Annotated in this window: 92 protein-coding genes and 1 pseudogene (2 of these 93 cut by a window edge); 43 read left to right on the top strand and 50 right to left on the bottom strand. The window is 72.5% G+C overall.

Features of this window, described 5'->3' with window-relative positions:
- From J2Z30_RS32590 to J2Z30_RS32630, 9 genes are all read right to left on the bottom strand, one after another.
- A protein-coding gene (locus tag J2Z30_RS32590; protein WP_044567532.1) for a phage late control D family protein crosses the window boundary here: on the bottom strand, positions 1 to 88 show its start. It extends 1094 nt beyond the left edge of the window; only the first 88 of its 1182 coding nucleotides appear in the window; its start codon is at positions 86 to 88; its stop codon lies off the left edge, out of view.
- Between the two features lie 10 nt (positions 89 to 98).
- Positions 99 to 770: a CIS tube protein gene (locus J2Z30_RS32595; RefSeq protein ID WP_044567533.1), complete on the bottom strand. Its 672-nt coding sequence runs from the start codon at positions 768 to 770 to the stop codon at positions 99 to 101.
- Between the two features lie 88 nt (positions 771 to 858).
- Positions 859 to 1038, bottom strand: a complete 180-nt coding sequence (locus J2Z30_RS32600; protein ID WP_245388706.1) for a putative phage tail protein — start codon at positions 1036 to 1038, stop codon at positions 859 to 861.
- Between the two features lie 14 nt (positions 1039 to 1052).
- Complete coding sequence (locus tag J2Z30_RS32605) at positions 1053 to 1571, bottom strand: phage tail protein (RefSeq protein WP_020865982.1); 519 nt, start codon at positions 1569 to 1571, stop codon at positions 1053 to 1055.
- On the bottom strand, positions 1568 to 3061 hold the full coding sequence (locus J2Z30_RS32610; protein WP_044567538.1) for a phage tail sheath family protein: 1494 nt from the start codon (positions 3059 to 3061) through the stop codon (positions 1568 to 1570). Before J2Z30_RS32610 ends, J2Z30_RS32605 begins: the two co-directional genes overlap by 4 nt.
- A gap of 1 nt (position 3062) precedes the next feature.
- Complete coding sequence (locus J2Z30_RS32615) at positions 3063 to 3518, bottom strand: phage tail protein (protein ID WP_044567540.1); 456 nt, start codon at positions 3516 to 3518, stop codon at positions 3063 to 3065.
- Between the two features lie 19 nt (positions 3519 to 3537).
- Positions 3538 to 5802 (bottom strand): phage tail sheath family protein, encoded by a 2265-nt coding sequence (locus tag J2Z30_RS32620; RefSeq protein WP_044567542.1) that lies wholly within the window; start codon positions 5800 to 5802, stop codon positions 3538 to 3540.
- A gap of 10 nt (positions 5803 to 5812) precedes the next feature.
- Positions 5813 to 6538, bottom strand: coding sequence for a carboxypeptidase-like regulatory domain-containing protein (locus J2Z30_RS32625; protein WP_044567543.1), 726 nt, complete (start codon positions 6536 to 6538; stop codon positions 5813 to 5815).
- Positions 6535 to 7113, bottom strand: coding sequence for a Pvc16 family protein (locus tag J2Z30_RS32630; protein WP_044567544.1), 579 nt, complete (start codon positions 7111 to 7113; stop codon positions 6535 to 6537). Before J2Z30_RS32630 ends, J2Z30_RS32625 begins: the two co-directional genes overlap by 4 nt.
- A gap of 180 nt (positions 7114 to 7293) precedes the next feature.
- Here J2Z30_RS32630 and J2Z30_RS32635 point away from each other — a divergent pair, with 180 nt between their 5' ends.
- Together J2Z30_RS32635 and J2Z30_RS32640 are read left to right on the top strand one after the other, a co-directional pair.
- A complete protein-coding gene (locus J2Z30_RS32635; protein WP_044567545.1) occupies positions 7294 to 7491 on the top strand; it encodes a hypothetical protein in 198 nt (65 codons plus the stop codon).
- Positions 7492 to 7666: 175 nt separating this feature from the next.
- On the top strand, positions 7667 to 8509 hold the full coding sequence (locus J2Z30_RS32640) for an AfsR/SARP family transcriptional regulator (RefSeq protein WP_044567546.1): 843 nt from the start codon (positions 7667 to 7669) through the stop codon (positions 8507 to 8509).
- A gap of 73 nt (positions 8510 to 8582) precedes the next feature.
- Here J2Z30_RS32640 and J2Z30_RS32645 read toward each other — a convergent pair whose 3' ends face one another.
- The gene (locus J2Z30_RS32645; protein WP_044567548.1) at positions 8583 to 10454 is read right to left on the bottom strand and encodes an ABC transporter ATP-binding protein; all 1872 of its coding nucleotides are present in this window, start codon (positions 10452 to 10454) and stop codon (positions 8583 to 8585) included.
- A gap of 138 nt (positions 10455 to 10592) precedes the next feature.
- Between J2Z30_RS32645 and J2Z30_RS32650 the strand changes: the two genes are divergently transcribed.
- Positions 10593 to 11033 carry a MarR family winged helix-turn-helix transcriptional regulator gene (locus J2Z30_RS32650; protein ID WP_044567550.1) on the top strand — a complete coding sequence of 147 codons (441 nt, stop codon included), beginning with the start codon at positions 10593 to 10595 and terminating at the stop codon, positions 11031 to 11033.
- Between the two features lie 39 nt (positions 11034 to 11072).
- Here J2Z30_RS32650 and J2Z30_RS32655 read toward each other — a convergent pair whose 3' ends face one another.
- The gene (locus J2Z30_RS32655; RefSeq protein WP_044567552.1) at positions 11073 to 11813 is read right to left on the bottom strand and encodes a L,D-transpeptidase family protein; all 741 of its coding nucleotides are present in this window, start codon (positions 11811 to 11813) and stop codon (positions 11073 to 11075) included.
- A gap of 157 nt (positions 11814 to 11970) precedes the next feature.
- Here J2Z30_RS32655 and J2Z30_RS32660 point away from each other — a divergent pair, with 157 nt between their 5' ends.
- Positions 11971 to 13983: an ABC transporter transmembrane domain-containing protein gene (locus J2Z30_RS32660; protein ID WP_044567555.1), complete on the top strand. Its 2013-nt coding sequence runs from the start codon at positions 11971 to 11973 to the stop codon at positions 13981 to 13983.
- Entirely contained in the window at positions 13980 to 15761 is a 1782-nt protein-coding gene (locus J2Z30_RS32665) for an ABC transporter ATP-binding protein (protein WP_044567557.1), read from the top strand. The genes J2Z30_RS32660 and J2Z30_RS32665 overlap by 4 nt, the downstream gene beginning before the upstream one ends.
- Before the next feature lie 113 nt (positions 15762 to 15874).
- On the opposite strand, the gene J2Z30_RS32670 is transcribed toward J2Z30_RS32665, so the two are convergent.
- A complete protein-coding gene (locus tag J2Z30_RS32670) occupies positions 15875 to 16666 on the bottom strand; it encodes a metal-dependent hydrolase (RefSeq protein ID WP_044567558.1) in 792 nt (263 codons plus the stop codon).
- 136 nt (positions 16667 to 16802) lie between these two features.
- Between J2Z30_RS32670 and J2Z30_RS32675 the strand changes: the two genes are divergently transcribed.
- The gene (locus tag J2Z30_RS32675) at positions 16803 to 19331 is read left to right on the top strand and encodes a DEAD/DEAH box helicase (protein WP_044567559.1); all 2529 of its coding nucleotides are present in this window, start codon (positions 16803 to 16805) and stop codon (positions 19329 to 19331) included.
- A 61-nt stretch (positions 19332 to 19392) separates the two neighbouring features.
- Positions 19393 to 20283, top strand: a complete 891-nt coding sequence (locus J2Z30_RS32680; protein WP_044567560.1) for an acyl-CoA thioesterase — start codon at positions 19393 to 19395, stop codon at positions 20281 to 20283.
- Between the two features lie 42 nt (positions 20284 to 20325).
- Here the strand turns inward: J2Z30_RS32680 and J2Z30_RS32685 are convergent, their stop codons facing one another.
- Both J2Z30_RS32685 and J2Z30_RS32690 read right to left on the bottom strand, forming a co-directional pair.
- Entirely contained in the window at positions 20326 to 21288 is a 963-nt protein-coding gene (locus J2Z30_RS32685) for a DUF6397 family protein (protein ID WP_044567561.1), read from the bottom strand.
- 99 nt (positions 21289 to 21387) lie between these two features.
- The gene (locus J2Z30_RS32690) at positions 21388 to 21792 is read right to left on the bottom strand and encodes a roadblock/LC7 domain-containing protein (RefSeq protein WP_020865999.1); all 405 of its coding nucleotides are present in this window, start codon (positions 21790 to 21792) and stop codon (positions 21388 to 21390) included.
- 119 nt (positions 21793 to 21911) lie between these two features.
- On the opposite strand from J2Z30_RS32690, the gene J2Z30_RS32695 reads away from it, so the two are divergent.
- Positions 21912 to 22340 (top strand): PPOX class F420-dependent oxidoreductase, encoded by a 429-nt coding sequence (locus J2Z30_RS32695; protein WP_044567562.1) that lies wholly within the window; start codon positions 21912 to 21914, stop codon positions 22338 to 22340.
- A 53-nt stretch (positions 22341 to 22393) separates the two neighbouring features.
- On the opposite strand, the gene J2Z30_RS32700 is transcribed toward J2Z30_RS32695, so the two are convergent.
- Both J2Z30_RS32700 and J2Z30_RS32705 read right to left on the bottom strand, forming a co-directional pair.
- Positions 22394 to 23587 (bottom strand): zinc-dependent alcohol dehydrogenase, encoded by a 1194-nt coding sequence (locus J2Z30_RS32700; RefSeq protein ID WP_044567563.1) that lies wholly within the window; start codon positions 23585 to 23587, stop codon positions 22394 to 22396.
- Entirely contained in the window at positions 23556 to 24074 is a 519-nt protein-coding gene (locus J2Z30_RS32705; RefSeq protein WP_063790846.1) for a roadblock/LC7 domain-containing protein, read from the bottom strand. Before J2Z30_RS32705 ends, J2Z30_RS32700 begins: the two co-directional genes overlap by 32 nt.
- Positions 24075 to 24315: 241 nt before the next feature.
- Here J2Z30_RS32705 and J2Z30_RS32710 point away from each other — a divergent pair, with 241 nt between their 5' ends.
- Positions 24316 to 24936, top strand: coding sequence for a class I SAM-dependent methyltransferase (locus tag J2Z30_RS32710; protein ID WP_044567564.1), 621 nt, complete (start codon positions 24316 to 24318; stop codon positions 24934 to 24936).
- An 84-nt stretch (positions 24937 to 25020) separates the two neighbouring features.
- On the opposite strand, the gene J2Z30_RS32715 is transcribed toward J2Z30_RS32710, so the two are convergent.
- Positions 25021 to 25788, bottom strand: a complete 768-nt coding sequence (locus J2Z30_RS32715; RefSeq protein WP_044567565.1) for an alpha/beta fold hydrolase — start codon at positions 25786 to 25788, stop codon at positions 25021 to 25023.
- Between the two features lie 110 nt (positions 25789 to 25898).
- Here J2Z30_RS32715 and J2Z30_RS32720 point away from each other — a divergent pair, with 110 nt between their 5' ends.
- The gene (locus J2Z30_RS32720; RefSeq protein WP_044567566.1) at positions 25899 to 26435 is read left to right on the top strand and encodes a PadR family transcriptional regulator; all 537 of its coding nucleotides are present in this window, start codon (positions 25899 to 25901) and stop codon (positions 26433 to 26435) included.
- Between the two features lie 102 nt (positions 26436 to 26537).
- Positions 26538 to 27335, top strand: a complete 798-nt coding sequence (locus J2Z30_RS32725) for a hypothetical protein (RefSeq protein ID WP_044567567.1) — start codon at positions 26538 to 26540, stop codon at positions 27333 to 27335.
- Between the two features lie 315 nt (positions 27336 to 27650).
- Here the strand turns inward: J2Z30_RS32725 and J2Z30_RS32730 are convergent, their stop codons facing one another.
- Complete coding sequence (locus tag J2Z30_RS32730; RefSeq protein WP_044567568.1) at positions 27651 to 27833, bottom strand: tail-anchor membrane protein; 183 nt, start codon at positions 27831 to 27833, stop codon at positions 27651 to 27653.
- A gap of 141 nt (positions 27834 to 27974) precedes the next feature.
- Here J2Z30_RS32730 and J2Z30_RS32735 point away from each other — a divergent pair, with 141 nt between their 5' ends.
- The 3 genes and pseudogenes from J2Z30_RS32735 to J2Z30_RS32745 form a co-directional block, all read left to right on the top strand.
- Positions 27975 to 30950 carry an SCO1167/SCO6262 family helicase gene (locus tag J2Z30_RS32735; RefSeq protein WP_044567569.1) on the top strand — a complete coding sequence of 992 codons (2976 nt, stop codon included), beginning with the start codon at positions 27975 to 27977 and terminating at the stop codon, positions 30948 to 30950.
- The gene (locus J2Z30_RS32740; protein WP_044567570.1) at positions 30947 to 32224 is read left to right on the top strand and encodes an SWF or SNF family helicase; all 1278 of its coding nucleotides are present in this window, start codon (positions 30947 to 30949) and stop codon (positions 32222 to 32224) included. Before J2Z30_RS32735 ends, J2Z30_RS32740 begins: the two co-directional genes overlap by 4 nt.
- Positions 32225 to 32616: 392 nt before the next feature.
- Positions 32617 to 33603 (top strand): annotated as a pseudogene (locus J2Z30_RS32745) (pectinesterase family protein); the annotation flags it as partial.
- Positions 33604 to 33713: 110 nt separating this feature from the next.
- On the opposite strand, the gene xylA reads toward J2Z30_RS32745, so the two are convergent.
- Positions 33714 to 34886, bottom strand: a complete 1173-nt coding sequence (gene xylA, locus J2Z30_RS32750) for a xylose isomerase (RefSeq protein WP_044567572.1) — start codon at positions 34884 to 34886, stop codon at positions 33714 to 33716.
- A gap of 118 nt (positions 34887 to 35004) precedes the next feature.
- Here xylA and xylB point away from each other — a divergent pair, with 118 nt between their 5' ends.
- Positions 35005 to 36462 (top strand): xylulokinase, encoded by a 1458-nt coding sequence (gene xylB, locus J2Z30_RS32755; RefSeq protein ID WP_044567573.1) that lies wholly within the window; start codon positions 35005 to 35007, stop codon positions 36460 to 36462.
- Positions 36463 to 36534: 72 nt separating this feature from the next.
- Positions 36535 to 37833 carry an ROK family transcriptional regulator gene (locus J2Z30_RS32760; protein WP_044580839.1) on the top strand — a complete coding sequence of 433 codons (1299 nt, stop codon included), beginning with the start codon at positions 36535 to 36537 and terminating at the stop codon, positions 37831 to 37833.
- Here the strand turns inward: J2Z30_RS32760 and J2Z30_RS32765 are convergent.
- Together J2Z30_RS32765 and J2Z30_RS32770 are read right to left on the bottom strand one after the other, a co-directional pair.
- Positions 37814 to 38302 (bottom strand): GNAT family N-acetyltransferase, encoded by a 489-nt coding sequence (locus J2Z30_RS32765; protein WP_245388707.1) that lies wholly within the window; start codon positions 38300 to 38302, stop codon positions 37814 to 37816. The genes J2Z30_RS32760 and J2Z30_RS32765 overlap by 20 nt on opposite strands.
- Before the next feature lie 70 nt (positions 38303 to 38372).
- Positions 38373 to 39290 (bottom strand): phosphatidylinositol-specific phospholipase C/glycerophosphodiester phosphodiesterase family protein, encoded by a 918-nt coding sequence (locus J2Z30_RS32770; protein ID WP_044567575.1) that lies wholly within the window; start codon positions 39288 to 39290, stop codon positions 38373 to 38375.
- A gap of 392 nt (positions 39291 to 39682) precedes the next feature.
- Here J2Z30_RS32770 and J2Z30_RS32775 point away from each other — a divergent pair, with 392 nt between their 5' ends.
- Positions 39683 to 41095 (top strand): family 2B encapsulin nanocompartment shell protein, encoded by a 1413-nt coding sequence (locus J2Z30_RS32775; protein ID WP_044567576.1) that lies wholly within the window; start codon positions 39683 to 39685, stop codon positions 41093 to 41095.
- A 91-nt stretch (positions 41096 to 41186) separates the two neighbouring features.
- A complete protein-coding gene (locus tag J2Z30_RS32780) occupies positions 41187 to 42575 on the top strand; it encodes a family 2B encapsulin nanocompartment shell protein (RefSeq protein WP_044567578.1) in 1389 nt (462 codons plus the stop codon).
- A gap of 36 nt (positions 42576 to 42611) precedes the next feature.
- Here the strand turns inward: J2Z30_RS32780 and J2Z30_RS32785 are convergent, their stop codons facing one another.
- From J2Z30_RS32785 to J2Z30_RS32805, 5 genes are all read right to left on the bottom strand, one after another.
- Positions 42612 to 42806, bottom strand: a complete 195-nt coding sequence (locus J2Z30_RS32785) for a hypothetical protein (RefSeq protein WP_020866016.1) — start codon at positions 42804 to 42806, stop codon at positions 42612 to 42614.
- A 164-nt stretch (positions 42807 to 42970) separates the two neighbouring features.
- Entirely contained in the window at positions 42971 to 44488 is a 1518-nt protein-coding gene (locus J2Z30_RS32790) for a GMC family oxidoreductase (RefSeq protein ID WP_245388708.1), read from the bottom strand.
- 100 nt (positions 44489 to 44588) lie between these two features.
- Entirely contained in the window at positions 44589 to 45740 is a 1152-nt protein-coding gene (locus tag J2Z30_RS32795; RefSeq protein ID WP_044567583.1) for an acyl-CoA dehydrogenase family protein, read from the bottom strand.
- Entirely contained in the window at positions 45737 to 46942 is a 1206-nt protein-coding gene (locus tag J2Z30_RS32800) for an acyl-CoA dehydrogenase family protein (RefSeq protein WP_044567584.1), read from the bottom strand. Before J2Z30_RS32800 ends, J2Z30_RS32795 begins: the two co-directional genes overlap by 4 nt.
- Positions 46939 to 47943: an NADPH:quinone oxidoreductase family protein gene (locus J2Z30_RS32805; protein ID WP_044567587.1), complete on the bottom strand. Its 1005-nt coding sequence runs from the start codon at positions 47941 to 47943 to the stop codon at positions 46939 to 46941. Before J2Z30_RS32805 ends, J2Z30_RS32800 begins: the two co-directional genes overlap by 4 nt.
- A 241-nt stretch (positions 47944 to 48184) precedes the next feature.
- On the opposite strand from J2Z30_RS32805, the gene egtA reads away from it, so the two are divergent.
- From egtA to J2Z30_RS32830, 5 genes are all read left to right on the top strand, one after another.
- Positions 48185 to 49450 carry an ergothioneine biosynthesis glutamate--cysteine ligase EgtA gene (gene egtA, locus J2Z30_RS32810; RefSeq protein ID WP_044567589.1) on the top strand — a complete coding sequence of 422 codons (1266 nt, stop codon included), beginning with the start codon at positions 48185 to 48187 and terminating at the stop codon, positions 49448 to 49450.
- Positions 49447 to 50772 (top strand): ergothioneine biosynthesis protein EgtB, encoded by a 1326-nt coding sequence (gene egtB, locus J2Z30_RS32815; protein ID WP_044567591.1) that lies wholly within the window; start codon positions 49447 to 49449, stop codon positions 50770 to 50772. Before egtA ends, egtB begins: the two co-directional genes overlap by 4 nt.
- Positions 50772 to 51527 carry an ergothioneine biosynthesis protein EgtC gene (gene egtC / locus J2Z30_RS32820; protein WP_044567593.1) on the top strand — a complete coding sequence of 252 codons (756 nt, stop codon included), beginning with the start codon at positions 50772 to 50774 and terminating at the stop codon, positions 51525 to 51527. The genes egtB and egtC overlap by 1 nt, the downstream gene beginning before the upstream one ends.
- A complete protein-coding gene (gene egtD, locus J2Z30_RS32825) occupies positions 51524 to 52489 on the top strand; it encodes an L-histidine N(alpha)-methyltransferase (RefSeq protein WP_044567595.1) in 966 nt (321 codons plus the stop codon). The genes egtC and egtD overlap by 4 nt, the downstream gene beginning before the upstream one ends.
- A gap of 268 nt (positions 52490 to 52757) precedes the next feature.
- Positions 52758 to 53981, top strand: a complete 1224-nt coding sequence (locus tag J2Z30_RS32830) for a transglycosylase family protein (RefSeq protein WP_044567596.1) — start codon at positions 52758 to 52760, stop codon at positions 53979 to 53981.
- Positions 53982 to 53986: 5 nt separating this feature from the next.
- On the opposite strand, the gene J2Z30_RS32835 is transcribed toward J2Z30_RS32830, so the two are convergent.
- Entirely contained in the window at positions 53987 to 55609 is a 1623-nt protein-coding gene (locus tag J2Z30_RS32835) for a phytoene desaturase family protein (RefSeq protein WP_044567598.1), read from the bottom strand.
- Positions 55610 to 56051: 442 nt separating this feature from the next.
- Between J2Z30_RS32835 and J2Z30_RS32840 the strand changes: the two genes are divergently transcribed.
- Positions 56052 to 57044 (top strand): patatin-like phospholipase family protein, encoded by a 993-nt coding sequence (locus J2Z30_RS32840; RefSeq protein WP_052701181.1) that lies wholly within the window; start codon positions 56052 to 56054, stop codon positions 57042 to 57044.
- Between the two features lie 31 nt (positions 57045 to 57075).
- On the opposite strand, the gene J2Z30_RS32845 is transcribed toward J2Z30_RS32840, so the two are convergent.
- From J2Z30_RS32845 to J2Z30_RS32855, 3 genes are all read right to left on the bottom strand, one after another.
- The gene (locus J2Z30_RS32845; protein WP_078956462.1) at positions 57076 to 58254 is read right to left on the bottom strand and encodes a serine hydrolase domain-containing protein; all 1179 of its coding nucleotides are present in this window, start codon (positions 58252 to 58254) and stop codon (positions 57076 to 57078) included.
- Positions 58255 to 58386: 132 nt separating this feature from the next.
- Complete coding sequence (locus J2Z30_RS32850) at positions 58387 to 59301, bottom strand: SDR family oxidoreductase (RefSeq protein ID WP_044567600.1); 915 nt, start codon at positions 59299 to 59301, stop codon at positions 58387 to 58389.
- A 1-nt stretch (position 59302) separates the two neighbouring features.
- On the bottom strand, positions 59303 to 60118 hold the full coding sequence (locus J2Z30_RS32855) for an SDR family oxidoreductase (RefSeq protein WP_044567601.1): 816 nt from the start codon (positions 60116 to 60118) through the stop codon (positions 59303 to 59305).
- 79 nt (positions 60119 to 60197) lie between these two features.
- On the opposite strand from J2Z30_RS32855, the gene J2Z30_RS32860 reads away from it, so the two are divergent.
- From J2Z30_RS32860 to J2Z30_RS32885, 6 genes are all read left to right on the top strand, one after another.
- On the top strand, positions 60198 to 60953 hold the full coding sequence (locus tag J2Z30_RS32860; RefSeq protein WP_044567603.1) for an enoyl-CoA hydratase family protein: 756 nt from the start codon (positions 60198 to 60200) through the stop codon (positions 60951 to 60953).
- 21 nt (positions 60954 to 60974) lie between these two features.
- On the top strand, positions 60975 to 61823 hold the full coding sequence (locus J2Z30_RS32865) for a CoA transferase subunit A (RefSeq protein WP_044580846.1): 849 nt from the start codon (positions 60975 to 60977) through the stop codon (positions 61821 to 61823).
- The gene (locus tag J2Z30_RS32870) at positions 61820 to 62560 is read left to right on the top strand and encodes a CoA-transferase subunit beta (RefSeq protein WP_044567604.1); all 741 of its coding nucleotides are present in this window, start codon (positions 61820 to 61822) and stop codon (positions 62558 to 62560) included. The genes J2Z30_RS32865 and J2Z30_RS32870 overlap by 4 nt, the downstream gene beginning before the upstream one ends.
- A complete protein-coding gene (locus tag J2Z30_RS32875) occupies positions 62560 to 63618 on the top strand; it encodes an NAD(P)H-dependent flavin oxidoreductase (protein ID WP_044567605.1) in 1059 nt (352 codons plus the stop codon). Before J2Z30_RS32870 ends, J2Z30_RS32875 begins: the two co-directional genes overlap by 1 nt.
- A gap of 38 nt (positions 63619 to 63656) precedes the next feature.
- A complete protein-coding gene (locus tag J2Z30_RS32880) occupies positions 63657 to 65159 on the top strand; it encodes a glutamate synthase subunit beta (protein WP_044567607.1) in 1503 nt (500 codons plus the stop codon).
- 112 nt (positions 65160 to 65271) lie between these two features.
- Entirely contained in the window at positions 65272 to 66270 is a 999-nt protein-coding gene (locus tag J2Z30_RS32885; protein ID WP_044567608.1) for an MBL fold metallo-hydrolase, read from the top strand.
- Positions 66271 to 66278: 8 nt separating this feature from the next.
- On the opposite strand, the gene J2Z30_RS32890 is transcribed toward J2Z30_RS32885, so the two are convergent.
- Complete coding sequence (locus J2Z30_RS32890; protein ID WP_308280174.1) at positions 66279 to 68933, bottom strand: SpoIIE family protein phosphatase; 2655 nt, start codon at positions 68931 to 68933, stop codon at positions 66279 to 66281.
- Between the two features lie 69 nt (positions 68934 to 69002).
- Positions 69003 to 70403 (bottom strand): dihydrolipoyl dehydrogenase, encoded by a 1401-nt coding sequence (lpdA, locus tag J2Z30_RS32895; RefSeq protein WP_044567612.1) that lies wholly within the window; start codon positions 70401 to 70403, stop codon positions 69003 to 69005.
- 30 nt (positions 70404 to 70433) lie between these two features.
- On the opposite strand from lpdA, the gene J2Z30_RS32900 reads away from it, so the two are divergent.
- Entirely contained in the window at positions 70434 to 70823 is a 390-nt protein-coding gene (locus tag J2Z30_RS32900) for an RNA-binding S4 domain-containing protein (RefSeq protein ID WP_044567614.1), read from the top strand.
- A 197-nt stretch (positions 70824 to 71020) separates the two neighbouring features.
- On the opposite strand, the gene J2Z30_RS32905 is transcribed toward J2Z30_RS32900, so the two are convergent.
- Genes J2Z30_RS32905 through J2Z30_RS32915 form a run of 3 tightly spaced genes read right to left on the bottom strand, consistent with a single transcriptional unit; the run spans position 71021 to position 75244 of the window.
- Entirely contained in the window at positions 71021 to 72274 is a 1254-nt protein-coding gene (locus tag J2Z30_RS32905) for an NAD(P)/FAD-dependent oxidoreductase (RefSeq protein WP_044567617.1), read from the bottom strand.
- The gene (locus tag J2Z30_RS32910) at positions 72271 to 73698 is read right to left on the bottom strand and encodes an NAD(P)/FAD-dependent oxidoreductase (RefSeq protein ID WP_044567619.1); all 1428 of its coding nucleotides are present in this window, start codon (positions 73696 to 73698) and stop codon (positions 72271 to 72273) included. The genes J2Z30_RS32905 and J2Z30_RS32910 overlap by 4 nt, the downstream gene beginning before the upstream one ends.
- A 49-nt stretch (positions 73699 to 73747) precedes the next feature.
- Positions 73748 to 75244, bottom strand: coding sequence for an FGGY family carbohydrate kinase (locus tag J2Z30_RS32915; protein WP_044567621.1), 1497 nt, complete (start codon positions 75242 to 75244; stop codon positions 73748 to 73750).
- A gap of 250 nt (positions 75245 to 75494) precedes the next feature.
- Between J2Z30_RS32915 and J2Z30_RS32920 the strand changes: the two genes are divergently transcribed.
- Together J2Z30_RS32920 and J2Z30_RS32925 are read left to right on the top strand one after the other, a co-directional pair.
- Positions 75495 to 76502 (top strand): hypothetical protein, encoded by a 1008-nt coding sequence (locus tag J2Z30_RS32920; protein ID WP_044567623.1) that lies wholly within the window; start codon positions 75495 to 75497, stop codon positions 76500 to 76502.
- Between the two features lie 58 nt (positions 76503 to 76560).
- Positions 76561 to 78081, top strand: coding sequence for an amino acid permease (locus tag J2Z30_RS32925; protein ID WP_044567626.1), 1521 nt, complete (start codon positions 76561 to 76563; stop codon positions 78079 to 78081).
- 59 nt (positions 78082 to 78140) lie between these two features.
- Here J2Z30_RS32925 and J2Z30_RS32930 read toward each other — a convergent pair whose 3' ends face one another.
- Positions 78141 to 79391 carry an FAD-dependent oxidoreductase gene (locus J2Z30_RS32930; RefSeq protein ID WP_044567628.1) on the bottom strand — a complete coding sequence of 417 codons (1251 nt, stop codon included), beginning with the start codon at positions 79389 to 79391 and terminating at the stop codon, positions 78141 to 78143.
- 182 nt (positions 79392 to 79573) lie between these two features.
- On the opposite strand from J2Z30_RS32930, the gene J2Z30_RS32935 reads away from it, so the two are divergent.
- Positions 79574 to 80308, top strand: a complete 735-nt coding sequence (locus tag J2Z30_RS32935; protein ID WP_245388709.1) for a peptidoglycan-binding domain-containing protein — start codon at positions 79574 to 79576, stop codon at positions 80306 to 80308.
- A gap of 34 nt (positions 80309 to 80342) precedes the next feature.
- Here J2Z30_RS32935 and J2Z30_RS32940 read toward each other — a convergent pair whose 3' ends face one another.
- The 3 genes from J2Z30_RS32940 to J2Z30_RS32950 form a co-directional block, all read right to left on the bottom strand.
- Entirely contained in the window at positions 80343 to 81695 is a 1353-nt protein-coding gene (locus tag J2Z30_RS32940) for a CAP domain-containing protein (RefSeq protein ID WP_044567630.1), read from the bottom strand.
- Positions 81696 to 81797: 102 nt separating this feature from the next.
- Positions 81798 to 83270 carry an NAD-dependent succinate-semialdehyde dehydrogenase gene (locus J2Z30_RS32945; protein ID WP_044567632.1) on the bottom strand — a complete coding sequence of 491 codons (1473 nt, stop codon included), beginning with the start codon at positions 83268 to 83270 and terminating at the stop codon, positions 81798 to 81800.
- Between the two features lie 88 nt (positions 83271 to 83358).
- The gene (locus J2Z30_RS32950; RefSeq protein WP_044567634.1) at positions 83359 to 84618 is read right to left on the bottom strand and encodes an aspartate aminotransferase family protein; all 1260 of its coding nucleotides are present in this window, start codon (positions 84616 to 84618) and stop codon (positions 83359 to 83361) included.
- 202 nt (positions 84619 to 84820) lie between these two features.
- Between J2Z30_RS32950 and J2Z30_RS32955 the strand changes: the two genes are divergently transcribed.
- Positions 84821 to 86506, top strand: a complete 1686-nt coding sequence (locus J2Z30_RS32955; protein ID WP_044567636.1) for a PucR family transcriptional regulator — start codon at positions 84821 to 84823, stop codon at positions 86504 to 86506.
- A 243-nt stretch (positions 86507 to 86749) separates the two neighbouring features.
- Here J2Z30_RS32955 and J2Z30_RS32960 read toward each other — a convergent pair whose 3' ends face one another.
- From J2Z30_RS32960 to J2Z30_RS49995, 6 genes are all read right to left on the bottom strand, one after another.
- Positions 86750 to 87355, bottom strand: a complete 606-nt coding sequence (locus J2Z30_RS32960; RefSeq protein WP_044567638.1) for a LuxR C-terminal-related transcriptional regulator — start codon at positions 87353 to 87355, stop codon at positions 86750 to 86752.
- A gap of 331 nt (positions 87356 to 87686) precedes the next feature.
- Positions 87687 to 90497 carry a LuxR family transcriptional regulator gene (locus tag J2Z30_RS32965; RefSeq protein ID WP_044567640.1) on the bottom strand — a complete coding sequence of 937 codons (2811 nt, stop codon included), beginning with the start codon at positions 90495 to 90497 and terminating at the stop codon, positions 87687 to 87689.
- Positions 90487 to 93243, bottom strand: coding sequence for an AAA family ATPase (locus J2Z30_RS32970; protein WP_044567644.1), 2757 nt, complete (start codon positions 93241 to 93243; stop codon positions 90487 to 90489). The genes J2Z30_RS32965 and J2Z30_RS32970 overlap by 11 nt, the downstream gene beginning before the upstream one ends.
- 58 nt (positions 93244 to 93301) lie before the next feature.
- The gene (locus tag J2Z30_RS32975; protein ID WP_044567646.1) at positions 93302 to 96202 is read right to left on the bottom strand and encodes a helix-turn-helix transcriptional regulator; all 2901 of its coding nucleotides are present in this window, start codon (positions 96200 to 96202) and stop codon (positions 93302 to 93304) included.
- A 310-nt stretch (positions 96203 to 96512) separates the two neighbouring features.
- Positions 96513 to 97016, bottom strand: a complete 504-nt coding sequence (locus J2Z30_RS32980; protein WP_044567649.1) for an ATP-binding protein — start codon at positions 97014 to 97016, stop codon at positions 96513 to 96515.
- On the bottom strand, positions 97013 to 97207 hold the full coding sequence (locus J2Z30_RS49995) for a DUF5999 family protein (protein WP_078956464.1): 195 nt from the start codon (positions 97205 to 97207) through the stop codon (positions 97013 to 97015). Before J2Z30_RS49995 ends, J2Z30_RS32980 begins: the two co-directional genes overlap by 4 nt.
- 367 nt (positions 97208 to 97574) lie before the next feature.
- Between J2Z30_RS49995 and J2Z30_RS32985 the strand changes: the two genes are divergently transcribed.
- Together J2Z30_RS32985 and J2Z30_RS32990 are read left to right on the top strand one after the other, a co-directional pair.
- Positions 97575 to 99878: an ATP-binding protein gene (locus tag J2Z30_RS32985; protein ID WP_308280176.1), complete on the top strand. Its 2304-nt coding sequence runs from the start codon at positions 97575 to 97577 to the stop codon at positions 99876 to 99878.
- A 234-nt stretch (positions 99879 to 100112) separates the two neighbouring features.
- Positions 100113 to 102140 carry a pyridoxal phosphate-dependent aminotransferase gene (locus J2Z30_RS32990; RefSeq protein WP_044567657.1) on the top strand — a complete coding sequence of 676 codons (2028 nt, stop codon included), beginning with the start codon at positions 100113 to 100115 and terminating at the stop codon, positions 102138 to 102140.
- 18 nt (positions 102141 to 102158) lie between these two features.
- On the opposite strand, the gene J2Z30_RS32995 is transcribed toward J2Z30_RS32990, so the two are convergent.
- A complete protein-coding gene (locus J2Z30_RS32995) occupies positions 102159 to 102653 on the bottom strand; it encodes a hypothetical protein (protein WP_052701183.1) in 495 nt (164 codons plus the stop codon).
- Positions 102654 to 102865: 212 nt separating this feature from the next.
- Between J2Z30_RS32995 and J2Z30_RS33000 the strand changes: the two genes are divergently transcribed.
- Both J2Z30_RS33000 and J2Z30_RS33005 read left to right on the top strand, forming a co-directional pair.
- On the top strand, positions 102866 to 103726 hold the full coding sequence (locus J2Z30_RS33000; protein WP_044567658.1) for a Sco1979 family transcriptional regulator: 861 nt from the start codon (positions 102866 to 102868) through the stop codon (positions 103724 to 103726).
- Positions 103727 to 103731: 5 nt separating this feature from the next.
- Positions 103732 to 103968 carry a DUF397 domain-containing protein gene (locus tag J2Z30_RS33005; RefSeq protein WP_044567659.1) on the top strand — a complete coding sequence of 79 codons (237 nt, stop codon included), beginning with the start codon at positions 103732 to 103734 and terminating at the stop codon, positions 103966 to 103968.
- Between the two features lie 120 nt (positions 103969 to 104088).
- Here J2Z30_RS33005 and J2Z30_RS33010 read toward each other — a convergent pair whose 3' ends face one another.
- Both J2Z30_RS33010 and J2Z30_RS33015 read right to left on the bottom strand, forming a co-directional pair.
- Positions 104089 to 105243, bottom strand: coding sequence for a M20 family metallopeptidase (locus J2Z30_RS33010; RefSeq protein ID WP_044567666.1), 1155 nt, complete (start codon positions 105241 to 105243; stop codon positions 104089 to 104091).
- Positions 105244 to 105293: 50 nt separating this feature from the next.
- Positions 105294 to 106949: an AbgT family transporter gene (locus tag J2Z30_RS33015; protein WP_209468938.1), complete on the bottom strand. Its 1656-nt coding sequence runs from the start codon at positions 106947 to 106949 to the stop codon at positions 105294 to 105296.
- A 93-nt stretch (positions 106950 to 107042) separates the two neighbouring features.
- Between J2Z30_RS33015 and J2Z30_RS33020 the strand changes: the two genes are divergently transcribed.
- Together J2Z30_RS33020 and J2Z30_RS33025 are read left to right on the top strand one after the other, a co-directional pair.
- Complete coding sequence (locus tag J2Z30_RS33020; protein ID WP_044567667.1) at positions 107043 to 108056, top strand: Lrp/AsnC family transcriptional regulator; 1014 nt, start codon at positions 107043 to 107045, stop codon at positions 108054 to 108056.
- 74 nt (positions 108057 to 108130) lie between these two features.
- Complete coding sequence (locus J2Z30_RS33025) at positions 108131 to 108541, top strand: SRPBCC family protein (protein ID WP_044567670.1); 411 nt, start codon at positions 108131 to 108133, stop codon at positions 108539 to 108541.
- Positions 108542 to 108551: 10 nt separating this feature from the next.
- On the opposite strand, the gene J2Z30_RS33030 is transcribed toward J2Z30_RS33025, so the two are convergent.
- A complete protein-coding gene (locus J2Z30_RS33030; RefSeq protein WP_044567672.1) occupies positions 108552 to 109385 on the bottom strand; it encodes an MOSC domain-containing protein in 834 nt (277 codons plus the stop codon).
- Positions 109386 to 111047: 1662 nt separating this feature from the next.
- Here J2Z30_RS33030 and J2Z30_RS33035 point away from each other — a divergent pair.
- Positions 111048 to 112205: a transglycosylase family protein gene (locus J2Z30_RS33035; protein WP_044567674.1), complete on the top strand. Its 1158-nt coding sequence runs from the start codon at positions 111048 to 111050 to the stop codon at positions 112203 to 112205.
- Between the two features lie 112 nt (positions 112206 to 112317).
- Here J2Z30_RS33035 and J2Z30_RS33040 read toward each other — a convergent pair whose 3' ends face one another.
- The gene (locus tag J2Z30_RS33040) at positions 112318 to 113052 is read right to left on the bottom strand and encodes a DUF429 domain-containing protein (protein WP_044567676.1); all 735 of its coding nucleotides are present in this window, start codon (positions 113050 to 113052) and stop codon (positions 112318 to 112320) included.
- 60 nt (positions 113053 to 113112) lie between these two features.
- Between J2Z30_RS33040 and fdh the strand changes: the two genes are divergently transcribed.
- Positions 113113 to 115085 carry the 5' portion of a formate dehydrogenase gene (fdh, locus tag J2Z30_RS33045; protein ID WP_044567678.1) on the top strand. 1291 nt of this gene lie beyond the right edge of the window, so 1973 of the gene's 3264 nt are visible here — the first part of the coding sequence; the start codon lies at positions 113113 to 113115; its stop codon lies beyond the right edge, outside the window.

Raw genomic sequence — 115085 nt, forward strand, 5'->3', positions numbered from 1 at the left:
ACGGGTCCATCTCCAGGCCCTCGATGCGCACATCGAACTCGGGCGCGTACCGGTCGGGCGAGGCGACCTCGGGAGTGGGGGTGCTCATCGCGCGCTCCTCACGCCAGCCGGGGCACGGTCAGCACCCGGCCCGGCCGCAGGTCCCGTGGGTCGCTGATGCCATTGGCTCGCGCCAGCTCCCGCCAGGCGTCGGGCCGCCGGTACAGCGCGGCGGAGATGGAGCTGAGGGTGTCGCCGCGGCGCACCACATAGCTCTTCTCCACCGTGGGCGACGAGCGGGGTGTCTCGGCGACCTGCGCGGCGGCGGTGCGGAACTCCTTGAGCGAGAGGTCCAGCATGGCCCGCAGCGGCACGCCGTCGGGCCGGAAAAGCTGGTAGTTGACGTCCAGCTTCTCCACGACGCCGGTGAAGACCTCCTCGTCCCAGACGAACCGGACGACCGGTGGCGCGTGTTCGCGGCTGTCGGGCCGCAGCAGGTTGCGCACCGCGTTGACGTAGGCCTTCCGTACGTTCTCCAGGGTGTCGGAGGTGTCCACCAGCGCCTGCACGGTGAGGGTCTCCGTGCCGCCGCGGACGTACTGCAGAGGCGGTGTCTCGAGGCCCGGGATGGTGATCTCGGCGAACGTGTTGCTCTTGCTCAGCTTGTAGTCGGTGGGGTTGAACCGCAGCGGGATCCGCCGCTGCCGCTCGTCGGCGATCACCGGCCGGACGATCTCCAGCCGGGCGCGGGCGGCACCCTGCCCGGCGAAGGACACGGGCGTCACGCTCACGCTGCCTCCTTGTTCGCTTCTCCGCCCGCGCGGCGCAGAGGCGCGGCTTTCGTCACCGTCTGCGGCCCGGCGGCCGCGCGTGCGACGCTCACGAGTAACGGCCCTCCGCGTCGCCGAAGCGCCGTTCGGCCTCGGTGTGTTTGGCGCGTGCGCACTGGTCCTCGTACAACTTCGCCCACGCCTGGATGTGCTGGTTGAACAGGCGGGTGAACACGGCGCCGTCGTCGCCGTCCACCTGGAACCGGACCTCGAGGTGGTGAATGGTCACCTTCGGCACCTCGGTCACCTCCCTTGGATCTGGCGCGGCAAGGCGCTCGCCGCGGCGTCCTGCAGAACCTTCGTCAGCCCCTCGTGCGCGATCTCCAGCGACTCGATGGCGATCGCGTTCTGCTCTCCGTGCAGGTCCGGGCCGGTCCACTTGGCGGCGAGCCCGCCATGGAAGGCCCAGGCCGCACCGGGCACCCCGTCCGGGCCGAGCACGATCACCGCGCCGTCACGGCGGGCGCCCAGCGAGTCGGCCAGCCCGGCCTGGTACCAGGACCACAGCCCCGGATCGCGCACCACGCCGCGCTTGAGCGTGATCCGGTTCCATGAGTGGCGCAGCGGCAGTTGGTGGACCGAGTCGTTGCGCCCGCCCTCCGGGTAGCTCGTCACCTCCAATTGCGCACCGAGCCCGGTGACCTCCTGGAACGCGCCGGAGGCGGCCAGCGGCAGCAGCAGTGCCTGCGCGGCGGGCAGATACGCGTCGCCGGGGTCGAGGGTGACCAGGAAGCGGTATTTGGGCAGCGGATCCAGGCTCACGCCTCGATCACCTCCAGACCTCGGTCCTGGCCGAGTACGAGACGCAGCCGGATGAACTCCATGGGGACGGCCGGGGCCACCTCGATCTCGCAGACCAGTTGCCCCGGGTCCTGCTCGGGCGGGTTGTTGGTGTCGTCGCACACCACCCGGAACGCCTGCTCGGGGCGGGCCCCGGCGAGCGCCCCGGCCCGGAAGGCCGACAGGAGCACGGAGGTCAGCGCCCGTACCAACGTCAGCCGCAGCTCTGCCGAGTTGACGTCGAACACCAGCGGGCTCGCCGCCCGCCGGATCGCGCGCACCAGCAGGTGCACCAGCCGTCGGTGGGCGATGTGGCGGGTGCCCGGGTCGGCGGACAGGGTGCGCCCGCCCCACACCATCAGCCCCCGCCCGCGGGTGCACCGGATCAGGTCGATCCCCGCGTCGAACAGCCGGACCTGCTGCGGCTCGGGGTATTCGGTGGCGAGGTCGACCGCCTCCAGGATCACCGCGTTCGCGGGCGTGTGGTGTGCCCCGCGCTCGCCGTCGAGTCGGGCGATGACGCCCAGGACGTGCCCGGACGCCGGGACGGTGCGCAGATCCTGCCCGTCGGGGGTGCGCAGCGGCGGATGGTAGACGGCGGCGCAGCCGAGCAACTGGCTGTCGCCGGTGGCCTCCAGGGAGCCCACCCAGTCCACCACCTGGTCCACGGAGGACAGCGCGGGCGGCACGTCCAGTACGGCGAGGCGGTCATGCGAAGGCTCCACGCTCCGCAGCAGTTCGAGCACCATGTCGGTGTGCGCGGCGCCGGACAGGTCCGTGCCCAGGTCCGGCAGCGCCACCAGCGCCGGTTCGGGCAGTTCGGCCTGTTCTGTCACGGCGTCCGAGTACGCCCCGCGGGTGGGCGCGGCGTCCGCGCCGCCCGCGAGCGTCAGGTCCCAGGACGTCGAGATCGGGCCGGGCCGCCCCGGTGGCGGTGGCGGCCCGTCCGGGACCAGCCGGATGTAGCGGGATCCGGTGAGCCGGTCGGCCAGGCCGGCGGGCGGCAGCCCGGGAAAGGTCTCGGGCGGCTCGCCGGGCATCATCACCCGGACGCCCACGGTGGGCGGTCCGGCGACGGTGCTGGCCTGGTGACGGATGGCGACGCGCCCGCCATTGGCCCAGGCTCCGGGGCTGGTGGCCACCACCTGGTAGCTCGTGGCGTCCCATCCGCTCAGCGACCCGACCGGCCACGCCGTCCGGGCGGTGGTGGCCGGCCCGGACACGCGGAGCACCCAGGCGGTGCGGCCGCCGTTCTCGAAGAAGCCGCGCAGTGCGTACGGGGTGGCGAAGGCGCCCTCCGGCGGCCCGAAGGTGCCCACGACGTCGTTCCAGCTCTCCACGCGCACGGGAGTGCCGACCGGGCCGCGGCGGAGCCGGCCCAGGAACGCCGCCACGTCGGTGCGCAGCGGCTCGGTGCCGGAGCCGCGTGGCGGACACGCGAGGGATACTCCGGGGAGCGCTTCGCCTGCCATATCAGGTTTCGATCTCCAGCTTCTCGACCGCCAGGACGAGCGTCTCCATGGCGATCTCGTTCTTGGTGGCGCTCAGCGTCGGGCCGGTGTACTTGGTGGGCCAGCCGCGGTCGAAGTTCCAGCGCACCACGTCGTTGCGGTTCTCGTCGCACAGCACGATCGAGCCGTGGGTGCGCTTGACCGTGCCGTTGAGCGCGTCGGCCACCCACTTCCAGAAGGCGGGGTGGCCGGTGATGCCGCGCTTGAAGGTGAGGTTGGTGAACTTCTTCAGCCCCGGGATCTTGCGGACGGTGATGTCCTCGCTCCCGTTGCGGTACTCGATCGGCGGGATCTCCAGCTCCAGCCCGCTCGCCTCGGTGAAGGACCCGCTCACCGCGAGCCCGTCGTCGCTGACGTTGAACACGAAGATCTTGAAGTTATAGGACGCGTATGGATCGTCCCTGGTCACGGGCGGCATGGTGGACTCCCTCGGGCGCTCAGGCGAGTTGGGTCTCGCGGGTCTTCTGCTGGATCCTGAAGATCACGAACTCCGCCGGGAAGACCGGCGCGACACCGATGACACAGATGAGCCGGCCATTGGCGAGGTCGTCCTCGGTCATCGTGGTGCGGTCACAGGCGACGAAGAACGCCTCGTCGGCGGTGGTCCCGGCGAGCGCGCCGGTACGCCACACCGTGGTGAGGAAGTTGGTGACCGTCTGGCGGACCAGGGACCACAGCGCCTCGTCGTTCGGCTCGAACACCACCCACTGGGTGCCCTCCTCGATCGACTCCTCCAGGTAGAGGAACAGCCGCCGGACGTTGACGTACTTCCACGAGCTGTCCGAGGAGAGCGTGCGCGCGCCCCAGACCCGGTGGCCGAGGCCGGGGAAGAACCGCAGCGCGTTGACGCCCTTGGGGTTGAGCACGTCCTGATGGCGCTTGGTGATGTCCTGGGCGATGCCGTCGGTCAGCCGGATGCCCCGGATGACCGCGTTGGCCGGTGCCTTGTGCACCCCCCGCTCCACATCCACGCGCGCGTAGATCCCGGCCATGTGGCCCGATGGCGGCACCTCGACGTCGCGGCCCGCCGACAGGTCGCGGGTGACCAGCCACGGGTGGTAGAGCGCGGCGTACTTGGTGTCGAACCGCTCGCGGAACACCTGGACGCCCTCGATGTCCAGACCGTCCTGCGGATCGAGGATCGCGAACCGGTCCCTGAGCAGCTCGCAGTGGGTGACCAGGGCCGATTCCACCGTCCCCGACCACATGCCCGGCACGGCGCATACGGCCACCTCGTCGATATCCTCCAGCGCGGCGATCCCGGTGCGCTTGCCGCTGCCGCCGTCCTCGCCGACGAAGTCGGCCACGCTCAGGGTCCCGTAGGCGTCGTCCCCGTCTGCCAGGGTCAGCCAGGATCCGACGGCGGGCAGGGGGAACTTCGTCGGGTCGGTGGACAGGGCGCCCAGCGCCGTCGCCCGCACCAGCCGGGAGCGGCCGGCCAGGGTGGTCACCAGGCTGGTCGGTGTGTCGCCGGTGAGCCGGAGGTTGCGGTGGGTCTCGGTCTCCACGGCCCCGGACGGGTCGGTGAACCGGGCGTCGACCTGCGCCTCGATCAGATGCACCCGATCGGTCTCGAACAGCGTCCCGGGCACGTTCGCGTCGAGGGTGACGACGTCCGCTGCGACCGATTCGACGGTGCGGATGGTCAGATGGGTGCCGTCGTCGAGCTGCACGACGGCGCCTTCGTAGAGCCGGCTCGCCCCGCCGACCCGCAGCGTTGTCCCCGCCGAGGTGTTGCCGCGGCGCACCCGGCGCACCAGCAGTCCACCGCGCCACACCTCATGGGCCGCGCCGGAGGGCAGGGTCAGGGTGACCTTCCCGTCCGCAGGCTGGCTCACCTGGACCTTGAAGCGGCCGGAGCCGATCTGCACCCACACGTCGGACGGCAGCTCGTCGGGGTCGAGTCCGGTCACCGCGGCGACCTCGACCGTCTCGCTGTCGGCGGCGGCGTCCGCGGCCAGCCGCGTGACGAACAGCCCGCCCTCCTGCGGATCCGGCAGCACCGGCAGCGCGGCCGAGGCCATCGGCTGGATCCGCACCTGCACCGCGTCGCCCCACGAACCGGGGCTGACGGCGGCGAACTCCAGCGTCTGCTCCGCGCTGCGCGTCCCGATCTGGACGTAGTCGCCGCGGGCCGCCCTGACCTCGGCGGGCAGCTGGGCGTCCAGCTCGATCCGGTGGCTGGTGGCGTCATAGGCGGCGACACCGGCGGTGTGGATGGACTGCTGGTCGTCGCCGCGGAAGAGCTGGATCTGCTGCCCGACGCCGGAGAACCCGATCAGATGGCCGAGTTCGAGGCGGGTGGCGCCCTTGGCGGCGTCGCCGGTGACCGGGCTCACCAGGCCGTGGCCCAGCACCCCCGAGGAGGGACCGGCCTGCTTGCTGGCGACCCGCTTGACGTACAGCCGCTGGCCGCCGTTGTCGAAGAACCCCTTGACGGCCAGCGGGAACAGCCACCAACGGCCGCCTTCCGCCGGGTCGTTCGCCCAGGTGTCCCGCATCAGCGGGTCCGGCTCGCGGAGGAATCCGCCGAAGGTGTTCTGGAACTCCAGGAAGTTGGTGACCAGTTTGGGCTTGCCGGTGTACGGACCGCGCACGGTGACCCCGGCCATTCCGGCCGTACTGGTGCTCACCCCCGCGATCGGCCGTGGGCCCGCATCGATCTCCTCGATGTAGACCCCGGGGCTCAGATACTCCGCCATGGACGGCTCCTTAACTCTCGCGGATCTCTATGACGTGCCGGCGCTCGGTGTCCTGGGGCAGCCGCACGACCAGCGATCCGGACCGGCCCGGCCGCTCGGTGGCCTGCACGCGGAACGTCTCCTCGACGGCGTGCTCATCGGCCTTCTCGCCCTCCCACCGCAGGGCCAGCCGGAAGGCGCCCGCGGCGTCGGACAGGGTGCGCTCGTGCCATGGCGTCAGATCCCGGCTGGTCTGCCCCCTGGCCTCGACCAGCGCATTGGCGATCGGCGCCCGCGTGGCCGCGTCGACCACGACGCCGTGCACCGTGCGCAGTCCCGGCGGGTAGGGGAAGGAGACGCTCGGCAGCAGCCGCACCAGCCGGGGCTCGGTCACCACCGGCGGCGGGTGGCCGTCGCCATGCGGGTGCGCCAGGAACTCGACGCCCACCAGGGCGGCCGAGAACGGCTGGCCGTCGGCCGGATACAGCGGCTGGTAGCCGGGGGCCGTGAAGCGGGCCCGGTGGCGCCGCGGCCGGGCCGCCCACGGCTCGGCGCACCGGCCGAGACCCGGATAGACGAAGGCGGCGCTGGGAGTGCGCACCGCCATGTCGTCCAGCGGCAGCCAGTCGCCGTCGTCGTAGCGGTCCAGCTGGACGGTGACCCCGGCGGCGCGCACCCGCCGGGCGTAGTCGTCGAAGGGTATGAACCAGGCGGGGCTGTAGAGCGTCGACCGCTCCAGCGGCAGGAAGCGGCTCATGGCAGCCCCGCCCCGCTGATGACCCGGCTGTGCACCGGATGGACCGGCATCTCGACGGCGGAGTCCAGGTTGACCACGCGGACCTCGTAGTTGAGCGACAGCCGGTACGGCTTCTGAATCGCGTACCAGACCCAGGACTTCTGGTCCAAGGTGAGCGGGGTCAGGCTGAGGTGGAGCGCGTCGGTGCTCGCCGCCAGGCTGCCGGACAGCTGTGCGCCGTCCAGGATCGCGTCGTCGTAGAACGTCTGGAGGGCCCGTCCGAGCATCCGGTGCTGGGTGGCCTGGTCACCGCCCCAGGGGGTGACCAGGTAGCGCAGCAGCAGGGCCATCGGCGGCTTGCGGGTGGTCGGTGGGTCGGGTGGCTGGGAGCGCACCGGCGGCCGGTTGCGCGAGGTGGGATCCTCGGCGATCTCGTAGAGGAACACCGTGAGTTTGGGCGGTGGGGTCTGGACCCTCTCGGAGAGGTCGTTGAGTTCCGCGATCGGCGGTTCCACCTGGCTGAGCCCGCGCAGGGCCTGGGTCAGGCTGTCCACGATGACCGTGGAGACGTCGGCGATGACGCCGAAGTCGCCCATGCGAATGCTCCCCCTCTCCGCGCTCGGAAGCGTGCTCCGAGAGGATGCCGGGACCGGCGTGGCAGGACCGCGATACGCACATCACACGAACGTCACCGGTTCGTTTTCGCGGCCGGCGATGACGAACCCGGACACACATCGACAACGCCGAGGTGACACGGGCGTGCATATTGTCCTTTCATGGAAATCCCCTCAGAGCGGACCGGTGTCCTGATCCTCCGGGTCTGGGTGGAAGGCGGCAGGCCGGATGGATTCCGTGCGCGCATCGTGCCGACCGGGGGCGGGCAGCAGACGGCCCCCAGCGCGGTGAGCGCGGTCGACGACGTACTCACCGCCGTGCGCGCCTGGCTCGATCAGTTACTCGAGCCGGAAGGGTGACGTCACCGCGACGTTCCGGTGATGGCCGGCCATATAGCGTCCTTTGGCGGGAAGGCCGGACACACGATCATGATCTGCTCGTAACATGGCTTTAGGGCATCCCGACGGGACGCACGGGATGGGTCACTGGAGCCAATATCGCCCCGGGGGGCCGATGAGCGCAGAAGGCCATGTCATGACGTTGAGACTGCTCAAGAGTTTCGCGTTGTCGGTCGATCAGAATCGCGTTCCCATATCCTCCAGCGCCCAGCGCCTCCTCGCGTTCCTCGCCCTGCAGAACATGCCACGCAGCCGTACCTATGTGGCCGGGATGCTGTGGCCGGATGTCACGGCCTCCCGCGCCAACGCCAATCTCCGGTCGTCGTTATGGCGCGCCACGCGCACGGGGCATCAGGTCATCGACGCCTCCACGCAGGAACTGGCGATCTGTGAACACATCGACGTGGATATCCACATGGCGGCGACGCGTGCGCACCGGCTGCTCGACATGTCGCGCCCGTGCGATGACATCCTCACCGCGCGGACGAGGGAGGATCTCTCGGCCGATCTCTTACCGGAGTGGTCGGAGAACGAGTGGGTGCTGGTCGAGCAGGAGCAATACCACGAACTCCGGCTGTATGCCCTGGAGGCGATGACCGAGCGGCTGACGGCGGCGGGCCGCCATGGCGAGGCCGTCGCCGCCGGACTCGCCGCCGTACGCGCGGAACCCCTGCGGGAGAGCGCTCATCGCGTGCTCATGAACGCGCATCTCGCCGCCGGCAACAGGGGCGCGGCGCTGCGGCAGTACGAGCAATGCCGCCGGGTGCTGCTCGAGGAGCTGGGCCTGGAGCCCTCCCAGACGCTGAGGAACCTGGTGCCGGCGCACTCCGGGGGCGGGGACGCCGGCATAGCGGCGCACTCCGGAGGCGGAAGCGCCGCTCCGGAGCTCCCGACACGTCGGATCGTCTGCCATCCGGCGAGCGAGGTCCCGGCGCAGGGCACGGACACCTCGGCCCCGGCCGGCACCGTGCCCGCGTGACCATGGGGATTGCGGTGCCGCGTCTTTCAGGCTGCCGCCGTCTAGCAGCGGGTGGTGCAGAGGGCTTCGGGCACTAGACGGCGGGGACCACCGGCGACAGATGGGCGTCGCGCCGCACCAGTGCGGCGTAGCGTCCGTCCTTGGCCAGCAGCTCCTCATGGTTCCCCCGCTCGACGGTCCGGCCGCCGTCGAGGACGACGATCTGGTCGGCGTCGCGCACCGTGGAGAGCCGGTGGGCGATGGTGATCGTGGTGCGGCCGGCCGAGAGGGCGTCGATGGCCTCCTGGACGGCCTGCTCGGTGCGGGTGTCCAGGGCGCTGGTGGCCTCGTCGAGGATGAGGACGGGCGGGTCGCGCAGAATCGTGCGGGCTATGGCCAGACGCTGCTTCTCCCCACCGGAGAAGCGGTAGCCACGCTCTCCCACGAGGGTGTCATAGCCGTCCGGGAGGGAGGCGATGTGGTCGTGGATCTGGGCGGCCTCGGCCGCGGCCACGATCTCCTCATCGGTCGCGTCGGGCTTGGCGAAGCGCAGATTCTCGGCGACGGAGGCGTGGAAGAGGTAGGTCTCCTGGGAGACGACACCGACGGTCCGGGCGAGGGAGTCGAAGTCGAGCTCGCGCACGTCCACACCGTCGATCAGCACTCGGCCGCCGGTCACGTCGTAGAGCCGGGGCACCAGATAGCTGAGGGTCGTCTTGCCGGAGCCGGTCGGTCCGACCACCGCCAGGCTGCCGCCCGCGGGGACGGTCAGATCGATGCCACGCAGGGTGCCCTTCGAGGGGGTCTTCGAGGGGCCCTTCGAGGGGGTCTTGGAGGGGGTCTTCGAGGGGTCGGGCGGCGCGCTGTCGTAGTCGAAGTCGACGCCGTCGAAGCGGACTTCGCCGCGGACCTTCTCCAGGCGCACCGGGTCGGCGGGCTCGGTGATGTCGATCGGCAGATCGAGGTATTCGAAGATGCGGGCGAAGAGGGCGAGGGAGGTCTGCACCTGCACACCGGTGGACAGCAGGCTCACCGTGGGCCGGAGCAGCCCCTGCTGGAGCGAGACGAAGGCGACGAGCGTGCCGATGGAGACGGCGGGGCCACCGGCCTGGAGGGCGATGCCCGCGGCCCAGTAGATCAGCGCGGGCATGGCGGCCATGACGATGCCGATGGTGGACATCCGCCAGCGGCCGGCCATGTTGGAGCGGACTTCCAGGCCCACGAGGCGCTCGGACTCCTGGGCGAACTGCTGGGTGAGCGACTCGGACCGGCCCATGCTGCGGCCGAGCAGGATGCCGCTCACCGACAGGGACTCGGTGACCATCGCGGACATGGCCGCCATCTGCTTCTGGCGCTGCGAGGTGATCTTCTTGCGCTCGGCGCCGACGCGACGGCTGATCCAGACGAAGACCGGCAGCAGAAGCAGGGAGACGACGGTCAGCCGCCAGTCGAGCGCGAGCATCGCGACGACGGAGGCGACGACGCTGGTGAGGTTGGAGACCAGGGAGGTCGCGGTCGAGGTGACGGTGGCCTGCATACCGCCGATGTCATTGGCGATACGGGACTGCACCTCGCCGGTGCGGGTGCGGGTGAAGAAGGCGAGCGGCATGCGCTGCAGCCGGTCGTAGACCGCGGTACGCAGATCGTGCATGACGCGCTGGCCGACGGTGGTGGAGATCAGGGTCTGCAGAACGCCGAAGACGCTGTTGACGACGGCCGTGGCGATCATGCCGAGGGCGAGCAGGGTGAGCAGTCCGGTGCGGCGGTCGGGGATGGCGGTGTCGAGGATCTCGCGGAGGAGAAACGGCGAGGCGACCGAGACCAGCGCGGAGGCGGCGACCAGCAGGCCGACTACGGCGAGGCGGCCCCGGTAGGGATGGAAGAGCCGGAGGATGCGGCGCACCTGGGCGGGCTGCTCGGGCTCCTGGGCGGACGGTGTCCATGACGGAGGTGTGTCGGGACGCATGGGCTCCTTCTGGAGTCAGGGAAGCCGACACGGATGATGACGGCATGGTCGAGCCGTGGCCGCGTCGGCGCGGATTTTGAGAGCATAGCTCATTGTTACCTATACTCACAATGAACTCGGTCCTGATAAACTGCGATCATGCCCACGCCCGAGACATCCGGCCTCCTCGCGGAGCAGCTGCTGCGCCTGACCCGCAGACTGCACCGCGCCCAGAAGCGCTATATGGAGCCACTGGGCATCACCCCCGCCCAGTCCCGCCTGCTGCGCACCGTCGCCCATGACGACCAGCCGCCACGGATGGCGGACCTGGCCCGGCGCCTGGAAGTGGTCCCGCGCGCCGTGACGACGCTGGTGGACGCCCTGGAGGCGCATGGTTCGGTGCGCCGCGTACCGGATCCGACCAACCGCCGGGTGGTGCGCGTCGAGCTCACCGACACCGGGCGCTCGACGCTGCGCGCGCTGCGCGAGGCGCGCCGGGCCGCCGCGGAGGACATCCTGGCGCCGCTCGGCGATCAGCAGCGCGAGACGCTGGGCGAGCTGCTGAACACCCTGTCCGGCACCCCGGACCACCGCTGCTGAGATCCGGGCGACGGCGCCGCCGACGTCCTGGTGCCGCGCTCAGGCGGCCAGATGCGCCTTGTCGCCCATGACCACCACCGGGCGCAGCTTGGGGTCGAGGTTCTTCAGCAGATACTCCATACCGGACTTGGGGAGGCTGACACAGGCCGAGGTGCCGCTGCCATGGTCCATGTGCAGCCAGATGCTGCCGCCCTCGCTCTGCCCTTCGGGGCGGGTCTGGTCCAGCGGCGAGGTGCCCTTGACGCGGTTGTAGTCAATGGCGATGACGTAGTTGAAGTCCGTCCAGTGGGACTTGGGCCAGTAGTGGGGCGCCGCGAAGGAGCCGGACGACGTGTACGGCAGCCGGGCGCCGGGGTCGGGCAGCACACCGCCCGCGTCGCTGAGCGTGTAGACCCCGACCGGGCTGCGCTTGTCGCCCTCGTGATGGCTCGTCGTCCAGCCGCGCTTGCCATTGTGCGCGGTCCAACTGCGGGTCCGCTCCCATGCCTTGCCCTGCTTGGTGTAGAGGACCACGGTCGCGTCTCCGGAGTTCACCCCTTTGCCGTAGACCGCCACGACCTGACGGGACTGGTCCGGGATCCGGGACTGGAGCTTGTCCCCCACATCCGGGATACGCGTGGGATCCGGCGTGGGCGCCCCGCTGCGCAGCGCTTGTTTGCCCTGGTCCGCGCCCTTGTCACCGCCGCCGTCACCGCCGCCGTGGCCGCAGGCCGTGAGGAGGACGAGGGCCGCGGCGGCCGAGGCCGCCGCACGGATGGACATCATGCCGGAAATTCGCATGTCCCCATGGTCCCACCCCCATAGGACAGTGCGGCATGCGGGATTGGCGTGTTCCGGCCGGTCCCGGGAAAACCAGTTGAATTCCGCACCGTCAGAGCGTCAGCCTTGCACGTCTCCTGCCCTCCCCCCTCCGCCGCCCGCCCGACCCTGGGACGTCATGCACATTCGCGATCTTCCGTACCCCGATCCCGGCCGACCCGACGTGCGGTCAGGACCGAGGTTCCTGTACTGGCTGGGCAGGAATCAGCTGGGCGGGCAGGTCAAGGCGGCCCTCTGGGGTCTGGTGCACATGGCCGCGCTGGTGTCCTTCCCGCTCGCCATCGGCTTTGGTGTGCAGGCGGTGGTGGACCGCTCGGGCTCCCGGCTGGCGATGGCCGGGGCGCTGATGGTGGGGCTCACCGTGCTCACCGCGCTGGGGGACGCCATGCTGCACCGCGCGGCGGTCACCAACTGGATCACTGCGGCGGCACGGGTGCAGCAGCTGCTGTCCCGCAAGGCGGTGGAGCTGGGGTCCACGCTCACCCGGAAGGTGGCGGCCGGTGAGGTCATCGCCGTCTCCACGGGCGACGTCGAGAAGATCGGCTGGTTTGTGGAGGCCCTGTCCCGCTTCACCGCGGCCGCGATCACCACCGTCGCGCTCTGCGTGGCGCTGGTGCTCTACCAGCCGGCGCTGGGAGTGGTGGTGGCGGTCGGTGTGCCCGCGCTGGCGCTGACCGTGCTGCCGCTGCTGCCGCGCGCGGCGCGCCGGGCCGACGACCAGCGGGAGAAGGCGGGCCGGGCCACCGAGCTGGCCTCGGACACCGTGGCCGGGCTGCGGGTGCTGCGCGGCATCGGCGGCGAGGAGCTGTTCCTGGGCCGCTATCGGAACGCCTCGCAGGAAGTGCGGGTCGCGGCGGTGCGCAGCGCGCGGATGTGGGCGCTGATCGCGGCCGTGCAGGTGGCGCTGCCGGGGCTGCTGCTGATCGGTGTGGTCTGGTACGGGGCGTCGCTGGCCCGTGAGGGGCGGATCGAGGTGGGCGAGCTGGTCACCGTCTACAGCGCGGTCACCTTTCTGCTCTTCCCGCTGCGGCACTTCGAGGAGATCGCCATGGCGTACTCCTTCTCCCGGCCCTCCGCGCGGCGCGCGGCCCGGGTGCTGGCGCTGCGGCGCTCCTCCGCGGATGGCGAGGGCGCGGCCACCGCAGCTGCCGCGGACACCGCGGACGCCGCAGACACCGCAGACACCGCAGACACCGCAGCATCCGTGGACGGGGGCGAGCGCGCGGAAGCGCGGGAGGCCACCGGACCGCTCGGCGGGGATCTGTACGACCCGGTGAGCGGGATGCTGGCGCCGAGCGGGGTGCTGACCGCGGTGGTGTGCGGCGACCCGGACGCGGCCGGGCGGCTGGCGGACCGGCTCGGCGGACATCCCGCACACGGCGCCCCGGGCGACGGGGACCGTGGCGGGGCGCCGTCGGCACTGCTGGGCGGAGTCGCCCTGGACGAGGTGGCGCTGGCCTCGGCGCGCACGGCGGTGCTGGTGCAGGACAAGGACCCGGTGCTGCTGTCGGGGACGCTCGCCGAGCTGCTGGACGTGCCGAGGTCCGGGGAGGTCTCGGCGGAGAAGGCGCTCGAGGCGGCCCAGTGCGGCGATGTGCTGGAGGCGCTGGCGCAGGCGTCGGCGGCCGACAAGGGTGACGCCGACCCCATGCGCACCCGGATCACCGAGCGCGGTCGCTCGCTGTCGGGTGGCCAGCGGCAGCGGCTGGCCCTGGCCCGCTCGCTGGTGACCGATCCGGAGGTGCTGGTGCTGGACGAGCCGACCTCCGCGGTGGACTCGCACACCGAGGCGCGGATCGCCGACGGGGTGCGGCGGCTGCGGACGGGCCGGACCACCATCGTGTTCACCTCCAGCCCGCTGGTGCTGGACCGGGCCGACCGGGTGGTGTTCGTGGCCGACGGCGAGGCGGCGGGAGTGGGCACCCACCGCGAGCTGCTGGGCACCGACTCCGGGTATCGCGCGGTCGTGACCCGCGAGACGGACGGCGAGGCCGCCGCGCGGGGGGCCGGGCGGTCCACCGGGCCGGCCGGCCACGGTCTGGAGGACATCGCGCGGAAGGACATCGCGCGAGAGGGCGTCGCGCGGGAAGACATCGGGCGGATCGAGGAACAGATCGAGGAGTCGGCATGATCGGCGTGGCACCCCCCGCCTATGACCCGGCCGCACCGGAGTCGGCGACGACGCTGCCGGTCGGCACGCCCACCACCGTACGGGCCTATGTGCGTGAGCTGCTGCGGCGGCACCGGGCCGCCTTCACCGTGCTGATGGCCGTGAACGCGACCGCGGTGCTCGCGTCCATGGTCGGCCCGCAGCTGCTGGGTGGCGTGGTCGAGGACCTCTCCCAGGGCGAGAAGGACCTTCACATCGGGCGCACCGTGGCGCTGTTCGCGGTGGCGCTGGTGGTGCAGACCGTGTTCGTCCGGCTGGTGCGGCTGCGCGGGGCGGTGCTGGGCGAGCAGATGCTGGCGGATCTGCGGGAGGACTTTCTCGTACGGTCGGTGGGTCTGCCCCCGGGGGTGCTGGAGCGGGCCGGGACCGGGGATCTGCTGTCCCGGATCACCACCGATATCGACCGGCTGGCGAACGCGATGCGCGAGGCCGTGCCCCAGCTCGCCATCGGTGTGCTGTGGACCGGACTGCTGCTCGGCGCGCTGACCCTGACCGCTCCCCCACTGGGTCTCGCGGTGTTGGTGGCGCTCCCGGTGCTGGTGATCGGCTGTCGGTGGTACTTCCGCCGCGCGCCGAGGGCCTACCGCTCGGAGGCGGCGGGATACGCGGCGGTGTCCGCGTCCCTCACCGAGAGCGTGGACGCCGGGCGGACCATCGAGGCCCACCGGCTGGGCGACCGGCGGATCGCCCAGTCCGAGCTGCGCATCCGGCAGTGGACGGCGTGGGAGCGCTATACGCTCTGGCTGCGCTCGGTGCTCTTTCCGGTGATCAATGTGAGCTACACGCTGATCACCGGTTCGGTGCTGATGATCGGTGGTCTGTGTGTGATGCGGGGCTGGATGTCGATCGGCGAGCTGACCACCGGGGCGCTGCTGTCGCAGATGCTGGTCGAGCCGATCGGGCTGATCCTGCGCTGGTACGACGAGCTGCAGGTCGCGCAGGTGTCGCTGGCCCGGCTGGTGGGGGTTCGGGAGATCGAGGAGGGCCCCGCCGACGAGGGCGTGGTCCCAGGCGGCCGGGAGGTGCGGGCGGACGAGGTGCGGTTCGGCTACCACGAGGGCAGCGATGTGCTGCACGAGGTGTCCATGAAGGTGGCCCCGGGGACGCGGCTGGCGCTGGTGGGCCCGTCCGGGGCGGGAAAGTCCACCCTGGGGCGGCTGCTGGCCGGGATCTACTCCCCCCGCACCGGCCGGGTGACCCTGGGTGGGGCGGAGCTGTCGCGGATGCCGGCCGAGCGGGTCCGGGAGCATGTGGCCCTGGTCAACCAGGAGCACCATGTCTTCGTGGGCTCGCTGCGGGACAATCTGCTGCTGGCCCGCGCCTTCGCCGAGGACGCCGAGCTGTGGGCGGCGCTGGGCGCCGTCGACGCCGATGGCTGGGCCCGCGCGCTGGACGAGGGTCTGGACACCGAGGTCGGCTCGGGCGGTCTCGCGCTCACCCCCGCACAGGCGCAGCAGATCGCGCTGGCCCGGCTGGTGCTGGCCGATCCGCATACGCTGGTGCTGGACGAGGCCACCTCGCTGCTGGACCCACGGGCGGCGCGCCATCTGGAGCGGTCGCTGGGCCGGGTGCTGGAGGGCAGGACCGTGGTCGCGATCGCCCACCGGCTGCACACGGCGCATGACGCGGATGTGATCGCCGTGGTGGAGAGCGGCCGGATCACCGAACTGGGCAGCCATGACGAACTCGTCGCGGCGGACGGGGCGTACGCCGCGCTGTGGCGCTCCTGGCACCAGTAGCAGGAGGGGTGGCCGCGCCCCGGTGTGGCCACCCCGCTGCCCTCCGGGACCGCCCTGGTCCGGTCCGGGGTGGTCCCGGCCCCGTCCGGGGTGGCCCCGGCCCCGTCCGGGGTTCAGATCACGCCGAGGGCGGCCAGTCCGCCCATGCCGCCGAGCAGCATGAAGACCGGCATCAGCACCTTCAGCTCGACCCAGCTGCCGGCCCGGAACCGCATCCCCTTCGGCGGGCCGATCGGGTACCAGCGCCTGCGGCCGATCGGGATGGGCCACAGGATCGGGCAGCCGGAGACGGTGAGCGCGTCCCCGATGTCGTGGACCAGGGCGCCGAGCACGATCGGCAGGCCGAGCCAGAGGTACTCCTGGCCCGGTGCGCTGAACAGCCAGTCCGAGCCATTGCCGGGCTTGTGCAGCACATCGGCGAGGATCCAGGCACTGGCCGCACCGAGCAGCCACACCAGGACATCGCTGGAGACCCGCGCCGCCCGCCACAGCAGGCCCTCGACGGCCAGCACCATATGCACGAAGAGGATGCCCAGCACCGCCCAGCGCCCGCCGATCATCGCGAGCGCCGAGGCTCCGGCGCCGATCAGCACCGCCCATACCCAGGTATGGGTCAGGGTGCGGTGGCCGCCGGAGCGGCGCGGGTCGCCCGCCTTCCTGGTCGACTTGTAGACGGAGTACGAGATCTTGTCGATCACCTCGCACAGTGCCCGTGATACGGGCCCGAACGCGCGCGATATGGTCGCCGCCTTGTGGTCGAGGTCGGGGGCGAGCGCCGCTCCCGCGCAGATCAGCGCGCCGGCGACCAGCACCGGCCAGGGCATCGCATGGCCGGCCGCCGCGGCCGCCGCCCCCACCCCCAGCCAGGCCGCCGCCCCGGACAGCGAATGCGCCGGTCCCATCATGGTCGTACCCCGCCCCTGTTCTTTCCCGCTTCCGAGCGGGAGTTGACTGCTTCGGCCCGGCACAGCCTAGCGGCGGACGATCTTCGCTGGTACAGCCGGTTCCCGTCCCGGCGGGGAAACCAGGCAGTATAGGTGCGTGACTCTTATCGATCAGCTGCCGAGCGACGCCGACCCCGACGCACTTTTCGAGGCGTTCTCCACCTGGGTCGAGCAGCGGGGCATCTCGCTGTACCCCGCCCAGGAGGAAGCGCTGATCGAGGTGGTGTCCGGGGCGAATGTGATCCTCTCGACCCCCACCGGCTCGGGCAAGAGCCTGGTGGCGGCGGGCGCCCACTTCGCCGCGCTCGCCCGGGACGAGGTCACCTTCTACACCGCGCCGATCAAGGCCCTGGTCTCGGAGAAGTTCTTCGAGCTGTGCAAGCTCTTCGGCACCGAGAACGTCGGGATGCTCACCGGCGACGCGTCGGTCAACGCGGACGCGCCGGTCATCTGCTGTACGGCCGAGGTGCTGGCGTCCATCGCCCTGCGGGACGGCAAGGACGCCGATATCGGCCAGGTGGTGATGGACGAGTTCCACTTCTACGCGGAGCCGGACCGGGGCTGGGCATGGCAGATCCCGCTGCTGGAGCTGCCGAGGGCGCAGTTCATCCTGATGTCGGCGACGCTCGGTGATGTGAACCGGTTCGAGGAGGATCTGACCCGGCGCACCGGGCGGCCCACCGCGGTCGTGCGGTCCGCGACCCGGCCGGTGCCGCTGAGCTACGAATACCGGACGACGCCGCTGACCGAGACGCTGACCGAGCTGCTGGAGACCCAGCAGGCGCCCGTCTACATCGTGCACTTCACCCAGGCAGCGGCGGTCGAGCGGGCCCAGGCGCTGATGAGCATCAATATGTGCTCGCGCGCCGAGAAGGACGAGATCGCCTCGCTGATCGGCAATTTCCGGTTCACCACCAAGTTCGGCCGCAACCTGTCCCGTTACGTCCGGCACGGGATCGGCGTGCACCATGCCGGCATGCTGCCCAAGTACCGGCGGCTGGTGGAGAAGCTGGCGCAGGCCGGGCTGCTCAAGGTCATCTGCGGTACGGACACCCTGGGCGTGGGCGTCAATGTGCCCATCCGCACCGTCCTGTTCACCGCGCTGACCAAGTACGACGGCCAGCGGGTGCGAACGCTGCGGGCTCGGGAGTTCCACCAGATCGCGGGCCGGGCCGGACGGGCCGGCTTCGACACCGCGGGCTTTGTGGTGGCCCAGGCGCCCGAGCACGTCGTCGAGAACGAGAAGGCGCTCGCGAAGGCCGGGGACGATCCGAAGAAGCGCCGCAAGGTGGTCCGCAAGAAGGCGCCCGAGGGCTTCGTCAACTGGGGCCAGAACACCTTCGAGAAGCTCATCGCCTCCGAACCCGAGCCGCTCACCTCCCGGTTCCGGGTGACCCACGCGATGCTGCTGTCGGTGATCGCCCGTCCCGGGAACGCCTTCGAGGGGATGCGCCACTTGCTGGAGGACAACCACGAGCCGCGCAAGAACCAGCTGCGGCACATCCGCCGGGCGATCGCGATCTACCGCTCGCTGCTGGACGGTGGGGTGGTCGAGCAGGTGAAGCCCAGGGACGCCGACGGCGAGGGCGGGGGCGCCCCGATCGTCCGGCTGACGGTGGATCTGCAGCAGGACTTCGCGCTCAACCAGCCGCTGTCCACCTTCGCGCTGGCCGCCTTCGAGCTGCTGGACCCCGAATCGCCCTCCTACGCCCTGGACATGGTCTCGGTCGTGGAGTCGACGCTGGACGACCCCCGGCAGATCCTGGCGGCGCAGCAGAACAAGGCGCGCGGTGAGGCGGTGGCCGCGATGAAGGCGGACGGCGTCGAGTACGAGGAGCGCATGGAGCGGCTCCAGGACATCTCCTACCCCAAGCCGCTGGAGGAACTGCTCTTCCACGCGTACGGGCTCTACCGCAAGAGCCATCCATGGGTCGGCGACCATCCGCTCTCGCCCAAGTCGGTGATCCGCGACATGTACGAGCGGGCGATGACCTTCACCGAGTTCACCTCGTTCTACGACCTGGCGCGGACCGAGGGCATCGTGCTGCGCTACCTGGCCAGCGCCTTCAAGGCCCTGGACCACACCGTGCCGGACGATCTGAAGTCCGATGACTTCCAGGACCTCATCGCCTGGCTCAGCGAGATGGTGCGGCAGGTCGACTCCAGCCTCCTCGACGAGTGGGAGCAGCTGGCCAACCCGGAGGAGGAGTCGGCGGAGGAGGCGCAGGAGCGCGCCGACCAGGTCAGGCCGGTCACCGCCAATGCCCGCGCCTTCCGCGTGCTGGTGCGCAACGCCATGTTCCGCCGGGTGGAGCTGGCCGCGCTGGACAAGGTCGCCGAGCTCGGGGAGATGGACGCCGACTCCGGCTGGGACGAGGACTCCTGGGCTGACGCGCTGGACGGGTACTGGGAGGAGTACGAGGAGCTCGGCACCGGAGCGCAGGCCCGCGGGCCGAAGCTGCTGCGGATCGAGGAGGACCCCGAGCACGGTCTGTGGCGGGTGCGGCAGACCTTCGACGACCCGAACGGCGACCACGACTGGGGCATCTCGGCGGAGGTCGATCTCGCCGCCTCCGACGAGGAGGGCCGGGCGGTGGTCCGGGTCACCGACGTGGGCCAACTGTAGCCTCCTGGACGCGGTCCGCACCGGGGACCGGACCGGCCCCCTCAGTGAAGGAGCACCACCGATGACCAACCCCGCCGAGCGCCTGGTCGATCTGCTCGACCTGGAACGGATCGAGCTGGACATCTTCCGCGGCCGCAGCCCCGATGAGTCGCTGCAGCGGGTGTTCGGCGGGCAGGTGGCGGGCCAGGCGCTGGTGGCCGCCGGGCGGACCACCGATGGGCAGCGTCCGGTGCACTCGCTGCACGCGTACTTCCTGCGGCCGGGTCGGCCGGGCGTGCCCATCGTGTACCAGGTGGAGCGGATCCGGGACGGGCGCTCCTTCACCACCCGCCGGGTCGTCGCCATCCAGCAGGGTCGCACGATCTTCAATCTGACGGCCTCCTTTCATTCTCCTGAGTCGGGTATCGAGCAGCAGCTGCCGATGCCGGATGTACCTGGGCCGGAGGGTCTGCCGACCCTCGCCGACGAGGTCCGCGCCCATCTGGGCACGCTCCCCGAGGCGTTCGCCCGGATGGAGCGCCGACAGCCCTTCGACATCCGCTATGTGGAGCGGCTGCGCTGGACGGACGGGGAGCTCAAAGGCGCGGAACCGCGCAGCGCCGTATGGATGCGCGCGGTGGGGCCGCTCGGGGACGACCCGCTGGTGCACACCTGTGCGCTCACCTATGCGAGCGACATGATGCTGCTGGACGCGGTGCGGGTGCCGGTCGAACCGCTGTGGGGCCCACGGGGCTTCGACATGGCCTCGCTGGATCACGCCATGTGGTTCCACCGGCCGTTCCGCACCGATGAGTGGTTTCTCTACGAGCAGGAGTCGCCCGTGGCCACGGGCGGCCGGGGACTGGCGCGCGGCCGGATCTACGACCGTACGGGGCGGCTCCTTGTATCCGTGGTGCAAGAGGGGTTGTTCCGCCCACTACCGCCCGCCGGAGGTGCCGCGGACGGCGGCTGAGCCCTGCCGTGGTGTGCCCACTGGGACGTGCCGCGCCGTGACTCATCGCCTGCCGATCAGCTTCTGCCACAGGCTCCGCGGGCGGCCCGGAACCGGGGTGCGGTCATCGGGCCCCGACGCCGGGCGGGCTTCCGGGCGCGGCGCGGACCGGACCCGGCGGGCGTCGTCCAACGACGAGGCGAGGGCGGCCCGATAGCGCCGGATCTCCCGTGGGTCGTCCGCCGTGACCACCGTGTCGATGACATCCCGGATCGCGCCCGCCTCGGGACGCGTCCTGACGAGCGCGGGGCGCAGCTCCCGCAGATGGGCCCGCTCATAAGGATCGGCCACGGCCGAGGCCAGCTCGACGGAGCCCAGCACCGAGGCCGGCACCGCGGCCCGCTCCCAGGGGTCCTCGGTCTGGGCGAGCAGCTGGCCGATCCTCCGGCTGCGCCATTTGGCGGCCCGCCAGTCCTCCCCGGCGGCCAATGCGGCGCTCAGTCCCGGCGGGGTGCGGCCGCTCAGCAACTCCGGCTGCCTGACGGCGAACTCGGTCAGCTCCGAGGCCAGATAGAGCCATACGACGGCCCGATAGCGATTGACATAGAACCGGACGGGGGCGAAGAAGCCCCCGCGCGCGAGGCGGGTCAGCCGCCCCTGGGTGATGCCGAGCAGCTCCGCGCTCTCTGCCGTGCCGACCACGCGGAGACGGGCGATGAACGCCTCCGGGAAGCCCTCGGCGGCGGTCACCCGCCTCAACTCCTCGCACGCCACCCGCCGGCCCAGACCGGTGGTGACGGTGCGCACTTCCCCCAACTGAACGGCCAGCTCGAACTCCCGCGTGTTGAGCCCCAGCGACCGGGCCGCCGCGCCGAACGCGACGCTTCCGCCCGATCCGCCCGGCCCCGCCGGCCCGCCAGGGTCTCCCGGCCCGCTCGCCCGTCCCGGTACGCTCGGCTCGCCGAGCCACTCCGGGCTCCGCGGCCCCTGGCTCTCCCGCAGCTCCTGATCCATCCGCACTGCCATGGCGACGTCCTCCCCCGCACTGCCTCAATCACTGACAGTGACGACGATAGCCGCGAAGCAAGATGCTCGGTCAGGCCTGTGGATAACTTCCGCGCGGCATCAGCTGGGTGCGCCGCTCTCCTGCCTGGCCTCGACTCCCAGGTGCTCCCCCACCCGGTTGACCAGCAGCGCCATCTCGTAGGCGACCTGCCCCACATCCGCGTCCGGCCCGGTGAGCACGCACAGACAGCTGCCGTCCCCCGCCGCCGTGACGAAGAGGACGCCCTCGTCGAATTCGACCATCGTCTGCCGCACCCGGCCCGTGCGGAAGTGGTGCCCGGAGCCCTTGGCGAGGCTGTGCAGCCCGGACGCCACCGCGGCCAGGTGCTCGGCGTCCTGGCGCACCAGCGTGGAACTCGCCCCCGTCACCAGCCCGTCGTTGGACAGCACCAGCGCGTGCCGTATCTCCGCGATCCGCTCGGTCAGGTCGTCCAGTAACCAGTCGAGCCCCTTGTTCACTGCCATATCCGGTTCCTCCCCGATTACCCTTCAGCTGCGTGCCAGCCTTTCTCACTGCCGCCGTCTGGGCAACCCGCCCCGCCCGGCACCCCACGCTTGTGCGCTGATTGACGCAGGATGGGGACATGGCACAGAACATGACCAAGGATCAGTGGCAGAAGTTCGTCACGGAGGGCACCCGCACCGCGAAGCTGGCGACCGTGCGGGCCGACGGAAGTCCGCACCTCGCCCCCGTGTGGTTCCTGCTCGACGGGGACGACCTCGTCTTCAACACAGGTCAGGAGACGGTCAAGGGACGCAACTTGGCCCGGGACGGCCGGCTCACCATCTGTGTGGACGACGACAGGCCGCCGTTCGCCTTCGTCACCCTGCGGGGGCGCGCCGAGCTGATCGACGATCTGGGGCAGGTCCGCGACTGGGCCGCCCGGATCGCCGCCCGTTACATGGGCGAGGACCGGGCCGAGGAGTACGGCGACCGCAACGGCGTGCCGGGCGAGCTGCTGGTCAGGGTGCGCATCGACAAGGTGCTCGCGCTCTCCGGGGTCGCCGAGTAGCGAGATTCGACCGAAACCCATCCCTTCATGACGCACCCGCGCCCATCCGACGTTTACGGGCGCATGAGGATCTTTATCGCACCGTCCTCCTTGTGCTGGAACATCTCATAGGCGCGGGGGGCCTCCTCCAGCGGGACGCGATGGGTGGCGAACCCGTCGACGCCCAGCGGGTCGTCGTCCGTCAGCAGCGGGAAGATGTCGTCGGCCCAGCGCCGCACGTTCGCCTGGCCCATCCGCAGCTGGATCTGCTTGTCGAACATGGTCATCAGCGGCAGCGGATCGGCCATCCCGCCGTAGATCCCGCTGAGGGAGATCGTTCCGCCGCGCCGCACCAGCGCGATGGCCAGCCGCAGCGCCGCCAGCCGGTCGACCCCGGCCTTCTCCGTGAGCTTGGCGGCCCATTCCCGCGGCAGGAGACCCGTGGCCCGCTGGGCGGTCCGGCCCAGCGGGCTGCCGTGGGCCTCCGTGCCCACCGCGTCGATGACCGCGTCCGGTCCGCGGCCGCCGGTGGTCGAGAGGATGGCCTCGACCAGGTCCTCCTGACGGGAGAAGTCATTGAGGTCATGGACCTCGACGCCGTCGGCGCGCGCCCGGCGCAGCCGCTCGGGGACGAGGTCCACGCCGATGACCCGGTCGGCCAGGCCCTGGACCTTGGCCACCCGGCAGGCCATGTTCCCGATGGGACCCAGCCCCAGGACCGCGAACGTGCCGCCGCGCGGCATCTCCGCGTACTCGACCGCCTGCCACGCTGTGGGCAGTACGTCGGACAGATAGACGTAGCGGTCGTCGTGGACTCCTTCGGGCACCTTGATCGGGCCGTACTGGGCCTGCGGCACCCTCAGGTATTCCGCCTGGCCGCCGGCCACCGCGCCGTAGAGCTTGGTGTAGCCGAAGAGCTCCGCCCCCATGCCGTGCTCGGTGACCTGGGTGGTCTCGCACTGCGTCGGCAGACCGGAGCGGCACATCCAGCAGTGTCCGCAGGCGATCTGGAACGGGACCACCACCCGGTCGCCGGGCTTGATGTGCGTCACCTCCGGACCGGTCTCCTCCACGATGCCCATCGGTTCGTGGCCGAGGATGTCGCCGGGGGTCATGAAGGGCGTGAGCACCTCGTACAGGTGCAGATCGGACCCGCACAGCCCCGTGGTGGTGATCCGGACGATCGCGTCCGTCGGCTCCTTGATGATGGGGTCGGGCACCGTCTCGACCCGCACATCATGTCGGCCCTGCCAGGTCACCGCTCGCATCACCGCACCCCTTCGCCGTAGTCGTCGGAATGACCTTCCGAGGGCCATTTCGGGTACCCCGGCGCATCCGGCCGAACCGTCGGCGGGACCATGAGCCGCGCCCCCGGTCCACCAGGTTCACGAGCCGGGCCGTCTCCTCGGCGATCACGGCCGGCTCGGCGCCCGCGGTGCCCAGCACGGCCAGGCACGCGCCGTCGGCCAACGCCGCGACGAAGAGGGTGCCCGCCGCCATCTCGATCATCGTCCGCCGGGACGGGCCGCCACGCCCCCGGCGCCCGGCGCTCACGGCGATGCCATGGAATCCGGAGGCGACGGCGGCCAGGTGCTCTGCCTCATGGCGGGAGAGCCCACCGGACGCGCTGACGGTGACCCCGTCCCGGGAGAGCACCACGGCATGGCGTACGCCCGTGGCCCCGGCCACCAGATCGCCAAGGATCCGGTCGAGATCGGCCATGGAGCGTGCGGCGGTGCTGCGCGGCTTGGTCATGGGCGGTCTCCCTCGGTCGGGATGCGCCGCGCCGGGCGGCGCTCCAGGTGTTCCCCTGGGCCAGGGACGCTAGCCCCGGCGGGGACGCACATTGAGGGCGCATTACGGAACCTGTTGAAAATTGACAGAGTCAGATGCCAGAGCGATCGATGAGCGTCCAAATCTGCCCTCAAAGCGGGCGTAGGCTGCTTGCTCAGCGCAGCGCTTCACCGTCGTATCCAAGGTGTCCCGAGGAGTTTCCGTGCCACATGAGCCCTCCCGTGGAAACAGTGCGGCCGACGTACGGGACTTCTTCACCCCCAGGGCGGCCGAGTGGGATCGCCGCTTCCCGGACGACGGCCCCGCCTACGCCGCCGCCGTCGCCGACCTCGGGCTCCGCCCAGGGGACGCGGTGCTCGACGCGGGGTGTGGAACGGGGCGTGCGCTGCCCGCACTGCGCGCCGCGGTCGGCCCCGAGGGGACGGTCCTCGGAGTGGACCTCACCCCGGCCATGCTGGACGCCGCCCTGCGCGAGGGCCGGGACGGCTTCGCGGGCCTCGCCCTCGCCGATGTGGCGCGGCTGCCGCTGCGCGACGGCTGCCTCGACGCGGTGTTCGCCGCCGGGCTGATCTCCCATCTCTCCGACCCCCGCGAGAACCTGTGCGAACTGGCCCGGGTGGTGCGCCCCGGCGGACGGCTCGCGCTGTTCCATCCGGTGGGGCGGGCCGCTTTCGCCGCCCGCCACGGCCGTACCCTCACCCCCGACGACCTGCGGGCGGAGGCCCAGCTGCGGCCGTTGCTGGCGGGCGCCGGCTGGCGGCTGGAGTCGTACACCGACGAGGACACACGCTTTCTGGCGCTCTCCGTCCGCGAAGTCGGCTGAGGATCAGAAGTCCGCTGAGGATCAGGAGTCCGCTGAGGATCGGAAGGGCCGACCGGACCGGAACGGCCGGCCCGAGCAGACCGCTCAGGGCTGACCCGCGACCGCCGCCGCGAAGCCTGGGGCGTTGTCGAACATCACGTTGTGCCCCGCTCCGGGCACGGTGCGGACCGTCACCCCCGCCGCCGTCAGTTCCTCGCGCCCGCTGAGCTCCTCGCCGTGCCCGCCGGCGAGAAAGGTGCGGGGAATCCCCAGGCCGAGGAGCATCTCCCGCATGGTCGGCCGGGTGCCGCGGACCAGTGCGCACGCGCTGCGGTGCAGGGCGGTCGGGTCGGCGAGCCGCATCGTCGCCCGCCACACCGGCCCGATCCGCTCCAGGGTCTCCTCGAATCCGCCGCCGCGCACGAACGTGTCCTCCGTGTACGCCGCGATCCGGCTACTGCCCGCCGACAGCGGCGGATCGGGATCCAGGTTGGCCTCGGTCAGCACCAGACGGGACACCAGTTCCGGGCGGCGCACCGCCAGCACGATGGCGACCGATCCGCCCATGCTGTGCCCGATGAGCTCGGCGCCACTCGCCCCGGCCGCGTCGAGGGCCGAGGCCAGCGCGTCGGCGTGGTCCTCCAGCGTGTAGCCGAAGTCGGCGGGGCGGTCGCTGATCCCGTGGCCGGGCAGGTCCACGAAGAGCGACCGGCGGCCCGCGAGGGCCGGGACGGCGGCGATATGGGCGTGATAGACGGCCGATGTCGCGCCGAGCCCATGGACATACACCCGCGGCGGGCCGCCGTCCCCGCCCGCGGCCGTGCCGGTCCATCTGATGTGGGCCCCCTCCGGGCCGAATGAGGCGTGCTCCATGGCCTTCCTCCCGCCGTTCCCGCCTTAAGGATCGCGTCGGGCACCGACAATACATCGTTGTCGATGTATTGCGTCCACGAGGTACAGCGGTCTTGCGGCACAATGCGGTCATGCTCGAACTCGCCATCCTGGGCTTCCTCCATGACGCCCCACTGCACGGCTACGAGTTGCGCAAGCGCATCGCCGCGCTGACCGGACATGTGAAACCCGTGGCCGAGTCCACCCTCTACCCGGCGATCAAGCGGCTGGAGAAGGCCGGTCTGCTGGCCCGCCGAACCCAGCCGGGGGCGGGGGCCGCGCCCCGGCACGTGCTCACGCTGACCCCCGAGGGGCAGGCGGAGCTGCGCCGCCGTCTCGCGCATCCGGCGGACGTCGACATCACCGACGAGAACCGCTGGTTCACCGTGCTGGCGTTCCTGCGCCACCTCGACGACCCACCGGCACAGGCGGAGGTCCTGGAGCGCCGGATGGCCTTTCTGCGGCAGCCGTCGAGCTTCTTCTACGAGGGCGACCGCCCGTTGCGGGCCGAAGAGGTCGAGGATCCGTTCCGGCGCGGCATCCTCACCATCGCCCGTGCCACCGGCCAGGCCGAACTGTCCTGGCTGCGGCGCACGCTGGACACACTCCGGGCGGCGACCGACGACTGAGGGCCGACCGCCTCCCGATGTCTCGACTCCATGGCTACTGGGTGGTTAAGGTGCGCGACGACGGATCGCTCATCGGATCCGCATGCGCAAGAGGAGGCTGTCGTGCCCGCCACGGAGGAGTCACGCGACGAGGCACTGTATGTGCTGACCGCAGTGCTGCTGACACCCGCTCAATTCCCGAGCGTGCTCGGCGACGACTATCCCGAGGCATGTACCGCGCTCGGGCTGGAGCCGTACGACACCGGCTACGGACTGGTGCTGGGACAGGACGGCGGCGGCGCCCGCTGGACGGTGGTCACCGACGATGTGTCGCTCGTGGCCATCGCCATCGCGACCTGGGACTGCGGCATGGAGTACGCCCTGGGCATCGAAGACCGTACGGTGGTCGCCTCGCTTCCCGGCTGGCCGCTCGCCGTGGCCGTGGAGGCCCCGGGCGTACCGGCTCCCCATGATCCCGCGCCCGACCCCGAGCTGGGGGAAGACGCATCCCGGGCGCCGCTGTCGCCGCCGGACTCCGAGCGGTGGGGCCCGGCCCAGCGGCGGCTCGGCGCCGATGAGATCGCGCTCCAGTGGGCGATCTGGCGTGAGCAGGTCGACAGCGATGTGACGTTCGTTTCCCCGGGCGAGAAGCCGCACGGGGGCGTCCGGCGGGTGCTCGAAGAGGCGCGCGGCTATCTGGACTCACCCCCGCCGCTGGGGCGGATCCGCTCGGCGTTCGCCTCCGGTGACGCGCGGACGCTCCGGGCCGACGGGCCGGGCTGGAGCATGGTGGCCCGGACCGACGACATCGCGTTCGTGCTGCTGGACGACGCACCGGGCGAGGTGCTGCCGGTCGGCCGCGGCCCCGAGCTGCCGGGGCTGCTGACGGCTCTGGACAAGCTGGCCGTACGGCCCCACTGAGACCCGACGTCCCGCCCTGTCCCGTACGGGGTCGGTCAAGGACGCCGTACGGGCTGGTCACGACGCCGACCAGCCGTCCCACACGCCGACGCGCGTGACCAGCCGCCCGTACGGTCGCCCGCAGCCCTCTCCGTCCGGCCCCAGACGCCACCCCGGCCCTCGGCGGAGCATGACCGCTCCCCACCCGGCCGGGCCCGGAACGGGGTCGCGGGCGGTCCGCGGTCGGTACTGCACGGTCACTCCCGGGTGCGCTCCGCCCGTGGCCCCTGGCCCAGCCGGCCGCCTTGCGCGGCCGCGCTCGGCGGGCCGGCCGCTTCAGCGTCCCAGCTGCTTACGGGTGACCCTGCTCAGCCTGCGGCGCTGGGAGGGATCCAGCAGCAGATAGGCCGCCGCCGGCACTCCCACGATCACCAGCAGCGCAGCCCAGAAGGGCAGCACCCAGAGCAGGATCACACCTGCCACCACACCACCGGTGGCGACCTTCGCGCGTGTGGACATCTCGCCCGCCTCCTTCACGGCCCATAGCCGCACTCACTCCACACAACGGACACCGACGGCGCCCGGTTCCTCCCCGCGCCGTGATCCTGTACCCTCGGGCGGCCGGGCTCGACTAGTCAAATTTGAGGAACGCTCAGCGCTGTGACACCACCCTCCGCGGCAACACCCTCCGACATCGCAGAACTCTCCCGCTGCACCGCGGTCTTCCTTCCCGGTGACCCGGCACGCACCGGCCGGGTCGCCTTCTGGCGGCCGGACGGCGCGACTCCTTCCGGCCCCGCCACCGGCTCCACCGAGGAGCTGACGGTCGCCGTCCCGGCGGACGGCACCGATGACGGTCCCCATGACGGCCTCACCGGCCCCGGCCCCACCAGCCCCGGCCCCACCGGCCCCGGTGTCGAGACGCACACCGTAAGGGCGCTCGTGCTGCCCCTGGGCGAGGCGCTGCCGGTGCTCACCCGGGCACGGGCGCGGGCCGCACAGTCCGGTCCGGGGCAGTGCGACCCCGCCACGGCCTTCTGGGGCGCCGCCGCGGTACTCGCCCTCCAACTCGCGGCCCGCGGAAGGCTGCTGCCCGGACTCAGCGCCACCGACCACGACGCCTGGCGCGTCGGTCCGCTCACCCCCGACGATCTGACGCGGGTGCGCGAGCTGGCCGCCGCCATGCCGCCCACGGCGCACGCCACGCCGCTGCCCGTCTCCGGCCCGGTGCTGCTGCCCGAGCCCGAGCGGCATCTGCGGGCGTTCCTGGACGCGGTGGCGGACGGGCTGCCGCGCTCGCCCGCGGCGGCGCTGGCCTCGGGCGGCCCCGCCTTCGCCGCCCCGGCGCCACGGCGGCTGCCCGAACAGCGCGCCTGGGCCGCCGACGTGGCCGCCGGGCACGACGCGGGGGTGCGGCTCTCGATCCGTATCGAGCTGCTGCACGGCGTCGGTGGGAACGGTAAGGCGGACGGGCCGCGCTTCCGTGCCGTCCTCCAGCTGCACAGCCTCAGCGATCCGGCGCTGGTCGCGGACGCCGCCGATGTCTGGGCGGGCACCTCGCCCATCACCCCGGCCCTCGGTCCGCGCGCCCGTATGGATGCCCTGCTGACCCTGCGGCGCGCGGCCCGCGCCTGGGCGCCGCTCACCCCGCTGCTGTCGGCGGCGGTGCCCGACGCCCTCGACCTCGCCGACGAGGAGGTCACCGAGCTGCTCGGTTCGGCGGCCGGGGCGCTGGACGCCGCCGGGGTCCAGGTGCACTGGCCCAGGGAGCTGGCCCGCGGGCTCACCGCCCGCGCCGTCATCGGTCCGGACGGCGAGGACGAGACTGACGAGACTCAGGACGACGCCGGGCCCCGGTTCCCCGCCTTCCTCTCCGCCGACGCGCTGCTGCGGTTCAGCTGGCGGTTCGCCGTGGGCGACCAGGAGCTCACCCGTGCCGAGCTCGACGGGCTCGCCGAGGCCAGCCGGCCGGTGGTGCGGCTGCGCGACCAATGGGTCCTCCTCGACCCCGAGGCGGCGCGCCGCGTCCGGGACCGGCAGGACCGCAAGCTCACCCCCGCCGACGCTCTCGGTGCCGTCCTTACCGGTCGCACGGAGGCCGACGGCACCGATGTGGAGGTGCGGGCCACCGGCTGGCTCGAGGCCCTGCGGGACCACCTCGCCGACCCCGAGGGGACCGCCGGCGCCCAGCGGGCGCCCGTGCCCCAGCCCTCCGCCCTGGCCGCCACACTGCGCGACTATCAGCTGCGCGGCCTGGACTGGCTGGTCCGGATGACCTCGATCGGCCTCGGCGGCTGTCTCGCCGACGACATGGGACTCGGCAAGACCATCACGTTGATCGCCCTCCATCTCCACCGTATGGGCATCCCCGAAGCCTCCGGGCCCACTCTGGTGGTCTGCCCGACCTCGCTGATGGGCAACTGGCGGCGGGAGATCGAGCGGTTCGCGCCGGGCACCCCGGTGCGCCGCTACCACGGCTCCGCGCGCAGCCTGGACAACCTTGACGACGGCGAGTTCGTCCTCACCACCTACGGCACGATGCGGCTCGACGCACAGCGGCTGGCCGAGGCCGGGCCGTGGGGCATGGTGGTCGCGGACGAGGCGCAGCATGTGAAGAACCCGTTCTCGGCGACCGCGAGGCAGCTGCGCACCATCGGCGCGAAGGCCCGCGTGGCGCTCTCCGGAACCCCCATCGAGAACAACCTCTCCGAGCTGTGGGCGATTCTCGACTGGACCACGCCGGGAGTGCTGGGCACCCATGGCGCGTTCCGCAGGCGCTACGCCCAGGCCGTGGAGAGCGGAAGCGACCCCGAGGCCGCCGTGCGGCTGGCGAAACTGGTCCGCCCCTTCCTGCTCCGGCGCCGCAAGTCCGACCCCGGTATCGCCCCCGAGCTGCCGCCCAAGACGGAGACGGACCGGGCCGTCGCGCTCACCAAGGAGCAGGCCGGGCTCTACGAGGCGGTGGTGCGCGAGATCCTCGCCGAGATCTCCGGCACCGGCGGCCTCGTCCGGCGCGGACTCATCGTCAAGCTCCTCACCGGTCTGAAGCAGATCTGCAATCACCCGGCGCAGTATCTGAAGGAGGACCGGCCGGTGGTCCCCGGGCGCTCCGGCAAGCTGGAGCTGCTCGACGAACTGCTGGACACCATCCTGGCCGAGGGCGCGAGCGTCCTGGTCTTCACCCAGTACGTCCAGATGGCGCGCATCCTCGAGGGCCACCTGGCCGCGCGCGGGGTGCCGGCCCAGCTGCTGCACGGCGGTACGCCGGTGGCGCGGCGCGAGGAGATGGTGCGGCGCTTCCAGGACGGCGAGGTCCCGGTGTTCCTGCTGTCGCTGAAGGCGGCGGGCACCGGGCTCAACCTCACCCGGGCCGGGCATGTCGTGCACTACGACCGCTGGTGGAACCCGGCCGTCGAGGCGCAGGCCACCGACCGCGCGTACCGCATCGGCCAGACCCAGCCGGTGCAGGTCCACCGCATCATCGCGGAGGGGACCGTGGAGGACCGCATCGCCGCGATGCTGACGCGCAAGCGGGAGCTGGCGGACGCCGTGCTCGGCTCCGGCGAGGGCGCGCTGACCGAACTGACCGACTCCGAGCTGGCGGAGCTCGTGGAGCTGAGGGGGACCGAACGATGAGCCGTACCGAGTCCGAGCGCACCTTCGCCGCACTGCCGCCCGCCCCTGGCCGCGGCTTCGCCCGCACCTGGTGGGGCCAGGCGTGGCTGAAGGCACTGGAGGACACGGCGCTGGACGGCGAGCAGCTGAGGCGCGGCCGCAAGCAGGCGCGCGAGGGAGCGGTGGGCGCGGTGTGCGTACGCCCCGGCCGGGTCACCGCCGTGGTGCGGGACCGCGACCGCACGCCTTACCGGTCCGATGTACTGCTGCGGGAGTTCACGGGCGCGGAATGGGACCGGCTGCTGGAGGTGGTCGTGGACCGCTCCGGCCATATCGCCGCCCTGCTGGACCGCGACATGCCCCCGCAGCTGGCCGAGGACGCGGCGGTCGTGGGCGTCGAACTGCTGCCCGGGATAGGCGATCTGGAGCCGGAGTGCGGCTGCGAGGCGTGGGACCACTGCCCGCACACCGCCGCGCTGTGCTACCAGCTCGCCCGGCTGCTGGACGAGGATCCGTATGTGCTGCTCCTGATGCGCGGACGCGGGGAGCGGGAGTTGCTGGACGAGCTCCAGGTGCGCAGTGCGGCACGGGCCGCCCGAAACCTTCCGCGGGCGGCGGACGACGCCGCTCCGCCGGCTCCGGAGGGGGTACCGGCCCGGGAGGCGTTCGCCGCGCCCGGTCCGCCGCCGCTGCCCGCGCCCCCGCCCGCCGTCGCCGCGCCCGGCCGTCCTCCGGCGCTGGCGGGCGGCACGGACCCGGCCGAGGGGCTGGACGTGGCCGCGCTGGAGTTCCTGGCGGCGGACGCCGCCGTTCGCGCCCAGCGGCTGCTGGCCGAGGCGCTCGCCCCCGGCCACGCCACCGCCCCGGTCCCGGCCGCGCTGACGGTGTGGCAGGACGCTGTGCGGCTGACCGCCGCCGGTCCCCCGGCCCCGATCGCCGCCCGGCTCGCGACGGGCTGCGGGCGCGACCGCAACGATCTGGCGAGGGCCGTCCGCGCCTGGGAGCACGGCGGGGCCGCCGCGCTCACCGTGCTGGAGGAGGAGTGGACACCGGACGCGGAGGCCCTCGCGCGGGCCCGCGCCCAGCTCGCGGCCGCCTGGGAGGGGGACGAGCGGGCGCCCCGGCTGCGCGCCACGGCGAACCGCTGGACGGTGGTCGGCGCCGATCTCCAGGTGCGCTACGGCCACGACGGCCGCTGGTGGCCGTACCGCAGGGAGCGCGGCCGCTGGTGGCCCGCGGGCCCGGCCGGACACGACCCGGCGGCGGCGCTGGCGATGCCCGGCTGCGACGGCTGACGCGGCGACATGGCCGGTGGCGGCATCCCCCGCCATCGGTCTCGGGCCAGGGCCAGGGCCAGCGAGGTCGCCCCACGCCGTCGGCGCCGCGGTGCCCGCAGACGGGACGGGCGGAAGGTCCAGGCGGCCCGAAGATCCATGCGAGTGGAAGGTCCAGGCGGCCCGAAGACCCATGCGGGCCGAAGAACCAGCCACGCCGAAGGCAGCGGGGCGGCAACCTTTGAACGGGCCGTGGAGACCGTAAGGCGTCAACCCCCTCGGCACGCCTCCACGGGACGGAGTCACCGACCATGACCCTCAGTCCACGGCGCCCCCGGCGCCGCCGCCCCGCTCCGCTGATCGGCTCCCTGGCCCTGGCCACCGGCGTCGGGCTCGCCGTCGCCCCGGCCCACGCCGCCACGCCCACAGCCGACACGCCCACGGCCGCGACGGCCACCATCGTGGTGGCCAAGGACGGCAGCGGCACCTACACCACCGTGCAGGCGGCCGTCGACGCGGTGCCGGCGAACAACCCCTCCGCCGTCACCATCTCCATCAAGCCCGGTACGTACCGCGAGACGGTCAAGGTCCCCGCCAACAAGCCGCACATCCGGCTGGTGGGGACCACGAGCAGCAAGAACGATGTGACGATCGTCTACGACAACGCCTCCGGCACCCCGAAGCCCGGCGGAGGCACCTACGGCACCAGCGGCAGCGCGACCGTGGCCGTCGAGGCCGATGACTTCCAGGCCCGCAATCTGCAGTTCGTGAACGACTTCAACGAGGGCAACACCAGCATCACCGACAAACAGGCGGTCGCGCTGCGCACCGCGGGCGACCGGATCGTCCTGGACAACATCGGCGCGGTCGGGGACCAGGACACCCTGCTGCTGGACTCCGCGAGCAAGGACAAGGTCGGCCGGGTGTACGTCAACAACGCCTGGATCCAGGGAAATGTCGACTTCATCTTCGGCCGGGCCTCCGCCGTGATCAACAAGTCGGCGATCCGGCTCGTCAAGCGCTACGACGGCAGCTCCGGCGGCTATGTCGCGGCGCCCTCGACGGCGGCCGGGAAGAAGGGTTTCCTGTTCATCAACAGCAACATCACCGGGGATGTCGGCTCCCGGTCGTTCTATCTCGGCCGTCCCTGGCACGCGGGCGGCGACGCCAGTCTTGATCCGCAGGCGATCGTTCGCAATACGGATCTGTCAGCGGCGATCAAGACCACTCCGTGGACGGACATGAGCGGCTTCTCCTGGAAGGACGACCGCTTCGCGGAGTACAAGAACACCGGCGCCGGTTCCGGTGCGGCGAGCACGGACCGTCCGCAGCTGACCGACGCCCAGGCCACGGACTACGAGATCGCCGACTGGCTCGGCGGCTGGCAGCCGTCGTCCTGAGCGGTCGGCAGCCGGAGTCCTGAGCCGGTGAGAGCCCCGGCCGCCGGTCCCGTCGGGGGGCGGGACCGGCGGCCGGACACGGTCAGCCGCGCGCGGTCAGCCGGACGCGGTCAGCCGCGCGCGGCCAGCAGATGGTCCATGGCCAGCTGGTCGAGGCGCTCGAAGGCCATACCGCGCTCGGCGGCCGCCTCGACGTCGAAGTCCTCGAAGGCGGTGCGGTCCGCGAGCAGCGCCGCCGGGGTCTCGCCCTCGTCGAGGGTCGGCAGGCCCAGCTGGTCCAGGCGCGAGGCGCGCAGCGCCTCCTGGACCTCGGGGTCGGCGCGGAAGGCGGCCGCGCGCTCCTTGAGGATGAGGTAGTTGCGCATGCACCCCGCCGCCGAGGCCCAGACGCCCGAGATGTCCTCGGTGCGCGGGGGCTTGAAGTCGAAGTGGCGCGGGCCCTCGTAGCCACCGGTCTCCAGCAGGTCGACCAGCCAGAAGGCGGCCCGCAGATCGCCCGCGCCGAACCGCAGGTCCTGGTCGTACTTGATGCCGTTCTGGCCGTTGAGGTCGATGTGGAAGAGCTTGCCCGCCCACAGCGCCTGTGCGATGCCGTGCGGGAAGTTCAGCCCGGCCATCTGCTCATGGCCGACCTCCGGGTTGACCCCGTACAGCTCGGGCCGCTCCAGCCGCTCGATGAAGGCCAGGGCGTGGCCGACGGTGGGCAGCAGGATGTCGCCGCGCGGCTCGTTGGGCTTGGGCTCGATGGCGAAGCGCAGATCGTAGCCCTGCTCGGTGACATACGCGCCGAACAGGTCGAACGCCTCCTTCATCCGGTCGAGCGCGGCGCGCACGTCCTTGGCGCCGCCGGACTCGGCGCCCTCGCGGCCGCCCCAGGCCACATAGGTCTTCGCGCCCAGCTCGACGGCGAGGTCGATGTTGCGCATGGTCTTGCGCAGCGCGTAGCGGCGCACATCGCGGTCGTTGGCGGTGAAGGCACCATCCTTGAAGACCGGATGGGTGAAGAGGTTGGTGGTGGCCATGGGCACGGTCATCCCGGTGGCGTCCAGGGCCTGCCGGAAGCGCTTGACGTGCGATTCGCGCTCGGTCTCCGAGGCCCCGAACGGAATGAGGTCGTCGTCGTGGAAGGTGACGCCGTACGCGCCGAGTTCGGCGAGCCGGGTCACGGATTCCACCGGGTCGAGTGCCGGGCGGGTGGCGTCCCCGAACGGGTCCCGGCCCTGCCAGCCGACCGTCCACAGTCCGAAGGTGAACCTGTCCTCGGGGGTGGGGTTGTAGCTCATCGCGGCTCCCTCGCCTATTTCGTCATGGCGCTTTACAAATTAGTATGCGCGAGCATTCCGGGGAAGCCCCGTACAGTCCGCACACCGCACGACCCATGAACGCAAGGGAGAGCGCGAGATGGCAGCAGCAGCCGTGCCCGTGCCGCAAGGACCGCTCGTCGTCGGCGTGGACAGCTCCACGCAGTCGACCAAGGCGCTCGTCGTCGACTCCGCGACCGGTACGGTCGTCGCCCGGGGACAGGCCCCGCACACCGTCGGCGGCGGCAGCGACGGCACCGGTAAGGAGTCCGTCCCCGAGCAGTGGTGGGAGGCGCTCACCGAGGCGCTGCGCCAGTGCGGGACCCCGGCCCGGGAGGCGGCCGCGGTCTCCGTGGGCGGCCAGCAGCACGGCCTGGTCACGCTGGACGCCTCGGGCCGCTCGGTGCGGCCCGCCCTGCTGTGGAACGATGTGCGCTCCGCACCGCAGCGCGACCGGCTCATCGAGGAGCTGGGCGGCCCCAAGGCGTGGGCGGAGCGGGTGGGCAGCGCGCCCGCGCCCGCCTTCACGGTCACCAAGTGGGCCTGGCTCGTGGAGAACGAACCGGAGGCGGCCCGCGCCACCGCGGCCGTCCGGCTCCCCCACGACTACCTCACCGAGCGGCTCACCGGCTACGGCACCACCGACCGCGGGGACGTCTCGGGCACCGGCTGGTGGGCCTCGGGCACCGAGTCCTACGACGAGGAGATCCTGAGCCTGGTCGGGCTCACCCCCGAGCTGCTGCCGCGCGTGCTGCGCCACGGCGAGGCCGCCGGGACCGTACGGGAGCTGCCCGATCTGCCGCTCCCCACCGGCGCCCTGGTGGCCACCGGCACGGGCGACAACATGGCGGCCGCCCTGGGGCTCGGTCTGCGCCCGGGGCAGCCGGTGCTGAGCCTGGGCACCTCCGGCACCGTCTACGCGGTCTCGGCCCGCCGGCCCACCGACCCCACCGGGGTGGTCGCGGGCTTCGCCGACACGCGTGACGCCTGGCTCCCGCTGGCGTGCACGCTCAACTGCACGCTCGCGGTCGACCGGATCGCGGCACTGCTGGGCCGCGACCGGGAGGCGGTGGAGCCGGGCGGCTCGGCCGTGCTGCTGCCGTTCCTCGACGGCGAGCGCACCCCCAATCTGCCGCACGCCTCGGGGCTGCTGCACGGACTGCGCCACGACACCACACCCGGGCAGGTGCTCCAGGCCGCCTACGACGGCGCCGTCTTCGCCCTGCTCACCGCGCTGGACCAGGTGCTGGACGCGGACGCGGCGCCCGACGCCCCGCTGCTGCTCATCGGCGGCGGCGCCAAGGGCACCGCGTGGCGGGAGACGGTCCGGCGGCTGAGCGGACGCCCGGTCCAGGTGCCCCGGGCCGAGGAACTGGTCGCCCTCGGGGCCGCCGCGCAGGCCGCGGGGCTGGTGCTGGGCGAGGACCCGGCGGCGGTGGCGCGGCGCTGGTCGACCGCCGAGGGGCCGTCCTACGGTCCGGTGCCCCGCGACGAGGCGGCGCTGGAGCGGCTCTCCCGGGTGCTGGCGGACGCGGACGGCCTGCTGCGCCAGGCGTGAGCGCGCCGCGCCACGCAGGAACGCCGTACGGCGGCGGCCGGGCGGCCCCGGTTGTCGTACCGGCCCGGCACAATGAGCGGATCGGCCGAGAGGAGACGGATTCAGGTGGCAGCGCCACTGCCCAACACCCAGCAGGCGATGCGCCGGCGCAATCTCTCCCTCGTGCTGCACGCCGTGGCCGCCCACGGCCCGCTGTCCCGTGCCGCGGTGGCGGCGCGGGTGGGGCTCACCCGGGCCGCCGTCTCCACGCTCGTCGACGAGCTGATCCGGGACGGGCTGCTGGTCGAGCTGGGCCCCTCCCGGCCCGGCACGGTCGGCCGCCCCGGCAGCGCCCTGCAGCTCAATGAGTGCGGTCCGGCCGGGCTGGGCGCGGAGATCGGGGTGGACCATCTCGCGGTGTGTGCGATGGACCTCGCAGGGCGGATACGGGCCCGTACGGAGCTCGTGTCGGCGAACCGCGACCGCTCACCGGCCCCGGTGCTCACCCAGCTCGCCGGTCTGGTCCGGCAGGTCGCGGCGGAGGCGGAGCTGGGCGGGCTGCGGCCGGTGGGGCTCGCGGTGGCGGTGCCCGGTCTGGTGGCGCGGGACTCGTCGCTGGTCGTCCGCGCCCCCAACCTGGGCTGGGAGGGGGTGGACATCGGCCCCGAGCTGCGCGCGGCGCTGCCCGGTCTGCCGGTGACGGTGGACAACGAGGCGAATCTGGGCGCGCTCGCCGAGCTGTGGCGGGGCGGCCACGACCCGGCGCCCCGGGACTTCGTCCATGTCTCGGCCGAGATCGGCATCGGCGCCGCGGTCGTGCTCGACGGGCAACTGCTGCGCGGCACCCACGGTTTCGCGGGCGAGCTGGGCCATGTGCCGGTGCGTCCCGAAGGGCCCGAGTGCGCCTGCGGCGGGCGCGGCTGTCTGGAGCAGTACGCGGGCGAGGAGGCGGTGCTGCGGGCGAGCGGCCTGTCCCCCGAGGAGGCCGCGGCCCGGCATCCGGGCCCCGGCGGCCGTATCGCCGTGCTGGCCGTGCGGGCGGCCGGCGGCGACCAGTTGGCGCGGCGGGCGCTGCGCGGCGCGGGCTCGGCGCTCGGGATCGCCCTAGCGGGCGCGGTGAACCTCCTGGACCCGGAGAAGGTGGTGCTCGGCGGCGCGCTGACACCGCTGGCGCCCTGGCTGCTGCCCGCCCTGGAGCGGGAGTTGGGCCGGCGGCTCACCGACCCGGCCCGTCCGGGCAGCGGGGTGGTGACCGTCTCCCGGCTCGGCCCGGACGGTCCGCTGCTGGGCGCGGCCAGCTCGGTGGTGCAGGCGGTCCTCGACGATCCGGCGGGGTTCAGGCACCCCGCCGGGGCCGGTGAGCCGGCCGGGATCAGAGGAAGCGATGCATGATGTGCAGCCCCACATAGCCGTTCGTGGGGTGGGCGAACGCCTTGGGGACGGTGCCGATGACCTCGAAGCCGAGTGAGCGCCACAGCGCCACCGCCCGGGTGTTGCTCTCCACCACGGCGTTGAACTGCATCGCCTTGTAACCCTCGGCGCGCGCCCAGTCCAGGACATGCTCGCCCAGGGCGCGGCCCACACCGCGCCCGCCGTGCTCGGGGGCCACCATGAAACTGGCCCCCGCGATATGCGCGCCGGGCCCCATGTGGTTGGGGTTCGTCTTGGCCGAGCCGAGGACCGTGCCGTCGGGGTCGGTGGCGACGACGGTACGGCTCGGGGGCTTCAGCATCCAGATCTCGCGGGCCCGGTCCTCGTCCAGGTCGCGGGGGTAGGTGTAGGTCTCCCCCGCGGCGACGATGCGGCGCAGGAAGGCCCAGATGGCGGGCCAGTCCTCGGCGGTGGCGGTCCTGATGAGCATGGGGGCCAGCATGGCCGTGCGGGCGGCGGCACGCGAGTGATTTTCTCCCCGGCCACCGCCCCACGAGGCGTCAGCGGGCCGCGCGCAGGAACGCCTCCAGGCCCGCCAGGTCGTCGGTGTTGAGGTAGTCCACGTCGGCGGCCAGGAGCTCACGCCACAGGGCGTCGCGCTCCGGACCTGCCAGATCCGGGGTGGCCCAGAAGCGCACGGTCTGCCGGGCGTCGTGCGCGGAGGCGACGAGGCGGCGCAGCGTCTCGCGCTCCGCCGCCGGTATCGGACCGGCTCCCGTCCAGGTGAAGGTCTTGGTCCAGTCGGCGCTGATCAGCGGGATGAAGGAGGCGGGCACGCCCGAGCCGAGGTCCTCCAGCCGTCCGTCGTAGAACGCGTGGCGCACCTTCTCGGCCTCCATGGGGCCCCGGGCGCCGCGGTCGCCGGAGATGACGGCCGTCACCGCGCCGCGGCGCACCCGGCCGCCGACCCCGCCATACGCGGCGCTGAACAGGTGGCCGTAGCGGCGCAGCCGCTTGGCCAGCTCCAGGTAGGTGGGCTCCCCGGCGGTCTTGAGGTCGATCAGCAGTTGCAGCGACAGGTCGTAACCGCGGTAGACCCAGCCGCCGTTGGCCTTCACCCGCCGGGCCAGCGGGTCGAGGTAGAGCGACTCCAGGGTGCGGGTGGGGTCGAGGTCCGTGGCGTCGTGCGCGACCAGCAGTTGGCCGTCGACCAGCCAGATGTCGGCCTCGACGCTGCCGAAGCCGTGCGAGAGGGCGTCGAGGAGCGGACGCGGGTGCTCGTAGTCGTTGTGGGCGTGGGCTCTGGCCAGCGGCCGCTCGCCCTTGGCACGGTCCTTCGAGTTGTCCTTCGAGTTGTCCTTCGCGACGGCGGTGTCGCCGAGCGAGGCGGACGTGCCCGCGAACGCGGGCGCGGCAGCGCCGCCCGCCAGAGCGGCTCCGAGGGTGACGACAAAGGCACGGCGTGTACGGCGGTCCATGGGGCCTCCCGGCTCTCGTCCCGGCGCGGTGCCGGATACGCAGGCTCGACGCCAGTGAGTATCGGGCGGCCGTACGCCCAAAGGGCAGTAGTGAGCGAAGAGTTCCACGGGCGGTCCCCGGCCATTTCCTCGCCGTTCCCGAGGTGCCGGGGCGGTTGCGGCGGTGCCCGTGGGGGCGCGGGGCGGATGCGCGCGCCGGGTGAACGGGCGGGGGCGCGGCGGCCGCCGGCCCACGACGCATTCGGAATGTTTACCCGTCGGCGACCGCCGCCATAACCCGCGTCCGGGCACTCTTTTGAGTGAATGCAAAAGCCCAAAGTCCGCTGATAGCTTGGCAGTTGCTCGAGCGGAATTTCTCTTCAAGTCCGTACAGGGATGGGTGAGCATTCACGATGACGACGTCCGTTGAACCGGGTTCCGGTACCGACATTTCGCAGCCGCAGTTGAGCCTCGGCACGGCGGCCGCGCGGAATCTGGCGACGACGACCAAATCCGTTCCGCAAATGCAGGGTCTCACCTCGCGGTGGCTGCTGCGCATGCTGCCGTGGGTGCAGGTTCCGGGTGGTTCCTACCGGGTGAACCGCCGGGCGTCCCATACGCTCGGGGACGGCCGGGTGGAGTTCACCACCACCGGATCACAGGTGCGGGTCATCCCGGTCGAGCTGCGCGAGCTGCCGCTGCTGCGCCGGTTCGAGGACGCCGCGGTGCTCGGTGCCCTGGCGGACCGCTTCACCCAGCGGGAGTTCGCGCCCGGCGATGTGCTGGTGGAGGCCGGGCGCCCGGCCGATGAGCTCCTCCTCATCGCCCACGGCAAGGTCGACAAATTGACCGAGGGCGCGTTCGACGAGCCCTCGGTCGTCGGCTCGGCCGCCGGTGGCGACCACATCGGGGAGCCGGAGCTGACCGCCGCCGAGGCGGGCACCTGGGGCATCACCGTGAAGGCGGTGACGTCCTGCACGGTGCTGGCCCTGCCCCGGCAGGAGTTCGAGGAACAGCTGGACCGCTCACCAGAGCTGCGCGCGCATGTGGAGGCGGTGCGCTCGGCGCCGGAGACCGAGCGGAACGAGCACGGGGAAGCGGCCATCGCGCTGGCCTCAGGCCACTCCGGCGAGCCGGTCCTGCCGGGCACCTTCGCGGAGTACGAGCTGGCGCCGCGCGAGTACGAGCTGAGCGTGGCCCAGACCGTGCTGCGCGTTCACACCCGCGTCGCCGACCTCTACAACGAGCCCATGAACCAGGTCGAGCAGCAGCTCCGCCTCACCATCGAGGCTCTGCGCGAACGCCAGGAGCACGAGCTCATCAACAACCCCGAGATCGGCCTGCTGCACAACGCCGACCTCTCCCAGCGCATCCACACCCGCAGCGGACCGCCCACCCCCGACGACCTCGACGCGCTGCTGGCCACCGTCTGGAAGGACCCGGGGCTGATCCTGGCGCATCCGCGCGCCATCGCGGCGATCGGCCGGCAGTTCAACAGCCATGGCATCTCCCCGCAGCCCACGGAGGTGAACGGGCACGCGCTGCCGGCCTGGCGGGGCGTGCCCATCCTCCCGTGCAACAAGATTCCGGTCTCCGGGAGCGGAGTGAGCTCCATTCTCGTTCTGCGCACCGGGGAGGAGAACCAGGGGGTCATCGGACTGCACCGCACCGGAATTCCCGACGAATACCAGCCAAGCCTCTCGGTGCGGTTCATGGGAATCAGCGAGCAGGCCATCATCTCGTATCTCGTCAGCGCCTACTATTCCGCGGCCGTGCTCGTCCCGGACGCGCTCGGAATTCTGGAGAACGTGGAAGTCGGGCTCTGAATCCGCCCGACGGACCCTGACGTCCACCCGACCGGGCCTGTGGCCTTCGCATACCTTCCCGAAGATCTACCGAAATGGGTGATGAGCACTTATGACCACCTCCGTGGAGTCCGGTGAGCAGCCGCTGAGTCTGGGCACGGCCGCCGCACGGAATCTGGCGACCACCACCAAGTCCGTTCCGCAGATGCAGGCCATCTCCTCCCGGTGGCTGCTGCGCGTCCTCCCCTGGGTCCAGGTGTCTGCCGGTACGTACCGGGTGAACCGCCGGCTGACCTACACGGTCGGGGACGGGCGGGTGGAGTTCATCACCACCGGATCACAGGTGCGGGTCATCCCGCCGGAGCTGGGCGAGCTGCCGACGCTGCGCGGCTTCGGGGTCACCTCCGTGCTGGAGTCGCTGGCCGACGGCTGTGTCCAGCGCGAGTACGCGCCGGGGGATGTGCTGGTGGAGGCGGGCCGCCCGGCCGACCAGGTGTTCCTGATCGCCCATGGCAAGGTCCGCCAGATCGCCCCCGGCGCGTATGACGACGGCAGCACGCTGGCGGTGCTGGCCGACGGGGAGTACTTCGGCGACGCGGTCCTGACCGGTCCGGAGCACACCTGGGAGTTCACCGTCCGCGCCGTCACCCGGACCACGGTGCTCACCCTCCCCCGCCGCGTCGTCCAGGAGGCCGCCGACCGCTCCGCGTCGCTGCGCGACCATCTCCAGGGGCTCGCCGAGCGGACCTCGCCCGCTCAGAACCGGCGCGGTGAGGCCGATATCGCCATCGCGTCCGGCCACTCGGGCGAGCCGGCTCTGCCGGGCACCTTCGTGGACTACGAACTGGAGCCCCGGGAGTACGAGCTGAGCGTGGCCCAGACCGTGCTGCGCGTCCACACCCGCGTCGCCGACCTCTACAACGAGCCCATGAACCAGGTCGAGCAGCAGCTCCGCCTCACCATCGAGGCCCTGCGCGAACGCCAGGAGCACGAGCTCGTCAACAACCGGGAATTCGGCCTGCTGCACAACGCCGACCTGTCCCAGCGCCTTCACACCCGCAGCGGTCCGCCCACCCCCGACGACCTCGACGAGCTGCTGGCCCGGCGCCGCAAGACCCAGTATCTGCTGGCGCATCCGCGCACCATCGCCGCCTTCGGGCGGGAGTGCAGCAACCGTGGTCTGTATCCGCAGGGCATCGAGGTGGCCGGGATCGCGGTGCGGGCGTGGCGCGGGGTTCCGCTGCTGCCCTGCAACAAGATCCCGATCAGCGAGTCCGGCACCAGCTCGATCCTGGCGATGCGCACCGGGGAGGAGAGCCAGGGGGTCATCGGACTGCATCAGACCGGTATCCCGGATGAGTACGAGCCCAGTCTGAACGTCCGGTTCATGGGCATCAGCGAGCAGGCCGTGACGTCCTATCTGGTCTCCGCCTACTACTCGGCGGCGATTCTGGTGCCCGATGCGGTCGGTGTGCTGGAGGACGTCGAGATCGGCCGCTGAGCCCGGCCGTAAGAGACCGGCCGCCGCGGGCGTGGATCAGGGACGGACGCTGCTGACCACGTCCGCGGTGGCTGCCAGCCCCTCGGAGATGGTGGGCGCCACGCTGCTGCTCGCCAGGTAGAAGCCCAGCGTCACACAGACCAGGGCATGCGAGATGCGCAGTCCGCCGCTGCGGAGAAACACCACTGTGAGGATCAGAAGCAGCAGGACCACGGAGATGGAAATGGCCATGGGGAGCCTCCTCGGCCACTACGGAGCATCGGAATCCGGCCGTCAGTGTGGCCCAGAATCGTCCCTGGACCGCCGTCACCTGGTGCTCCATACGGGTGCCGATCTGCTGTTCGGTTACTCCCCGGCGGTCACCCCCGCGCAGTGAGCGCGCGCACCGAGCCCCTTCAGGCGTCGGCGCGGATCAGTTCGGCGGCCATCTCGCCGATCATGACGCAGGCCGCGTTGGTGTTGGCCGAGACGATCGACGGCATGATCGATCCATCGGCGATCCGCAGCCCCTCGACGCCCCGGACGCACAGCCGGGGGTCCACCACCGATTGCTCGTCCCCGCCCATCCGGCAGGTGCCGACGTGGTGGAAGTAGGTGCCGGTGTTCTCGCGGACGAAGTCGGCCAGGCCGTCCCGGTCGCTCACCCCGGGGCCGGGCAGCAGTTCACGCGGCTGCCACGCCTCGAACGCGTCGGTGGCGGCCAGCGACCGGGCCAGTTCGACTCCCTGGACCAGGGTGGCGAGGTCCCTTCCATCGCTGAGATAGCCGGGGTCGATCAGCGGTCGGTCCTCGGGGTCCGCGCCGGAGAGCCGGACCGTGCCCCGGCTGTGGGGCCGCATCGCGGCGGCCGTCAGGGTGAAGCTGTTCGGCGGGAACGGCAGCAGCCTCGGGTGGAACGGGATGTGAAAGAGGAACACCTCCAGGTCGGGGTGGGACAGCCCGGGGTCGGTCCGGGTGAACAGGGCCGCCTCGGCGGTGGTCGGCGGGGGCGGCGGCAGCGGGACGCCCGCCTCGTGGACCAGCCCGACCAGGGGGTGGTCCTGCAGATTGGCGCCCACCTCGGAGGCGTCCACCAGCACCGGGACGCCCACTTCGCGCAGATGGTCGGCCGGGCCGATTCCGGAGAGCATCAGCAGCTTGGGCGAGTCCACCGAACCCGCGCACACGATGACCTCCCGCACCGCGCGCACCCGACGTGCCACACCGCCGGAGCCCGCGTATTCGACGCCGACGCAGCGGTTGCCCTCGAAGAGCAGCCGCTGTGCGCGGGCCTCGGTGCGCACGGTGAGGTTGGGCCGGTCCATCGCCGGATCGAGATAGGCGACCGCCGTGCTCTGGCGGCGCCCCTCGTGGATGGTCCACTCATGGCGCCCGGCGCCGTCGCTCTCCGCTCCGTTGAAGTCGTCGTTGTAGGGATGGCCGAGTTCCTTGGCAGCGTCGAGGAAGGCGGTGCTCAGCGGGTTGGGCGTCTCGGCCCGGCTGAGCCGCAGCGGCCCGCCGGTGCCCCGGAAGCGCGGGTCACGGCCCTCGGCGTGCTCGATGGCGCGGAAGGTCTCCAGCACCGCGGCGGCGTCCCAGCCGGTGCAGCCGTCGGCGGCCCAGGCGTCGAAGGTGCCGAGGTGGCCGCGGACATAGGTCATCACATTGATGCTGCTGGAGCCGCCGAGCACCTTGCCGCGCGCGGCGGACTGAGGGTGCCCGGCCAGGCCCGGCTGCGGGACGGTGGTGTAGCCCCAGTCGTGCTCACCGCCGATGAGGGTGAACCACGCGGTGGGGTCGTGGATCTGCGCGGCCGCGTCGTCCTTCCCGGCCTCCAGCAGCAGCACCCGTACGTCCGGGGCTTCCGTCAGCCGGGCCGCCACCACGGCGCCCGCCGAGCCCGCCCCCACCACGATGTAGTCGTAGTCGCTCATCATGTGCCCCCGTTCCGGACCCACCCGATGTGCCGCACAGCTGTTCGGCACTCTAGTGGCGTGATCGCGGAGCGGGGGCGGGTTCGCCGGATCCGGCCGGTCAGCCGGTGGGGGCCGGCAGGTCCACCAGCCCGGCGAGTGCCTGCCGGTGGCGGCCGGGGGTGCCCAGCGCGATCTCGTCGCTCTTGGCCCGCTTGAGATACAGATGTGCCGGGTGCTCCCAGGTCATGCCGATGCCGCCGTGCAGCTGGACGCACTCCTCGGCCGCGTGCACCGCCACCTCGGCGCAGTGTGCCTGGGCCACGGCCACCGCGACCGGTGTGTCCGGGCTGTCCGTGGCCAGTGCGTCGGCGGCGTACCGGGCGGTGGCGCGCGCCGAGACCAGCTCCAGCCACAGCGCGGCCATCCGGTGCTTGAGCGCCTGGAACGAGCCGATGGGGCGCCCGAACTGATGGCGCTCCTTGGTGTGGCGGACGGTCTCGGTCAGACACCACTCGGCCAGGCCCAGCTGCTCGGAGGCGAGCAGCCCGGCCCCGGTCAGCAGCGCCCGTCCGATGGCCGCCTCGGCCCGGCCGGGCCCGGCCAGCCGGCGGGCCGGGGCGCCGGTGAGGGTCACCGCGGCGAGCGGGCGGGCGAGGTCGAGCGAGGTGAGGGGTTCGACGGTGACGCTGGTCTCGGCGGTCTCCACGGCGTACAGCCCGTAGCCGTCCGCGCCGGTGGCGGGGACCAGCAGCACATCGGCGCCCGCCGCGCCCGCGACACCGGAGACCTGGCCGCTGAGCGTGGAGTCGCCGTCGGCCCGTACGGTCGCGGCGGGCGCGCCGGATCCGCCGCCGGGCGCCACGGCCGCGGTGGACAGCGGCACCGCGAGGGCGCCGACCGTACGGCCCTCGGCGAGCCCGCCGAGCAGCCGGGCCACGGCCTCCTGGTCGGTGTCGCAGCCGAGCAGGGCGGCGGCGGCGAGGACGGCGCTGGTGAGGTAGGGCACGGGGGCGACGGTGCGGCCGAGCTCCTCCATCACCACCGCCGCCTCCCGCGCGGTGGCGCCCTGGCCGCCGAGCTTGTCCGGCACCAGCAGCCCCGCGGTGCCCATCTCGGCGCCCAGCGCGCGCCACAGCGCCACGTCGTACGCCCGGCCGCTCTCGGCCTCGGACAGCACCGTGGCGGGCGGGCAGCGGTCGGTGAGCAGCGACCGTACGGCCGCGCGCAGATCGTCCTCCGCCTCGGAGTAGAGCAGGTCGGCGGCGCTCATCGGGGCAGGTCCTTCCACGGGACGTCCTTGTCGGTCCGCGGCTCGGGCGGCAGGCCCAGGACGCGTTCGGCGATGATGTTGAGCAGCACCTCCGAGGTGCCGCCCTCGATGGAGTTGCCCTTGGCGCGCAGATAGCGGTAGCCGGCCTCGCGCCCGGTGAAGTCCACGAGTTCGGGGCGGCGCAGCGTCCAGTCGTCGTAGAGCAGCCCCTCCTCCCCCAGCAGCTCGACCTCCAGCGCGCTGATCTGCTGGTTGAGGCGGGCGAAGGCGAGCTTCATGGCCGAGCCCTCGGGGCCGGGCTGGCCGACCGCGAGCTGCTGGCGCAGCCGTTCGCCCGCGAGCCGGGCCGCCTCGGACTCCGTCCACAGCCGCAGCAGCCGCTGGTGGAGGTCGTGGGTGCGCAGTTCGGGCCGCTCCCGCCAGGTGCCGGCGAGCAGGCCGATCATGCCGCCCTCGCGGGGGACGCGGCCGCCGCCGATGGCCACCCGCTCGTTCATCAGGGTGGTCTGGGCGACCCGCCAGCCCTCGCCGATCTCGCCGAGCCGCCGGCTGTCGGGGATCCGCACCCCGGTGAGGAAGACCTCGTTGAACTCCGCCTCGCCGGTGATCTGGCGCAGTGGCCGGACCTCGACGCCGGGGTCGGTCATATCGCAGATGAAGTAGCTGATGCCGCGGTGTTTGGGCTGGTCGGGGTCGGTGCGGGCGATGAGGATGGCCCAGCGGGCGAGATGGGCGCTGGACGTCCAGACCTTCTGTCCGTCGACCACCCAGTCGTCGCCGTCGCGCACCGCCCGGGTGGCGAGCGCCGCGAGGTCGGATCCGGCGCCGGGCTCGCTGAACAGCTGGCACCACACCTCCTCACCGGTCCACAGCGGGCGCAGCAGCCGCTCCCGCTGCTCGTCGGTGCCGAAGCCGAGGATGGTGGGGGCGGCCATGCCGAGGCCGATGCCGATGCGGCGGGGGTCGTTGCCGGGCGCCTCCGCGGCCTCCAGCTCGGCGTCGACGACGGCCTGCAGGGAGCGCGGGGCGTCCAGGCCGCCGAGTCCGGCCGGGTAGTGCACCCAGGCGAGCCCGGCGTCGAAGCGGGCGCGCAGGAAGTCCACGCGGTCGGTGGTGGCGGGCGGATGGGCGTCCAGGAGTTCGCGGACGCGGCGGCGCAGCTCGTCGGCGTCCACGGCGGGGCGGTGCCGGGTGGTGCTCATCGGTCCCCTCCGGCGGCCTGCCCGGGGACGACGACCACGCGGCCGGTGGTCACGCCGTCGGCGACGCGCTGGACGGCGTCGGCCGCGTCCTTGAGCGGTACGCGCTCGCTGACCAGCGGTTTGACGGTGCCCTGTGCGGCGAGCTTGGTCAGCTCCTCGTGGCAGGCGCGGATCGCGGCCGGGTCATGGGTGTTGTACAGGCCCCAGTGGAGGCCGAGGATGGCGTAGTTCTTGACCAGGGCGTGGTTGAGGGCGGCCTGGGGGACGACGCCGCTGGCGAAGCCGACGACCACGATGCGGCCCTCGAAGGCGACGCATTTGACGGACTTGACGAAGGCGTCGCCGCCGACCGGGTCGTAGACGACGTCCGCGCCGCGTCCGCCGGTGGCCTCCTTGACGGCCGCCACGATGTCGTCGGCGCGCCGGTCGAGGACGAGGTCGCAGCCGAGCTCGCGGGCGACCCGCGCCTTGTCCTGGCCGCCGACGACGCCGATCACGGTGGCCCCGGCCGCCTTGCCGAGCTGGACGGCGGCGCTGCCGACCCCGCCGGCGGCGGCGTGCACCAGGAGCGTCTCGCCGGACTGGATGCGCGCCCTGCGGTGCAGGCCGAACCAGCCGGTCTGGTAGCCGATGTGCAGCGCCGCGGCCTCGGCGTCGTCCAGGGCGTCGGGCGCGGGCAGCGCGGCCGCCGCCTCCACGGGCACCAGCTCGGCGAAGCCGCCCGCGGGGAGCGTGGGCGTGGCCAGGACGCGGGAGCCCACCTCGCCCTCGGCGCCCTCGCCGACGGCGACGACCTCGCCGCACACCTCGACGCCGGGGGTGAACGGCAGGGGCGGCCGCACCTGGTACTGGCCGCGGCACAGCAGGGCGTCGGGGAAGTTGACGTTGACGGCCCGGACCCGCAGCAGCAGCTGTCCCGGGCCCGCCTGGGGGTCCGGTACCTCGTCGAGGCGCATGACCTCACCGGGCTCGCCATTGTCGTGCACTCGCCATGCCTGCATCCGGTGGCCTCCACAAACGGATCGTCGGAACGCGGTACCGCGCCGGGTCGAACATACTAACCAGTCGGTACGAGGAGCGGAACCGCCACCACCGTCAACCATCCTGACCTGCCCGCCCGGCGGCGGATGAACTCTTGTGCAACTCTGGAGGCACTCTTGAGCCCGGCGCGTCGGCAGGTAAAGGTGGACGGCGACATTTCGGTTCGTTTCCCAGCGAGCCGTTGCCGGAACGGGACGGGAGATGACGACTGTGCCCGACGACAAGGCGATCAGCGAGGCCGAGATGGAGGCCAGGCTGCACGGCATCTGTTTCAAGACCGGGCCGCCGCGCCGCATCGGAGTCGAACTCGAATGGCTCATGTACGACCCGGACGACCCCGCACGACCCATCGAGGCGGCCCGGCTCGAAGCCGCGGTCACCGCCCTGCGCGGACTGCCGCTGCGGTCCGCCATCACCTTCGAACCCGGTGGTCAGGTGGAGCTCAGCTCCCTCCCTGCCGACTCCCTCACCGCGTGTGTGGAGTCCGCGACCGCCGATCTGGTCCTCGTACGTTCCGTACTCACCGGCCTCGGCCTCGGGCTCGCCGGCCACGGACATGACCCCTGGCGCCCACCGAGACGCTTCCTCACCACGCCCCGGTACGACTGCATGGAGACCTACTTCGACCGCCGGGGTCCGGCCGGGCGCTCCATGATGTGCAACACCGCCTCCGTGCAGGTCTGTGTGGACGCCGGGCACGAGGAGCCCGGACCGCTCGGCATGGCACGGCGCTGGCGGCTCGCCCATCTGCTGGGCGCGGTGCTCACCGCCGCGTTCGCCAACTCGCCGCTGCGCCAGGGCCGCCCCACGGGATACCGCTCCACCCGGCAGGCGCTGTGGACGGCGATGGAACCCGGACGCACCCACGCCCCGGCCGACGGCCGGGATCCCCGCACGGCCTGGACCCACTACGTGCTGGACGCGCCCGTGATGGCCATCCGGGACGAGCAGGCGCCCTGGACGGTGCCGTCCGGGATGACCTTCCGCCGGTGGGCCCGGACGGGGCTGCCCCGGCCGCCCACCCTCGACGACCTCGACTTCCACATCTCCACGCTCTTTCCCCCCGTCCGCCCGCGCGGCCATCTGGAACTGCGCATGATCGACGCGCAGAGCGGTGCGGACGGATGGATCGTCCCCCTTGCCGTCACGGCCGCGCTCTTCGACGATCCCGAGGCTGCTGAAACGGTTTACCGGGTGGTGAAGCCGCTCGCCGAGACGGCGGGGGCGCGGCCCGCACCGGGCAATCCGCTGTGGCGGGCCGCGGCCCGCCACGGTCTGGCCGACCCCGAACTACGCACCGCCGCCGTCAGCTGCTTCACCACGGCGCTGGACGCGCTGCCGCGTATCGGCGCCTCCCCCGCCATCACCGCCGCCGTCGCCGCCTTCACCGACCGCTATGTGGTCCGCGGCCGATGTCCCGCCGACGATCTGCTCGCTCCCCTCACCGGTAAGGAGGGACGGTCATGACCGCCCCCGATTCCGATCTCACCATCGATCCCGAGGCGCTGCGCCGGCGCGCCGAGACGGCCCTGCGCACCGCGCGCGACCGCACCCACACCCTGACCACCTGCGTGGATGAGCCCGACCTCACCGCCCAGCACTCCCCTTTGATGTCCCCGCTGGTGTGGGATCTGGCGCACATCGGCAACCAGGAGGAGCAGTGGCTGCTGCGCGCGGTCGGCGGACGTGACGCCCTGCGCCCCGAGATCGACTCGATATACGACGCCTTCGAGCATCCGCGCGCCGAGCGGCCCGCCCTGCCGCTGCTGGCACCCGCCGAGGCCCGCGGCTATGTCCACGAGGTGCGCGGCCGGGTGCTGGACATCCTGGAGCGGATCGAGCTGCGCGGTGCCCCGCTGGTCGACGCGGGCTTCGCCTTCGGCATGATCGCGCAACATGAGCAGCAGCACGACGAGACGATGCTCATCACCCACCAGCTGCGCCGCGGACCCGCCGCGCTCACCGCCCCGCCGCCGCCCGCGGCGGACGGCGCGGCCCTGTCCGAGGAGGTGCTGATCCCGGGCGGCCCGTTCACCATGGGCACCTCGGCCGAGCCCTGGGCCCTGGACAACGAGCGGCCCGCGCACCGCCGGCTGGTCCCGGCCTTCCACCTCGACACCACTCCGGTGACCAACGGCGCGTACGAGCGGTTCATCGCGGACGGCGGCTACACCGAGCGGCGCTGGTGGACGGCCGACGGCTGGGCGTACATCCAGGAGCACGGCCTCACCGCCCCGCTGTTCTGGCGCCGCGAGGGCGGGCAGTGGCTGCGCCGGCGGTTCGGGGTGACGGAGCCGGTGCCGCCGGAGGAGCCGGTGGTGCATGTGAGCTGGTACGAGGCGGACGCCTACGCCCGCTGGGCGGGGCGGCGGCTGCCGACCGAGGAGGAGTGGGAGAAGGCTGCCCGCCACGACCCGGAGAGCGGCCGGTCCCGGCGCTATCCGTGGGGCGACGAGGATCCCACGCCCGCCCACGCCAACCTGGGCCAGCGCCATCTGCGGCCCGCGGCGGCCGGCAGCTATCCGCGGGGCGCCTCCCCGCTGGGGGTGCGCCAGCTGATCGGCGATGTGTGGGAGTGGACCTCGAGCGACTTCCTGCCCTACCCGGGGTTCCGCGCCTTCCCCTACCGCGAGTACTCGGAAGTCTTCTTCGGCCCGTCGCACAAGGTGCTGCGCGGCGGCTCCTTCGCGGTGGACGAGGTCGCCTGCCGGGGCACGTTCCGCAACTGGGACCTGCCGGTCCGCCGCCAGATCTTCTCCGGCTTCCGCACCGCGCGGGACGCGTCCTGATGTGCCGGCATCTGGCCTACCTCGGGCCGCGGACCTCCATCGGCGAGGTGGTCGTGGCGCCCGCGAGCAGCCTGTTCCGGCAGTCGTGGGCGCCGCGGCGGCAGGCGCACGGCACGGTCAACGCCGACGGGTTCGGCGTCGGCTGGTACGCGTCGGGCGACCCGGTACCCGCGCGCTACCGCCGCGCCGGGCCCATCTGGGGCGATCTGTCGTTCGCCGACCTGGCCCGCGTGGTGCGCACGGAGGCGCTGATGGCCGCCGTAAGGGACGCCACCGAAGCGAGCGCGGACGGCGAGGCGGGCGCCTCGCCGTTCGCCTCCGGCACCTGGCTGTTCAGCCACAACGGGGCGCTCCGCGACTGGCCGCACGCGGTCGCGGACCTCGCCGCCGCACTGCCACCGGCGGATCTGCTCGGCCTGGAGGCGCGGTGCGACTCGGCGTTCGTCTGGGCGCTGGTGCTGCACCGGCTTCGGCTGGGCCACGCGCCGCCGGAGGCGCTGGCCGAGACCGTCGAGCAGCTCGCCGGCGCCTCCCCCGGCTCACGGCTCAATCTGCTGCTCATGGACGGCGAGACCATCGCCGCCACCGCCTGGGGCGACACCCTGTGGTACCTGGCCGATCCGGACCGGGGCGTGGTGGTGGCCTCCGAGCCGTACGACCAGGACCCCGGCTGGACCGAGGTCCCCGACCGCACCCTGCTCACCGCCACCCGCACCGATGTCATGCTCACCGCACTCAAGGAGGCTTCCCGTTGAGCCCCTTCACCGTCACCCGCACCCTGCCCGCCGATGCCACCACGGCCGCGCTGCGCGCCGATGTGGCCGACGGGCTGGCCAGCACCCCCAAACAGCTTCCGCCCAAGTGGTTCTACGACGCCCGGGGAAGCGCGCTCTTCGAAGAGATCACCCGGCTGCCCGAGTACTACCCGACCCGCGCCGAGCGGGAGATTCTCGTCGCCCGCGCGGCGGAGATCGCCGACGCCACCGGGGCCCGCACCCTCGTCGAACTGGGCTCCGGCTCCTCCGAGAAGACCCACCACCTGATCCGGGCACTGCCGGATCTGCGCGTCTACGTCCCCGTCGACGTGAGCGAGAGCGCGCTGGAGCTGGCCGGGGAGGCCCTGCTGGCCGAGCATCCACGGCTGATGGTGCACGCGCTGGTGGCCGACTTCATGAACGGGCTCGCGCTGCCCGACGACACCCCGGGGCCGAGGCTGCTGGCCTTCCTCGGGGGCACCATCGGCAATCTGCTGCCGGCGGAGCGGGCGGCCTTCTTCGCCTCGGTGAGCGAGCTGCTCGCGCCCGGCGACGCGCTGCTGCTCGGCACCGACCTGGTCAAGGACGAGGCGACGCTCGTCTCCGCCTACGACGACGCCCAAGGGGTCACCGCGGCGTTCAACAAGAACGTGCTGACGGTGCTCGACCGCGAGCTGGGCGCCGACTTCGACCCCTCCGACTTCGACCACGTGGCGGCGTGGAACGCCGAGGAGGAGTGGATCGAGATGCGGCTGAGGGCCCGTAAGGAGCTCACCGCGAAGATCCCCGCCATGGATCTCGCGGTCCACTTCACGGCCGGGGAGGAGGTCCGCACCGAGGTGTCCGCCAAGTTCCGGGAGGAGAAGGTGCGGGCCGAACTGGCGGCCGCGGGGATGGACTCGCGGCGCTGGTGGACCGACGCGGAGGGCCGCTTCGCGGTGTCGCTCGCCGTGCGCAGGTAACTCCCCGGCAGAGCACGCCACGCCGCCGCCCGGGACCATCGGTCGCGGGCGGCGGCTCGCTTTGCGGCCCGGCCGGTCACCCTGTGTCCCGCCCGGGACACCGAACGAATTGATGTGATGCACATCACATAACCGAAGGAGGATCGCAGCACAGCGCGCTGTGGCCCTCTTTCCAGGTGAACTCCCTCTTGTTGTGCCCAAATCGGTCCCCTTATCTTTGGCCCGCCCGGCAGCGCGCCGCACCCGGCAGCACGAGAAGGAGCCGTCCATGCCCTTACGGGGACGCCACCGCCGCTACAAGCCCAACCGCATCTCCCGTGCCTCACTGAGCGTCACGGCGGGCGGCGCCGGAATCGCCCTTCCACTCGTCGGCGCCGCGGGCGCGTCCGCGGCCTCGGGCGAAACCTGGGACAAGGTGGCCCAGTGCGAGTCCACCGACAACTGGGACATCAACACCGGCAACGGCTTCTACGGCGGGTTGCAGTTCACGCAGAGCACATGGGCGGCGTACGGCGGCACGGCGTACGCGGCACGGGCCGATCTGGCCACCAAGGACCAGCAGATCGCGATCGCGGAGAAGGTGCTCGACGGCCAGGGCCCCGGCGCGTGGCCGGTGTGTTCGGGCAAGGCCGGTCTGACGCGGGACGACGCGGCGCCGCAGCAGAGCGCCCAGAAGGTCGTCAGGACGGCCGCCGCCCCCGTCAAGCAGACCCATCGGCCGGAGAAGGCCCAGCCGGCGGCGAGCAAGCCCACGCCCACCAGCCTCCCGGGGCACGCCTCCACGAAGTCCGGCCGCTATGTGGTCGTCAGCGGCGACTCGCTGTCCGGTATCGCCGACACCCACGACGTCAACGGCGGCTGGGAGGCGCTCTACAAGACCAATCGCGAGACGATCGGCGGCGATCCCGATCTGATCTACCCCGGTCAGAAGCTCTCCCTCAAGGGCGGTAAGGCCACCGCCAAGCCCAAGGCGGAACCCGAACCCCACCACAAGGCCAAGGCGAAGCCGAAGCCGAAGCCCGCGCCGCACCCGAAGACCGAGAAGCACACCAGCCGGGAGCGGGCCACCAAGCCCGTGGTCTCCTCGGGCTTCACCGCCCCCGTCAGCGGCGTCAACCCGAGCACCGCCTACCGGGCGTCCGGCTCCAGCTGGTCGAGCGGCTACCACACGGGGGTGGACTTCCCCGTGGGCATCGGCACCTCGGTGAAGGCCGTGGGCTCGGGCCATGTGGTCTCGGCGGGCTGGGGCGACGCGTACGGCTATCAGGTGGTCATCCGGCATCCGGACGGCAAGTACAGCCAGTACGCCCATCTCTCGCAGCTGTCGGTGCGGGCCGGGCAGAACGTCAACGGCGGCCAGCAGATCGGCCGTTCCGGCTCGACGGGCAATGCCACCGGACCGCATCTCCACTTCGAGATCCGCACCGGCCCCGGCTACGGCTCGGACATCAATCCGCTCGCCTATCTGCGGTCACACGGCGTCAGCCTCTGATGGCGTCAGCCTCTCACCCGTCGCCCCGGTGTGAGCCGGGGCAGACGGGCGAATCGCGGCCCCCTGGTGAGCGTGGTGGCGACCATGTGCCCGGAGACACCGCCCAGCCCGGCCCCCGGGTGAGTGGACGCGCCGATGTGCCAGAGCCCGTCAATATCGGTCGCGTGCCGTCCGGAGGCGGGCAGGGGGCGCCAGAGAAAGCTCTGGTCGAGTTCGAGGGAGCCGCCGTACGGGTCGCCATCGACCGCGTTGGGGTTCCGGCGGGCGAGGTCCGGGGGCGCGATGACATCGACGGCGAGCACCTTACCGGGCAGATCGGGCGCGTGCCGGGCGATCCGGTTCAGCACCCGGTCGGCGTAGCCCCGGACCAGCTCCGGGGTCCAGCCCTGAGCGGTGTCCAGTTCACCGGCCGCGTCGCCGCGCGGGGTGGACGGCATCTCCTGCAACTGCAGCCACAGCGCGGCGGCCCCGGGCGGCACCCGGCCGGGGTCCAGGACGTACTGCTGCCCGACGACCACCGTGGGCCGCCGGGGCAGCAGGCCCGCCTCGGCCTCGGCGCAGGCGATACCGGTGCTGCCCGAACCGTCGGTCAGGTGCACCAGCGGGATCGTGCTCAGCCGAGTGTCGCGCCAGCCGAGCGGCTCGGACAGCGCGACATGGATCTGCATCGCGGCGCGGCCGTAGCGGAATCGCCGCGCCTCGTCGCGTAGTTCACGGCGCACCGAGCCCTCCGGCAGAAGGGTGCCGTAGAGGGCGGTGGGGGTCACCGAGGCGAGGACCGCGCGGCGCGCGCGGAAGACCCGGCCGCCCGCCGCCACTCCCACGGCGCGGCCCCGCTCGACGAGGATGCGGTCGACCCGGGTGCCGGTCTCCACCCGTACGCCCGTCGTCGTCAGCAGCGACCTGAAGGCGTCGAGGAACCGGCCCGCGCCCCCGGCCACCACCGGCACCCCGGCGCCATGCAGAGTGGCGGCGAACAGCGTCACCAGGAATCCGCCCGACGCGTGGTCCGGCGACAGCCCCGCGTGCAGCAGCCACGGGGCGAAGAGATGGTCCACCTCGTCCCCGCGGAACTCCGCGCGCAGGTATCCACGGCCGCTGGTGGCCACCGAGCGGAGCCACCGCTCCGCCCCCCGCCGCCCGCCGCCGCGCAGCAGGGCGACCGCGTGGCGGAGGACGGCCGGTGAGCGGAGTTCGCCGCCCATCAGGCCGCCGATCGCCGCCATGTCGGCGCCCAGCCGACCGAGCGCGGACAGATACGCGGCCCTGTCCGCCTCGTGCGCGAAACCCTCGGCGGTGCGCTCCGGATCGCGGTGCGCAAGCGCGATCCTGCCGTCGTCGGCCACGCTGGCGATGACCCACTCATCGGTGTTGCGGTACTCCAGCCCATGCCGCCGCAAGGGCTCCCCCAGACGCGCGAACGCCGGGCCGGAGACGAACAGCGGATGCCAGGAGGAGTAGGTGTCGTGGAGATAGCCCGGCAGGGTGCGCTCCTCGGTGGCGATGAACCCGCCGATGTCCGGTTCGCGCTCCACCAGGATGACGGACCATCCGGCCAGGGCCAGCTCCGCGGCGGCCACCAGGCCGTTGACACCGGACCCGACGACGACGGCGTCTGCCTCGGCCATCCAGTATTCCTCCTGCCATCACGCGATGCGGTGCTTTTATCTGATTTAAGCATGCTATGCGAAGAATGCGGGGAGGATGCCGAACGACGGGCTGTCCCCCGTACTCGCACGACGGGGGACAGCCCCTTTCACCGGCGCGTTGAGCGTGGTGCCGCGTTCCGCCTCGATGTGGTGTGCGACGGGCGACGGGCGGGCACCGTGGAGCTGGAAACCCACGACGGGGACTCCAGTTGTCTGGGGCCCATGACGGCGCGGCTGATGCTGGAGGCCGAGGGCTCGGACCGGCTGCATCCCGCGGCCGACGGCCATCCGGTCCTCGCCTCGCGCTTCAGCGCCCTTCTGCGGCTGGCCGGATGTGTGCCCATACTGACGGCCGCGGCAGAGTGTAGCGGCCACGAACACCGGCCCCTTCAGCCCGTATCGCCCCTCAAGGAGAAGAGAAGTGACGGAGCAGTTCCAGCGCGGCCTCGACCGCCACCGGCTGATGAAGGTCCTCGCCGACCGGGCGGAGGCGGGCAGCCGCCCCGGGTCGCGTGCGGACGGATACCGGGTGGCGCTGGCGATCGAGGGCGGCGGGATGCGGGGCACGATCTCGGCCGGTATGGCGCTGGCCGTGCACGAGTTGGGGCTGCTGACCGCGTTCGACGCGGTGTACGGGGCCTCGGCGGGGGCCATCTCGGCGGCCTGGCTGGTCAGTTCGCGGCCGGAGGGCCTGCGCGGCTGGGCCGACCCCCGTTTCGCCAGTGCTCTCATCCGGAAGCGCAATCTGCTGCGCGGGCGCCCCATAGTGGACATCGAGACCCTGATCGAAGAGGTCTACATCCGTCAATTCCCGCTGGACTACACCTCGGTGCTGGCCGCGCCGCTCGCCTTGCACCCACTGGCGACGGATCTCGAAACCGGCCAACCGGTCGACTTGCACGATGAGTTGACGGACGAGGTCGCCCTCCGTCTGGCGCTGCGGGCGAGCGCCGCGCTGCCGATGCTGGCGGGCGGCCCCGTCACCATCGGCGGGCGCCGCTTCTACGACGCGGGCCTGGCCGAGTCGATCCCGTTCCGTCAGGCGCTGCGGGACGGCGCGACCCACGTCCTCGTCCTGCGCAGCAGGCCGCCGGTCCAGGCCGCGGCGCTCCGGGCCACCCCGTCGGTGGGCTCCCGGCTGGTCGCCGCGGTCGCCTTCCGCCAGTACACCCCCCAGTTCCGCGCCGCCTTCCTGAACCGGCCCGCCCGGCTCGCCGACGACGACCGGCTGCTGGCGGTCTACGACACCGACACCGCGGAATCGCCCACGGACCCCGCGGTGCTGTCGGTCCGGCCCGATGCCGCGGCGCCGTCCATCAGCCGTCTGGAAACGGACAGCGCTCTGCTCGAGGAGGCTCTCGAGGCGGGGCGCCGTGCCATCGTGGCCCAGCTCGCCCCGGCGGCCCGTTCCTGAGAAGGGCGACCGGGGCCACGGGGGAAGGAATTCAGTCGCAAAGAGCCGCCGTCCGCGCCTTCGGCAGGCCCTTGCTCCGCGGTACGGGCGCTTCGCCCTCGAGCTCCGCGGCGAGGTCGTAGACGGTGGCGGCCAGGACCAGTTGGCGCTCCCCGTCGGCGGTGGTGAGGGAGACGCTGGTGTAGCCGGGTCCCGCGCCGTCGGTCTCCCAGGCGGTGAGCGGATCGGCCTTCTTCCCCTCGCCGGTGGCGCACGGCACCTCCATGCGCTGCACCCCGAGTCCGTACGCGGGCGCGTCGGGGAACTCCACCGGGGTCTTGAGCTCGCGCCGCTGGTCGGGGCGGAGCAGCTTGCCGCCGAAGAGCGCCCGCTCGAACCGGGCCAGATCGTCCACGGTCGAGATCATGGCTCCGGCGGTCCAGTCGTAGGAGGGGCTGAACCGCGTCATATCGCGGCCCTTGAGGTCGTAGCCGTGCAGATGGGAGCCGTGCACCTCGGGGTCGGTCACCGGGAAGGAGGTGTCCTTCAGCCCCAGCGGGGCGAGGATCCTGCGGTCGATCTCGGCGGGCGCGGAGCGGTGGGTCACCGCCTCGATCACCAGCCCGGCGAGCAGATAGTTGGTGTTGGAGTACGACCAGCCCTTCCCCGGCCCGAACTCCGGCTCGTGCCGGACCGAGCGGGCGATCACCGCGCGCGGGGTGATGACGTGGTCCCGGTCGCCGCCCTCCAGATAGGGGGCGAAGAACGAGGCGTCGGTGGTGGGGTCGTAGATCCCCGAGGTGTGGTTGAGCAGCTGACGGATGGTGACGGCCTTACCGTCGTTGCCGTTCCCCTGGACCACGCCGGGCAGCCACTTCTCCACGCTGTCGTCGAGTGAGAGCCGCCCTTCGCCCTCCAGTTGCAGCAGGACCGTGGAGACGAACGCCTTGGTGTTACTGGCGATCCGGAACCGCTGTTCCGGCCGGGCCATTTCGCCGGTGGCCTTGTCCGCGACCCCGGCCGCCGTCCGCCACTCATCGTCGCCACGCCGTGCGTATGCCACCGCGCCCGGGAATCCGTCCTTCACCGTCTGGCCGACGGCCTCCTCGAAGCCGGACGGCGCCGGCGGCCCGGCCGACTCCCCCTGGGCCGTGGCGATGGTGACGGTCGCCGTCACCGCCAGCGCGCCGATCCCCGCCCACAGCGCCACGCCCCTCGCCCGAACTCCCACGAACCCGCTCCTTGCCTTGTTCCGGTGTGCCGTTCGCGGATCATCGTGCCGTCGCGGCGCACCGGGCTCCCATCCCGCTGCCGCCCTTCCCGTACGGGGGGTTTCCCCACCCCATAGGGGCCGAACGGCCCATCAGGGTGCCCCGTACACCGGTTGGGGCGGTTCGGCCCCGGCGAGGAGTTTCCGCGCGGTCTCGCCCGCCTCCGCCGGTGTCCAGCGGGCGCCCTTGTCGGCGGCGGGACCCGGCCGCCAGCCCTCCATGACGGTGATCCGCCCGGCCTCGGCCTCGAAGACCCGGCCCGTGACCCCGGCGCAGGCGGCCGAGCCGAGCCAGACGACGAGCGGTGAGACATTGGCGGGGGCCATCGCGTCGAAGGCGGCGGGGTCGTCCGGCGCGGCCATGTCACCGGCGAACGTCGCCTCCGTCATCCGGGTACGGGCCGCCGGGGCGATGGCGTTGACCTGGACGCCGTAGCGGCCGAGCTCGGCGGCGGCCACCGAGGTCAGGCCGAGGATTCCGGCCTTGGCCGCGGAGTAGTTGCCCTGTCCGACGCTGCCCAGCAGCCCGGCCCCGGAGCTGGTGTTGACCACCCGCGCGACCGGGGTGCGGCCCGCCTTCGCCTCGGCGCGCCAGTGGGCGGCGGCGTGCCGCAGCGGCAGGAAGTGGCCTTTGAGGTGGACGCGGATCACCGCGTCCCACTCGTCCTCACCGAGGTTGACGAGCATGCGGTCGCGCAGGAATCCGGCGTTGTTGACGAGGGTGTCGAGCCGGCCGTAGGTGTCGAGGGCGGTGGCCACGAGGGAGGCGGCGCCGTCGGTCGTGGCGATGTCGCCGCCGTGTGCCACCGCCTCCCCGCCCGCGGCCCGGATCTCCTCGACGACCTGCTGGGCCGGGCCCGCCGACGCCCCGGCGCCGTCCGGGGCCACGCCGAGGTCGTTGACGACGACCTTCGCGCCCTCGGCGGCGAAGGCGAGCGCGTGCGCCCGCCCGAGTCCGCGGCCCGCTCCGGTGACGACGGTGACGCGTCCGTCGCACAGTCCGCTCATCTCAGTCCTCCCGTGGTTCTGCCCGGCCGGTGCCGGGGGACGGCTGGTTGACGTTGGCGGCGTCGAGGAACGCGGGGCGCTCCCCGCCTCCGTGGATGGCGATACTGGCGCCGCTGATGTACCCGGCCGGCCCGGAGGCGAGGAACACACAGGCGTCCCCGGCCTCGACGGGCTCGGCCATCCGCCCGAGCGGCACGGTCCGGCCGACGGCGGCGATGCCCTCCTCGTCCCCGTAGTGCAGATGCGACAGTTCGGTGCGGACCATGCCGAGCAAGAGGGTGTTGACCCGGATCGCGGGGGCCCACTCCACGGCCAGGGTGCGGGCGAGGTTCTCCAGCCCCGCCTTGGCTGCTCCGTAGGGTCCGGTGCCGGGGGACGGCCGGGTGCCGCTGACGCTGCCGATCATCACGATCGAGCCCCCGCCCTCCTGCTGGCGCATCAGCTCATAGGCGCTCAGGGAGACGGTCATGGGAGCGATCAGATTGAGTTCCACGATACGGGCGGCGCGGCGCTGCCCGGCCTCGGCGATCAGCCCGTAGGGGCTTCCTCCGGCGTTGTTGACCAGCAGGTCCAGCCGCCCGTGGGAGCGGTGCAGCCGGGCGAAGAACGCCTCGACCGCCTCCGGGTCCCGGATGTCGAGCGATTCGAAGTGCGCCGTGCGCCCGTCCATCTCGATGGGTTTGTCGGGCGGGCGGCGCGCGCAGACCACCACCTCGGCTCCGGCGGTGAGCAGGGCCCGAGTGATCCCCGCTCCTACGCCGCGCGTGCCGCCGGTGACGACGGCGACGCGCCCGGCGAGATCGATGGTGACGGCCACAAGACACCTCCCGCTGCGCGATGAGCGCTGCTACCTTCTCACCTAACAAATGTTTGGTGGAAAGGTATCGGATCTGCTCATGGGTGTCTCCACCTCCGACCCCGCGGCCGGCGTCCGCCTGGTCGCCATGGACTTCCCACCCGTCAACGCCCTTCCCGTGCGGGGCTGGTACGAGCTGGCCGACGCACTGCGCACCGCGGGCGCCGACCCGTCGGTGCGCTGTGTCGTGCTGGCCGCCGAGGGCCGGGGCTTCAACGCGGGCGTGGACATCAAGGAGATCCAGGCGGCCGGGGACCATACAGCGCTCATCGGCGCCAACCACGGATGCGCCGAGGCGTTCGCCGCCGTCTACGACTGCCCGGTCCCGGTCGTCGCCGCCGTCCACGGCTTCTGCCTGGGCGGCGGCATCGGGCTGGTGGGGAACGCCGACGCGATCGTGGCCAGCGAGGACGCCACGTTCGGCCTGCCCGAGCTGGACCGGGGCGCGCTGGGCGCGGCCACCCATCTGGCGCGGCTGGTCCCGCGGCATCTGATGCGCGCGCTGTACTACACCGCGCGCACCGCGACCGCCGAGGAGCTGCACCGCCATGGCTCGGTGTGGCGGGTCGTGCCGCGCGCCGGGCTGCGGGAGGCGGCGCTGGAGCTGGCGGGCGAGATCGCCGCCAAGGACGGTGCGCTGCTGCGGCTCGCGAAGGCGGCCATCAACGGCATCGATCCGGTCGATGTGCGCCGGAGCTACCGCTTCGAGCAGGGCTTCACCTTCGAGGCCAATCTGGCGGGCCTGTCCGACGGGCACCGCGACGCGTTCGTCGCCAGGAGCACCGGGAAGGGGTGAGCGGCGTTGGCCGACAAGACGATGACGGCCGAGGAGGCCGTCGGCCGGATCCACAGCGGTATGACGGTCGGCATCGGCGGCTGGGGGTCACGGCGCAAGCCCATGGCGCTGGTCCGCGCCCTGCTGCGGTCGGAGGTCACCGATCTGACCGTGGTCTCCTTCGGCGGCCCCGACGTCGGGCTGCTGGCCGCCGCCGGGAAGATCCGCAAGCTGGTGACGGCGTTCGCGACGCTCGACTCGATCCCCCTGGAGCCGCACTTCCGGGCGGCGCGCGAGCGGGGGGACATCGAACTGGCCGAACTGGACGAGTCGATGATGATGTGGGGGCTGACCGCCGCCGTGCACCGGCTGCCGTTCCTGCCCGTCCGCGCGGGCCTCGGCTCGGACGTCATGGCGGTCAACCCCGGGCTGCGGACGGTGACATCGCCGTACGAGGACGGTGAGGAGCTGGTGGCGGTGCCCGCGCTGCGGCTGGACGTGGCGCTGGTGCACCTCAACCGGGCGGACGCGCGGGGCAATGGGCAGTACCTCGGGCCGGATCCGTACTTCGACGACCTGTTCTGCGAGGCGGCCGCCGAGGCCTATCTCTCCTGTGAACGCGTCGTCGCCACCGCCGAGTTCGCGGACGCGGGCGGTCCGCAGACGCTGTTGGTCAAGCGGCACGCGGTGACCGGGGTGGTCGAGACCCCGGGAGGCGCACACTTCACCTCCTGCGTCCCCGCCTACGGACGGGACGAGGCGTTCCAGAGCGCGTACGCCAAGGCCGCCGCCGACCCGGAGGCGTGGCGGGAGTTCACGAAGCGGTTTCTGTCCGGGGACGAGGAGCGGTACCGGGCCGCGGTGGCGGCGTTCGGGAGGGAGGGCACATGACCGGTGGGGTGACCCGGGCCGAGTACTGCGTGGTGGCCTGTGCCGAGGCATGGCGGGGCGACGGGGAGATCCTGGCCGCCCCGATGGGCGCGGTGCCCAGGGTCGGCGCCCGGCTGGCCAGGCTCACCTTCGCGCCCGAGCTGCTGCTGACGGACGGCGAGGCGATGATCGTGGGCGGCGATCCGGAGGTGGTGGAGGGGTGGCTGCCGTACCGGGCGCATCTGGCGCTGGTCACCGGCGGCCGGCGCCATGTGATGATGGGCGCGAGCCAGATCGACCGCTACGGCAACCAGAACATCAGCTGTATAGGCGACTGGAAGCGGCCCAGGCGGCAGCTGCTGGGGGTGCGGGGAGCGCCGGTCAACACCCTGAACAACCCCACGAGTTACTGGGTGCCCCGGCACTCGCGGCGGGTCTTCGTCGAACGTGTCGACATGGTGTGCGGGGTGGGTTACGACCGGGTGGCAGCCGCGGGGCCGGCCGGGGCCCGCTTCCATGACCTCCGGTGTGTGGTGACCGATCTGGCGGTCCTCGACTTCGCCACGCCCGACCGCACCCTGCGGGTGCGCTCCCTGCATCCGGGGGTGACCGCCGAGGCGGTGCGGGAGGCCACCGGCTTCCCTCTCGACATCGCCGACGACGTCCCGTGCACCCGGGAGCCGACCCCCGCCGAGCTGCGGCTGATCCGGGAGGTCATCGACCCAAAGGGGGCCCGCGAGCGGGAGGTGCCGTCCTGATGGAGACCCCGCTGACCCGGCTCGTCGGGGTGCGCCATCCGGTCGTCCAGACGGGCATGGGGTGGGTGGCCGGGCCCCGGCTGGTGTCCGCCGTGGCGAACGCCGGGGCGCTGGGCATCCTGGCCTCCGCGACCATGTCGCCCGAGCGGCTGCGCTCGGCCGTGCGCGAGGTCGCCGCCCGCACCGACGCGCCCTTCGGCGTCAATCTGCGCGCCGACGCCGGGGACGCCGGGGAGCGGGTGCGGATCATCGTCGAGGAGGGGGTGCGGGTCGCCTCGTTCGCGCTGGCTCCCAGGCGTGAACTGATCGACCGGCTGAAGGACGCGGGCGTGGTGGTCATCCCGTCCGTGGGCGCCCGGCGCCACGCGGAGAAGGTGGCGGACTGGGGCGCGGACGCGGTGGTGGTGCAGGGCGCCGAGGGCGGTGGCCACACCGGGCAGGTGGCCACCACCGTGCTGCTCCCCCAGGTCGTGGACGCGGTGGACATCCCGGTCGTGGCCGCGGGCGGCTTCCATGACGGACGGGGGCTGGCGGCCGCGCTCGCCTACGGGGCGGCGGGGATCGCCATGGGCACCCGCTTCCTGCTCACCTCCGACAGCACGGTCCCGGACGCGGTGAAGGCGCGCTATCTGGCGGCGGCGGTCGCCGATGTCACCGTCACCACGGCGGTCGACGGACTCCCCCACCGGATGCTCCGCAGCGAGCTGGTCGACTCCCTCGAGCGCTCCGGCCGCGCCGCCACGCTTCTGCGCGCCGTGCGCCACGCGGCCGCGTTCCGGCGGCTGGCCGGGCTGAGCTGGCCGCGGATGGTGCGCGACGGGCTGGCGATGCGGCACGGCAAGGACCTCACCTGGAGCCAGGTGCTGCTGGCCGCCACCACCCCGATGCTGCTGAAGGCGTCGATGGTGGACGGCCGCACCGACACGGGGGTGATGGCCTCAGGACAGGTGGCCGGGGTGATCGAGGATCTGCCCTCCTGCGCGGAGCTGGTGGACCGGATCATGGCCGAGGCCGCGACGACCCTGGACCGGCTGACCGGCGGTCGTACAGTGGGGTGAAAGCGGCCAGACCATGACACGGGTAATGGGAGGTCGTCATGGCCGACCCCAAGGGTTTCCTCACCACACCCCGTCGTCTTCCGCCCCGGCGTCCGGTGGACGAGCGGGTGCGGGACTGGGACGAGGTTTCCGCGCCCGGCGGACTGCTGCCGATCATCGGCGCCCAGGCGGACCGTTGCATGGACTGCGGTATCCCGTTCTGCCATGAGGGCTGCCCGCTGGGGAACCTCATCCCGGAGTGGAACGACCTGGTCTCCCGGGACGACTGGCTGCGCGCGAGCGAGCGGCTGCACGCCACCAACAACTTCCCCGAGTTCACCGGCCGGCTGTGCCCGGCCCCCTGCGAGAGCGCGTGTGTGCTGGCCATCAACCAGCCGGCGGTCACCATCAAGAACGTCGAGGTGGCCATCGCCGACCGGGCCTGGGAGGGCGGCCATGTGACCCCCAAGCCACCGGACCGGCTGAGCGGCCGCACGGTCGCCGTCATCGGCTCGGGGCCCGCGGGCCTGGCCGCGGCCCAGCAGCTCACCCGCGCGGGGCACACCGTGGCGGTGTACGAGCGCGACGACCGGGCGGGCGGGCTGCTCCGCTACGGCATCCCCGAGTTCAAGATGGAAAAGCGCCACCTGGACCGGCGGCTGGAGCAGATGCGCGCGGAGGGCACCAAGTTCCGTACCGGCGTGGATGTCGGCACCGATATGGACGCCGCCGAGCTCCGGACGCGCTACGACGCGGTCGTGATAGCGGTGGGCGCCCGAGCCTGGCGCGAACTCCCCGTCCCGGGAAGGGAACTGGCCGGGATCCATCAGGCGATGGAGTATCTGCCGATGGCCAACCGGGTGCTGGAGGGCGACTACGCCCGGCCGCCGATCACGGCCGAGGGCAAACACGTGGTCATCGTCGGCGGCGGGGACACCGGCGCGGACTGTCTGGGCACGGTACTGCGGCAGGGCGCCGCCTCCGTGACCCAGCTGGACATCCACCCCCGGCCCGGCGACGAGCGGACCGAGGGCGAGCCCTGGCCCACCTACCCCAAGATCTACCGGATGTCCGCCGCCCATGAGGAGGCGCGGGAGCTGGCGGCCTCTCCGGAAGCGGACGTGGACGCGCGGGTCTTCTCGGCGGCCACGGTCCGCTTCGAGGGGACCGCACCGGACGCGGAGCGGCCGCACGGTGGCGTCCGGGCGCTGCGTCTGATCGGGGCCCGTGCCGATGGAGAGTCCGGGCCGGGCACGGAGCGGGTGCTGCGGGCGGATCTGGTGCTGCTGGCCCTCGGCTTCCGCGGCCCGGAGCGGAACGGCGGGCTGCTGGACCAGCTCGGTCTCGAACTCGACGAGCGCGGCACGCTCGCCCGTGACGCGTCGTTCGCCACCGGCGCGGACGGGGTGTTCGTGGCGGGCGACGCGGGCCGCGGCCAGTCGCTGATCGTCTGGGCGATCGCCGAGGGCCGCTCGGCCGCGGCAGCCGTGGACCGCTATCTCGCGGGCTCCACGACGCTCCCGGCGCCGGTCGGGCCGACCGACCTGCCGATGACGGCCTGACGACCGACCTGCCGGTGGCGGCCTGACGCGGCGGTGGCCGGGTGGCCGGAAGGCCGCGCGGACGGGGCGGGCCACCTGCCGCGGGTGGGCGGTGCGGGCATAGTGTGCGTCCATGATCTCGCAACCCCCCCTCCTCACCGTGGCCGACGGCGTGCACATCTGGTCCCCGACCCCGAGCGCCGGCTGGGGTCTGGCCAACTGCGGTCTGATCGTCTCGCCCGACGGCCACGCCGCCTGGATCGACAGCCCCTACGACCGCCGGATGGCCGGTGAGTTCCTCGAACACAGCCGTGCCCTGCTGCCCGACGGGGGCCGGATCGAGCGGGTGATCGTCACCCATGCCAACGGCGACCACCTGTGGGGCGCGGAGGTCGTACCGGACGCGGAGATCGTGGCCACCCGTGAGGCGCTCGGCCACATCGAGTACGAGCCCTCGCCGCAGCAGCTGCACGGCCTGGTGCACGGCAGCGATCCGGCGACTCCGCTCGGCTGGTACCTCCAGCGGCACTTCGGGCGGTTCGACTGGTCCGCCACCGAGGTGGTCGAGCCGACGCTCACCTTCGTGGGCGAACTCGACCTGCGCGTGGGACAGGTGCCGGTACGGCTGTTCAGCCTGGAGTCCGCGCACACCGAGGGCGATCTGGTGGCGTATCTGCCGCGGCAGAAGGTGGCGTTCACCGGCGATGTCATCTTCGCCTCCGGTCCGCAGGACCCCGGCGACCACGCGGTGCACTGGGCGGGCCCGCTGGACAATGTGATCGCCGCGTGCGAACGGGTGCTCGGGACCGGGGCCGAGGTGATCGTCCCCGGCCATGGGCCGGTCCTCGACCGGGAGGGGGTCCGCGGCCACATCGGCTATCTGGAACATCTGCGGGACCGCACCCGGCAGCTGCACACGGCCGGGGTACCGGCCCTGGAGGCCGCCCGCGCCCTGATCGCCGAGAACACCTATCCGTCGCTTGGCCTGCCCGAGCGGCTGGTGATCACGGTGGGCTCGGAGTACCGGCATCTGAACGGTGCCGAGGAGGCGGCGGACCTCGTGGCCGCCATGGCCGACCTGGCCCAGGTGGCATGGGAGCGGCGCGAGGGCGCGCAGGCGCCCTCGGCCTGACCACCTGGTCACCGCAGGGCGCGCGCCGCGGCCGGGAGGTCCTGCTCGGTCCAGATGATCTTGCCCTGGCTGGTGTAGCGGGTGCCCCAGCGCTGGACCATCTGGGCGACGAGGAACAGTCCGCGTCCACCCTCGTCGGTGATGGCCGCCCGGCGCAGATGGGGCGCGGTGGTGCTGCCGTCGGCCACCTCGCAGATCAGCGCCCGGTTGCGCAGCAGCCGCAGCCGTACGGGGCCCACGGCGTGCCGGATGGCGTTGCCGAGCAGCTCGCTGACCACCAGCTCGGTGGTGAAGGCGGCCTCCTCCAGATTCCACTCGGCCAGGGTGCGGGCGACGGCCGCCCGCATCCGGGCCACCACCTCGGGGTCGGCCGGGAGGTCCCACGAGGCCACCCGGCGCGCGTCCAGCGCGGTGGTACGGGCAATGAGCAGACAGACGTCGTCGGTGCGGCGCGGCGAGAGCAGGGCGGCCATCACGGTGTCGCAGGCCCGCTCCGGGTCGGGGTCGGCATCGGTGAGGGCGTCCCGCAGCTGGTCGAGGCCGGTCTCGATGTCCCGCTCGCGGTCCTGGACCAGCCCGTCGGTGTAGAGGACGAGGCGGCTTCCCTCGGGCAGCTCCGTCTCGGCCGCCTCGTAGAGCCGTCCGCCGAGCCCCAGCGGCGGTCCCGCGGGCAGGTCGAGGAAGGTCACCGAGCCGTCGGGACGGACCAGGGCCGGGGGCGGATGACCGGCCCGCGCCAGGGTGCAGTGCCGGGAGACCGGGTCGTAGACGGCGTACAGACAGGTGGCCCCGGCGGCCCCGGCGCCGGGGCCCGTGGCGGTCTCCTCCCGGTCGAGCTGGTCGACCACGTCGTCGAGCCGGGCGAGCAGCTCATCGGGGGGAAGGTCCACGACGGAGAAGTTGCGCACGGCGGTGCGCAGCCGGCCCATGGTCGCGGCGGCGTGCAGTCCGTGGCCGACGACATCGCCGACCACGAGGGCGACCCGGGCCCCGGACAGCGGGATGACGTCGAACCAGTCGCCCCGCACCCCGCCGGGGGCGGGCAGATAGCGCTGGGCGGCCACGACGGCCTGCTGCTCGGGGCGGCCGCGCGGCAGCAGGCTCTCCTGGAGGGCCAGGGTGGTGGCGTGCTCGCGCGCGTAGCGGCGGGCGTTGTCGATGGCGACGGCCGCCTGACCGGCCAGCTCCTCGGCGAAGGTCCGGTCCTCCTCGTCGAACGGCGGGGTGTCCCCCGAGCGCCAGAACGCGACCTGGCCCAGCCGGACGCCGCGCGCGCTGAGCGGCACGGCCAGCAGCGAATGGATGCCGTACTCCACCGCCCACCCCAACCGCTCCGCCTGGGGCTTCCAGTCGGGCGAGGACACCAGCTCGTCCACGGGGAACAATCGCGCCTTGCCGGTGCCCCCGGCCCGCTGGGTGACGGGGAAGGACGAGACGCGCTCACCGACCCGGCGCAGCGGGGGATCCTGCCGGATGCCTCTGAAGGCCGCCCGGCGCAGCGGCGACTCCCGGTCGCCCGGCTCCTCGCCGCGCAGGACGGCCTCGTGCAGATCGACGGTGGCGTAGTCGGCGAAGCGCGGCACGGCGACCCGGGTCAGTTCCTGGGCGGTGCCTTCCATGTCGAGGCTGCTGCCCACGCGGACCCCGGCCTCGTACAGCAGCTGGAGGCGTGCGTAGGCCCGGTCGGCCTTGTCCGTCAGGGCGCGCAGCTCGGTGCTGTCCCGCAGGGTGGCGACGCTCCCCCAGGGCTGTCCGCCCCGTTCCGCCGGGCGCTGGTTGACCGCCAGCAGCCGGTTCCCGACCTCGTACACCTCGTCGGTGGCCTCGCGGCCGGAGGCGAGCAGCCCGGCGAACTCCGGGGGCAGGCCGACGTCGGTGATCTGCCGTCCGTGCGCGCCGGGTGCGAGACCCAGCAGGAGCAGCGCCTCGTCGTTGGCGAGCAGCAGCCGTCCCTCGTCGTCGAGGATCAGCACCCCCTCCCGGACCGAGCGCAGCACGGCGTCGTGGTGTTCGTACATCCTGGTGATCTCGGCGGGGCCGAGCCGGTGGGTCTGCCGCCGCAGCCGCCGGGCCACGAGCGCCGCGCCGCCCCCGCCCAGCAGGAGGGCGAGGGCCGTGGAGCCGTAGATCACCGGCAGTTGGCGGCTGACCGTGCGGGCCACGGAGGGGATGGAGACCCCGGCGTTGACGACGCCGATCACCCGGCCCCGGGCGTTGGTGACCGGCACGGCGGCCCGGATCGAGGCGGCCGGGCGGGTGACGCCCGGGGTCTTGTCGGTGAAGGCCCGGCCCACCGTGGCCGGGTAGAGGCCGCGGTCGACGCGCTTGCCGATCAGCTTGGGGTTCGGATGGCTGCAGCGGATGCCCCGGGGGGTGGTCACCACGATGTAGTCGACACCGGTCCGCCGACGGACCTTCTCGGCGTAGGGCTGGAGGGTCCTGGAGGGGTCGCGGGACTCCAGCGCCTGCTGGACGCCGGGGGCGAGGGCGACGGTCAGTGCGACGGCCAGCGCACGGCCCCGGGCCTGGCTGTCCCGGCTGCCGTGCGCCTCGAGGGACAGCGTGGCCCCCGCGGCGAGCACCAGGAGCGTCACGATGATCAGCATCAGGGCGAACACCTGCCCGCCGACACTGCGCGAGCCCAGCGCCGAGCGCACTTTCACATGCTCTGTCTAACGCACATCCGCGGGTCGCACACCTGGTGTCGGCGGCCGGGGTGGGAGCATCCGCGGTCAGAAATTGATCATGTGCCCGGCGAGCCCGTGGACGGCCTCCTTCACCGCCTCGCTGAGGGTCGGATGGGCGTGGACATTGCGGGCCACCTCGTGCACGGTGAGATCCCACTGCTGGGCGAGGGTGAGCTCGGGCAGCAGCTCGGTGACCTCGGGGCCGATGAGATGGCCGCCCAGCAGCTCGCCGTGGCGGCCGTCGCCGATGAGCTTCACGAAGCCGACGGGGTCGCCGAGCCCCTGGGCCTTCCCGTTGGCGGTGAACGGGAACTTCGCCACCCGGACGTCGAAGCCGCGCTCGCGCGCCTGGGCCTCGGTCCAGCCGAAGCTGGCGATCTGCGGCTGGCAGAAGGTGGCGCGCGGGATCATCACATAGTCCAGCTCCATGCTCTCCGCCCCGGCGATGGTCTCCGCCGCGACGATGCCCATGGCCTCGGCGGCGTGCGCCAGCATCAGCTTGGCGGTGACGTCGCCGATGGCGAAGATGTGCGGCACATTGGTGCGGCACCGGCCGTCGATGCCGATGGCACCCCGCTCGGTCAGCCGGACGCCGGTGTGCTCCAGCCCGTATCCGTCCACCCGCGGCCGGAACCCGATGGCCTGCAGCACCCGGGCGGCCTGGAGGGTCTGCCGCTGGCCGCCCGTGGTCACCATGACCTTGACCGCGGAGCCCGCGTCGTTGATCGCCTCCACCCGGGTGGAGGTCAGGATGTTCATGCCGAGCCTGCGGAAGCGCCGGGTGAGCTCGGCGGAGACCTCCTCGTCCTCCAGGGGCACGATCCGGTCCATGAACTCCACCAGCGTCACCTGCACCCCGTAGCTGTGCATGATGTATGCGAACTCCACGCCGATGGCTCCCGCGCCCGCGATCAGGACGCTGCCGGGCAGGGTGGGCGAGAGGATCTGCTCCTCGTAGGTCACCACCCGCTCGCTGAGGGAGGTGCCGGGAAGCAGATTGGTGATCGAGCCCGCGGCGATGACGCAGTGGCCGAAGGTGAGCGTCTCCGTGCCGCCGCCGGAGCGGGTGACCAGCATGTCGTGGGGTCCGGTGAAGCTGCCCCGGCCCTCGAACTGGGTGATCTTGTTCTTCTTCATCAGATAGTGGACGCCCTTGACCCGTCCGTCGGCCACCTTGCGGCTGCGCTCGAACGCGTCGCGGTAGTCCACGGTGACATCGCCGTTCACCCGGATGCCGAAGTCCTTGGCCTCGTGGATGAACAGATGGGCCAGCTCGGCGTTGCGCAGCAGGGCCTTGGACGGGATGCAGCCCACGTTCAGGCAGACGCCGCCCCAGTAGCGTTCCTCGACCACGGCCGTGGTCAGCCCCAGCTGAGCGGCGCGGATCGCGGCGACATAGCCACCCGGTCCGGCTCCCAGGACCACCACGTCGAAATGTGCGCTCATGCGTCGCACCTTAGACATTAGAGTCGGGGTATGGCTTCAGACGAGGGGTCCGTACGGGTGGACAGCTGGATCTGGTCCGTGCGGCTGACGAAGACGCGCTCCATGGCGTCCTCGGCCTGCCGCGCGGGGCACGTCCGGGTCAACGGCGAGCGCGTCAAGCCCGCACACACGGTGCGGTCCGGAGACGAGGTGCGGCTGCGCCATGCGGGGCGCGACCGGATCGTGGTCGTCTCGCGCATCGTGCGCAAGCGGGTCGGGGCACCGGTGGCGGTGGAGTGCTACGTCGACAACAGCCCGCCGCCGCCTCCGCGCGAGCACACCGTGCCGATCGGGCTGCGCGACCGCGGGACGGGCCGCCCCACCAAGCGCGACCGGCGCGAGATGGAGCGGCTGCGCGGTACGCCCGGGGGCCTCGGCTAGGGGGCTTCTGATGGATCTTCGTGGGGGAAGGAGCGGCGTCAGGGGGCACCTCCCAGCGGTAGCTGGGGGAGCGTGCTCTCGGCGTGCCGGCCGGAAGCCCTCGTACTGGGTGTACTTGGGCTTTCGGCCGGTGCGGCGAGAGGGGGTGCCGGGCGTCGCGACGCCGCGGAGATCCATCAGAAGCCCCCTAAGGCCCGTCAGTCCGCGGTGATACGCACGGGGCCGCCGTGTGCGTCGGCCCCGGCGATCCAGTCGGCCGACAGGTGGAACGGCCGGTTGGGCACCGCCGTGTGAGGAAGGCGCCCGCGGTGCAGCGTCCGGCCGTCCTGGCTGACGGTGAGCACCGGCCGGGTCAGGAACCGCGTGGTGCGCAGGGTGAACCGGCCGCGCGGCGGACGGGGGCCGTCCGGGGTGAGCCGGTTGGGTGAGATCCACAGCAGCGGCGCCTCGACCCGCACCGGCAGCGGTCCCGGGGTCCATGGCACGCCCGCGAGATGGCGCAGCACGGGCGCGGCGGCGAACCGGCCGTCGAGGGCGGCGATATCGGCGGTCTCGACCGGGTGCAGCAGATTGCCCACGGCGAAGACCCCGGGCTCGCCGGTGCGGAACTCGGCGTCGGTGGCCGGGCCCCGGGTGCCGGGGTCGAGGGCGATCCCGGCGCTTCTGGCCAGTTCGTGGTCGGGGATCCAGTCGCCGGTGAACACCACGGTGTCGCAGCCGATGGCCGCGGTCCTGCCGTCCCGGTGCCGCAGCCGTACGCCCTCCAGCCGCACCCGGCCGGTCAGTTCGGCCACGGTGGCGTCGGTGACCAGCGGAACGCCATGGCGCAGCCGGGTGCTGAGGTGGCGCGCCGGGTGGGTCTGGTGGCGGGGCTGGTCGGTGACCATGGCGGCGACCTCGGCCCCGGCCCGGTGCAGGGTGGCCACCGCGGAGTAGCTGACCCGTTCCGCGCCGACGACGACGGCGCGGCGGCCGACGCTCTGGTGGTGCACATGGACGGCCTGCTGCAACTGCCCGGTGGTGAAGACGCCGGCCGGCCGGGTGCCCGGCACCAGCCGGGCGCTGCGCGGGCGTTCCCGGGCGCCGGTGGCCAGGACGACGGCCGTGGCGGCGATCCGCTCCAGGCCGGTCGGTCCTGTGATGTCCACGGTCCGCGGCGCCGCCCAGCCGGTGGCCGTGACACCCGTGCGCAGCATGGCCCCGGCGCGGATGGCGGCGGCGATGTGGTGGCGGGCGTAGTCCGGTCCGGCCATCACCCGGCGCAGATCGCGCAGCCCGAATCCGGTGTGGTCGCAGTGGCGGGGGATGCCGCCCGCGCGCTGCTCGCGGTCGAGTACCTCGACCCGGTCCACCCCGGCGGCGGCCAGCCGAGCGGCCACCGCGAGTCCGGCCGGTCCGGCCCCGATGACCAGGACGTCGACGGTGCGGTGGGTACGGTCGGTGGGGGTCATCGCCGGGCCTCCGTCCGGTCCTGGGCCGCGGCGGCCGCCTCGAACTGGGCGCGCACCGTGGCGCCGCAGAAGAATCCCTGGCAGCGCCCGGCCAGGGCCCGGGTGCGGCGCCGGAGTCCGTCCAGCGAGGCCGGCGGCACGATGGCGGTCAGCGCGTCGCGGATCTCGCCCCGGGTGACGCGTTCGCAGTGGCAGACCACGGTGCCGTACGCGGGGTCGGCGGCGATGAGGTCGGCGCGCTGGTAGGGGCGTGGAAACGCCTCGCCGATGGTGGGCATCCGCACGGGCTCGATCTCCCGCTCCGGCCCGGGGTCAAGACCGCAGTCGATGAGCAGCTCCGCCACCTGCGCGGCGATCGCCATGGAGGCGGTGAGCCCGGTGGAGCGGATGCCGCCCACCGCGACATACCGCCGCCCGGGATCGGCGCGGATCTGGTAGTCGTCGTGCTCGGTGGCGGCGCGCAGCCCGGCGTAGACGGCGGTGACCTCCTCCTCCAGCAGCTCCGGCAGGATCCGCGCGCCCTGCTCGCGGAGCGAGGCCAGTCCGCCGGCCGACGATCCGGTGGCGGTCTTGTCGTCGAGGTCCTCGGCGGTGGGGCCGAGCAGCACATTGCCGTACACGGTCGGCGCCACCAGTACGCCCTTGCCGAGCGCGGTGGGCACCGGCAGCAGGATGTGGTCGACCAGGCCGCGGGCGAACTTGTCGAAGACGATGAGCTGGCCGCGGCGCGGGGTCACGGTGAACTCCTCGTGGCCGAGCCGCCGGTCGATCTCGTCCGAGTACAGCCCCGCGGCGTTCACCAGGTGACGGGTGCGCAGCACCCCGCGCGGGGTGGCGATCTCGTGGTGGTCCGCCCCGGTGGTGATGGCCCCGGCCGGGCAGTTCAGATGCAGCGCGACGCCCGCGCGGACCGCCTGGGTGGCGTAGGCGAGCGTCGTCGTCCAGGGGCAGATGACGCTCTCGCCGGGGACCTCGAGCGCGCCGAGGGCGCCGGGCCCCAGATGGGGTTCGCGGGCGTAGACCGCCTCGGTGTCGAGGATGGCCGTCTCGTCGTAGCCGTTGCGGACGGCCTTCTCGGCGAGTGACGGCAGCGCGGCGAGCTGCTCCCGGTCCCAGGCGACGAGCAGCGCGCCGAGCGGTTCGAGCGGGATGCCGGTCTCGGCGGCGTAGGCGGTCAGCCGCTGGTAGCCCTCGCGCACCAGTCGGGCCTCCAGGGTGCCCGGGGTGGCGTCGAAGCCGGTGTGCAGGATCGCGGTGTTGGCCTTGGACGTGCCGTTGCCGACGTCGTTCGACGCCTCGACCAGGGCGATCCGCAAGCGGTACCGGGCCAGTTCGCGGGCGATGGCGGCGCCGACCACCCCGGCGCCGATGATGGCCACGTCGTAGACCTCGTCGGGGAGGTCACCCGTGGTCGTAACGGTCATGCTGGTCCCTTGCTCGGTGGTGGACACGGCTCCTGGTGCGCCGGGGTCCTCAGTCGTGGGCGGCGGCCGTCGGCGCGTGGTCCAGCAGCACGGCCACGGCCGAGCGGAAGGCGGCCAGCCGCTCGGCGGCCCGCTCCGCGCCGATCCGCGGTTCGTAGACGGCGGCGGGCTCCCATGCGGGGACCGCCTCCTCGATCGTCAGGCCCGGGTCCAGCCCCATCCGCGCGGCGGCGCCCACACCCAGCGCCGTGACATCCGGCAGCGCCGACACCTCCACCGGCCGCTGCAGCAGATCGGCCTGGGTCTGCATCAGCAGCGCCGAGCGGGTCAGTCCTCCGTCGACCCGCAGGACGGTCAGCGGCGCGCCGAGGTCGGAGGCGGCCGCCTCGGCGATCTCCACGACCTGGGCGGCGATGCCCTCGCACAGGGCGCGCACCAGATGTCCGGCGGTGGTGTCGAGGCCGAGCCCGGTCAGCGAGCCCTTGAGGTCGCCGCGCCACCACGGCGCGGCGAGTCCGGCGAGCGCCGGTACGAAGGTGACTCCCCCGGTGTCGGGCACGGTTCCCCCGACCGGGTCGAGGTCCTGGGGTCCTTGGATCACCCCCAGGTCGCCGAGCCAGCGCACCGCGGAGGCGGCGGTGTACACCTGCCCGTCCAGGCAGTAGCTGGTGCGCCCGCCGAACCGCCAGGCCACACAGGAGACCAGGCCATGGGGGCCGCGTCGGGGCCGGTCGCCGGTCTGGGCGAGGAGGAAGGCGCCGGTGCCGTAGGTGCACTTGGCGGTGCCCGCCTCGGTCACCCGCTGCGCCAGCAGGGCGGCCTGCTGGTCGACGAGGAGTCCGGTGAGCGGGACCTCGCCGCCGAAGGCCGTGGTGGTGCCGACCGGCCCCGCGGCGTCGACGACGCGCGGCAGCCGTTCGGCGGCCAGCCCGTAGAGGTCCAGCGCCTTCGGGGACCAGGCGACGCGGTCGAGGTCGAGCAGTCCGGTGCGCCCGGCGGTGGCGGCGTCGGTGACGAACGCGCCGGTGAGCCGGTGGACCAGCCAGACATCGCTGGTGGTGACCACGCCCTCGCCGGTCAGATGGCGCCGGATCCACGCCATCTTGGGCGCCGCGAAGTACGGATCGAGGGGCAGGCCGGTGAGTTCGCGCAGCGTCCCGGCGTGCGGCGCGAGCTGCTCGCACACCGTGTGGGCCCGTCGGTCCTGCCAGACCAGGGCGTCCGTCAGCGGCTCTCCCGTGCCGGGGTCCCAGGCCAGCACGGTCTCGCCCTGGTTGGCCAGCCCGACCGCCACGACCGGTTCCCCCGCGGCCGCGAGAGCCTGGCGCCCGGCCTCGAGGACCGAGGTGAGCAGCGCGGCCGGATCGACCTCGACCAGTCCGCCGGGCAGATAACGGGGCCGTACGGACACCTCGGCGGAGCCGATCACCCCGCGCTCCGGGCAGAGCACCAGCGCCTTGGTGCCCGAGGTGCCTTGGTCGATGGCGAGGACCGGGCCGGTCGCGGGGTCGGCCGGGGTGCGGTGGCGACGCTCTGCAGGCAGCATGTCCGGTTCTTCGCTCGGGACGGGCGGATCGCTTCGGGCTCGGGGGACGTCGCGCTCGCGGGACGGGGCGCAGATCTTGCCGGAAAGCCTGGTGCAGGCGCGGGGCGGGCGTCAAGACGGCCCGTTCGGGCACGGACCGGAGTCCCCCGTTCCCGAATCGTTGCGCCGGGACTATAAGATCCCTGCAACCATCCCCCAGGCTCGTCGTTTTCCCGCGTCCGGTACGTCAGCTCCGTACGAAAGTCATCCGATGCCCGAGGAAGAGTTCCGCCCCGTGTACCACCCCGCGGGCTACGACGGCGGGCTGCGCGTGGCGCTGCAGGACCTGCGCACCGGGCGCTGGATATCGATGCGCAATCTGCTCGCGGAGACCCCCACCTGGTCGCTGTGGACCCAGCGCACCCAGGTGCTGGCCACGGCCGCGGCCGGCTCCAATGTGGTGGACGCGTGGCGGACCGAGGAGCCGCAGAGCGTGGCGGCGCTGGTGATGCACACCCGGGTCGGAGTGGAGCGCGCGGTGCGCGCACACCGTGAGGGACACCCCCGCACCCGGGAGCTGTGGCGGGAGGCGTGGCAGTCCTGCCAGCTGGCTGCGCACCACTCCCCGGCGGATCCGGTGCCCTGGGTGTGTCTGCTGGCCCTGGCCCAGCTGGACAAGGAGCAGCGGCAGGAGGAACACCGGGTGGCCCCGCCGGGTCCGCTGCTGTTCCCCGGCCCCTGGGGGCTGCTGGCGGAGGCCGACCGGCGCGATCCGTACAACCGCGAGGCGTACCACCGGATGCTGCAGTTCGTGTACGCCCGGCGGGCCGGGGGTTCGCTGGCCGAGGCGGTCAACTTCGTGCAGTGGGTGGTCTCGGGCGCGCCCGAGGGGTCCGCGCTGCAGGTGCTGCCGCTGTACGTCCATGTCGAGCGGTACCGCGAGGAGCGGGGCTACGAGAAGGCGCTCGACCTTCACTGGGCCACCGAGGACGCCACCCGGGACGCGAGGAAGGCGCTGCTCGGCTGGTTCGACCACGCGGATGTCACGACGAGTTCCCTGCTCGATCTCAACCATCTGGCGCACGCCCTGTGGGGCGCGCTGCTGTTCTCCGACGCGGCCCGCGTCTTCGAGACGCTGGGGTCGTACTTCACCCCGCTCCCCTGGGCCTACCGCACCCGCGACGCCGCCGACCGCGCCCTGGCTGAAGAAATGTTTCTTCGCGCCCGGGTCCGCTCGCTGGCCGGCGCCCGTGGGCCAAGACCCGGGGCCGGCGGCTGAGCCGATCTCCCCCCACCTGTACCACCCCTCGCCCGCCCCAGCATTCGGAGGTACATTCATGTCCACGGCATGGTCGAGTTCGAGTCCCGCCCCCCACCGGGACGATGAACAGCGGCTGCGTGAGCTCGGCTATCAACCCGTCCTGGCCCGCCGCATGGGCGGCTTCGGCAATTTCGCCATCAGTTTCTCGGTCATCTCCATTCTCTCCGGATGCATGACGCTGTACGGCTTCGGGCTGGACACCGGAGGCCCCGCGGTGATGATGTGGGGCTGGGCCGGAGTGGGGCTCTTCGTGCTGTGCGTCGGGCTCGCCCTGGCCGAGGTGACCAGCGCCTACCCCACCTCGGGAGCGCTGTACTACATGGCCGACCGGCTGGGCGGACGGACCTGGGGCTGGTACACCGGCTGGCTCAATCTGCTGGGGCTGCTCGGAGCCATCGCCGGAATCGACTACGGCGCCGCCCTGTTCACCGGCGCGCTCTTCAACCTCCAGTGGGGATTCGATCCCACACCGGAATCGACCATGCTCATCTTCGTCTGCATTCTGCTGCTGCACGCGGCGCTGAATCTGTTCGGAGTGCGGCTGGTCAGCGTGCTCAACTCGGTCAGTGTGTGGTGGCATCTGGCGGGCGTCGCCATCATCGTCGGCGCGCTGGCGATCGTGCCCTCCCACCACCAGTCCCCCGAATTCGTCTTCACCGAATTCGTCAATGACACCGGCTGGTCGAATCCGCTGTATGTGACCGCGATCGGACTGCTGCTCGCCCAGTACACCTTCTCCGGCTACGACGCCTCCGCGCATCTGTCCGAGGAGACCTCCAACGCCTCCGTCTACGCCGCCCGGGGGATCGTCCGCGCCATCTGGGTGTCCTGGGTGGCCGGGTTCGTACTGCTGGCCGGGCTCACCTTCGCCATCCAGGACTACACCGGCACCCAGGGAAGCGCCACCGGGGTGCCGCCGGCGCAGATCCTGATCGACGCCCTGGGCACGGGCGGTGCCACCGCGATGCTGCTCATCGTCATCGTGGCCCAGCTGTTCTGTGGGAACGCCGAGGTGGCGGCGGCCAGCCGGATGGTGTTCGCCTTCAGCCGGGACGGCGCGCTGCCGGGCTCACGGCTGTGGCAGCGGGTCAGCTCCCGTACCCAGACGCCGGTGCACGCGGTCTGGCTGTCGGTGGCGGTGGCGTGTGTGCTGGCCCTGCCGTCCCTGTACTCCGAGACGGCCTACGGCGCGGTGACCGCCATCAACGTCATCGGGATCACCCCCGCCTACGCCATCCCCGTCTTCCTGCGGCTGCGCGCCGGGGACCGCTTCCAGCCGGGTCCGTGGAACCTGGGCCGCTGGAGCAAGCCGGTGGGCTGGATCGCGGTGGTGTGGGTGGCGGTCGTGACGGTGCTGTTCTGTCTGCCGCAGTCCAGTCCGGTGACGGTGGACTCGATGAACTACGCCTCGATCGCGCTGGCCGTGGTGCTGCTGCTGGCCACGATCTGGTGGTTCGTGGCCCGCCGCTCGTACAACACGCCGTCCGCGTACGGCTCGGCGCGCGAGCAGGCGGAGATCGCCGAAGGCATCGTCTGAAGGTCCTTCGTATGCGTGAAGCCGGGTGCGGAGGGTTTTCCGCACCCGGCTTCAACGGCTCATCCGGAACTGCGCAGCGACTCGGCCGGCGGCCGCTCCCGGCCCGCGCCGTAGGCGAGGAAGTACGCGGGTGCCCGCTTCAGCCAGGGCGCCTTGGTGAGCACCTGGGCCAGCCGCAGCGGTTCCCCTCCGGCGACCGGTGAACGTCCCTGCAGCAGTGGGCCGATGACCCGGGCGTGGGCGATCCGCTGCAACCCCTGCGTCGCGACGGTGGTCGGCCACCGGCGGCGCTGGACGGCGCGTACGTCGGCGAGGCCCACGGTGCCCTCGCGCAGCGGCCCGGCCAGATAGCGGGCGGCGGCGACCGCGTCCTCGACGGCGAGGTTGATGCCGATGCCGAACACGGGCGACATCGCGTGGGCCGCGTCCCCGATGCACAGCAGTCCGGGGCGGTGCCAGCGACGGAGCCGGTCCATCCGTACGTTCAGCAGCTTCACCTCGTCCCAGGACCGCGGGCCCGGTTCACGGTCCGGCCCCCGCCGTATCCACGGGGTGGCCTCCGTGAACGCGGCGAGGAACCGGTCGAGGCCTTCGGCGCGGCATGTGGCGTCGGCCCCCTTGGGGATCAGGGCGGCGCACTGCCAGTAGTCACCACGGTCGATCATCGCGGTGAGGAAGCGTTCACCGACATTGCCCACCAGCCCCTGTGGGTCGCCCTCCGCGCGCGGCAGCCGGAACCACCAGACGTCCATCGGGCAGGCGAACTCCTGGAGTCCCAGCTCCGGCAGGTCGCGGGCGAGCGATCCCCGGCCGTCACAGGCCACGGTGAGGGTGGCGCGCAGCTCGCCGGTGGAGCCGCTCGTACGGTCGCGGTAGCGCACCCCGGTGACCCGTCCGCGCTCCATGAGGAAGGAGGTCACCTCGGTGTTCGTCCGCAGTTGGAAGGTGGGTTCCCGGTTGGCCTCGTCCGCCAGCAGATCGAGCAGATCCCACTGCGGCACCATCGCCACGTAGTTGTACTTCCCCGGCAGTGAGCCGATCTCGCCGACCGTGAACAGTTCGCCGCCCCGCCCTATGGGCAGCTGGATGGAGTGCACATGCCGCTGCGGCAGGGCCGCGAACCGGTCCGCGAGGCCCAGGTCGTCCAGGAGCCTCAGCGTACTGGGGTGCACCGTGTCGCCGCGGAAGTCGCGCAAGAAGTCCCCGTGCTTCTCCAGGACGGTGACCTCCACCCCGGTCCGGGCCAGCAGCAGGCCGAGGACCATCCCGGCGGGCCCGCCACCCACCACACAGCATGTGGTCCGCTCCATCTCATGGCTCCCTTCGACGTCCCCGAGGCCATGGGCACCCTCTCAGGACGGATTACCCGGCGGCGCCACGCCACACCGGCGCTGCGGGGGCTCCGGGGCCTCCGGTTCACGATCGGCTTGAATCTTCCCGCGCCCGCGTCCGTATCCCCGCGTAATGGTGTGGGGCGTACAAGGAGGTCTGTATGGCAGCCGAACCCGATCCGGACCGACCAGCCGGGCGTCAGGTGATCGAGCCGACCGCCATCTTCCCCGCGACGCCGGAGTACGACGATGCCTCGGATGGGCCGGTCGAGGGGTGGATGGAGGAGCTCGACCTCTTCCGGCCGCCGGGCACCGAGCTGCCGCCCGAGGCGCCGCCCATGGCGGATGACGACACCCAGGAGATGACGGGCGGCCCGTCCGCCGCCGACGCCTGGCCCCCGCAGGAGGCACCGGCCGCGCCTCGGCAACCGCCCGTACCGCCCGCCCCCGCCGGACGGCGCCACCCCAGCGCCGCCCTGCTGGTGCTGGCCGGGCTCGGCGTGGGGGTCGTCCTCTCGCTCGTGGTGATGGTGGACCGGGATTCGGCGTCCGGCGCGGCCGAGGGCGGCGCGTCGGCCACACCGACCGCGCCCGCGACCTCCGGTGCGCCGCAGCCGCCGAGCGCCCCCGCCTCGCAGGCCCCGGACGACCAATTGCCGCCGCCGGGCGACCCGGGCGACGTACTGACCCTCGGGAGCACCGGCCCGGAGGTCACCGAGCTCCAGAAGCGGCTGCTGCGAATCCCGAACGTGTATCAGGACGGGCAGGTCGACGGAGAGTACGACCAGACGCTGGCCCAGGCCGTCTCCCGGTTCCAGGTGTGGTACGGGATCCGGGGCGACGCGAACGGGGTGTACGGGAGCGCCACACGGCGCATTCTGGAGTCGCGGACCTGACGCCACGGCCGGAGGCGGACAGGGCGGGACGCCATCAGACGGCGCCGAAGACCTGGGTCCAGTACGTGCCCGCGCGGCTGCCGGTGGCATGGCCGACGCCGATATGGGTGAAGTCGGGCTTCAGGATGTTGGCCCGGTGACCCGGGCTGTTCATCCAGCCGCGCACCACCTCCTCCGGGGAGCGCTGGCCGCACGCGATGTTCTCGCCGATGCCGCGGTGGGTGGCCCCGGCGGCCCGCGCCCGGTCCCAGGGCTGATGCCCCTCGGGGCCGGTGTGGGAGTAGAAGTCGCGGGCCACCATGTCATCGCTGTGTGCCTGCGAGGCCGCCGTCAGCCGCGGGTCCGGGGCGAGGGGCGCGAGCCGCGCGGCGGCGCGCTCCGCGTTGGTGAGGGCGATCACCTCGGAGGCCAGGCGGAGCAGCCCGTCCGGGGTGAACGGCCGGGCCCATACCGCCGTCCAGTAGACGTCCCCGGTGGTGGGCCCGTCGGCCCGGCCGATGCCCAGGTGGACGAGGGCCGGGTCGTGGAACGGGCCCCGGCGCTCGGCGCCTTCGAGGCAGTAGTCCACGAACTCCCGTGGGGTGCGCGGCCCGGAGACGATGTGCTCGGCGATGGTCAGCGGGCGGTATCCGTGCGCGGCGATCCGGTGGAACAGCGAGGTGCCGTCCGGGCTCTCCAGCGCCAGCGCGCCGTGGGCGGCCATTTCCCGGGCGTGCGCCTCGGCCGCCGCGGTCAGCCGTCCGTCGAGGGCCACGGGCGCGGCCCCGGCCCGTGCCCGCGCCGCGTTCACCGCGTCGAGGGCCTGCCGTGAGGCCCCGTCGACGGGCGCCGGGGCGGCGGGCGGCGGGGCGGGAGGCGCGAGAGGCATGGGGGGCACTGATGCGGGGGACGCGGGCGCGGCGGCTCCGTCGTCGGCCACGTCGACGCCGAAGTCCCGGGCCACACCGGCCAGTCCGTCGGCGTACCCCTGGCCGATCGCCCGCACCTTCCAGCCGCCGCCACGGCGGTAGACCTCGGCGAGCAGCAGCACCGTCTCCCGCGCGGGGCGCGGCGGGGCGAACCGGGCCAGCGGCGACCCCCGCTCGTCCAGGACGCTCAGCACGGGTGCCGGGAGCCGCCCCAGCGGGGTGCCCGGGTCGGCGGGGCTGACGACGAGGGTGACCCGGGCGGCACCGGGCCGCAGCGCCCCCGGCCGCAGGGTGACGGTGTCGCCGTCCAGCCGGGCGCCGGGCGCGGTGGGCTGGTTGAAGAAGACGAAGTCGCCGTCGCCCGCGACCTTTCCGTCCTCGCCGGTGATCAGCGCGGACAGGTCGAACGGGCCCGGCACCCGGATGGTCAGCGCGCCGTCGGGCAGCGCCTGGTTCCCGCCGGGCACCAACTCTCCCATGTCCGCTCCTCACCGCCGCGTATCTGGAGGCAACGCGTCAATGAGGGCAACGCCCGGACGCCCCCGGCGGTTCCGGCGGGCGCCCCGGCGGTGTGGCAGCGGTCAGACCGGCACCGCGACGTACTTGTACTCCAGGAACTCGTCGATGCCGACACGCCCGCCCTCGCGTCCGAGCCCGGACTGTTTGACGCCGCCGAAGGGGGCCGCGGGGTTGGAGACCAGTCCGGTGTTGAGGCCGACCATGCCGACCTCGAGCCGCTCGCTCACCCGCAGCGAGCGGTTGAGATCCTGGGTGAACACATAGCCCACCAGGCCCCATCCGGTGTCGTTGGCGGTGGCGAGAACCTCGTCCTCGTCGTCGAAGGTGAGCACGGCCGCGACCGGTCCGAAGATCTCGGTCTCCATCAGCCGGCTGGCCGGGGAGACGCCGGTGAGCACCGTGGGCGGGTAGAAGCAGCCGGGGCCCTCGGGGGTGCTGCCGCCGACCAGGATCTCGGCGCCGCGTGCCACGGCGTCCGCGACCAGCTCCTCGACCTTGGTACGGCCCGCCCGGTCGATGAGCGGCCCGACCTGGACACCGGCGCGGCTGCCGGGGCCGACCTCCAGCGCTCCCATGCGGCGGGCCAGCCGGTCGGCGAACTCGGCCGCCACGGAGGAGTGGACGAAGAAGCGGTTGGCCGCCGTGCACGCCTCGCCCATGTTGCGCATCTTGGCGGTCATGGCACCCTCGACCGCGACCTCGAGGTCGGCGTCCTCGAAGACGATGAAGGGGGCGTTGCCGCCGAGTTCCATGGAGGTGCGGACCACCGCGGGCGCGCTCTGGGCGAGCAGGGTGCGGCCGACCTGGGTGGATCCGGTGAAGGAGAGCTTGCGGATGTGCCCGCCGGTCAGCAGCGGCTCCACGACCTCTCCGGCACGGGAGGTGGTGACCACGTTGAGCACCCCGGCCGGAAGCCCCGCCTCCGCCAGGATCCCGGCGAGTGCCAGGCTGGACAGCGGGGTCTGCGGGGCGGGCTTGAGCACCATGGTGCAGCCCGCGGCGATCGCCGGGCCGATCTTGCGGGTGCCCATGGCCAGCGGGAAGTTCCACGGCGTGATGAGCAGACAGGGGCCGACCGGGCGGCGCATCAGCAGCATGCGGTTCTTGCCGTCCGGCAGTGTGGAGAACCCGCCCTCGACGCGCACGGCCTCCTCGGAGAACCAGCGGAAGAACTCCGCGGCGTAGGCCGCCTCTCCGCGCGCCTCGGCCAGCGGCTTGCCCATCTCGGCCGTCATCAGCGCGGCGAGCGCGTCGGCCCGCTCCACGATCAGCTCATAGGCTCGGCGCAGGATCTCGCTGCGCGCGCGGGGCGCGGTGGCCGCCCACTTCTCCTGGGCCTCCTCGGCCGCGGCCAGGGCGCGCTGCCCGTCGGCGGGGGCGGCGTCGGCGACGTCACACAGCACCTCACCGGTGGCCGGGTCGTCGACCGGCATGGTCTGGCCGCCCGCCGCGTCGGACCACGACCCGGCGATGTAGAGCTGCTTGGGCACCGCGGCGAGGACCTCGGCGGCCGAGGGGTACGAGGGGGTGGACATAGGGGCAATCTCCTATCGGACCGCCGCCGGTCCGAGGGGTTCGGACCGGCGGGCGGATCGGGCTCCCGTGAGTGATGTGCGGTGCGCGTCAGGAGTCCGCTGTTCCGGCTTGGACGGCGGCGGACCAGGCGCGCAGACCCTCGTCGATCGCCGCTTCGCCGACGACGAGGGCGGGGATCATCCGGACCACATGGTTCCAGGCGCCGCACAGGAGCAGCAACAGCCCTTCGTCCACGGCGGCGCGCTGCACCCGGGCCGCGGTCGCCGGGTCCGGCTCGCCGTCAGCCGTGACGAACTCGCTGGCCAGCATGAGGCCGAGGCCACGCACATCGCCGATGGCGGGGGTCTTGGCGGCCACGTCCTCCAGACCGCTGCGCAGCCGCGCCCCCATGGCCTCGGCGTTGGCCACGAGGTTCTCCTCGCGGACCACGTCGAGGGTGGCGGCGGCCGCCGCGCAGGCCACCGCGTTGGCGCCGTAGGTGCCGCCCTGGGAGCCGGGCCATGCCTTGCTCATCAGCTCCTCGGAGGCGGCGATGCCGGACAGCGGGAAGCCGCTGGCCAGCCCCTTGGCGGTGACCAGGATGTCGGGGCGGATACCGAAGTGGTCATGGCCCCAGAACCGTCCGGTGCGGCCCACCCCGGTCTGCACCTCGTCCAGGATCAGCAGGAAGCCATGGCGGTCGGCCCGCTCCCGCAGGCCCCGCAGGAAGCCCTCGGTGGCGGGCACATAGCCGCCCTCGCCGAGCACCGGTTCGACGATGATCGCCGCGGTGTCGTCGGGCGGGGAGATGGTCTGCAGGACGTAGTCCAGCTCCCGCAGGGCGAACCGGGTCGCGGTCTCCTCGTCCCAGCCGTACCGGTAGGCCGTGGGGAACGGGGTCACCACGACACCGCTCATCAGGGGCGAGAAACCGGACCGGAAGCGGGTTCCGGAGGTGGTCATGGAGGCGGCGGCCACGGTGCGGCCGTGGAATCCGCCGTGGCAGACCAGGACGTTGGGCCGGCCGGTGGCCTGGCGGGCCAGGCGCAGGGCCGACTCGACGGCCTCGCTGCCCGAGTTGCTGAAGAACAGACTGTCGAGGCCCGTGGGGAGCACCTCGCCCAGCTTCTCGACCAGCCGCCGCAGCGGCGGGTGCATCACGGTCGTGTACTGGCCGTGGATGAGGGTGCCCACCTGCTCCTGGGCGGCGGCGACGACCCGCGGATGGCAGTGCCCGGTGCTGGTGACGCCGATGCCCGCGGTGAAGTCGAGGTATCGCCGCCCGTCCTCGCCGTCGACGTAGGCGCCCTCTCCGCGGACGGCGACCACCGGAGTGGCTTGACGGAGCTGCGGCGACAGATTGGTCATGTTCTCTCCCACACCCACGGGTCGACGATGCGCTCGGACACTTCGAGGGTGAGGGGGCGGACCCGGTCAGGACAATGATCACTGTGTCGCGGGGTGGTGATCGCTATGGACGATCTGTCAACGACCCCGGGGACGGACCCTGTCAAGAGGCCGGCCGGGATCGTGGTTGCGCTCGGCGTGCGGGCTTGCCAGAGTGAGCGGCATGAACGGCTCCGGCGGCACCGCGTACGACGCTGCCGGACGGCCGCTGACCCGCCCCTCTGAGCCCCCGCGGATCCCGGGGCGTCCGCCGCTCAGCCTCGCCGAGGTGCTGCGACTTCCGGTGCTGGCCGCCGGGGCGCCGGAGGTGGTCTCCGGCCATGGGCAGCTGGCCAGGCCGGTCCGCTGGGTCCACATCACCGAGCTGCTGGACCCCGCGTCCTTCCTCAAGGGCGGGGAGCTGGTGCTGACCACCGGGATGCCGCTGCCCGAGGACCCGGCGCTGGTCCGCCGGTATGTCGACGAGCTCGCGGACGTCGGCGCCGCCGGGCTGGTCATCGAGCTGGTGCGGCGCTACCACCGGCCGCCCTCGGAGCTGGTACGGACCTGTCTGGCGCGGGACTTCCCGCTCGTCCTGCTCTCGCGGACGGTGAACTTCGTGGAGGTCACCCAGGTGCTCCACTCCCTGATCGTCGGCAGTCAGGTGGAGAGCCTGCGCCGGGCCCAGGACGTCCATGACACCTTCACCGCGCTGACCCTGCGGGGCGCCGGGCCCGAGGAGGTGGTGGACATGGCGGCCGAGATGAGCGGGCACCCCGTGGTGCTGGAGAACCTGGTGCACCAGGCCGTCATCTGCGGTTCGCCGGGGCGCGGGGTGGAGGGGGCGCTGACCGGCTGGGAGCGGCGCTCGCGCGCCACGCCCTCGCCCGACCGGACCGGGCTGAGCGGCCCGGAGGACTGGCTGGTGACCGCGGTGGAGTACCGGGGCGAGCGGTGGGGGCGGCTGCTGATGCTCCCGGACGGGGCCCGGGACCCGGCAGTCGGCCCCGAGGACGCGATGGTCCTGGAGCGCACCGCCACGGCCCTGACCATCGCCCGGCTCACCCATCACACGCGCTGGGAGCGGCGGGCCCAGCGCACACTGCTGCTGGACCTGGTGGAGCAGCGCTGCCGGTCCAGGGGCGAGGCGCGGGCCAGGGCCGAGGCGCTGGGCGTGCCGGTCGCGGGCCGCCGGCTGATGGTGGTGCTGGTCAGCCCCGGGCCCGGGGCCGGGGAGACGACCGAGCTGGAGGACCGGCTGACGGACGAGCTGGGGGCGGCCGGGGCCGCCGTACTGGTCGGCGCGGTACCCGGTGACCACATAGGGGTGCTGCTGGCCCTGCCCGCCGCCGCGCCGTGGCGGCCGCTGGTGGAGCGGCTGAGCAGCTCGGTGCGGCAGTCCCGGCCGGACGCCGTGATCAGCGTCGGCTCGGAGGTGTCGGACCTGTCGCAGACCGCCCGGTCGTTCCAGCAGGCGGCGCGGGTCGCGGACGCCGCCGTTCCGGGGACACCGGACAAGGCGTTCCACGAGCTGTCCGACATCGGGCTGCGGCAGTTGCTGTACGCGCTGCGCGGCGATGTGCGGCTCCAGGAGTTCGTGGAGCGGCAGTTGGGACGGCTGGTGGACTACGACGAGCGGCACGGCACCGATCTGCTGCCGGTGCTGCACACCTTCCTGGACGCGGCGGGCAACAAGACGGTGGCCGCCAAGCGCGCGAATCTGTCCCGGCAGGCGTTCTACCAGCGGCTGCACTCGGTGGAGCGGGTACTGGGCTGCGATCTGGAGTCGGGTGAGCAGCGCACCCAGCTCCATGTGGCGCTCACCGCCTTCCGTCTGCTGCGGCTGTCCCGGGGCCCGGCCCCGTCCTGAGAGCCTGTGTCATATCCCCGGCCGGGCGTGCGACGCCTGGCACGCACGCTCGCGGCGTTGCCGAAACGCCCACGTGGCTCCGCCACGAGGACGCTCCGGCGCCTTGCGATCGCACGCACCAGACGCCGCACGCTGATCCGACCGGGGATATGACACAGGCTCTGAGACGGCGACGCGCCACGGCCGGCCCGGATCGAATCCGGGCCGGCCGTGGCGCGTCCGTGGACCTCCGCGACGCGGAGGTCATTTGACGAAGTCGTCGACGACCTTTGGCGGCCAGCAGCCGACGTTGAGTACGCCGATGGAGTAGGCGCGGGAGACGAGGGCCGCGCGGTTGGGCACCCGCAGCTTCCGCAGCAGCCGAGTCACGTGGTACTCGACACCCTGCCGGCTGAGGTAGAGCCGGGAGGCCAGGGGGATGGTGGAGAGCCCGGCGGCGATGCCCTCCAGGATGCGCGCCTCGGTCTCGGTGAGGAGCTTCTTACGGTTGGTGACCATGTCCACCTCCTCGCCACCCGCCGTGGGACGCATCACCACGAGGATCGAGGCCACATGGGCGGCGCCCTCGCGCACCGCCACGGCGGTGAGCCCGCTGGTGAAGGCGGCCCCCTCGGCCCCGATGGCCACCACATGAGTGGTGAACCGGTGGCGGGAGCCGTCGAGGAGCCGGGTGAACTGCCGCTTCAGCGCCTGTCGGACGCTGGGGTGTACAAGGTCACAGAAGTCGCGGCCGCACACGTCCGAGGAGGCGTCGTCGAACTGCCGGAAGAATTCCCGGTTCGCCTGCTGGACGATGAGCGACGGGTCGAGACAGACGACACACACCCCTGGCTGATCGAACTGGCGCAATAGATCCGTGTACTCGGTCTGCTCGTGTCCAAGCTCGTGGGGGGTTGGCCGAGCCGAATCCGCTAGTAAAGGCAATGCCAAGGGACTGCCATCCCTTCCTAATTCTCAGTATTCGGAATTGAATATCGATATTCAATTCCGAATGTTCATTTCAGAATTGAGACTAGGGATCTACGGGCACGGAAGTCAACGTCAACAGGGGTGTCACCACCCAATCCCGTGGTGGGGTGCCCCGAAGGTTCGGTCCGCACCCCACCCCTTCGGTGGGCCGGTACGGTCGGTTCACGAATCCTCGTCAAACAGCGTCCAATTATCGCCGTTAACGTTCCGTTCACGAATGCATGCGAGGCAGCAGCTCGATGAGCTCGCGCCGCCCGGAGACGCCCAGCTTGCGATAGGAACTCGTCAGATGCTTCTCGATGGCGCGGGAGCTCACCCCCAGCTCGGCGGCGACCTCCTGGTTGGTCAGGCCGCGCCCGACGAGGGAGGTCACGGTGCGTTCGGTACGGGTGAGGGTTGCCTCCGGCGGGGCGGCCGCCGCACCGCTGCCGTCCGCCGCGCGGATCCGCTCCACCAGCCGTGGCATTCCGCACGCCGAGGCCAGGGCCGCGGCCTCCCGGAGTACCGCCGCCGCCTCGCCGCCTCCCGGCCTCAGCCGCTTGCCCAGCAGCAGGAGCGTGCGGGCCAGTTCCAGCTCATTGGCCGAGGCGCGCAGCACATCGACCGATTCGTGCAGCAGCCGCAGCCCCTGGTCGCCGTCGCTCAGCCGGGCCTTCACCCGCAGCGCGCGGCCGAGCGCCACGGGGGCGCCCCATTCCGTCGCCCGCAGCAGCTCCTCCTCGGCCAGCGCCCCGGCCGCGTGGGGGTCGCCGACCCGCCGGTGAAGGTCGGCCGCCCAGGGCCGCCAGGAGAAGAGCACGGGATTGCGCCAGCCCGACGCCTCCAGCTGCCGGCCGCAGGCCAGGAGGGTTTCCAGGGCGCTGGTCCAGCGGCCCTGCTCGGCGTCCTGCGCCGCCTTGACGAACTGCAGCGCCGCGGTCAGGGCCAGGCTCGAGGAGCGGCGCCGGCCGGGGCCGTCCAGAATCCGCTCGATCAACGCGGAGTCCTGGAGGTCCAGGGCGACGCGGGTGAGGGCGAGGGTGGAGACGATCCCGGCCTCCTGCCAGTGCACCTCGGCCAGCCGCACGGCGCGCTCGGCGTACTCACGTGCCTGGGCGACACGGCCGCGGGCGCTGAGCACCATGGCCTGCTGGACGTTGACGAGCGCGTCCACGACCGTGCCGCCCTGCCGCCGCGTCTGCTGCTCCATCGCCAGCCAGGAGCTGATCCCCCGTACCGAATCGGCGGCCACCAGCCCGATCACCACCAGCGGCAGCGGGGTGTGGACCTGGTCGGAGGTGGCCGGTTCGCGCTCCAGGATGCGGTTGGCCAGCCGGGAGACCTCGGCCGCGGGCCATCGGGCGGTCAGCACCGCCGCGTTGAGCAGCACCACCGTCAGCTCGCGCTCGGCGGAGGTGATCAGTGGCGGTTCCTCCCGCAGCGCGGACAGCCGCTCGACCGCCGCGGCCAGCTCCGCCGGGTCCTCGTGTCCGGCGTGCCGCAGCCGCGCCTCGAGCCGCAGCGCCACATCGCGCGCCGTGCCCTCCAGCGAGGCGGCGGGCCCCAGGTCCTCGGCGACCTGGTGCAGCAGATCGACGACCGACGGGGGCCCCAGTCCAACGATGGTGGGCGAGATCCGCAGGGCCGCGGCGGCCCGGAGCCTGGCCGTGGTCAGCAGGGGGATCGCCTGGGAGATGTGGCGTTCACAGGCGGCCGGGTCGAAGCCGCGCTCCGCGGTGGCCAGATCGATCAGCAGCCGGGCCCGGCCCTCCCCGGTCAGCGAACCGTCCAGGAGGGCGCGGCGCAGATAGCGGGCGGCGGTGCGGGGCGCGCCGCGGCGCAGCGCGGTGTCCGCCGCGGCGCGCAGCACCTCCACCGCCCAGGGGTGGTCGGAGCTGGTGACGGCCAGGAGCTGGGCGGCGACGAGTTCGGCGGGGCGTCCGTTGTGGTACATCAGGGCCGCCGCGGCGTCGTGCAGCCGCTCCCGTTCGGCCACGGTCATCGAGGACTCCACGGCGTCCCGCACCACCCGGTGGAGGAAGCGCGGCTCCTGCTCGGCGACGAGCAGCCCCAGCTGGTGGAGGTCGCGCAGCGCGGCCAGGAAGCCGATCGGGTCCAGCCCGGCCAGCCGGCCCAGGAGGTCCGGTTCGGCCTGGTCGCCGAGGACCGCGATGGCGGCGGCCAGGTCGCGCGGGGGCCGGGGCTGGGCGCGCAGGGAGCCGGCCAGCCGCTCGCGCAGCTGGGCGGGGCGCAGGGAGCGGGCCAATTCGGCATGCTCGGCGGTGGGCCGGTGGCCGCGCATGGCCAGGTCCGCCAGCACCGACTTCAGGAACAGCGGGTTCCCCGCGGAGCTCTCGTGACAGGCGCGGGCGAACTCCTCGTCCCCCGGCACGCCGAACTGCTCGAGGATCACTTCCTTGGTGGCGCCCAGCGACAGCGGCGCGGGGCGCAGCACCCGCCGCGCCGCCTCGACGATCTCCCGCAGCAGTGGGTCCCCGGGGCGCCGGTAGCCGTCCCGCAGCGCGCAGACGACCACGGCGCGCAGCCCGTGCAGCCGCTTGACGAGGAAGGCGAGCCAGCGCAGCGAGGGGGTGTCGACCCACTGCAGATCGTCCACGAGGACGAGCAGCGGGCGCTCGGCGCCGGCGGTGGCCAGCACCGAACGCAGGCCGTACAGCGCCTCCTCGGGGATGGTGACGGCCCCGTTCTCGTCGAGCGGCGGGGCGTCGTCGGAGAAGACCGTCCGGCAGAGGTCGGCCTCTGCCTCGATGCGCTGCCCGCGGAGCTCTTCCGGGGCGCCGGTGAGCAGGCTGTCGAAGAGCTGGCGGACCACGCCGAGGTCGAAGTCCTGCTCCATCGGCGCGGCGTTGGCGCGCAGGACCCTGATCTTCTCGCCCTCGGCGAGCGTCGGCAGCTGGTGCAGCAGCGCGGTCCGGCCGGCGCCCAGGGGGCCGGTGAGCAACAGCAGTGACGAGTCCCCCGCCGCCGCGGCCCGCAGCGCCTCCGCGACCTGCGCCAGCTCGGCCTCCCGTTCAAGCAACATCGATTCCGCCTCCCTGCGCCGCCCGCAGCAACGCGATCAGCTCCGCGCGACCGCCGATCCCCAGCTTCCGGTACGCACCGCTGAGCCTCAGCTCCACGGTGCGTCTGCTGACGGAGAGGGTCTCGGCTATCTCCCGGTTGCCGTGGCCGAGTCCGACGAGGGAGGCGGTGCGCCGCTCAGGCTCGGTCAGCGTCGCCCACGCCGGATGCGGGACGCGTCCGCGGACGGCGGAGGACCCCGTCCGCTCGGACAGCTCGCGTACCTTCGCGACCAGCTTGCTGGCGGGCCGGTGGGCGATGACGAAGGTGAACAGCTCGGCCACCAGGGGGGCCGCGGCGCGCGGGTTCCCGGTGTCGAGTTCGGCCGTGGCCAGCTCCATCAGGGCCCCCGCGTAGGCGAGCCGGGCCGGGGTGCCGCGCAGCGTGGCCACCGCATCGCGGAGCCGCTCGACCCGCTCCTCGCGGGCCACCCGTCCGGCGCCAAGCTGGGCCCAGCCGAGCGTGTTGGGGGCGCCCCACAGCCGGGCCAGCGCGAGCTCCTCGTCGGCGAGCCGCCGTGCCTCCTCCTGGTCGCCGAGGGCGTCGTGGACCCGGGCGGCCATCGAACGCCAGGGCATCAGGGCGGGGTTGATCCGCCCACGGCCCAACTGCCATCTGCCGGTGGCCTGGAACAGCTCCACCGCCTCGGGCAGCCGGTCGTCCTTGACCGCCACCAGCGCGCGGGCGAAGAGCAGATAGCCCCAGGAGGCGCCCTCGCGCGACTCGGCGGGGGCGGAGGCGGCCGCGAGACCACCGGCCTGGCCGAGGTCGCCGTTCTCCAGGGCGATGAGGATCCGGACGGCCAGCAGATACGGGACGGTGTAGCGGTGCCAGAGGGAGCGGGGCAGCGATCGCTCGGCGGCGGCCACGTCCCGTTCGGCCATGTCGAGCCGGCCGCGCCGCAGGTTCAGCTCACCGCGGACGGCCAGGGCCTGGGCGGCGGCCGCGCGGGCGTGCCGCCGGCGCAGGTCGGTGTGGAGGATGTCCAGCCGGACCTCGGCCTCGTCCAGGTCGTCGGTCAGCAGCAGGGTCCGGGCGGCGGTGAGCCGGGGCAGGATCAGGGCGCCCGCGCCGCCGTCCAGGGTGAAGACCCGATGGGCCAGCGTCCGGGCGGTGGGCAGGTCCGCCCCGCGCAGGGCCAGCCGCCAGGCGCGCGCCGCGGCCTGCACCGGGCAGATGGGGTCGTCGGGCAGCGGCGGGATCCCGTCCGGGACCAGATCGGTGTCGTCCTGCCCGTCGGACTCGGTGAGCCAGAACAGCCCCGCGAGCGCCCCCCGTTCCTCGCCGTCGGTCGAGGGCAGCACGTCGACGATCGCGCGGCGCAGCGCCTTGTCGTCGCCGCGGGAGAGCCCGAGGTCGGCGGCGCGCACCCGGATCCGGCCAGGCCCGCCGTCCCCGGTGCGGATGATCTCCGCCAGCCGGCGGACCGCGGCCTCGGGGGCGGCGAGCACTTCGATGGCGGCGAGTTCCAGGCCCAGCCGCGCGCGTGGCGCCGGGTCCAGCGGCTCCTCCAGCGCCCGGGACAGACAGGCGATCGCCTGGGCGGTCCGGCCCGCGCGCAGTGCGGCGGCGCAGGTGCGGCGCAGCACGGGGATCACCCAGGGCTCGTCGACCGGGCGGGCGGCGAGCAGCAGCCGGGCGATGTCCTCGTCGGCCACGGCCGCCCGGTAGGCCAACTCGGCCGCGCGGGCGTGGAGTTCGGCCCGCTCGTCACCGGGCATCTCGGCGAGGATCCAGCTGCGCGCCTCGGGCCGGCTCAGCCGGAGCCCGGTCCCGGAGGCGATGGCGAGCCCGCTCTCCTGGAGCACTTCGGGCAGTCCGGGCTCGCTCGCGGCGCGGGGGCCGGCGAGCGCGTACAGCAGGGACAGATCCAGCAGATCGCCGCAGACGGCGAGCGCGCGGACGAGCGCGACGGCGGTGTCGGACAGCTCTCCGAGCACACGGACGGTGTGTTCACCGCCCACGGCCTCGCTGATGGTGGACAGTTCCGGCACTCGCCCGGCGACCGGCGCGTAGCCGTGTTTGGTGAAGCGGCGCAGTGCCTCGGACAGCACCTCGGGATTTCCCGCGCTCGCCTCCAGGGCCGCGGAGATGAAGGCGTTGTCACCGGGGTGGCCGCAGATCAGCGCGACGGTGGCGGCCACGTCGCGCGGGGCGAGCGGGGCCAGTTCGCATTCGAGGGTGATCACCTGCTGTGGCGCGCTGGACAGCGGGCACGCACCGGGGCGGAGCCGGCCGGTGCCGCTCACCAGGAGGACGATGAGTGCGTCGGGCAGCCGCCGTATGAGCGCTCCGAACCAGCGCAGCGAAACCGGGTCCAGCCATTCCACATCATCGACGACCAGTAGTGTGGGCCGCTCCCGGGCGGTCCGCAGCAACTCGGTCAGGCCCGGTAAGCGGCTCTCGGGCCCCTGTCCGGTGAGGGCCTTCATCGAGCCTTCGGTGAGTCCGTCCATCGGGGCGAGCAGCTGTCCCACCACGCCGTAGCGCACATCGCGCTCGCCGGGGGTCGCCTTGGCGCGCAGCACCCGGAAGCCCTGGTCCTCGGCCAGTCGGGCGGCGAGGTTCAACAGGCGGCTCTGTCCGTAACCGGGCCTGCCGATCAGTGTCACCACCGAGGAGCGGCCCCGGCCGAGATCGGCGACGGTCTGGGCAAGCATGGCCTGCTCTCGTTCACGGCCGGGGAACGGGAGCCCGTTGAGCTGCATGGTGTGACTATATGCCTGGGATGGGTCGTGAACCTGTCAGCGAACCGCACTGCGCGCCTCAGCGTCGGCCGCGTGAGGCGAAGACCCACGCGGGGGCCTGTGGATCGGGCAGGCTCGGGGTGTTCAGCACCGCGGCCAGCTCCCCGCGCTGACCGACACTCAGCTTCCGGTAGACGCTCGTGAGATGGGTCTCAACGGTCCGTACGGTGACGAACAGCGACTCGGCGATCTCGCGGTTGCCCGCCCCGTGCGAGGCCATCTGGGCCACCTTGCGCTCGGTGCCGGTGAGCAGGTCCACCGGTGAGGCGGTGATCTCGCGCATCCGGCCGCCCGCGGCGACCAGCCGGTTGCGGGCGTCCCTGGCGAGCGCGAGCGCGCCGCAGCCCTGGGCGAGGTCGACGGCCGAGCGCAGCCGCTCCCGGGCCTCGCGCGGCCGCCCCGCGTCCAGCAGCGCCCCGCCGAGCAGGAACTCGGCCCGAGCGTGCTCGGAGCGGGCGGGCGACCCGGAGAAGTGCTCGACCGCCTCGGTGAGCTGGGCGATGCCCTCCTCGCCGGGGGTGGTCACCCCGCGGGCGAGGGCGGCGAGCCCGAAGGCGCGCGGGGTGCTCCAGCGACGGGCCAGCTCGGCGCCGTGCTCGACCAGGTCCCGCGCCTCGTCCGCCCGCTTCTCCGCCGCGAGCAGACAGGCCGCCTCGGTCCACCAGGGCAGGAACACCGGGTTGGCGAAGCCGGACTCCTCCAGGGAGGCCCCGCAGTCGAGCAGCAGCCGCAGCGCGGTGGCGCTGTCGCCGAGCGCCCAGCGGGCTCGGGCGCGGGCCATGAGATACGAGTGGTACTCCATGACGAACCCGTCCAGGTTCGGCCGGGTGACCGCGGCCAGCAGCTCCTCGGCCCGCTCCGGTTCGCCCCGGTCGATCAGGATCGTCGCGAGCGCGGTCTGCGGCATGGTCACGTTGGCGCTCCAGCGCTCCTCACCGATGATCTCCACGGCGGTCTGGGCGTCGGCGAGGGCGTCGGGGATGGCGCCGGCGCCGTGCAGCAGCAGGGCGCGGTAGGACAGGGTGATCACATACGACCAGACCGCGGCGTTGTCCTGGCCGTGGCGCAGCGCGTGCTCCAGGGTCTCCACCGCCTCCTCGATCTCGTCGGCCAGGCCGAGGGTGAACGCGGAGAACAGCAGCGACCAGTTGTCGAGCCGGTCCGTGGAGCTCAGCGCGCGGCGGGCCTGCCCCACCGCCCGCTGTACCGAGCGGCCCTCCATGGCGGAGAGGACCGTCATCATGGCGAGCATCTGGCGCTGGGCGGGGGTGTCCCCGGCGGGTTCGGGGATGCGTGTGAAGCGCTCCCGGACCGTGTGGATCGTGGCCTTCTCGTCGGATCCGCTGATCAGCAGCGTCGATTGGACGAGGGTGCGCAGCTCGCGGTCGCGCGGATCGGGGTCGGGCCCCAGCTCGGCCTCGAGCTCGTCGAGCACCTCGCTGAGCACCCGCACGGCGGCCGGTGACTGCTGGACGGTGAGGCAGGTGAGGCCGAACTGCACGGCGATGGGCGCCTTGGTGCGGATGTCCGTGACCAGCGTGAGCGCCCGCTTGAGCAGGCGGATGGCCTCGGCGGGATTGATCTCCGCGAGCGCCTTGGCGAGCGGCACATGCGCCGACAGGCTGTCCGGCTCCGCCTCCAGGACCCGGTAGAGATAGCGGGCCGCGGCCTCCGGGGCGCCGCGGTGTTCGGCCTGGGTGGCGGCCTCCCGGAGCACCCAGCCCATCCACGGCTGGGGGGTGCCGGGCACCAGCAGCACCTGGTTGGCGACCTCCTCGGCGGGCCGTCCGGCGTCGCTCAGCAGCAGGGCCGCCCTGGCGCGCAGCTCGGCCAGCCGCTCCTCCCCGGCGGCCTCCAGCACCGCCGAGCGCACCACGTCATGGGCCAGGTCCGCCCGGTCCGGCGCCATCACATCGGCCTCGCGCAGCTGCTCCACGGCCTCCGGGACGCGGGCGGCGGGCACTCCGGCCAGCGCCCCGATGTGCTCCGCCTCCTCCTCGCCGAGCACCGCGATAGCGGTGGCCACGTCCCGGACCCAGTCGGGCCGGGCATCGAAGAGCGCGCGCACGGACAGGGCGACCACGTAGCTCCCGACCTCGGCGATCTCGCGGATGCCGGTCTCGTCGGGCGCCACGCCCTTGGCCCGCAGCTCGCGCAGCAGCCGGGTGACGGTCAGCGGGTTGCCGCCGCAGACGGCGGCGGCGCGCTCGGCGAAGGAGGGCGCGACGGGGGCGGCGAAGACCTGGAGGGCCATTTCGGCCACTTCGGCGTCGGTCAGCGGGTCGAGGCGGATCACCGCGGAGCGCGGCTGGGCGAGGATGTCCGCCAGGGCCGCGGGGGCGACCGGTTCCTCCTCGCTGCGCTGGGCGAGTACCACCAGCAGTGGCAGCTGGTCGGCCCGGCGCAGCAGGAAGTCGATCCAGCGCAGGGAGCGCTCGTCGCACCAGTGCACATCGTCCAGGACGAGCACGAGGGGGGCCTGGGTCATCAGGTTGGCGGCGAGCCAGTACAGGCCGTGCAGCACCGGGTAGACGCTGGCGGCCGTGGGCGGCCCCTCCTCGCCGGGGCGGGGGCTGAGCGCGGGGAGGGCGCGGCGGGCGCTGCCGCGCAGCAGCGGGGAGTCCTGGGCGTCCTCGGCCGAGAGCCCGAGGCTTCCGAAGAGGGCGCGTACGCCGCCGTATCCGGCGCCGGCCACCACTTCACCGCAGGCGCCGTGGAGCACGGTCATCTTCCGGCAGGCGTCGCCGTCGAGGAAGGCGCGCAGCAGGCTGGTCTTGCCGATTCCGGCCGGACCGGACAGGACCACCAGACCGGAGCGGGCGCTGTGGGCGGCCTCCGCGTGGGCGGTCAGCGCGGCGAGTTCGGCGGCGCGCCCGACCAGCGCGCCGGGTAAACCGGAATCCGTTTTCCGGTCCACCACGCAGCCTCCCAAGCCACAAAATGCGAAGAATTTCGGAAAAGTGTGCTGCCGCCGCGATCAGCAGGCTACACGAGCGTAATGACGACGATCAATCTCGATCAGTCGTCAGACAATCCCGATCGGTCATCACGTCGGAGTCCGATCGGTGAAGTCCGGACCCCGATCCGTCGGGCCCGGAAAGCGATCAGCGAGGCCCGGAGGCGGAAGGCGTGGTGAGGGCGTTCACCATTCCGTCTCCGGGCCGTTCGGTATCACTGTGTGGGTACGAGGCGTGAAGTCGTCTATGGCATCTCCCTTCGTCGGCAAACGATCACGGGGTCGTTCGGGCCTCTTCCAGGGCGGCCTCCAGGGCGATGGCAGGCGGGTGGAGCTCGAACCAGACGACCTTGCCCGCCGCCGTGCAGGTGGATCCCCAGCAGCGGGAGAGCAGATCCAGCAGGTGGAGTCCGCGCCCGCCCTCGTCATCCCCGCACGCCCGGCGCACCTGGGGCTGCCCGGGGTCCTCGTCCGCCACCTCGCAGCGGAAGGCGCGGTCGACGGAGCACAGGGAGAGCGTCAGGCGGATCGGTCCGCCCGCGTGCCGCAAAGCATTGGTGACCAGCTCGCTGACGAGCAGCTCCGCGTCATCGGCGAAGTCCTGCAGCGTCCACGCCGACAGCTGGGCGAGCGCCAGCCGCCGGGCCGTCGGCACCGAGGACGGCTCGGAGGGGAGCAGCCAGGACGTCCCGCCGCTGGTGGCGGGAGGCGCCGTGTCGGGGCGGCGCTCGGTGCTCATCGGGGAGCCGTTCGTGAAGGTGAGGGTGGCGGCGTTCATGCTGAGGGGTCGGGGCTGGTCCGGGGGGCGGGGATGGCGCGCCCGTCGGGAAGGATTTCACCCGTGTCCGCGAAGATCACCACTCCGTTGCAGAGCAGGCTCCATCCCTGCTCCGGGTGGGAGGCCACCGGCCGCGCCGAATCGTGATCCGGTGCGTCGGCGGGAGGACATTGGGGTTGATGGAGGCACATGGTCCGAACCTTCGATCTTCCGCCATAGGAGGCGGCGGAACTCACCGAGGCCACCATCCTGGTCGGGCGCGGCCAGACGCGGCGAGGGGAGATATCCCCGCATCGGTACCTGTCCCGCTCCCTCCCCGCCGGGGTGGTCACGGACGGGCGGCCACCATTCACCCTCGGTGCACTCCCGCCCTGCGCCCGCCCGGGGTGTGTGCGGCCGCCCCCGCCCCGGGCATAGCCTGGAAACAGGGCTTCGGGCCCGTGCGGGCACAGGGTCCCGCCCGCCCGAGGCCGGTGCGAGGCATCGATGGGTGCGGTGGCGACAGGCACCCCGACCGGGCGGCAGACAGTCAGGCTGCCGGCCGAGGTGACAAGTTTCGTGGGACGTCGGCATGAGGCGGCCGAGGTCAAGCGGATGCTGTCCGCGTCCCGCCTGGTCACCCTGACCGGGGTCGGCGGGGTCGGGAAGACCCGGCTGGCGCTGCGGGTCGCGGACGAGGCGCGCCGGGCCTTCCCCGACGGGGTCTGGCTGGCAGAGCTCGCCGACCTGGACAACCCCACGTTGCTCGCCCAGGGCGTCACCGAGGCGCTGGAGATACGCGACCACTCCTCCCGCCCGGCGATGGACATCCTCGTCGACCATCTGCGGGACCGGCAGGCCCTGATCGTCCTCGACAACTGCGAACACCTGCTGGAGGAGTGCGCCCGGCTCGCCGACCGGCTGCTGCGCGCGGCCCCCCGGCTGCGGCTCTTGACCACCAGCCGGCAGGCGCTGGGCACCGCCGGTGAGCAGAGCCTGGCCGTCCCCACCCTGGGGCTGCCGGACCCCGAGGGGCCACGGCCCTCCCTCGCGACGCTCGCACGGTGCGACGCGATACGGCTGTTCGTCGAGCGGGCCGCGGCCATCGTGCCCGGATTCCAGCTCGACGAGGACAACCGGGACGCGGTCGAGCTGATCTGCCGCCGGCTGGACGGCATCCCGCTGGGCATCGAGCTCGCGGTCGTACGGCTGCGCGCCCTGTCCGTGCAGCAGCTGCTGGACCGGCTGGACGACCGGTTCCGGCTGCTCACCACCGGCTCCCGGACGGTCCTTCCCCGCCATCAGACGCTGCGGGCCCTGATCGACTGGAGCTATGAGCTGTGCACCGAGCGGGAGCGGCTGCTGTGGGCCCGGACCTCGGTGTTCGCCGGAAGCCTGGACCTGGAGGCGGCCGAGGCGGTCTGCTCGGGCGAGGGCATCGGCCGCGAGGAGACCCTGGACCTGGTGGCCGAGCTGGTGGACAAGTCGGTGCTGCTCAGGGAGGAGCACCGGACGTCGGTGCGCTACCGGATGCTGGACACGCTGCGCGAGTACGGCCATGAGCGGCTGGCCGCCTCCGGGGAGGAGGCCGTACGGCTGCGGCGCCACCGCGACTACTACCGCGGCCTCGCCGCGGACGCGCGGGCGGCGCTCTTCGGACCCGCCCAGGTGCAGTGGTTCACCCGGCTCCACCTGGAGCACGCCAATCTGCGCACCGCCCTGGAGAGCTGCCTGGCCGAGCCCGAACAGACCGTATGCGGACTCGACATGGCCGCCGACCTGCTCTACCACTGGATCACCAGCTACTACCTCGGCGAAGGCCGCCGCTGGCTGGACCAGGCGCTGGTGCTGTGCACCGAACCCGACGGGTCGCGGGCGCGGGCCCTGTGGACCAACAGCTGGCTGGCCGTCATCCAGTCCGACACCGACGCCGCCGCGGCCATGCTCGAGGAGAGCCGGTCCATCGGCACCCGGCTGGGCCTGGAGCCGGTGCTCGCCTACGCCGCGCTCTACTCCGGCATGGTCGCCATGTACCGGGGCGAGACCCGGTCCGCGATCGCGCTCTACGAGGAGGCCGTGGCCCGCCATCGCGCGACCGGCGATCCGGTGGGGCTGGCCCTGGCGCTCATCCGGCTCTCGCTCGCCCACTCCTTCATCGGCGACTCGCCGCGCGCGATCGCCCTGGGCGAGGAGTCGTTGGAGGTGTGCGACGCGTACGGGGAGGGCTGGCACCGGGCCTACACGATGATGGCGCTCGGCGTGGATGTCTGGCGCCAGGGCGACACCGCGAGAGCCGCCGCTCTGGAGAGGGAGAGCCTCACGTTCAACCGCTCGCTGGACGATCCGCTGGGCGTCGGGGTCAACCTCGAGGTGCTGGCCTGGATCGCGGCCACCGAACAGGACCACTCGCGGGCGGCCAGGCTGCTCGGCGCCCTGGGGACCCTCTGGCACGCCATCGGCGCCCCGCTGTCCGGCTACGGGCACCTGGTCCACTACCACGAGGAGTGCGAGGCCGCGGTGCGGCGGGCCCTGGGCAAACCGGCCTTCAACACGGCGTGCAAACAGGGCGCCCGGCTCTCCTACACCGAGGCGCTGGGGTACGCGCTGGAGGACGAACTGCCCAGCGGGGAGACGTCGGCGGGCGGGCGGCCGTCGCCGCTGACACCCCGGGAGTCCGAAATCGCGCGGCTGGTCGCGCAGGGGCTCAGCAACAAGGAGATCGCCTCGTCCCTGGTCATCGCCCAGCGCACGGCCGAGGGCCATATTGAGCACATTTTGAGCAAGCTGGGTTTCACCTCGCGTGCGCAGGTGGCGGTCTGGGTAGCGGAACAGCACCGCACCACCGAGGCCGATGGCGAACGCCCGCCGGAGGATACGGTCTGAAGGCCGCGCCGACATTCTCAAGGGGCAAGGGGCGGAATTCTATTCGAGACCGGAGCAGATGTCCCGGAGGTTTTCACAACCCCCACGAAAATCCTCGCCCGCCCCGGCTTCGAGAGATCATGCGTCAGGCTCGAGGGACGAGCCGCAACGGCCGTGTCAGTGCGTCGACGCGGCTCATGCGACCGAGGAGGTCCCGCCGTGACTGTTGCCGCAGTCGGCAATACCGGTGATGCCATGGAGCTTTTCCGTGGCACCGCCCACAGCCCGTCGTTCTTCGCGCTCAACCGCGCCGGGGTCACGGGTGGCGGACAGGAGCTCGTGGACTTCTGCATCCCCTGCAATCCGTACTTCCCCACCCCCGCGATGTTCGCCGTGATGGCGGTCAGGCTGCGGGACATCCTCACCTACTACCCGAGCTCCGCGGAGACCATCACCGCCGAACTGGCCGATGTGCTCGGGCTGCAGCCGCAGACCATGGCGATGGGCAACGGCTCGACCGAGCTCATCACCTGGATCGACCATCTGCTGGTGAAGGAAAGCCTGGCGGTGCCGATTCCCACCTTCGGCCGCTGGACCGACCAGCCGATGGAGACCGGCAAACGGGTCGATATGTTCCAGCTCCCGGAAATGAGCGGATTCGCACTCGACCCCAACGCCTTCGTCAACTTCGTACGCTCCCGGGGCTCCCGGGTCGCCGTGATCTGCAATCCCAACAACCCCGACGGCGGGCTGGTGTCCCGCCAGGCCCTCATCGGCATCATGGACGCCCTGGCCGACCTCGACCTGATCGTGATCGACGAGTCCTTCCTGGAGTTCGCGGACGCCGAGGCGTATCCGAGCGTCGTGGACGAGGCCATCCTGCGCCCGAATGTGATCGTGCTGCGCAGCCTCGGCAAGAACTTCGGGCTGCACGGGGTGCGCTTCGGTTATCTGGTGGCCAATCCGTCGCTCGCCGTACAGATCCGCTCCCGGCTGCCGAAGTGGAACCTCAACTCCTTCGCCGAGGTCATCGTCTTCATGCTGAAGCGGTACCGGCAGGAGTACGTGGACAGCCTGCGCATGCTCAGCCACGACCGGCAGCAGATGACCACCCAGCTGGCCGGGCTGCCCGGGATGACGGTCTACCCCTCCCAGGGCAACTTCGTCTTCGTCAAGCTCCCGGCGGGGACGGACGGCGGCTGGGTCCGCGACCAACTGCTGTCCCAGCACGGTGTGCTGGTGCGCGAATGCGGCAACAAGCTGGGCAGCAGCAGCCAGTTCATGCGGTTGGTGGTGCGCTCCCAGCCGGATGTGCAGCGGCTGCTGACCGGGCTGAGCACGGTGCTGTACGGGACGTCCTTCTACGCCCCGCAGGTCGGCTGGGACCAGCAGCCGTCGCTGCCCTCGGGATACGCCGGGTCCTCGGGGTACGCCGGATCCTCGGGGTACGCCGGATCGTCGGGGTCCATGGGGGCCCTGGGAGCCACCCCCTGGCAGGCGCAGTCCCTGGACTACTCCTACCAGCAGCCGCCCCAGCTGCCCGCGGCGCCGATGGCGCAGGAGCCCCAGCCGATGTACTCCGCGGCCGCCCTTCCGGCCCCGCAGGGCGTCGCCGGCGACCTGTACGGACAGGCGTCCTTCGCGGGCGCGGGCGCGGGTACGGGCGCCTCGCCGGGGTACGTCCAGCAGCAGCCGCTCCCGGAGCTGTCGCCCGCCTATGTCGCCACTCCCCCGGCCCAGCCGCCCCTGTACCAGGCCCCGGCCGCGCTGCCGCAGCCCCAGATGGTCCAGGCCCCGCAGCCGCAGATTCCGCAGCAGATGCCCGCGCAGCAGTTCCAGGCCCCGCAGTTGCAGCCGGCCCAGAGCCAGGCGCCGCAGGGCCAGGCGCCGTTGATGCAGATGGCGCCCCAGCCGCAGAGCGCGCCGTACCAGGGTGCCCAGGCGCAGACCTCCCAGATGTCGATGGCCCAGATCCAGGCCCAGATCCAGGCCCAGGGTGCCCAGGGGCAGGGGACGGCGGCGTACGTCCAGACCCGGCCCGAGGAGACGACGATCGACCAGATCCCGGTCTACGGGCAGCAGGACACGGGAATACCCGAGCCGTCGCCGATGGAGCGGACGCAGGCCATGACCTACGACCCCGCCGAGCTGAAGGCCGCGGCGGCGGCAGCGCCCCCGGTCGTCCCCCTCAGCGAGCAGGACGACGACCCGACCGGCCAGACCCCGGCGCTGCAGCGCTATCCGCGCCCCGCGGCGTACCTCCAGGACGGCTCGATGGCATGACCGGGCCCGGCGCCGAGGTCATGACCGACGCAGCCGGTCGTCGCACGGCCAGACCGGGGAGACCCCGGCCGCCGCGCAGATCGCGATGTGCAGCAGCAGGGGATGGGTGTACGGCTCCCCGTCGCCCGGCCAGTGCACCACACCGGGCTCCTCACTCCCCGTGGGGCCACCCGCGGGGCCGCCCGTGGCGCCGGTCCGCCGCCCGGACGGGCCGGTCACCATGGCACCGGCCGCGTAGACGGCCGGCGCGGGCCAGTCGACCCCGACGTCCGAATGGGGCGGCACGATCCACCACCAGCACCCGGCACCGGTGAGCACGCATCCCGCCCGGGGCAGCAGGGCCATCACCCCGGGTCCGTGCCGCTCGGCGATCCCCACCGCGTCGTAGGCCCGGTCCGTCCGCAGCGCCGCGGGCAGTTGAAGGCGGTGGCGGCCGGACACCGCGCGGAATCCGCGCCGGCCGAACCGGCCGCGGACGAGGCCGGTCAGCGCACCGGCGAAGGCGTACGTCATCTAGGGGCACTTCACAGAGGTCGGGCCGATGGTGCCTGCGGTCGCCGCGGCGGAGCGCGGTAACGGGATCATGCCGCAACTATGCGCATCGCCGGGGACACTTGGCAAGGCTCACTCTGAATTGTGCAGAGTCGTCAGTGCAATGTGTCCGTTCCGCACTGGCCATGGCACACTGCGAACATCAGTGTTGGGGAGGTCAGGGAGGGATTCAGGTGAGCGAACCGCGGTCGGCGCCGACCGTGGGTCAGGTCGTCCTCGGCAAGAGGCTGCAGGATCTGCGGGAGAAGGCGGGGTTCAAGCGGGACGAGGCGGCCAAAGTGCTGCGGGTGGCGCACGCCACCATCCGCCGCATGGAGACCGCCGAGGTCGCGCTGAAGGTCCCGTATGTACAGATGCTGCTGGACGCCTACGGGATCACCGGTGACGAGCTCGACTCGTTCATCACCCTGACCGAGGAGGCCAACAAGCCCGGTTGGTGGCAGCGGTTCCACGACATCCTGCCGGACTGGTTCAGCGTCCACGTCAGCCTGGAGGGCGCGGCCGAGATGATCCGGGCGTACGAGCCGCACTTCGTGCCCGGCCTGCTCCAGACCGAGGACTACGCCCGCGCGGTCATGCAGACCGGCGCCGTCGGCCAGGCCGGCTCCCGGCAGGCGGAGCGCCATGTGGCGCTGCGCATGGAGCGGCAGGCCCTGCTCACCCGGCGGGATCCGCCCCGGCTGTGGGTGGTGATGGACGAGACGGTGCTGCGCCGGCAGGTGGGTTCGGCGGCGGTGATGCGCCACCAGGTCGACCGGCTACTGGAGGCCGTGGAGATGCCGCACATCACGCTGCAGATCTCCGAGTTCTCCTCCGGGCACCATCCGGGCACCTATGGGCCCTTCGTCCTCTTCCGCTTCGCTGTACCCGAACTGCCGGACATGGTCTACGTCGAGTACCTGACCGGCGCCGTCTACCTGGATGAACGCATCGAGGTGGCCTCCCATCTGGAGGCCATGGACCGCATGGCGGCCCAGGCGGCAACCGCACGACGCACAAAGGAAATCCTCCGGGATTTCCGCAAGGAGCTCTGATCGGAATGGATCGCATTCACAACGGCATGCGCGCGAGCGACCTCGGCAGTGAGGGCTGGCACAAGCCGTGGAGCGGTGGCAATGGCGGCAACTGCGTCGAAGCCATGAAGCTGGACGACGGCCGGGTCGCGATCCGTCAGTCGACCGATCCGGACGGTCCGGCGCTGATCTACACCCACAGCGAGATCATCGCGTTCATCCAGGGCGCCAAGGCGGGCGAGGCGGACTTCCTCGTCTGCTGACGCGGCCGCCGTGCGCACCGGCGCCGACGGCCGGTGGACCGTCGGCGCCGGCGCGGCGTCGGTGTGCCGTCACGTGCGGTGTGCCGTCACGTGCGGTGTGCCGTTACGTGCGGTGTGCCGTTACGTGGCGTCCGCCGCCAGTGCCCGCAGCAGACCGATGGTCAGCGCGGTACGGGCCGGGATCGGGGCGAGCACGGTGTGTTCATGGCGGGCGTGGGCGCCGGAGCCGAGGGCACCGAGCCCGTCGAGGACCGGACGGCCGAGCGCGGAGACGAAGTTGCCGTCGCTCGCACCGCCGACCGCGGTCTCCTCCAGCTCCCAGCCGTGTTCCGCGGCGATCGCGTGGGCCTGTTCGAACAGCCGGCGGGACGGGCCGCCCGGGACCATCGGCGGACGGTTCCACTCACCGGTGACCGTCAGCCGCACCCGCTGGTCGGAGGGGGCGAGGGCGTGCAGCGCGGCGTCGATCCGCTTCGTCTCCTCCGGTTCGGCGATCCGGATGTCGATGCCGCAACTCGCCTGTGCGGCGATCACATTGCGCCCCGTGCCGCCGCTGATCAGCCCCACGTTCACCGTGGTCCCCCGTTCCGGGGCGCTGAGCGCGGCGATCCGCGGGACCACCTCGGCCAGCGCGTGGATGGCGCTCGCGCCCGCGAACGGATCGAGACCCGCATGCGATTCGATGCCGTGGGCCGTCACATCGAACAGCCCGACGCCCTTGCGGGAGGTCTTGAGCGCCCCGTCCAGCGACGCCTCGAAGACCAGCGTGGCCAGGACGTCCTCGCTCAGCCGCTCGATATGGCGGCGGGAGGCGGGGCTGCCGATCTCCTCGTCGCCATTGAGCAGCAGCCGCACCGAGGGGTGCGGGAGCTCCAGCTCGCGCAGCAGCCGCAGCGTCCACACGGCCTGCACCAGGCCCGTCTTCATGTCGAAGACACCGGGGCCGCTCGCCCGGCCGTCCACGACCTCGAAGGGCCATTCGGCGAGCGTTCCGGCCGGCCACACCGTGTCGTAGTGGCACAGCATCAGCACGGTGCCGGGTGCCGTGCCGCGATAGGTCAGGGCGAGCACATCGCCGTGCGGTCCGCAGTCGTGGCGCTCGGTTCCGTCCGGCTCGCCGAGCCGGTCGACGACCCAGCCGCTGATCGCGGCGAGTCCGGCGTCCAGCAGCCGCTTGTCGTTGCTCGGCGTCTCCAGTTCCACCAGCGTCCGTAGGTCTTCGATCATCTCGGGCAGCGCCTGGGCGGTGGCGGCGGCGAGGTCGGAGGGGGTCATGCGATGAGGATCCTTCCCGGGGGTGGCGGGGGTGAGGGAGCGGCTGGGGATCAGCGGACGGGCGCGCCGGGGCCGAGCGGAATGCCCAGCGCCCACCAGACGTAGAAGAGCAGGGTCCAGGCCACCAGCATGGCCACGGACAGCGGCAGGGTCAGCGAGGCGAGGGTGCCGATTCCGGCGGAGCGCCGGTAGCGCTGGAGGAAGCCGAGCGCCATGACGAAGTAGGCGCTCATCGGGGTGATGGCGTTGGTGCAGGAGTCGGCGATGCGGTAGACGGCCTGGGTGGCCTCCGGGGGGATGTGCAGCAGCATCAGCATCGGCACGAAGACCGGGGCCACCAGCGCCCACATGGCCGAACCGCTGGTCATCGCCAGATTGATCACCGTGCACACCACCACGATGCCGAGGAAGGCGACCGGGCCGGTGACCCCGAGGTCCTTCAGCAGATCGGCGCCGCGGATGGCGAGCACCTGGCCGACGCCGGTCCACTTGAAGTAGGCGAGGAACTGGGAGATGGCGAAGAACAGCACCAGGATGGGGGCCATCTCCCGCATGCCCTGCGCCATGAAGTCCGGGATGTCACGGCCGCCGCGGACGGTACCGGCCGCACGCCCGTAAACCGCGCCGAGGAGGGCGAAGAGCAGGCCGAGCACCACGGCGATACCGGAGAGCACGGGCGATTCGACGATGCTGCCGCCCTCGCCGCGCAGCGGTGACCCGGTGGGGATCATCGCCACCACGATCACCGCGAGGTAGCCGACGAGGACGACGGTGGCGCGGCGCAGCCCGCGGCGCTCCTCGGGTGCGAGGGCGAGCTCGACATCCCCGGTGGCCTTCCCGGTGGCTTCGCCCTCCGCCTCCTCGGGCTCGGGCGGAAGCGCCGCCACCCGCTTCACCAGCACCTTCTCGGTGACGAAGGTGATCACGGCGGCCAGCACCACCGAGGAGGCGAGGGAGAAGAAGTAGTTGGACAGCGGGGTGACGACATAGCCGGGGTCCACGGTGTGCGCGGCGGCCGTGGTCAGCCCGGACAGCACCGCGTCCATCGGGGTGATCAGCGGGCTGGCGTCATAGCCCGCCGATACGCCGACGAACGCCACGACGATCCCCAGCAGCGGACTGCGCCCGACGGCCCGGAAGGCCAGCCCGCCCAGGGGGACCAGCGCCACATAGGCGGCGTCGGACGCGATGTGGGCGACCATCGCGGTGAAGGCCAGGGCGAAGGTCATCCAGCGTGCCGGGACCTTGGCGACGCCGGCCCGCAGCATCGCCGCGAGCAGCCCCGACCGGTCGGCGACGGCGACACCGAGCATGACGACCAGGATGGTGCCGAGCGGTGGGAAGGTGGCGTAGTTGGTGATCGCGTCGTTGATCATCGACCGCACCCCGTCGACCGAGATCAGGCTGCGCACCGCCACGGTCTTGTCCCCCGCCGGGTCGACCGCGGAGACGTCGGCGGTGGCGAGCCCCCAGCTGATCAGCGCGAGGAAGGCGCTGAGGATCGCGAACAGCCAGAAGGGGTGGGGAAGCTTGTTGCCCGCGCGCTCGACGGCGCCGAGCACCCTGAGCAGTGCGGACAGCGCCGCCGAGGAGTCCCCGGGCTCGTCGGGAGGCGGTTTGCCGGGGGTGTTGTCGGGTGTGGTCGTGGTGTCGTTGGAACTCACCGTCCGCACTCCTTCGTCGACGACGCAGTAGTGGTCGTCCATTAGAGAAGGCATGACGGAATGAGGCAAGTAAAAGACTCGTAACGCAAGAATGATTCACGCATGGAGCACCAATCGCACGATAGATTCTTATCCATGACAGCCGTTCCCTCCACCCCACCGGTGCTCGACGACGCCGACCTCGATCTGGTGGCCGCCCTGCAGGTGGCGCCGAGGGCGCCGCTGAGCGCGCTGGCCGAGGTGCTCGGCAGCTCCGCCAGCACCGTCGGCCGCCGGCTGGCCCGGCTCGCGGAGGAGCGGCTGCTGCGGGTGATCGGGCAGGTGGAATGGCCGATGCTGGCCGAGGGCAACCCCCTGCACATCTGGGTGGCCACGGCCCCGGGGCAGGCGTGGGAGGTGGCCCGGCAGCTGTCCGCGCTGCCCGAGATCCCGTTCGTCGCCACGACCACGGGCCGCACCGATGTCTACTGCTCCCTGCACGCCACCCGGCGCGACCGGGCGCGTGAGCTGCTGATGACCCGGATCCCGTCCGTCCCCGGTGTGCGGTCGGCCCATACCGAGCTGGTGCTGCGGGCGACGGCGAAGTCCGACTCCTGGCGGCTGCGGCGGCTGGACGACGCGCAGGTGCGGGCGTTGCGGGAGGTCGCCGATCCGGTGGAGGAGCCCGCGTCCGTCACCGGGTTCGGCGACGACGAGCTGCGGGCCATGGAACTGCTGCGTCAGGACGGCCGGGCGAGCGCCGCCGATGTGGCACGCGGGCTCGGCATCAGCCGGTCCACCGCCTACCGGCTGACCCAGTCACTCCTCCAGCGCGGGCTGGTGCGGCCCCGCGTGGAGATCGAACCGGCGCTGCTCGGCCATCCGCTGGAGGTCGTGATCGAGCTGCATGCCGCGCCCGGGGCCATCCAGGAAGTGGCCGACGCGCTGGCCCGGCATCCCTCGGCGCGCTATGTCTCGATCGTGGCGGGCACCTCCTCGGTGATCCACCACGGGGTGTTCCGGGACGAGGACGGCCTGGCCGAGCTGCTCACCCGCGATCTGGCGACGCTTCCCGGCATCACCGCCTGCGAGGTGTCGGTGGTCCTCGATGTGCTGCGCCGGTACTGGATCGGCCGCGAGGACGGAAGACTGGTGGGCCAGGACCGATGAGTTCCGCGCGGCGCGCCGGTCTGAGGTGACACAGGGGGCGGCACCTTCCCGCCCCCGCTCACCGAGGAGACACCATGAGCAGCGACGAGATCACCATCGGCCGGGACCTGGACGCGCCGCGCGAGACGGTGTGGCGGGTGTGGACCGAGCCGCAGTACTTCGCCCGCTGGTTCGGCGCCGCGCCCGAGTCCGTCGACCTCGACGTCCGGCCGGGTGGCGCCTGGAGGGCGACCGTCGCCACTCCCGCGGGCGAGATGCCGATGCGCGGTGTCTACCGCGAAGTGGTCGGCCGGGAGCGGCTGGTGTGGACGCTGGACCTGCCGCAGGGTGCGATGGAGATGACCGCCACCTTCGCCGATCTGGACGGCGGCCGGACCCGGGTGGTGCTCCGGCAGCCCGCTCCGCCGGAGGAGCAGTGCGCCCAGGCCGAGGAGGGCGCGGCCCAGCTGCTGGACGCCTTCGCCAAGGTGCTCGCGTCGGTCTGAGCGCTCCCGGTCACTCCCGCGGCGGCGGCCCGTCCCACTCGATGACGTCCACCTCGTCGCCCACGGCCAGTTTTCCGGCGCGGGTCACGGAGAACTGGCAGCCGAACAGGGGGGCGCCGCCGGGGCCGCGCCGGTAGCCGGCCATGGTGCGCAGCGGCTCGGGGCCCGCCTTGACGCCCTCGCTCTGATCGACCGTCGTCACGACGCACCGGGCGGTGTGCTTGGCGAAGCCCAGCTCGGCACCGCCGACGGCGATCCTGCGGACCCGGTCCTCCCGATGGGGTTCGTCCCATCCGCCGATCACGATGCCGGGGCGGAAGCGGTTCATCGGCAGTGCAGCGCCGCCCGCCTCGGCGATCCGCTCGTTCAGCCCGTCCAGGCTGGCCCGGGAGACGATGTGCACCGCGGCGCTGTCGGCGTAGCCACAGGTGCCGGGGATCCATCCGCCGGTCACCCGGTCGTGCTCCGGGGGCACCCGCACCAGCCTGCTCGGCGCGCTCAGAAACCGGGAAAGCCACATGGCGGCGTCCTCGCCCTGGTCGATGCCGAGATAGGGGGTGTCGAACACGGTGACCTCGCGCCGCGCGGAGGTGGTGTCGATGTCGATGGCCACCTCGTCCCCGCCGGGGGCGGACAGGGTGAGCCGGGTGCCGTGCCGGTCGATGGCGGGGCGGATGACGGCGAGCCGGGGATCCCGCCGCTGAGTGCGGCACTCCCCGTCCTCACCGATGACCATGAAGCTGCGGTCGTGTTCCAGACCCGCCTCCGTCAGCAGCGCCTCGGACAGCGGAACGCCCGCGCAGCCCTTGATGGGATAGCAGGTCAGCTCGACAACGGTGGCCACGCGGGCACCTTACCCCAGGGATGGCGGCGGCTCCGAGCGGCCGGTCGGGGCGCTCATTCCCCCTCGCCCGGTGCCCGACCGGCGTTTCATGGCACGGCCGGGTTCCGCCATGCGCCCCCGACCCGGCGTCCAGCGGCAAGGCGTAGCACCGAGTACGCCGAATGACCCACCGCGCACGACCGGTGACCACCGGCATACGCCGTAGGCGCGCCGCGTCTCCCGTCGGCGGGAACCCAAACGAACCGTTTCCAGGGAGCGGTGGAGGAGCCGCGGGAAAAGCGCGGCCCCGGCGCCGCCCGGGGGTCCGGACAGGCGGGGTGAAGGGTGATTATTCCGGGGCCGCTCCTGCGAGCGGCCGGAAGGGAGGAAGTCGATGTGAGGCAATGATATGCGCGGCGGCTCGGTTCCCGCTATACACGGGCGGCGTGATTCTCCGCCAGTTCCCCGGCGGCCATGACGACCGGGCCTTTTCGGAGAACTGCCGCTGCGCACGGGCGGTCGGCGCGGCGATGCACGACAAGAGATACGGTAAACGCCAAGTCAAGTCCGTTCTGTGGCCCACGAGTTGGCCGGGCACCGAGCGGCTGCCCCTGTTCCGCGGGCCATACCGGAGGCGAGAGCGTATACGAGTCGGGGGCCTGGTTCCGCGCCCGGTGCCCTCGGGAGCGAGCCGTAAGGCGCGCCGGTGCCGAAAGCGACGAGGAGCAGGGAGCGAGGAACGAGCGACCGTCGACGAGGAGTGTCGGCACCGGATCAGAGCGCGCGGAGGCGAGCGACCCAAGAAGAGGCGTTCGTCTCGCCGTCTCCGCGCCGTCTCCCTGCCGTGTCGTCGCCGGGGGCCGCGTCCGCTCCCGGCCGGATCCCGGCCCTGAACGCCACGGTCGGCGGCGGGCCCCCGCCGATACGTTTCAGTCTCCCGCCGCGCCCTGGGAAACTCCGCCGGGCACCTCCGGCGCGTTCGCTCATGCGTCCCCCTCTTCCCCGCCCCGCCGCAAGGCCGTCCTATTTCCCGCCCCCTCCCGCCGCCTCCCGCTCTCCCCTTCCGCTCCTCCCCTCCCCGGCATTCTCCGGATGCCGGGGAGGGGACCGGAACGGCCGGTTCCGGCGCGGTGCCGCGCGGTTACGGCCGCCCGCTCGGGCCCGGCCGTCAAGCGGCCGATCTTGACCGGGCGGTGACGCAATAGCGCCGGGGAAGATCCCGTGCCGCGCGCCCGGCCCGCACCGGACGCCGTATTGAGCCGCCCGCCGCTCGTCCGGTCTTCAACCTCTCGCGCCCCGGCGGCAATTCACCCGAACCGCCGTCCGAGATCGGTCACCGATCAACCGGAAACCAATCCGGCGGAATAGCGTCCGCCCCGTCCGGCGCCCCGGAGAATCATTTCCCGCCGTACGAGGACGTCCGGCGGCGCGTGATCGCCCGGCGCCCGCCCCGGCCCGCCGCTCCCGTCCCGCCGGCGGCCGTGCGCCCCCGGCCCTCCATGCGCCTCCCGCCGCTCAGCTGAGGGAGCGTCAGCCGATTCCGGGGTGGCACCGGGCGGCGCGCGGCGGTCCATGAGGCCCCCTGCGCCTTGTGACCGGCGGGGCCGGGCTGCGGTACTCGTACAGCCCGCCGGGTCCTCCGGAGGGTGACGTCGAGAGCCGTTGTGGAGAGGAACCAGCCTCATGGCCGTACGAGGAAGTCACCGACGCCCCGCATCGCCCAGCAGGGTCTCGCCGCTGTGCGTGGCGCTCACCGCGGGTGGTGTCGGCATCGTCCTGCCGTTCCTCGGCACCGGCGCCGCCCACGCGGCCTCGGTCGACACCTGGAACCGGGTCGCCAAGTGCGAGAGCGGGGGCAACTGGCACATCAACACCGGCAACGGCTACTACGGCGGACTGCAGTTCTCCCAGCACACCTGGGCGGCGTTCGGCGGCACCGCCTACGCCCCGCGGGCCGATCTGGCCTCCAAGGCCCAGCAGATCACCGTGGCGGAAGCGGTGCTGCGCAAACAGGGCCCCGGCGCGTGGCCGGTGTGCTCCGTCCGCAGCCGGCTGACCCGGTCCGGGCCACCCGCCGGAGTGACGAGCCAGAACGCCCACCCCCGCGCCCAGCACCCGGCCAAGCCCAAGAAGTCGGCCAAGTCCGCCGCTAAGTCCCGGGCCCGGCAGCACACCGCCCGGCGCGCGGCGGCGTCCGGCTCCTACGCGGTCGTCCGCGGCGACACGCTGTCCCGCATCGCCACACGTGCGTCCGTCAGGGGTGGCTGGAAGGCGCTGTACCACGCCAACCGCGGGACCGTCGGCCCGAACCCGCATCTGATCCACCCGGGGCAGCGGCTGACCCTGCCCGCGGGCTCCCGGCATCCGCACAAGGCGGCGCCCCGGCACCGCGCCTCGACGGTCTCGAGCCACCCGGTGGTCCGCAAGACGGCGGCCCGCCCGCATATGGCCCCGGTCAGCGGGCCGGTCAGCGCGGGGTACGGCATCCGCGGCCCGCGGTGGGCGAGCGGCCATCACACCGGCGTGGACTTCGCGGTTCCCACCGGCACCTCCGTGCGCGCGGCCGCCCCGGGCACCGTGGTGGCGGCCGGGTGGGGCGGCGCCTTCGGCCACCAGGTGATCATCCGCCACGCCGACGGGCTCTACACCCACTACGCGCATCTGTCGGCACTGACGGTACGCACCGGGCAGTCGGTCGAGGCGGGCCACCGGATCGCCCGGTCCGGCAGCACCGGGAACGCCACCGGACCGCATCTCCACTTCGAGGTCCGCACCAGCCCGCGCTACGGGTCCGACATCGACCCGCTGGCCTATCTGCGCTCCCACGGCGTCAGCGTCTGACGCCACACACCGGACGCATGGCGTCCGCACGGTCCATCTCCGAGGGGTGGGGGAAGGGGAGGCCGCCCGAGGCACGGCTCGGGCGGCCTCCCGCCATCCGCGCGGGGACCGGTCAGTACCAGATCGCGACGGCCAGCCCGGTCTCCGTCGTCTGAGGCGGATCGGGAAGGCTCCGGGCGGCCTGGAGCGCGATGCGCCGCGCGCTCCAGGCCGCCGCCGCGGCGTCCAGGACGTCGTCGGGCGGCACCCGCCCGGCCGGTCCGAGGTCGTCGGGCAGGAGGATGCCCTGGTCCGCCAGCAGCCGGCGGCGCACGGCCTGGCCGCTCCAGCTCTTCTTGCTCCAGGGCACGGGCCGCCCCTCGCCGAGGGCGGCGAAGGAGACCTCGGGATGGACCTCGTACAGCCGGTGGTCGCCCCCGTCACGGCAGGCGTTGGCCTCGCGCAGCTTCGCCGCCAGCCCCCACGACTGACGGCTGAGCCCCTGACCGGTCAGCCGCCGGCAGACCGCGTTGGCGCCGTCGTAGCCGTCCGCCTCCCAGACCTCGCGCGGCGGTACGGAGAAGACCCGGGAGCGGTGCGGGGCCACCATCGTGGTGGCCAGGGCGTCGGCCTCGCGCCATCCCTCCGCCAGCAGCCCCAGCGGCATGTCGACCGCCACCACGGCGGCGTCCCCTACCCGGCCGAGCAGCTCGCTCAGCGCCTCGGCGGTGTCGGCCCCCGCGAAGCGGCCCTCCTCGTCCAGGGTCACGGCCACCCAGCCGGTGCGGCAGGCGTCCACCCCCACGACGGGCGATTCGGCGCATCCGGGTGCGGGCGGGGTGTGAAAAGCATCGCGACGGGAACCCATGCGCCGTATCCGACCACGCGGATGAGCCGGTGCGGGACGGAACGGCAGGAAAGGACGGCGATGGGCGTACGTACATGGATCCAGGATTGGCCTGTCTACCGCCAGCTCACCGGAAGCGACCCGCTCGGCCGCGGCGCCGCCACCACCTCGGCCGCCACCCGGGAGCGGCGCCCCCGCACCGTCACGGCCGACAAGGTGGTCAAGTCGGTGTGCCCCTATTGCGCGGTGGGGTGCGCCCAGAACGTCTATGTGAAGGACGACCGGGTGGTGCAGATCGAGGGCGACCCCGACTCACCGGTCAGCCGCGGCCGGCTGTGCCCCAAGGGCTCGGCGTCGCTCCAGCTGACCACCGGGGAGTCCCGGCGGCACGAGGTGCTCTACCGCCGCCCGTACGGCACCGATTGGGAGCGGCTGGACCTGGACACCGCGCTGGACATGGTCGTGGAGCGGGTGCTCCGCACCCGTCGCGAGGGCTGGGAGTGGGAACGGGACGGGGTCGGCGTCAACCGCACCATGGGGATCGCCAGCCTCGGCGGCGCCACCCTGGACAACGAGGAGAACTACCTCATCAAGAAGTTGCTGACCGGGCTCGGGGTGATCCAGGTGGAGAACCAGGCCCGGGTCTGCCACTCCTCGACCGTGGCCGGGCTCGGCACCTCCTTCGGCCGCGGCGGCGCCACCACCTTTCTGCAGGACCTGCAGAACGCGGACTGCATCGTGATCGAGGGCTCCAACTTCGCCGAGGCCCACCCCGTGGGCTTCCAGTGGGTGATGGAGGCCAAGGCGCGCGGCGCGAAGGTCATCCATGTCGATCCGCGCTTCAGCCGCACCAGCGCGCTGGCCGATCTGTACGTACCGATCCGGGCCGGCACCGACATCGCCTTCCTCGGCGGCATCATCAACCACGTCCTGACCGGCGGCCACGACTTCCGCGACTACGTCCTGGAGTACACCAACGCGGCCAGCATCGTCGGCGAGGAGTTCGAGGACACCGAGGACCTGGCCGGGATCTTCTCCGGTCTCGACCTGGAGACCGGCCACTACGACATCTCCACCTGGGCTTACGAGGGCACCGAGGTCCAGGCGCCACAGGGCGCGCCCGACGAGCTGTACGAGGACCGCACCCGGCGTGGCGCGTCCCTGGCGACCGCCGCCCTCTCCGAGTCCCACGGCTCCGGCGGCGCGCCCACCTCCGCCGAGGTCCCCACCGACCGGACCCTGCGACATCCGCGCTGCGTCTATCAGATCCTCAAGCGCCACTTCTCCCGCTACACACCCGAGATGGTCGAGGAGACCTGCGGAATTCCCCAGGACACCTTCCTGGAGGTGTGCCGCGCACTGGTGGAGAACTCCGGCCCGGACCGCACCTCGGAGTTCGTGTACGCCGTCGGCTGGACCCAGCACACCGTGGGCGCCCAGTACATCCGCACCGCCAGCATCCTCCAGCTGCTGCTCGGCAACATCGGCCGCCCCGGCGGCGGCATCCAGGCGCTGCGCGGCCACGCCAGCATCCAGGGCTCCAGCGACATCCCCACCCTGTTCAACGTGCTCCCCGGCTACATCCCGATGCCGCACGCCCACGCCCACGAGGACCTGGACGCCTTCGTCGGGGCCGTGAAGACCGAGAAGGGCTTCTGGGGCGAGATGCGCTCCTATGTCGTCAGCCTGCTCAAGGCGTACTTCGGCGACGCCGCACACGCCGACAACGACTACTGCTTCGGCCATCTGCCCCGGCTGACCGGCTCCCACAGCACCTACCACACGGTGAAGGAGATGCTGGACGGAGTCTGCAAGGGCTACTTCCTGATGGGTGAGAACCCCGCCGTGGGCTCGGCCAACACCAAGATGCAGCGCCTGGGCATGGCCAACCTGGACTGGCTCGTCGTCCGGGACTTCTCCCTCATCGAGTCCGCCACCTGGTGGCAGGACGGACCGGAGATCGAGACCGGCGAGCTGCGCACCGAGGACATCGCCACCGAGGTGTTCTTCTTCCCCGCCGCCGCCCACACCGAGAAGTCCGGCTCCTTCACCAA

Origin of the sequence: Streptomyces iranensis (genome assembly GCF_017874715.1) — a bacterium.
Taxonomy (GTDB): Bacteria; Actinomycetota; Actinomycetes; order Streptomycetales; family Streptomycetaceae; genus Streptomyces; species Streptomyces iranensis.

Coding starts and splice junctions, on each gene's coding strand:
- J2Z30_RS32610 (WP_044567538.1), bottom strand. CDS start 3,061: ATGGCAGGCGAAGCGCTCCCCGGAGTATCCCTCGCGTGTCCGCCACGC.
- J2Z30_RS32615 (WP_044567540.1), bottom strand. CDS start 3,518: ATGCCGCCCGTGACCAGGGACGATCCATACGCGTCCTATAACTTCAAG.
- J2Z30_RS32620 (WP_044567542.1), bottom strand. CDS start 5,802: ATGGCGGAGTATCTGAGCCCCGGGGTCTACATCGAGGAGATCGATGCG.
- J2Z30_RS32625 (WP_044567543.1), bottom strand. CDS start 6,538: ATGAGCCGCTTCCTGCCGCTGGAGCGGTCGACGCTCTACAGCCCCGCC.
- J2Z30_RS32630 (WP_044567544.1), bottom strand. CDS start 7,113: ATGGGCGACTTCGGCGTCATCGCCGACGTCTCCACGGTCATCGTGGAC.
- J2Z30_RS32635 (WP_044567545.1), top strand. CDS start 7,294: ATGGAAATCCCCTCAGAGCGGACCGGTGTCCTGATCCTCCGGGTCTGG.
- J2Z30_RS32640 (WP_044567546.1), top strand. CDS start 7,667: ATGACGTTGAGACTGCTCAAGAGTTTCGCGTTGTCGGTCGATCAGAAT.
- J2Z30_RS32645 (WP_044567548.1), bottom strand. CDS start 10,454: ATGCGTCCCGACACACCTCCGTCATGGACACCGTCCGCCCAGGAGCCC.
- J2Z30_RS32650 (WP_044567550.1), top strand. CDS start 10,593: ATGCCCACGCCCGAGACATCCGGCCTCCTCGCGGAGCAGCTGCTGCGC.
- J2Z30_RS32655 (WP_044567552.1), bottom strand. CDS start 11,813: ATGCGAATTTCCGGCATGATGTCCATCCGTGCGGCGGCCTCGGCCGCC.
- J2Z30_RS32660 (WP_044567555.1), top strand. CDS start 11,971: ATGCACATTCGCGATCTTCCGTACCCCGATCCCGGCCGACCCGACGTG.
- J2Z30_RS32665 (WP_044567557.1), top strand. CDS start 13,980: ATGATCGGCGTGGCACCCCCCGCCTATGACCCGGCCGCACCGGAGTCG.
- J2Z30_RS32670 (WP_044567558.1), bottom strand. CDS start 16,666: ATGATGGGACCGGCGCATTCGCTGTCCGGGGCGGCGGCCTGGCTGGGG.
- J2Z30_RS32680 (WP_044567560.1), top strand. CDS start 19,393: ATGACCAACCCCGCCGAGCGCCTGGTCGATCTGCTCGACCTGGAACGG.
- J2Z30_RS32685 (WP_044567561.1), bottom strand. CDS start 21,288: ATGGCAGTGCGGATGGATCAGGAGCTGCGGGAGAGCCAGGGGCCGCGG.
- J2Z30_RS32690 (WP_020865999.1), bottom strand. CDS start 21,792: ATGGCAGTGAACAAGGGGCTCGACTGGTTACTGGACGACCTGACCGAG.
- J2Z30_RS32695 (WP_044567562.1), top strand. CDS start 21,912: ATGGCACAGAACATGACCAAGGATCAGTGGCAGAAGTTCGTCACGGAG.
- J2Z30_RS32700 (WP_044567563.1), bottom strand. CDS start 23,587: ATGCGAGCGGTGACCTGGCAGGGCCGACATGATGTGCGGGTCGAGACG.
- J2Z30_RS32705 (WP_063790846.1), bottom strand. CDS start 24,074: ATGACCAAGCCGCGCAGCACCGCCGCACGCTCCATGGCCGATCTCGAC.
- J2Z30_RS32715 (WP_044567565.1), bottom strand. CDS start 25,788: ATGGAGCACGCCTCATTCGGCCCGGAGGGGGCCCACATCAGATGGACC.
- J2Z30_RS32720 (WP_044567566.1), top strand. CDS start 25,899: ATGCTCGAACTCGCCATCCTGGGCTTCCTCCATGACGCCCCACTGCAC.
- J2Z30_RS32730 (WP_044567568.1), bottom strand. CDS start 27,833: ATGTCCACACGCGCGAAGGTCGCCACCGGTGGTGTGGTGGCAGGTGTG.
- J2Z30_RS32740 (WP_044567570.1), top strand. CDS start 30,947: ATGAGCCGTACCGAGTCCGAGCGCACCTTCGCCGCACTGCCGCCCGCC.
- xylA (WP_044567572.1), bottom strand. CDS start 34,886: ATGAGCTACAACCCCACCCCCGAGGACAGGTTCACCTTCGGACTGTGG.
- xylB (WP_044567573.1), top strand. CDS start 35,005: ATGGCAGCAGCAGCCGTGCCCGTGCCGCAAGGACCGCTCGTCGTCGGC.
- J2Z30_RS32760 (WP_044580839.1), top strand. CDS start 36,535: ATGAGCGGATCGGCCGAGAGGAGACGGATTCAGGTGGCAGCGCCACTG.
- J2Z30_RS32765 (WP_245388707.1), bottom strand. CDS start 38,302: ATGCTCATCAGGACCGCCACCGCCGAGGACTGGCCCGCCATCTGGGCC.
- J2Z30_RS32770 (WP_044567575.1), bottom strand. CDS start 39,290: ATGGACCGCCGTACACGCCGTGCCTTTGTCGTCACCCTCGGAGCCGCT.
- J2Z30_RS32775 (WP_044567576.1), top strand. CDS start 39,683: ATGACGACGTCCGTTGAACCGGGTTCCGGTACCGACATTTCGCAGCCG.
- J2Z30_RS32780 (WP_044567578.1), top strand. CDS start 41,187: ATGACCACCTCCGTGGAGTCCGGTGAGCAGCCGCTGAGTCTGGGCACG.
- J2Z30_RS32785 (WP_020866016.1), bottom strand. CDS start 42,806: ATGGCCATTTCCATCTCCGTGGTCCTGCTGCTTCTGATCCTCACAGTG.
- J2Z30_RS32790 (WP_245388708.1), bottom strand. CDS start 44,488: ATGAGCGACTACGACTACATCGTGGTGGGGGCGGGCTCGGCGGGCGCC.
- J2Z30_RS32795 (WP_044567583.1), bottom strand. CDS start 45,740: ATGAGCGCCGCCGACCTGCTCTACTCCGAGGCGGAGGACGATCTGCGC.
- J2Z30_RS32800 (WP_044567584.1), bottom strand. CDS start 46,942: ATGAGCACCACCCGGCACCGCCCCGCCGTGGACGCCGACGAGCTGCGC.
- J2Z30_RS32805 (WP_044567587.1), bottom strand. CDS start 47,943: ATGCAGGCATGGCGAGTGCACGACAATGGCGAGCCCGGTGAGGTCATG.
- egtA (WP_044567589.1), top strand. CDS start 48,185: ATGACGACTGTGCCCGACGACAAGGCGATCAGCGAGGCCGAGATGGAG.
- egtB (WP_044567591.1), top strand. CDS start 49,447: ATGACCGCCCCCGATTCCGATCTCACCATCGATCCCGAGGCGCTGCGC.
- egtC (WP_044567593.1), top strand. CDS start 50,772: ATGTGCCGGCATCTGGCCTACCTCGGGCCGCGGACCTCCATCGGCGAG.
- J2Z30_RS32830 (WP_044567596.1), top strand. CDS start 52,758: ATGCCCTTACGGGGACGCCACCGCCGCTACAAGCCCAACCGCATCTCC.
- J2Z30_RS32835 (WP_044567598.1), bottom strand. CDS start 55,609: ATGGCCGAGGCAGACGCCGTCGTCGTCGGGTCCGGTGTCAACGGCCTG.
- J2Z30_RS32850 (WP_044567600.1), bottom strand. CDS start 59,301: ATGAGCGGACTGTGCGACGGACGCGTCACCGTCGTCACCGGAGCGGGC.
- J2Z30_RS32860 (WP_044567603.1), top strand. CDS start 60,198: ATGGGTGTCTCCACCTCCGACCCCGCGGCCGGCGTCCGCCTGGTCGCC.
- J2Z30_RS32865 (WP_044580846.1), top strand. CDS start 60,975: ATGACGGCCGAGGAGGCCGTCGGCCGGATCCACAGCGGTATGACGGTC.
- J2Z30_RS32870 (WP_044567604.1), top strand. CDS start 61,820: ATGACCGGTGGGGTGACCCGGGCCGAGTACTGCGTGGTGGCCTGTGCC.
- J2Z30_RS32875 (WP_044567605.1), top strand. CDS start 62,560: ATGGAGACCCCGCTGACCCGGCTCGTCGGGGTGCGCCATCCGGTCGTC.
- J2Z30_RS32880 (WP_044567607.1), top strand. CDS start 63,657: ATGGCCGACCCCAAGGGTTTCCTCACCACACCCCGTCGTCTTCCGCCC.
- J2Z30_RS32885 (WP_044567608.1), top strand. CDS start 65,272: ATGATCTCGCAACCCCCCCTCCTCACCGTGGCCGACGGCGTGCACATC.
- lpdA (WP_044567612.1), bottom strand. CDS start 70,403: ATGAGCGCACATTTCGACGTGGTGGTCCTGGGAGCCGGACCGGGTGGC.
- J2Z30_RS32900 (WP_044567614.1), top strand. CDS start 70,434: ATGGCTTCAGACGAGGGGTCCGTACGGGTGGACAGCTGGATCTGGTCC.
- J2Z30_RS32905 (WP_044567617.1), bottom strand. CDS start 72,274: ATGACCCCCACCGACCGTACCCACCGCACCGTCGACGTCCTGGTCATC.
- J2Z30_RS32910 (WP_044567619.1), bottom strand. CDS start 73,698: ATGACCGTTACGACCACGGGTGACCTCCCCGACGAGGTCTACGACGTG.
- J2Z30_RS32915 (WP_044567621.1), bottom strand. CDS start 75,244: ATGCTGCCTGCAGAGCGTCGCCACCGCACCCCGGCCGACCCCGCGACC.
- J2Z30_RS32920 (WP_044567623.1), top strand. CDS start 75,495: ATGCCCGAGGAAGAGTTCCGCCCCGTGTACCACCCCGCGGGCTACGAC.
- J2Z30_RS32925 (WP_044567626.1), top strand. CDS start 76,561: ATGTCCACGGCATGGTCGAGTTCGAGTCCCGCCCCCCACCGGGACGAT.
- J2Z30_RS32930 (WP_044567628.1), bottom strand. CDS start 79,391: ATGGAGCGGACCACATGCTGTGTGGTGGGTGGCGGGCCCGCCGGGATG.
- J2Z30_RS32935 (WP_245388709.1), top strand. CDS start 79,574: ATGGCAGCCGAACCCGATCCGGACCGACCAGCCGGGCGTCAGGTGATC.
- J2Z30_RS32940 (WP_044567630.1), bottom strand. CDS start 81,695: ATGGGAGAGTTGGTGCCCGGCGGGAACCAGGCGCTGCCCGACGGCGCG.
- J2Z30_RS32945 (WP_044567632.1), bottom strand. CDS start 83,270: ATGTCCACCCCCTCGTACCCCTCGGCCGCCGAGGTCCTCGCCGCGGTG.
- J2Z30_RS32950 (WP_044567634.1), bottom strand. CDS start 84,618: ATGACCAATCTGTCGCCGCAGCTCCGTCAAGCCACTCCGGTGGTCGCC.
- J2Z30_RS32955 (WP_044567636.1), top strand. CDS start 84,821: ATGAACGGCTCCGGCGGCACCGCGTACGACGCTGCCGGACGGCCGCTG.
- J2Z30_RS32965 (WP_044567640.1), bottom strand. CDS start 90,497: ATGTTGCTTGAACGGGAGGCCGAGCTGGCGCAGGTCGCGGAGGCGCTG.
- J2Z30_RS32970 (WP_044567644.1), bottom strand. CDS start 93,243: ATGCAGCTCAACGGGCTCCCGTTCCCCGGCCGTGAACGAGAGCAGGCC.
- J2Z30_RS32980 (WP_044567649.1), bottom strand. CDS start 97,016: ATGAACGCCGCCACCCTCACCTTCACGAACGGCTCCCCGATGAGCACC.
- J2Z30_RS49995 (WP_078956464.1), bottom strand. CDS start 97,207: ATGTGCCTCCATCAACCCCAATGTCCTCCCGCCGACGCACCGGATCAC.
- J2Z30_RS32990 (WP_044567657.1), top strand. CDS start 100,113: ATGGAGCTTTTCCGTGGCACCGCCCACAGCCCGTCGTTCTTCGCGCTC.
- J2Z30_RS32995 (WP_052701183.1), bottom strand. CDS start 102,653: ATGACGTACGCCTTCGCCGGTGCGCTGACCGGCCTCGTCCGCGGCCGG.
- J2Z30_RS33005 (WP_044567659.1), top strand. CDS start 103,732: ATGGATCGCATTCACAACGGCATGCGCGCGAGCGACCTCGGCAGTGAG.
- J2Z30_RS33010 (WP_044567666.1), bottom strand. CDS start 105,243: ATGACCCCCTCCGACCTCGCCGCCGCCACCGCCCAGGCGCTGCCCGAG.
- J2Z30_RS33015 (WP_209468938.1), bottom strand. CDS start 106,949: ATGGACGACCACTACTGCGTCGTCGACGAAGGAGTGCGGACGGTGAGT.
- J2Z30_RS33020 (WP_044567667.1), top strand. CDS start 107,043: ATGACAGCCGTTCCCTCCACCCCACCGGTGCTCGACGACGCCGACCTC.
- J2Z30_RS33025 (WP_044567670.1), top strand. CDS start 108,131: ATGAGCAGCGACGAGATCACCATCGGCCGGGACCTGGACGCGCCGCGC.
- J2Z30_RS33035 (WP_044567674.1), top strand. CDS start 111,048: ATGGCCGTACGAGGAAGTCACCGACGCCCCGCATCGCCCAGCAGGGTC.
- J2Z30_RS33040 (WP_044567676.1), bottom strand. CDS start 113,052: ATGGGTTCCCGTCGCGATGCTTTTCACACCCCGCCCGCACCCGGATGC.